Origin of the sequence: Marinobacter mangrovi, from assembly GCF_016798325.1 — a bacterium.
GTDB classification, from domain to species: Bacteria; Pseudomonadota; Gammaproteobacteria; order Pseudomonadales; family Oleiphilaceae; genus Marinobacter_A; species Marinobacter_A mangrovi.
On record NZ_JAERVO010000001.1, the window covers coordinates 402,801 to 518,143 of the forward strand.

Consider the following 115,343-nt stretch of genomic DNA (forward strand, 5'->3'; position numbering starts at 1 on the left):
GGGCAGCGACAAGGCCCGGCACGCGGATCCTGGCAAGGGCATCCAGCACGGCCTGCCGCTGATCGTGTTGATGGTGCTGTCGACCTTTATCGGGGCGGGGATCACGCCGCCGCTTTCGGACGTCTTGCCGGCGGGACCGGGCGAAGCCACCGAGTCGGGGCATACGGCGCTGGAGCTGATGGCGTCCGCCACGGCGATGGGTGGGGTATTGATCGCCGGATGGCTGTTCCTGTTCCGGCGGGCATGGCTGGGCCGGGTCGTCGCCCGCGGCCCGGGGGCCTGGTTGTGGCACCTCTGGCACAACGCCTGGGGATTCGATGCGCTGTTCGACCGGTTGTTGGTCCGGCCTTATAAGGTCCTGGTGCGATGGCTGCGAGGCGACTTGATCGACGCGCTTTTTATGATCCTCGCCGCGCTGGTGCGGGTTTGTAATGCGGTGTTGGTCAGAACCCAGACCGGCCGGCTGCGGACCTACGCCACCTCCATGGTGCTCGGGGCCGCTCTGGTGCTGCTGGCGCTGGCGATGGGGTACTGAATGGCTGAAGGGATGACACTGATGCAGGAGCACAAGGCACTATGATTCTCGTCTGGCTGATCCTGATCCCGTTTATTGGCGGGCTGTTCTGCTGGCGTGCCGAGCGCTGGGGCGACAAGGTGCCGCGTTGGATTGCGCTGGCCACCATGCTGTTGGTGCTGATCACCACGCTGGTGCTCTGGTGGCAGGGCGATTACCAGTTGCCCAAGACTGGCAGCCCCGAGGCCGTGCGCTGGGCGATTGAATGGCATGTGCCGTGGATACCGCGCTTCGGCATCGATATTCACCTGGCGATGGACGGCCTGTCGCTGATCCTGATTGCGCTGACCGGCCTGCTGGGGGCGCTGGCGGTGATCTGCTCCTGGAAGGAGATCTCCAACCGGGTCGGTTTCTTTCACCTGAACCTGCTCTTTATCCTCGGCGGGGTGGTGGGTGTGTTCCTGTCCATCGACCTGTTCCTGTTCTTCTGTTTCTGGGAAATGATGCTGGTCCCCATGTACTTCCTGATCGCCCTGTGGGGACACAGCGGCTCCGCCGGCAAGACCCGGATCCGGACGGCGACCAAGTTCTTCATCTACACCCAGGCCAGCGGGCTATTGATGCTGGTGGCTATCCTGGCGCTGGTCTTTGCCCATCACGCCAGCAGCGGCGTCTACACCTTCAGCTACCTGGAGTTGCTGGGTACACCCATGTCCGAGACGTTTGCCTACTGGCTGATGCTGGGTTTCTTTATCGCGTTCGCGGTGAAGCTGCCGGTGGTGCCGCTGCACGGCTGGTTGCCGGACGCCCACGCCCAGGCGCCGACGGCAGGCAGCGTGGATCTGGCGGGGATTCTGCTGAAGACGGCGGCCTACGGCATGCTGCGCTTCTGCCTGCCTCTGTTCCCGGAGGCCTCACAGGCGTTCGCCCCGGTGGCGATGGCGCTCGGGGTGATCGGTATCTTCTACGGGGCGCTGCTGGCGGCCGGTCAGCAGGACGTCAAACGGTTGATTGCCTACACCAGCATCTCCCACATGGGGTTCGTGCTGATCGGCATCTACGCCGGCACATCCATTGCCCTGCAAGGGGTGATCGTGTTGATGGTCGCCCACGCGTTCTCGGCCGCCGGCCTGTTCATACTCAGTGGTCAGCTCTATGAGCGGGTGCATACCCGCGATTTGCGACTGATGGGCGGCCTTTGGGGGCGCATCGACAAACTGCCGGTGTTCACACTCTGCTTTGTGGCCGCCTCGCTGGGCATGCCGGGCACGGCCAATTTCATCGGTGAATTCCTGGTGCTTTTCGGCACTTTCCCGGTGGCGCCGATCGTGACCGTACTGGCCAGTGTCAGCATGGTGCTGGCGGTGCTCTATTCGTTGCTGATCATGCAGCGCGTCCACTTCGGACCGCCACAGGGGGAAGTGCATTTCTCCGGGCTCGACTGGCGGGAATATTCCATGATGCTGAGTCTGGTGGCCCTGGTGCTTTTCTTCGGGTTTTATCCGCAGCTGCTGGTGGATACGACACTGGCCGTGACCAATGAAGTTCACCAGCTGTTTACCTCCGGCGCCGTGGGCGCGGCCATTCAATCCCTGGCGGAGGCGCGCTGATGCTGACGAAGACCGACATGATGGCATTGACCCCCGTCATCCTGGTGTGCGCCACGGCGATCACCGTGATGCTCGGCATCGCCTGGCGCCGTCAGCACGCGGTAACGGTCCTGGTCTCGGCCGTCGGGTTGAATATCGCGTTGCTGTCGCTGTTCCTGTTCGGAGAGCTGGGGACGGTGCGCACGCCCATGCTGGTTTTTGACGGCGTGACGATACTGGGGATGGGCATGGTGCTGGTGTCGTCGCTGGCCTGTGCCACCTTCAGTCACGCCTATCTGGACGGCTATCCGGGGGCCCGGGAAGAGTTCTACCTGTTGCTGCTGTGTGCCGCTGCCGGCGGCATGGTGCTGACCGCCGCGGACCATCTCGCCACGCTGTTCTTCGGCCTGGAACTGCTGTCCATGCCGCTCTACGGGATGCTGGCGTACACCTTCCGCGACCGTAATTCTCTGGAGGCCGGGATCAAGTACCTGGTGTTGTCGGCCACCGCCACCGCCTTCCTGTTGTTCGGGATGGCGCTGCTGTATGCGCAGACGGGGCATCTGGATATTCCGGGCCTGGTCGAAGGGATGAGTGGTGGTGTCGGGCCCTGGGCACTCGCGGGCGTCGGGCTGGTGCTGGTGGGCCTGTGTTTCAAGTTGTCGATTATTCCGTTCCATCTCTGGACGCCGGACGTCTATCAGGGCGGGCCGGGGCCGGCGGTGACGTTCCTGGCCACGGCCAGCAAGGTGGCGGCGTTTATCGTCCTGTTGCGGATCGTCGAAGCGATCCCGGCGTTTCATGGCGCGCAGGCCCAGACGCTGTTGGCGGGCCTGGCGTTACTGACCATGCTGGCCGGCAATGTGCTGGCGCTGCTCCAGGCCAACATCAAACGCCTGCTGGGGTATTCCTCCATCGCTCACTTCGGCTACCTGCTGGTTGCAATCGTGGTGGCGGACAAGCTGGCGGTGGAAACCGGCGGTATTTACCTGATCACTTATCTGGTCACCACATTGGGGGCCTTCGGGGTCGTGACCCTGCTGTCGAGCCCCTACGGCGGCGACGATGCCTCGGCATTGCATCACTATCGCGGCCTGTTCTGGCGTCGGCCTTATCTGGCGGCGGTGCTCACGGTCGCCATGCTCTCACTGGCAGGCATCCCGTTTACCGCCGGTTTCATCGGCAAGTTCTACATCATCGCGCTGGGCGTGGAAGCGCAACGCTGGTGGCTGGTGGCCGGCATCGTGCTGGGCAGTGCCATCGGCCTGTATTACTACCTGCGGGTCACCATCACCCTCTACCTGATGGAGCCCGGTATGCAGCGGCGGGATGCACCCAATGACTGGGGGCTCCGGGCCGGAGGCCTGGTGGTCTTGCTGCTGGCGGTGCTGATGATCCTGATGGGCGTTTATCCGGCACCTGTGGTGCACTGGATGTCATTGCTGTCCCTGGCCTGAGGGTTGGCGGTGTGTCAACTCTGGCGATCCTTGATGTTCTCAATCGATGTCCTCAAGTCTGGTGGTATCGGGCCGAAGGCCCCCATACGCAGAGCCGACAATGCTCCGGATACCGTCGGGTATCTGCCTGATTTTGCATTACGGGTTGTGGTTTACCTGATGTCACTCCGGATCGGCTGACATTTCCCTGCCAAGCAGGAAAATCGAGGTTAATCCGCTATGACAAACTCAAAAGATCCGTTTCCTTCACGCCTGAAAGAAAAGAAAGCACCGTTTGTTCGCACGGACCCCATTGTGCACGCACGCAACCAGTGGCGTTGGGAAGGTCCGTTGGACGAGGTGGCACTGTCGCGCTATGAGCGCGACGGGTTCCTCTGGTTCAGCGGCTTTTTCTCCCAGGAACAGATGACGCCGTTTTTCGATGAGCTGAAGGCGATGGCCAAGGACAAGGCGCTGATGAAGTCGGAACAGGTCATCACCGATCCCAACTCGGGAGACATCCGCTCCGTGTTCGGCATGCATCAGCTCTCCGATCATTTTGACCGCCTGACTCGCGATCCGCGCATTCTCGGTATGGTGCGCCAGTTGCTGGGCAGCGAGGTCTATATCCACCAGTCCCGGATCAACGACAAGTTCGGTTTCCAGGGCAGCGGGTTCGATTGGCACTCGGATTTCGAGACCTGGCACGCCGAGGATGGCATGCCGAGAATGCGGGCCGTCAGTGCGTCCCTGATGCTGACGGACAACAACGAGTTCAACGGCCCGCTGATGCTGATTCCCGGGTCACACCGCTGGTTCGTGCCCTGCGTCGGGGAGACGCCCGATATGAACTGGACGGATTCGCTGAAGGCTCAGCGCCTTGGCGTGCCGGATCGGGAATCCCTGGCCAAGTTGGCTGACCAGGGCGGTATCCAGGCACCGAAGGGACCGGCCGGCTCGTTGCTTCTGTTCGAGTGCAACACGTTGCACGCGTCCAACGAGAACATGTCACCCTGGCCGCGCTCGAACCTGTTTTTCGTGTATAACAGCGTCGAAAACACGCTGGGAGAGCCCTACGCCGCACCCCGGGCTCGCCCGGAATTCCTGGCCGCCCGGGAAGAGTGTGAGAGCCTGACCATGTATGACGAGTTCCCGGAACTGGCCAACCAGGGCGTCAGTCCGTTGCACTAGTCCTTCCGGGTTAGACAGCAGGCCTTGAATTTACGGCCGCTCCCGCAGGGGCAGCGGTCGTTACGCCCGGGCTTGAGGAGCCCCTGTTCCGGTCTGCCGCTGTGATAGAACCAGTGAGCGTCCTGCTGGTAGAACGTGGACGTTTCTTCGAGGTATCCCCACTGGCCCCGTTCCCTGAAAACCGCGCGAAAATGCACCGAGCCTTCGTGACCGAACTGCTCGCTGCTGAAAATTTGCAGGCTGGTCCAGTCCGGCGCGTCCGACAGATCCAGGTCTTTTGGCCGTGTTTCCGGGTGCCAGGACCTGAGAAGGTAGGGGACGTCCTTCAGGACAAAAGCACTGAACCGGGACCGCATGAGCGCTTCCGGGGAAGAAGCCGGTGCACCGGCATGAAGTGGTCCGCAACAGCCGCCATAGGTGGTACCGCTTCCGCAAGGGCAGGTTTGGTCCTGATCCATATCGAATTCTCCCGATGACACTGGAAACGAAAAAAAACGCCAGCTCAGGGAGCTGGCGTTTTTTCGGGCTGGGCCCAATGGAGTCTACCCGAAGGCTCAGGCCACAGTGGCTTCTGAGGCCTTCTTGGTGTAGTTCTCCATCTGGTCGAAGTTGAGATAGCGATAGATCTCTTTCGACATGCTGTTCAGGTCCTTGGCGTACTCCATGTACTCCGCCGGAGTCGGGAGTTTGCCCAGTACCGCACCAACCGCGGCCAGCTCGGCAGAGGTCAGGTACACGTTGGCACCATCACCGAGACGGTTCGGGAAGTTACGGGTGGAGGTGGACAGGACCGTGGACTTCGGTGCGACCCGCGCCTGGTTACCCATGCACAGGGAGCAGCCCGGCATCTCGGTGCGGACACCGGCGGTGCCGTAGGTGTTGAAGTAGCCTTCTTCCATCAGCTGCTCCTGGTCCATCTTGGTCGGCGGAGACATCCACAGACGGGTGCTCAACGCGCCCTTGTGTTGCTCCAGCAGCTTACCCGCAGCGCGGAAGTGACCGATGTTGGTCATGCAGGAACCGATGAACACTTCGTCCACCTTGTCGCCGGCGACTTCGGACAGGAACTTGGCATCGTCCGGGTCGTTCGGGCAGCAGACGATCGGCTCCTTGATGTCGGCCAGGTCGATCTCGATGACGTGAGAGTACTCGGCGTCCTTGTCGGCACGCATCAGGCTCGGGTTGGCCAGCCACTCTTCCATCTTCTGGGCACGACGCTCCAGGGTGCGCGGATCGCCATAACCTTCGGCAATCATCCAGCGCAGCATCACGATGTTGGAGCGCAGGTACTCAGCCACGGAATCTTCGGACAGGTTGATGGTGCAACCGGCCGCGGAACGCTCGGCAGAGGCGTCAGACAGCTCGAACGCCTGCTCGACGGTCAGGTGCTCCAGGCCTTCGATTTCCAGGATGCGACCGGAGAATTCGTTGATCTTGCCCTTCTTCTCAACGGTCAGCATGCCTTGCTTGATGCCGTAAAGCGGAATCGCGTGGACCAGGTCACGCAGGGTGATACCCGGCTGCATGTCGCCCTTGAAGCGCACCAGAACGGATTCCGGCATATCCAGCGGCATCACACCGGTCGCCGCGGCAAACGCCACCAGACCGGAACCGGCCGGGAAGGAGATGCCCATCGGGAAACGGGTGTGGGAGTCACCACCGGTACCGACGGTGTCCGGCAGCAGCATGCGGTTCAGCCAGGAGTGGATGATGCCGTCACCCGGACGCAGGGCGACGCCGCCACGGGTCTGGATGAAGTCCGGCATGGTGTGCTGCATTTCCACGTCGACCGGCTTCGGATAGGCCGCTGTGTGGCAGAAGGACTGCATGACCAGGTCAGACTGGAAGCCCAGGCAGGCCAGGTCTTTCAGCTCGTCCCGGGTCATCGGGCCGGTGGTGTCCTGGGAACCGACGGTGGTCATTTCCGGCTCGCAGTAAGTGCCCGGGCGAACGCCTTTGCCTTCTTCCAGGCCGCAGGCCTTGCCGACCATCTTCTGGGCCAGGGTGAAGCCCTTGGTGCCGGCTTCCGGATCTTTCGGCAGACGGAACACGTCGGTGGCGCCCAGACCCAGTGCTTCGCGGGCCTTGTTGGTCAGGCCACGACCGATGATCAGCGGGATACGACCGCCGGCCTGAACTTCGTCCAGGATCACTTCGGACTTGAAGTCGAACTCGGAGATGGTCTCACCGGCTTCGTTCAGGATCTTGCCTTCGTACGGGCGAATGTCGATGACGTCGCCCATGTTCATGTTGTCGACCGGAGCCTCGAATACCAGGGCGCCCGCGTCTTCCATGGTGTTGAAGAAGATCGGAGCCACCTTGTTCCCGATGCAGACACCACCGGCGCGCTTGTTCGGCACACCCGGGATGTCTTCGCCGAAGTACCACAGCACGGAGTTGGTGCCGGATTTACGGGAGGAACCGGTGCCCACAACGTCACCCACGAAGGCAACCGGCAGACCCTTGGACTGGATCTCCTCGATCTGCTTGATCGGGCCGGTCACGCCGGGCTCTTCCGGCTTCAGGCCATCGCGTTCCATCTTGTACATGGCGCGGGCGTGCAACGGGATATCCGGGCGGGACCAGGCATCCGGAGCCGGGGACAGGTCGTCGGTGTTGGTTTCACCGGTTACCTTGAAGACCACCATCTTGGTGCTCTCGGGGACCTTCTTCTTGTTGGTGAACCACTCGGCATTGGCCCAGGATTCGATGACGGATTTGGCAACGGCGTTGCCGGCGTCCATCTTTTCCTTGACGTCGTTGAAGGCGTCAAACATCAGCAGGGTTTTCTTCAGCTGCTTACCGGCCAGTTCGGCCAGTTCCGCGTTATCCAGCAGCTCGACCAGCGTGGCGATGTTGTAGCCACCCTGCATCATGCCCAGCAGCTCGACGGCCTTGTTCTTGTCGATCAGGGGAGAGGACGCTTCGTCCTTGACGATGGCGGTCAGGAAAGCGGCCTTGACATAGGCGGCTTCGTCAACGCCCGGCGGAATGCGATTTTCCAGCAGGTAAACCAGTTCCTCTTCTTCACCGGCCGGCGGGTTCTTCAGCAGCTCAACCAGTGCAGCCGTTTGCTCGGCGTTCAGGGGCTTGGGAGGAATGCCCAGTGCCGCGCGCTCTTCAACGTGTTTACGATACTCTTCTAACACGGTAAGACCCTCATCAGTTTGGAGACCCTGCTGTGTACAAAGGAGGCACTGAATAAATAGATTACGGTTCCTTCCAGACGGCGCGCGGCGAGAGCGGGGAAGGGCAAGTTACTTATTCAGTGGCTCCTGTTGAATTGCAGGGGGTTATTGGTGACCCGGGCATCGACTCTGATGTCCAGGCAGTGTCCCGTCCGGCTAATTCACTCGTTTCAGGGCGTGCCGATCACTGGGTCAGGGCGACCCGCGAGAGGCAACGGATGAATGAGCTAGCCCCACAGGACTCCGGTTACAGGCACGGAATTCTATCGGAAATCACTGACAAAGTTAAGATGGACTCATGTGGGTGAGTTTGTCATGCGACTCCATGGGCTTGTGTATAATGCGCCGCGAACACAGCCAGATAATGGAATTATGCAATCCGCTCTCGACGATATTCACGCCTTCCTTCCCTGTCGCACCCCGGACACCTGGATCGGGAATGCGCTGGAAAATCAGGAAGTTTTGCTGATTGACCACGCCCACTGCGAGAAAAAGGCGGCGTCGACAGCGCTCAGCCTGATGTATCGCTATGTGGACAATCCTGACCTGCTGCACAAGATGTCGCGTTTGGCCCGTGAAGAGCTGCGCCACTTCGAGCAGGTGCTCTCGATCATGAAAAAGCGGGGCGTGACCTACGACCACCTGACGCCCGCTCGTTACGCGGCCGAACTGCGCAAGGAGGTCCGTAGCGATGATCCGGGACGGCTGGTCGATGTCCTGATTGTTGGCGCCATTATTGAGGCCCGGTCTTGCGAACGGTTTGCTGCGCTGGCGCCGCACCTGGATGAGACGCTGGCAGACTTCTACACCAGTCTGCTCAAATCCGAAGCGCGGCATTACCGGGATTATCTGACGCTGGCGGAGAAGGCGGCCGGGACATCCATCAGCGATCGTGTGGAAATCTTCCTTAATATAGAGAAGGACCTGATCGAACGACCGGACAGCGAATTCCGCTTCCACAGCGGGCCGGTAACGTCTCCTCTATAGACTGAAGGGAATCGTACCGGCGCACTTCATTCGGCGATTGTTAAAGCTCCCGGCACAGCTCCATCCAGCGGCCGATCCCCGCACTGCGGTATTTCTGCCGGTGCAGGATGAAGTAGAACTGCCGGTCGAATTTGCGATAGTCCGGCACGCTCAGCGGCACCAGACTGCCGCGCCGGAAGGCGTCCGCCAGGCAGACCCGTGACAGGCAGCCAATACCCAGGTTGGCTTCCACCGCCCGTTTGATCGCTTCGGTGTGCTCCAGTTCCAGCAGGATATTGAGATCCGGCAGGATGCCGTGCATGCCGCGCTCGAAGGTCTGACGCGTACCGGAGCCGAGTTCCCGCATGACCCAGGTCGCCTGGACCAGATCCTCGTCCGTCAGTGTTGCCCGATCAGCGAGCGGGTGTTCTGGCGAGCAGAACACCACCAGTTCATCAGAGCGCCAGGGAATGACCTCCAGATCGTCCGATTGCAGCTCGCCCTCGATCAGCCCGATGTCCAGCTCGAAATCTTTCACCCGACGCGCGACCGTGCTGGTGTTGGCCACTTCCAGCGATACCTTGGCGTGCGGCTGGGCGCGCATGTAGCGGGCCATGACGCCGACGGCCAGGTAGTTGCCGATGGTGAGCGTGGCGCCGACTTTCAGGGCGCCGACTTCGGTGTGCTGGTCCAGCGCCAGTTCCAGCTCCCGGCCTCGGGCCAGCAACGCCTCTACCTGAGGTCGGAACAGTCGGCCCAACTCATTCAGCTGTAAGCGTTTTCCGATACGGTCGAACAGCTGGATGTCGAACTGGGACTCCAGTTCCTTGAGTGCACTGCTGGCTGCGGACTGTGACATGGCCAGTGATTCCGCGGCTCGCGTGATGTTCTGGGTGTTGGCAGCCGCCAGAAAAACTTCCAGTTGGCGGAAGGTGTATCTCATTATCGGTATTTCCGAATAAGGTTATGAAAATATCCCATTTTGTCGATAGGTTACTCCTGCGGTAAGCTGTGCTCAACTTTCAGGCGTACAAACGCCCAACACAGATACAGCTGCTTCAGGAATAGATCGTTATGAGCAATATGAATCGCGAAACTGTCACCAGCGTTCGCCACTGGAACGACACGCTGTTCAGCTTTACGACCAGCCGGGATCCCGGTTTCCGCTTCAAGAACGGTCATTTCATCATGATTGGTCTGGAGCAGGAGGGGAAACCCCTGATGCGCGCCTATAGCATCGCCAGCGCCAACTACGAGGAAGAGCTGGAGTTTTTCTCCATCAAGGTGCAGGACGGCCCGCTGACTTCGAAGCTGCAGAAAATTCAGGTGGGTGACGAAATCCTGGTGAGCCGCAAGCCAACGGGGACGCTGGTGGTCGATCACCTGCTGCCGGGCCGCAACCTGTACCTGATCAGCACCGGTACCGGTCTGGCGCCGTTCCTGAGCATTATCAAGGATCCGGAAGTGTACGAGCGCTTCGACAAGGTGATCCTGACCCACGGTGTGCGCCACGTGTCCGAGCTGGCCTACCAGGACGAAATCAGCGGTCTGCCGGAGAACGAATACTTCGGCGAAATGGTCCAGGGCAAGCTGCTTTACTACCCGACTGTGACCCGCGAGGAATTCCGCAACCAGGGTCGTCTGACGGACCTGATGGAAAGCGGTAAGCTGATGTCCGATCTGGGGCTGCCGGCCTTCAACAAGGAAGACGACCGCTTCATGATCTGCGGCAGTCCGAGCATGCTCAAGGACACCTGCGCCATCCTCGACGCCCAGGGCTTTGAGGAAGCACGTCACGGTGACCTCGGTCACTATGTGATCGAGCGGGCCTTCGTGGAGCGCTGATGCGCGAATGACTCTGGCCTGGCTCAACAAAAAAGGGACCTTGGCGGTCCCTTTTTTGTGCTTGCATGATAGGCGGAATCAGCGGAAGGCTTCCTTCTTGAGTTCCGGCGCCTGATCCGGGCCAACTTCGATCCACCACACATGGGAATCCCAGTCGCCCAGCACAAAACGCTGGGCCGGTTCGCCGTTGGCTTCCAGATCGTGGATGGCAGGGCGGTGGGTATGGCCGTGGATCAGACGCTGCACGCCATGCTCCTCCATTACCCGGACTACTTCATCTTTCGTGACATCCATGATGTCTTCTTTCTTGCCCTGATTCTTCGCCATGCTCATTTCCCGCAATTGCCGGGCGACCACCTGACGGTCCGCCAGGGGGCGCTTCAGGAACATCGCCTGCCACTGAGGGTTGCGCATGTTGGCGCGGAACTTCTGGTACTCGACGTCGGCGGTGCACAGGCTGTCGCCGTGCATGAGCAGGGTGGGCGTGCCGTAGAGGTCGACCACCGTCGGGTCGTCGAGCAGGGTGCCGCCGACCCGGTTGCAGTAGTCCTCGCCGATCAGGAAATCCCGGTTGCCATGCATCAGGAATAAATCGACGCCCTGGTCGGTCAATGACTTGAGGGCGGCCGCCACTTCATCCTGCAGCGGCGTGTGCTCGTCGTCGCCGATCCAGGCCTCGAAGAAGTCGCCCAGGATGTACAGCGTCTCGGCGTGGACCGCTTTGTCTTTCAGGAAGCCAAGAAAGGCGTCGGTGATGTCCCGACGCTCTTCCTCCAGGTGAAGGTCCGATATAAAGAGCGTGGTCACGCCGCGCCTCCGTCCTCCAGGACTTCGGCAGACTCGATCACCACGTCTTCAGCCGGCACGTCCTGGTGACCCTGGCGCATGGTGGTGCGGACGCCGCGAATGTTGTTGACGGTATCCATGCCTTCAACCACTTTGCCGAACACGCAGTAACCCCAACCCTCGGCGGTTTCCGCGGTGTGATCCAGGAAGCCGTTGTTTTCGACATTAATAAAGAACTGGGCGGTGGCGGAATGTGGATCCATGGTCCGTGCCATGGCGACGGCGCCGATCATGTTGCTCAGGCCGTTGTTGGCTTCGTTCTTGATCGGCTCGCGGGTCTTGCGGGGCACCATACCGGGTTCAAAGCCGCCGCCCTGAACCATGAAGTTGCCGATGACACGGTGGAAGATCAGGCCGTCGTAAAAGCCGTCGCGCACATACTGTTCAAAGTTGGCGGCGGTTTTCGGGGCTTTGTCGTGGTCCAGCTCGATCTTGATGTCACCGTGGTTGGTTTTCAGCAGAATCATCGGGGGTTCCTGTGTTGGTCTCGCGTTAAAACGTTCATTTCCGGGCACGCTGCTCCCCGGAAACCGGATCGTCAAAAAAAGTTAAGGTAAATTGTACGCGCTCGCGCCGCCGGATGCATGAGATACGGCCTCATCTATGCGTATAATAGCGGTTTTCCATCGACCACCAATTCAGAGTATCTATGAGCGCAGAATCCCGAAAAGCCAATAACTTTATCCAGAACCTGATCGAGGAAAGCATTGCCAGCGGTCAGCATCAGGGCAAGGTGGTAACCCGGTTCCCGCCGGAGCCCAATGGATATCTGCACATCGGCCACGCCAAGTCCATTTGCCTCAATTTCGGCATTGCCGAAACGTTCGACGGCGACTGTACCCTGCGCTTCGACGATACCAACCCGGAAAAGGAATCCCAGGAATACATCGACGCGATTACCCGGGACGTGAGCTGGCTGGGTTGCGAGTGGGCCGGGGAGGTCCGTTACGCGTCCGATTACTTCGATGCCATCTACGACTTTGCGGTGGAACTGATCGAGAAGGGGCTGGCCTACGTCTGCGCCCTGAGCGCGGATGAGATGGCCGAGTATCGCGGTACGCTGACCGAACCGGGGCGCAACAGCCCGTATCGCGACCGTCCGGTGGAGGAGAACCTGCGTCTGTTCCGTGAGATGCGTGAAGGCAAGCACGACGGCGGCTCGCTGGTACTGCGCGCCAAGATCGATATGGCGTCGCCGAACATCAACCTGCGTGATCCGATCCTCTACCGCATTCGCTTTGCGTCGCACCACCAGACCGGTGACAAGTGGTGCATCTATCCGATGTACGACTTCACCCATCCGATTTCCGACGCGATGGAAGGGGTGACCCACTCACTGTGTACGCTGGAATTTGAGGACCATCGCCCGCTGTACGACTGGGTGATCGATAATATTTCTGCGCCGTGCAAGCCGCGTCAGATCGAGTTTGCCCGACTGAACCTCAACTACACGATCACCAGCAAGCGCAAACTCAAGCGCCTGGTGGACGAAGGCTTTGTGGAATCCTGGGACGACCCGCGCATGCCGACCATTTCCGGTATGCGTCGTCGCGGCTACACCCCCCGGTCCCTGCGCAATTTCTGCGACATGATCGGTGTGAACAAAGCCGGCGGCATCGTGGACATGGGCATGCTGGAGCACGCCATCCGCGAAGACCTGAACGCCCGCGCCCCGCGAGCCATGTGCGTGATGCGCCCACTCAAGGTGAAGCTGACCAACTACCCGGAAGGCCAGTCCGAAACCCTGACCCTGCCGGTGCATCCGCAGGATCCGGACATGGGCACCCGTGAGGCACCGTGGACGCGCACCCTTTACATCGACCGCGAGGATTTCGCCGAGGAGCCGCCGCGCAAGTGGAAGCGGTTGGCGCCGGATCAGGCGGTCCGCCTACGCGGCGGTTATGTGATGACCTGTCGCGAGATCGTCCGTGACGACAGTGGTGAGATCGTCGAGCTGCGCTGCGAATACGACCCGGACACGCTGGGCGTGAACCCGGACGGCTATAAGCCCAACGGCGTGATCCACTGGGTCTCCGCCGAAGACAGCATCGAGGCGGATGTCTATCTGTACGATCGTCTGTTCAACCACGAGGCGCCGGACAGTGACAAAGACGTGGATTTCGTGACGCACATCAATAACGAGAACCTGGTCGTCAAGGAAAACGTGCGCGTTGAAAAGAGCCTGGCGGAACCGCGTAGCGATATTCCCTACCAGTTCGAGCGTGAAGGGTATTTCTTCCTGGACGGGCAGCGTTCCCGTGACGGGCGTCCGGCATTCAACCGGACCGTGACCCTGCGTGATTCCTGGGCGAAAGCCAACAAGTAAGCCGTGATCGTACTGAACCCACATTTTTGGACCCGAATACCGTGATTCAACTCTACAACACCCTGACACAGAGAAAGGAACCCCTGAAGACGCTGGAACCGGGCAAGGTTCGCATGTACGTCTGTGGCATGACGGTTTACGACTTCTGCCATCTGGGGCACGCCCGGGTGCTGGTGGCGTTCGATGTGATCACCCGGTATCTGCGCCACAGTGGTTACGACGTCACCTACGTGCGCAACATCACCGATGTGGATGACAAGATTCTGCGCCGGGCGGACGAAAACGGTGAGGCCTTCACCGCACTGACCGAACGCATGATTGAAGCCATGCATGAAGATGAGCGGTCGCTGGGCGTGATCGCGCCGGATCAGGAGCCGCGTGCGACCGGTCACATGGACGACATGCTGCGCATGATCCAGACCCTGATCGAAAAAGGCTTTGCCTACGCCGCCGACAATGGCGACGTGTATTTCGCGGTGGAGCAGTTCAATGGCTACGGTAAGCTGTCCAAGAAAAAGCTGGACGATCTGATTGCCGGCGCGCGCGTAGACGTGTCTGAAGTCAAGCGCAGTCCGGCGGACTTCGCCCTTTGGAAAGCGGCCAAGTCCGGCGAAGTGAGCTGGCCGTCACCCTGGGGCGATGGCCGTCCCGGCTGGCACATCGAGTGTTCGGCCATGTCCACCTGCTGCCTGGGCAACACGTTCGATATTCATGGCGGCGGCCCGGATCTGCTGTTCCCGCACCATGAAAACGAGATCGCACAGTCCGAGGCGGCCACGGGACAGCCGTTCGTGAATTACTGGATGCATGCCGGTGCGGTGCGGGTCAATAAAGAGAAGATGTCCAAATCCCTGGGTAACTTCTTCACGATCCGTGAAATCCTGGAGAAATACCCGGCGGAGGTGGTGCGCTACTTCCTGGTATCGAGCCATTACCGCAGTCAGGTCGACTATTCCGAGGAAAATCTGGCAGAGGCCTCAAGCACGTTGACGCGGCTTTATCAGGCCCTGCGCGGTCTAACGCCTGCGGCCGATGTTCCGGAAACGGATTATGACGCGCGATTCCAGGCGGCCATGGATGATGACTTCAATACCGCCGGCGCGAATACCGTATTGCACGCGCTGGCTTCCGAGATCAACCGGCTGAGGCGTGATGGCGAAGAGGCTGAGGCCTCGCGCCTGGCGGCGGTCCTGGTTCGGCTCGGCGGCGTGCTCGGGCTGCTCCAACAGGACCCGGAGGCCTATTTCCAGTCGGGATCCGGCGAAGGCCCGAGCGCTGAAGAGATCGAGCAGCAGATCGAGGCTCGCGCCGAAGCCCGCCGCAACCGAGATTTCGCCGAGGCGGACCGGATTCGGGATACCCTGGCGGAGCAGGGCGTGATTCTCGATGATTCGCGCGAAGGGACGAGTTGGCGTCGGGCATGAATTTGTCCGTATTATCCCTTACACTAGCGCGCTCAAAGATAACGGGTGGCCGGACAGGGCGTCGGCCGCCGTCAAGAAAGTAGGGTGGGCGAAGCGGCCTCAAAGAAGTCGCGCCCATACCCCGGCACACAGAAACCACTGAGGCGATAACGATGACAGAACGCGTCCAAGTCGGCGGCCTGCAGGTCGCGAAAGTCTTGTACGACTTTGTGAACAACGAAGCGATTCCCGGCACCGGTGTTGATGCTGACAAATTCTGGGCAGAATTTGACACCATCATTCACGAGCTGGCGCCGCGTAACAAGGCGCTGCTGGCCAAGCGTGACGATATCCAGGCGAAGATGGATGCCTGGTACACCGAGCGCAAGGGTCAGCCGATCAACATGGACGAGTACCAATCGTTCCTGAAAGAGATCGGTTACCTGGCTGACGAGCCGGCGGACTTCAAGATCACGACGTCGAACGTCGATCCGGAAATCGCCACCATGGCCGGCCCCCAGCTGGTGGTTCCGGTGATGAATGCGCGTTTCGCACTGAATGCCGCCAACGCCCGTTGGGGTAGCCTGTACGACGCGCTCTACGGCACCGACGTGCTGTCGGAAGACGACGGCGCTGAAAAAGGTCGTGGCTACAACCCGGTGCGCGGCGCGAAAGTCATCGAGTACGCCCGCAACGTGCTGGACAGCTCTGCACCGCTGGCCAGCGGCAGTCATAAAGATGCGGCCAAGTACACCGTCGAAGGCGGCAAGCTGGTGGTCAAGCTGCAGAACGGCGACACCACCGGCCTGAAAGACGAGTCCGGCTTTGTTGGTTACACCGGCGCTGCCGGCGAGCCGACCGGCATCCTGCTGGTCAAGAATGGCATGCACTTCGAAATCCAGATCGATGCCTCCCATCCGATCGGCAAGGACGACGGCGCGCACGTGAAAGACGTGTTGGTCGAGTCGGCCCTGACCACCATCATGGACTGTGAAGACTCCATTGCCGCCGTGGATGCCGACGACAAGACGGTCGTCTATCGCAACTGGCTGGGCCTGATGAAGGGCGACCTGCAGGAAACCTTCGAGAAGGGTGGCCAGCAGGTTACCCGTAAGATGCACGGTGATCGTGACTACACCGCCGCCGATGGCTCGGATCTGAGTCTCAAAGGTCGCAGCCTGATGTTCATCCGTAACGTCGGCCACCTGATGACCATCAACGCCATCCTGGACAAGGACGGCAACGAGATTCCGGAAGGCCTGATGGACGGCTTGGTCACCTCCCTGATCGCGATCCACGACCTGAAAGGCAATGGACCGCTCCAGAACTCCACCACGGGCAGCGTCTATATTGTTAAACCGAAGATGCACGGTCCGGAAGAAGTGGCCTTTACCAACGAATTCTTCGGTCGTGTCGAAGATGCGCTGGGTCTGCCGCGCTTCACCCTGAAAGTCGGCATCATGGACGAGGAGCGCCGCACGACGGTCAATCTGAAGTCCTGTATTGAAGCCGCCAAAGAGCGCTGTGTGTTTATCAACACCGGCTTCCTCGATCGTACCGGTGACGAAATCCATACCTCCATGGAAGCCGGCCCGGTGATCCGCAAGGGCGACATCAAGGGCGCCGCCTGGATCCAGGCTTACGAGCAGTGGAACGTCGATGTGGGTCTGGAAGCGGGCCTGAAAGGCGTTGCCCAGATCGGTAAGGGCATGTGGGCCATGCCGGACATGATGGCGGCCATGATGGAGGCCAAGATCGGCCATCCGAAGGCGGGTGCCAACACCGCGTGGGTTCCGTCACCGACGGCCGCGACCCTGCACGCGCTCCATTACCATCAGGTCAACGTGGCCGACGTTCAGGATCAGCTGGCCAAGCGCGAGCGCGCGAAGCTGGAAGATATCCTGACCGTTCCGCTGCTGAAGGATCCGAAGTCCCTGTCAGCAGACGACATCCAGCAGGAACTGGACAACAACGCCCAGGGCATCCTGGGTTACGTGGTTCGCTGGATCGACCAGGGTGTCGGTTGCTCCAAGGTGCCGGACATCAATGACGTGGGTCTGATGGAAGACCGTGCGACACTGCGGATTTCCTCGCAGCACATCTGCAACTGGCTGTACCACGGTATCTGCACCGAAGAGCAGGTGATGGAAACCATGAAGCGCATGGCCGCTGTGGTCGATCGCCAGAACGCCGGTGATCCGTCCTACCGCAACATGGCGCCGGACTTCGATGACAGCGTGGCCTTCCAGGCAGCCGTCGATCTGGTCCTGAAAGGTCGTGAGCAGCCGAATGGCTACACTGAGCCACTTCTGCATGCCTACCGTCTGAAGGCGAAAGCCAAGTACGGTCAGTAAGCGAACGGCCCATAAAAAACCCCGCCTTGTGCGGGGTTTTTTGTATCTGCTCGATAGCGTCGGATAAGCCGCTACGTCAACCCGATGTTACTGGTCCTTGTGCAGCTCGTTGGCGGCATACAAGGTGTTCTGAAGCAGGGTGGCAATCGTCATCGGGCCAACACCGCCGGGTACCGGCGTAATGTAGGCGGCGCGTTCGGCGGCTTTCGCAAATTCCACGTCGCCAATCAGCTTGCCGTCCTCGGTGCGGTTGATGCCCACGTCGATCACCGTGGCGCCTGGCTTGATCCAGTCGCCCTTGATCAGGCCGGGCTTGCCTGCCGCGGCGATCAGAATATCCGCCTCGCCGACGAAGCGGGCCAGGTCGTCCGTAAAGCGGTGGGCAACCGTCACGGTCGCTCCGCGCAGCAGCAACTCCATCGCCATGGGGCGGCCGACGATATTGGACGCGCCCACGATGACGGCGTGCTGGCCTTTGTAAGGTGTCTTGATGGAATCCAGCAGGGTGATGATGCCGGCCGGCGTACAGGGACGCAGTTCCGGCAGGCGCTGGACTAGGCGACCCACGTTATAGGGGTGAAATCCGTCCACATCCTTGTCCGGGCGAATCTTCAGCAGGATGGGGTCGGCATCCAGCGGCTCGGGGAGCGGAAGCTGTACCAGGATGCCGTCAATGGCGGGGTTTTCGTTGAGCTCGTCGATGAGCGCTTCCAGGGCCTCCTGGCTGGTGTCGGCCGGCAGGTCATAGGACAGGGAGAGAATGCCGGCTTTGTCGCAGGCCTTGCGCTTGTTGCCCACGTACACCTGCGAGGCGGGATCCTCCCCGACCAGGACGACGGCCAGTCCCGGAGCTCTCAGGCCCTGGTCGATACGGGCCTGCACACCCAGCGCAACGTCCTCTCGAACCTGGGCGGCGATTTTCTTTCCATCAATCAGTTCTGCTGTCATTACATGTATAATCTGGTTTGTAGGCGGGGCAGCAGCCCTGCCTGAGCGAGTGATCACGGGACAGGCACGGCAGTCGGGTCAGTCTGCGGGAGCAGACCGACGCTTTCCGACGGTCGGTCGTTTCGACCGAGGGGCGCTGTCCGGGAAAAGAGCGCGGTATTGTCTCATGGTTCGGGCTTTCGGCCAACGCGGCCCGGTCGATTGGCAACTAATCTGAAATCCGTGTTGACGGACCCCGGAACCGCCGGTATCATTCGCGCCAACTTTGCTGAGGCATCTGTTGTTCAGGTCGTCAGGAACGGGGTATAGCGCAGTCTGGTAGCGCGCCTGCTTTGGGAGCAGGATGTCGGGAGTTCGAATCTCTCTACCCCGACCATCCCTTGAAACCTGGTCATTCAGGTGGGCGAAAGGTCAAGCGCCCGTAGCTCAGCTGGATAGAGCAACGGCCTTCTAAGCCGTGGGTCGTAGGTTCAAGTCCTACCGGGCGCGCCATAACCCCGGCGGGTGAGGGCTCCTCGGGAGCGCGAGCCAGGCCCCCAGCAAAGTTGGGAATAAGCGCCAGCTTATCCTGTTGAAGGCGCTCGATGTCGTCTGAAGGCTCGAGTAACAATGTGGTGGACGTAGCTCAGTTGGTAGAGCTCAGGATTGTGACTCCTGCGGTCGAGGGTTCGAACCCCTTCGTCCACCCCACTTTTCCCGGCTGTTTGATTCCCCGTTGACTGGATCCGACGTTGGCAACACACTGCCATCAAAAGATCGGTGATCGATTGGCGAGAGTGGCGGAACTGGTAGACGCGCTGGATTTAGGTTCCAGTGGGGCAACCCGTGAGAGTTCGAGTCTCTCCTCTCGCACCATCCTCTTCCTTCCTTAATAAGATGATCCTGTGACCCGCTTGCGGTCAGTCCATTCACGAATGTGCAAAGTCCGTGCGCCAGACGTTCTCTCGGCGACCAAAAGCATGATAAAATGGCTGTTTAGTTTTCGCAGGCCTGAGTGGAATTATCTGCGTCCGTTCTGGATTTCGCGTTCGACTCAACCTGTGTCCATTAACTTATTGAACCGGTAATTCGAGGAACTTCCATGCAAGTGTCTGTAGAAACGACGTCCAACATCGAGCGTCGAATGACGATTGGTGTGCCCGCTCAGGAAATTGATCAGGCTGTTCAGAAGCGTCTGCAGGAAACCGCGCGCACCGTTCGCCTGAACGGCTTCCGTCCGGGTAAGGTGCCTTTGAGCGTCGTCAAACGTCGTTTTGGAGCGGGTGTTCGCCAGGAAGTGGTCAGCGAAGTCATGCGCGACAGCTACGTCAAGGCGCTGGAAGAGAAGGAAGTGAACCCGGCTGGCTGGCCGCGTTTCGAGCCGAAAGTCATGGAAGAGGGCAAAGACCTCGAATTCGTGGCTATTTTCGAAGTGCTGCCGGAAATTGAACTGGCGGATCTGGGCACGATCGAAGTTGAAAAGCCGAAAGCCGAAGTGGCTGACAAAGACGTCGACAAGATGATCGATACCCTGCGTCGCCAGCAGGCCGATATGAAGTCCGTCAAGCGCAAGTCCAAGAAGAAGGACGTTGTGACCATCGACTTTAAAGGTTACATCGACGGTGAAGCTTTCGAAGGCGGTTCCGCTGAAGGCCACAAGCTGACTCTGGGTTCCGGTCAGATGATCCCGGGCTTTGAAGAAGGCATCATCGGCGGCAAGGCCGGTGAAGAGCTGGAAATCGAAGTGACCTTCCCTGAGGATTACCAGAACGAAGAGCTGGCCGGCAAAGCGGCCAAGTTTGAGATCACGATCCACACCGTAGAAGAGCCGATCCTGCCGGAACTGAACCAGGAATTCTTCGAGAAGTTCGGTGTGAACGCCGAAGACGAAGAAGGCTTCCGCGCGGACGTGAAGAAGAACATGGAGCGTGAGCTGAAGCAGGCCGTCTCCAACAAGGTCAAGAACGACGTCGTTGAAGGTCTGGTCGAAGGCAACGACTTCGAAATTCCCCAGGCGTTGATTGACCAGGAAATCGACCGTCTGCGTCAGGACGCCGTCCAGCGCTTTGGCGGCCAGATGCAGATGGATCCGCAGCAGCTGCCGGCTGAACTGTTTACGGATCAGGCCAAGCGCCGCGTCAAGACCGGCCTGCTGTTCCAGGAACTGATTCGTCAGAACGACATCAAAGCCGATGCCGACAAAATCGACGAGAAGATCCAGGAGATCGCATCCACTTACGAATCACCGGATGAGGTGATCGCGCACTACAACAGCAACCCGCAGCAGAAGGCACAGATCGAGTCTGTGGTACTGGAAGACGCGGTTGTTGACCATGTGCTGGCCCAGGCCAAGGTGAAAGAGAAGAAGATGAAGTACGAAGAAGCCGTTGCTGCTGGCCAACCGCAGCAGGGTTAACGCTTCGTTTCGAAAAGCGACCGTTTCGGGGCGGACATCGCGCCCCGGAACCGCTACGCTGCATTACGGAACAGCCGGAATTTCCGGCTGTTTTTATCTGGGGCGGTCAATTGTCGGGGCGACAGGACAGCACCGTCCCGGATCTTCGAAAGGCATGCTGAGGCCAAATCAAGGCGCGCTCAGTTGACTTCCGGTAGGGTGATCCCCATATCATCCGCTGGATCGTTCATTTAGCTAAGGAGTTCAGGCACATCATGACGCAACAACCGTATAACGGCCCGACCATGGTGACCAATTCCGGTCTTGTCCCGATTGTCATTGAGCAGACTGCCCGTGGTGAGCGCTCTTTCGACATTTATTCCCGGCTGCTCAAGGAGCGTGTCATCTTCATGGTGGGTCCGGTCGAGGACCACATGGCGAACCTGATTGTCGCGCAATTGCTGTTCCTGGAATCCGAAAACCCCGACAAGGATGTGCACCTGTACATCAACAGCCCGGGCGGTTCCGTCACGGCTGGCATGTCCATCTATGACACCATGCAGTTTATCAAGCCGGATGTGGCGACACTCTGTGTCGGCCAGGCGGCCAGCATGGGTGCCTTCCTGCTGGCGGGCGGCGCTGAAGGCAAGCGAGCCTGTCTGCCCAACTCCCGGGTCATGATTCACCAGCCGCTGGGGGGCTATCAGGGCCAGGCGACGGATATCGAGATCCACACCCGTGAGATTCTCAAGATTCGCGAGACCCTGAACCGGCTGTTGGCTCATCACACGGGGCAGGATCTGGAAACCATCGCCCGCGACACGGACCGTGATAACTTCATGGATCCGCAGCAGGCGAAAGACTATGGTCTGATCGACGCCGTACTTGATAAACGCGTGTCGAATAAATAATACTGATTCGGTGGTTTGAAACCACGGCAGGTCCGGCCGGCAGCGCTGTCCGGACTGGCCAGCAGGCGCCGAATCCAGTAGCAATCAGAAACGTACTACCGTGATCGCATGACGTCTCGCGGGCGTAAGTTGGTAGCGGAATGCAGAGTTCCGAGCCGACAGTGAACACGAAAGCCAAGACAGAGGTATTTCAATGGCAGATGACAGAAACGGCAGGGGCGACGATAACGGCAAGTTGCTCTACTGCTCGTTTTGCGGAAAGAGCCAGCATGAAGTCCGCAAGCTCATTGCAGGGCCCTCGGTTTTCATCTGCGACGAGTGTGTCGACCTGTGCAATGACATCATCCGGGAAGAAATCCAGGAGAACGCACAGGAAGAACAGAGCGACCGCCTGCCCAGTCCCGCCGAAATCCGCGACACACTGGATCAGTATGTCATTGGCCAGGACCGTGCCAAGATCGTGTTGTCTGTAGCGGTGTACAACCACTACAAGCGTCTTCGCTACGGCGAGGGCAAGGCGTCGGAAGTCGAACTCGGCAAGAGTAACATCCTGCTGATCGGCCCGACCGGCAGTGGTAAGACCCTGTTGGCGGAAACCCTGGCGCGCATGCTGAATGTTCCGTTTACCATCGCCGATGCCACCACGCTGACCGAAGCGGGCTATGTCGGTGAGGATGTCGAGAACATCATCCAGAAGCTGCTGCAGAAGTGCGATTACGATGTAGACAAGGCCCAGCGTGGCATCGTCTACATCGATGAAATCGACAAGATTTCGCGCAAATCGGACAATCCGTCCATCACCCGTGATGTCTCCGGTGAGGGTGTCCAGCAGGCGCTGCTGAAACTGATTGAAGGTACGGTGGCTTCCGTGCCACCCCAGGGCGGTCGCAAGCATCCGCAGCAGGAGTTCCTGCAAGTGGATACCGGCAACATCCTGTTCATCTGTGGCGGTGCGTTTGCCGGTTTGGACAAAGTGATTCGTGAACGCTCCGAACGCAGCAGCATCGGTTTCTCCGCGTCGGTGGTCAGCGAGGACGACCGCAAGAGCACCGGCGACATCATCAAGGATGTGGAAACCGAAGATCTGGTCAAATACGGTCTGATTCCCGAGTTCGTCGGTCGTCTGCCGGTAGTGGCCACGCTGACGGAGCTGGATGAAGACGCCCTGGTCCAGATCCTCACCGAGCCGAAGAACGCGTTGACCAAGCAGTACCAGAAGCTCTTCGATATGGAAGACGTCGAGCTCGACTTCCGCGAAGACGCGCTGCGCGCCGTAGCCCGCAAGGCCATGGAACGCAAGACGGGTGCACGTGGTCTGCGTTCGATCCTCGAGGCGACATTGCTGGACACCATGTACCAGATCCCGTCTGAGCACGATGTCTGCAAGGTGGTGATCGACGAGAGCGTGATCAGCGGTGACTCCGAGCCTTTCAAGATCTACGCCAATAACGATCATGCGAAAGCGGTGCCGGAAGACTGACGGTTCGCCTTAAACGTGATCCAGAAAAGGGGCGCTTGCGCCCCTTTTTCTGTTTCCGCGACAGAAAAACCGCTCCGGGCCAAAACCGGCGCAGTCGGCCATTGTAATCGCGGAAAAAGCCCCCAATCATTAATTCAATGGAAGCTGACGGCCTTCTTTCTATGGCATCATGGAAACAAGGCGGGTCGGCCGGCAATCCGATTCCAAGTCGGGCAGGGCGTTGACGCTTGCACCTGTCCGTATGCCACGTGTTTCAAGACGCGTCAGTCAGAGGATTCTCTATGACATCACTACCTGAAACCCCCATGAACGATTATCCAATGCTTCCGCTGCGGGACGTGGTGGTCTTTCCACACATGGTCGTGCCGCTCTTCGTTGGCCGGGAAAAATCCATCCAGGCCCTGGAAGCTGCCATGGAGGGGAGCAAGGAAATCCTGCTGGTGGCCCAGCGGGATGCGGGTACAGACGACCCGGGCGCGGAAGACGTCTACAACATGGGTACCCTGGCCACGGTCCTGCAGATGCTGAAGCTGCCGGATGGCACCGTCAAGGTCCTGGTCGAGGGCAATGCCCGGGCTCGGCTGGAGTCCATCGAGGAAGGTGATTTCCTGACCGCGCGAGGCGCGCTACTGGAAGAAGACACCCTGCCGGAGCGTGAAGAGTCCGTTCTGGTCAAGACGCTGTCCGAGGAGTTTGAGAAGTACGTCAAGCTGTCCAAGAAAGTGCCGTCGGAGGTCACCAACTCCCTGACCGGCATCGACGATCTGGAGCGCCTGGCGGATACCATGGCCGCTCACCTGGAGCTCAAGATCCACGAGAAGCAGGAGCTGCTGGAAACCCTGGACGTGCGTCAGCGCGTTGAACTGCTGCTGGGTCGCCTGGACGGCGAAATCGATCTGATCGAGGTCGAGAAGCGGATCCGCGGTCGCGTCAAGAAGCAGATGGAGCGCAGCCAGCGGGAGTACTACCTCAACGAGCAGATGAAGGCCATCCAGAAAGAGATGGGGCAGCTCGGTGAGGGCGGCGGCGACTTCGAAGAGCTGGAGCAGAAGCTTGAGGAAGCCGGCCTGCCGGAAGAAGCCCGCAAGAAAACCGAAGCGGAACTCAACAAGCTCAAGATGATGTCGCCCATGTCGGCGGAAGCCACCGTTGTGCGGGGCTACATCGACTGGATGCTGGCGATCCCCTGGAAGAAGCGCAGCCGCGTGCGTCACGACCTGGAAAAAGCGCGCGACATCCTGGACCAGGATCACTACGGCCTGGATGAGGTCAAGAAGCGGATCCTGGAATACCTGGCGGTCCAGAACCGGGTGAAGAAAATCAAGGGGCCCGTGCTGTGCCTGGTCGGTCCTCCGGGCGTGGGTAAAACGTCGCTGGGCCAGTCCATCGCCCGGGCGACCAACCGCAAATACACGCGGATGGCGCTGGGTGGCGTGCGTGACGAGGCGGAGATCCGCGGTCACCGTAAAACCTATATCGGCGCGCTGCCGGGCAAGCTGTTGCAGAAGCTGTCGAAGGTCGGGGTGAAAAACCCGCTGTTCCTGTTCGACGAGATCGACAAGATGGGCATGGACCATCGTGGCGATCCGGCTTCGGCGCTGCTGGAAGTGCTGGATCCCGAGCAGAACCACACCTTCAACGATCATTACCTGGAAGTGGATTACGACCTGTCGGACGTAATGTTCGTCTGCACGTCCAACTCCATGGACATTCCGCCGGCCCTGCTGGACCGGATGGAGATCATCCGCATCCCGGGTTACACCGAAGATGAGAAGGTCAACATTGCGCGGCAGCACCTGCTGCCCAAGCAGCTCAAGGCCAATGGTCTGCGCAAGAACGAACTGGACGTCTCCGATGACACCCTGCGCGACCTGATCCGCTATTACACGCGCGAGGCGGGTGTGCGGAGTCTGGAGCGTGAGATCGCGAAGATCTGCCGCAAGGTGGTGCGCGAGCACGTGGAAGCCGGCAACACCGAAACGGTCGAGCTGACGCCCGAACTGCTTGAGCACTATTCCGGTGTACGCAGGTTCAAGTACGGCCTGGCGGAAGAATCCAACCAGGTGGGTCAGGTGACCGGTCTGGCCTGGACCCAGGTGGGCGGCGAACTGCTGACCATCGAATGTGCCCTGACCAAAGGTAAGGGCAAGGTGGTCAAGACCGGGTCGCTGGGCGACGTCATGCAGGAGTCGATTCAGGCGGCCCTGACCGTTGTCCGCAGCCGAGCAGCTGGCCTCGGCATCAAGGATGATTTCTACGAGCATCACGACCTGCACATCCACGTTCCTGAGGGCGCCACACCGAAAGATGGCCCCAGTGCCGGTATCGGCATGTGCACTGGCCTGGTCTCTGCCTTGACTGGCATTCCGGTGCGGGCGGACGTCGCCATGACCGGTGAGATCACCCTGCGTGGTCGCGTGCTGGCCATCGGCGGACTCAAGGAAAAGCTGCTTGCGGCGCACCGCGGCGGCATCAAGACGGTCATTATCCCTGAGGAAAATGTTCGGGATCTCAAAGAGATACCCGAGAACATCAAGGAGTCTCTGGATATCCGTCCGGTGACCTGGATCGATCAGGTCCTGGATGTGGCGCTGGCCTATCAGCCGACGCCGGATGCCGGCGACCTGTCCGACAAGGCGACACCGGCCAAATCGCGGGATGAGGAAGGCGAATCCGGCGAACGCATAAATACACATTAAACGGCGAGGCCGTTGTTGACAGCCCTGAGAGCCCGTTGGTATAACTGTTTCGTCCTGAAGCAGCCTGTACCAAGGGCTCCCGGGGTTTTTGCAAGTATTCCGATCGACACCCGATGACCGAAAGGAATAAGAAAACCGAAGAATGGAATTCTCCGACCGCTTGTGCGATAGTCGGGAAGCTCCGAAAAAAACAAACCAACCTATAACATCTTCAACCTGAAATCGAAGGGGTTTAGTGTGAACAAGTCCGAACTTATCGATGCAATCGCAGAGTCAGCTGACATTTCCAAGGCCGGTGCAGGACGTGCCCTGGATGCCATGGTTAACTCCATCACTGACGCTCTGAAAAAAGGCGATCAAGTCACTCTGATCGGCTTTGGTACCTTCTCTGTCAAGGAGCGCGCTGCTCGCACTGGTCGTAACCCGCAGACCGGCGCCGAGATCAAGATCCCGGCCTCCAAGGTTCCTGGCTTCAAGGCTGGCAAAGCCCTGAAAGACGCCGTCAAGTAAGAAGTGGCTTAAGCGGCAATGTCCTGGTGGCATTGCCGGGGTAGTTTCTTCAAGGCATCCGGTCCCGGTAAGTCCAACATACCTGATCATGCTGAAATCTACTGAATAACTGCCCCACAGATTTCGAGGCGCATCCCTTGTCGGGTGCGCCTTTTTACGTTCAGTGTGCTGCTCACGTCAGCCTCTTTCATGAGTCCATGGCAGCCGCTGGTACCCCGACGAACACAAGAACGAGGCCTGACGCGGACACCCGGTAGTAACATCGATAGTCACACCGAGGCTGCCGGTCCGAGCTGACGTCTGGGAGGAACATGCTTCAAGATATCCGGAACAATGCCCAGAGCACGATTGCCAAGGTCATCATCGTGCTGCTGGTAATCGGTCTGTCCATGTTTGGCGTGCGCGCCATCATTGGCGGATTTTCGGGGGAGCCCGAAGTCGCCACCGTCAATGGCAAGGACATCACCGAACGAGAATTTACCCGCACCGTGCAAATGCAGCGTCAGCAGCAGCTGGCCCAGATGGATAATCCCGATCCGTCACTGATCAACGAGGACCAGATCCGCCAGCAGGTCCTGGAAGGATTGATCCAGCGCACCGTGCTGACCCAGGATGCGGAGGATCAGGGTCTGGCCCTGTCCGAGCAGGATGTCGACAGCCTGATCACCTCCATGCCGCAGTTCCAGGTCGATGGCGAGTTCAATCGTAACGCCTTCGTGGCGGCGGTGCGCAACATGGGCATGGGCGTCGCGGAATTCCGCCAGGCGCTGCGTCGGCAGTTTGCGATCAACCAGATCCGTGCCGGCATCTCCCAGAGTGCCATCGTCAATACCCAGACCGCGAAGGACATCCTGCGTATCCAGTCTCAGACCCGGACCTTCCAGACCCTGCGCATTCCGGCGTCGGCCGTCGCGGATGACGTCAAGATCAGCGACTACGATATCGCCACGTATTACGACGAGCACAAGGCGGATTTTGTTCAGCCGGAAAGCGTCGATGTGTCCTACATCACCCTGTCCATTGATGACCTGGCCAAGCAGGAAGACATCAGCGAGGACGCGGTGCGCGATCTCTATGAGCAGCGCAAGCAGGACCTCGGTGGCGAAGAGCAGCGCCGGGCCTCCCACATCCTGATCGAGGATGGGGATGACGCCCAGAAAACGGCGCAGGAAGTCGAGAAGAAGCTGGCCGACGGAGCCGACTTCGCCAAGCTGGCCAAGGAATACTCGGCGGATCCGGCATCCGCCCAGCAGGGCGGCGATCTGGGATACGCCGGCAAAGGCGTCTACGACAGCGCGTTCGAGAAAGCGCTGTTCAGCCTGAAAGACGGCGAGATCTCCGATCCGGTCAAGACCCAGTACGGTTACCACATCATCAAGCTGACCGGCGTCCGGAAGACGGAAGCGCCCTCGTTTGATGAGATGAAGGACGACCTGCGCCAGGAACTGGCTCGCCAGAAAGCGGGTAAGACCTTCTCCGAAATTCGGACCAAACTGGCGGACATTTCCTATTCCGATCCCAGCCTGGAAGGTCCGGCCAAGGACCTGAACCTGACCATCCAGACTCGCGACGATGTGAAGCGTAAGGGCAACAAGGCACCGTTCGATCACGAAGGCCTGCTGCGCCAGCTGTTCAGCGACGACGTACTCAGCGGCGAGTTCAACACCGAAGTCATCGACGTGGACAAGAGTACGTCGGTGGTCGCACATGTGCGTAAGCACCATCCGGAAGAGCAGCTGTCGCTGGATGCGGTCAAGGATCGTATCCACGATCAGCTGCGCGCCAAACGGATCAGCGAAGCCCTGGCCGACAAGAGCAAGGCGTTGGTTGAGCGTCTTAAGCAGGGCGATGCGCCCGGTGACGTAGCCGCTGCAGTGAACGGTGAATGGCAAAGCCACGATGCGGTCAGCCGTAATGCCGGCGACGTTGAGTTTGACGTGATCCGGTCCGCCTTCAGCATGCCGCGCCCGGCCAGTGATGACAGCAGCACCTACGACTGGGTGAACGGTGCCCAGCGTGCCGTGGTCATCGCATTGAACAAGGTTACCGACGGCAAGGTCGAGGGCAAGGAGGACCAGATCAAGGCCCTGACCCAGTACCTGAACAACCAGCGTGGCCAGCGTGAATACGCCGCCTATGTGCAGTCACTGCGTGACAGTGCCGAGGTGGAACGCCCCTGATTCGGGTAGGCTTCAAACCATGAAAAAGGCAGGGCCGAGGCCCTGCCTTTTTTGTGTCTGCGCAGTATGGATGGGAAGGCGATCAGTTGACAGGGACGCCGGTACCCTGGGCGCCGGACTGGACCTGCTCGAAGACGGCGACCGACAGGGCCGGCACGTTGAAGTCGCCGCCCGAGAAGGTGGCTGCGACATCGCCATTGAGTTCGGTGTGCAGCGAAAAGCCGGACAGAGAAGTGGACAGGGTCTGTGCATCGGGCGAAGCATTGATGATGACCATCAGTGCGTCCCGTGCGCTGTCCAGATCGGTGCCCGCGCCAGTGCCGTCGTCCAGACTGAATGCCAGCAGGCCGGGAATCTGGTCCGGCCCGGTGTTGTGGAACGACAGGCGCTGCTTGATGTCGGCGCCGGTGGTTAGATGGAACAGCGGTGAATCCCGCCGGATACGCAGCAGGTCGGCCACGGCGTCACGGGCGTAGGCAATGTCCGCCTGCGTGGGTTCGGCGTTGGGATTGGCGATGATGTCACCGATCAGGTCCCAGTTGTCGCCGTCCTTGTCCTCCCGGGGCAAACCGCGATTCCAGGCCGTGTCCTGGTAGCTGAAGTCCACCGCATTGAACCAGTCGCCCGAGTCGTAGCTGTCCCGTTGCATGGATTTGGAGCGCAGGATATCCGCGCCCATCTGCATGAAGGGAATGCCCTGACTCAGCAGCGGCACCGCCAGGCCAATCACCTGCATGCTGGCGCGGTCGTGACTGGAGACCGAGGTGGCGATCTTGTACTGGTTGTTGTCCCAAAGCGTCTGGTTGTCGTGCTTGGACACGTAGTTCACCAGTTCCTGTGGATCCTCGGTGTAGCCGGCTGCCTGACCGTTATAGTCGATGTCCGCGCCGGTGCGGACGTCGCCGGACGCCGTCTCGAAGCTGAAGTCCTTGAGACCACCGGTAATGCCCACACGGATCCAGTCGAGGGTCGAGAGCAGGGTCTGCTTCTCGTCGTCGGAACCGCTGTTCATCTCGTTGGGCAGGGTGTACAGGCCGTTGGCGAACCCCTGGTTCTGACGCAGGGCATCGCCCCCGTCGAACGGACCGCCGCCTCGCACGGCATCCCGCAGGCGATCGTTGAAGGAGCCGATGCCGGAACCGCCGAGGTTAGCCTGGATCGCGTTCACGCCGCGGGCATTGTCGGCCACTTCGCCAAAGTTCCACCCCTCACCGTAGAAATAGGTGTCCGGGTCGACGGCTTGAACGGCTGCCAACGCGTGCGTCATGTTGCGCAGCATGTGATGGCCCATCAGGTCGAAGCGGAAGCCCGAGATGTCATAGGCGTCGGCCCAGGTGACCAGGGAGTCGGTCATCAGCTTTTCCATCATCGCGTGTTCAGACGCGGTGTTTTCGCAGCAGGAGGACTGTTCCACGGCGCCGGTCTGCGGATCCAGGCGGTGGTAATAGCCGGGCACCAGTTTATCGAGTACCGACTTATCGGCCATGCCCGAGGCGTTGGTGTGGTTGTAGACCACGTCCATCACCACGTTGAAACCCATGTCGGTCAATGCCTTGACCATCTGACGGAATTCCAGGATGCGGGGCACGCCTTCGGCGTCTGAGGCGTAGCTGCCTTCCGGCACGGTGTAGTGCGCCGGATCGTAGCCCCAGTTGAAGCTGTCCAGCCCGCGCAGGGTGTCATAGAGAGACTGGGCATTGCCGGTGGTCGGGTCGAAGGATTCAAGCACTGAGCGGATGCTGCCGGCACTGCATTGGTCCGCCCACTCGGTCGCCGCGGCGTCGGACAGGTCACACAGGCGACTGAAATCGTCGTCGATATCGACCACCTGCGACGGATCTTCATTGACCGTGGCAAAGTCGAACGTGGGCAGCAGATGAATGTGGGTGACACCAGCCGCGGCGAGTTGCTGCAGGTGCTGCACGCCGGCACCGCCGCTGTCGCTGAAGGCGGCGTACTTACCACGATCGTCCGCCGGTACCGAACTGTCGCCGGCGCTGAAATCGCGGATGTGTGTTTCGTACACCACAACGTCTTCCGGTTGGTCGACGGCGGGCGGGGTCAGACTGTCCCAGCCGCTGGGTTTGAGGTCGGCGTCGTCCAGGTCCACTACCTGCGCGTACTGGCCATTGGTGGAGAGACTCAGGGCGTAAGGGTCCGTGGCAAAGGCGTCTTCGACGTTGCCGGTCTCCGGATGATAGGCCGTGACCTCATACTGGTAATACTGGCGGTCCAGCGAGAGTGGTCCGGAGTATTCCCAGACACCGGGGTGAGCGTCGTCCTTTGTCATATCGACGGGGTAGCCGGTGAGCACGGTTTTCGCGTTGTCGAAGACGTGCAGGCGCACGGATTGGGCGGTCGGAGCCCAGACCCGGAACGTGACTCCGCTGCCGGTGACGGTGGCCCCGAGCGGTCCGTCGTAGCGATACAGGTCATCCAGTACACCGGGAATCTGCACCTTCGTGGCGCTCATCAGCTCGTCATTGCTGTTGTAGGCCGCCGCGACCAGCTGGCCCCTTAACGCTGCTGTGCGAGAGTCGGCGTCCAGGGGCACCGAATAGGCCGGCCAATCGGCCAGGTGGGGAAAGGCCTCCGCTGCATCGCTGGATAGCGTGCCGGCGGTGAGTTCGACCGACTGCCCGCCAACGAGTGCGCCGTCGCTGACGTGGATACCGGCATTGGTGTCGTAACGCAACTCGACCCGGGCGGCGTTCCCGGCATCGTCCCAGACCAGGGTTTGCCGATCGACCCAGTGGGCACTGGCGCCGTCGATGGTGATGTCGCTGCTGACCGGGCTGGTGTAGATCTCACCGGAGCCGCTGAGGGTAAATACCCGGCGGCCCAGCTCGTCCAGATGCCAGATCATGTCGTTGCCACCAAGGTCCTTGCTGTCCCCGTTGTGCATGATGAAGTTGATGCACCCGGCCTCGTCGGTCAGGTCGATCAGGTAGTAGGCGCCGTAAGTGTCGCTGACACCATCCGCGACATGAGCGCTGGTCCACTCGGTCGGGTTTGCAACGCCGGAGCAGCTGTCGGTGTTCCACAGATGCAGTCCCCAGCCGTCGTAGGTGGCGTCGGGTCGTTTGTAGTAGAGCACTGCCTCGTTGGCACCGGGGTCGATCAGGGGCTCGGTGGTGTCGCCGTCGGACGACCCGTCATTGCCCTGATCGGTCTTGCAGCCGGTCAGACCCGCCGCAAGGGCGAAGGCCAGGACCAGCGGAAGGGTTTTGCGCTGATTCATGAGAAGCATTCCTTGTACGGTTGTTGTTTTTGGTACTGCGCAAGGAAATGGTCGCCGGTTGTAGTGTCTCTCCACATCCTCTGGAGGACGATTCATTGCGGCGTAGAAGGCGGGGCGTAACGGGGGTGGAGGGCAAGAAAAAACCTCCGAACCCGAAGGTGCGGAGGTTTTTCGGCTACCGAGTTCCCGGCCGGGAAGGAAGGGCCGGCCGGGTGTCAGGCCGGTGTTACCACCAGGCTTCCATCTGGACGCCCAGTTGGATGTCACCGTCAACGCCCTCGCCAGCACGGGCTGCTTCGGCGCGGTCACCGAAGAAGGTGGCGGCGTAGGCACGGATCACCGGGCGGGCCCAGTAGTTGCCACCGGCGGACCACTGCTGGGCAATGGCGACCTTCTGCAGGTTGGAGGACTCGTCCTCACCGATGAACTGGGCGTCGTCGTAACCGACTTCAACCGCCGTGCTCAGAACCGGTGACCACTTGTAGGTCGGACGGATGACAATGCTGGTGCGCTCGGCATCGTCCTGATTGCTGTTGGACGCGGAGCCTTGCTGATAGAGGGCGGAGTAGCCCATTTCCCAGTTGCCGCCCAGGGTAATCACACCGTGATCCAGGATGCGCCAGCTGCTGTCCATGTAGCTTCCGTTCGAATCATTTTCGTTGTCGACACGGCCACCACCGCCGGCTTCAAAGGCCGCGAAGCCCATGGAATCGGCGCCATACTGCAGGACGAACTTGTTGAACCCACCCATGATGCCGGTGGAGAGTTCCGCGGTCAGGAAATAACCGTTCTCGTCGTTGAAGCCAGCGTCTTCCTGCTGGTCGGTCAGGTCGGCCATGCCGTAGATGCCTGCCAGCATGAGGGTGCTGGAACCAACCGGGAATGCGTATCGTACATCCAGCTTGTTGTTCTGGACGAATTCGTCGCCGTCCGGGTTGTCGTGGTTGATGAACGCCAGGGACAGCTTGCCGGCACCGGCCTGGATGTTCTCGACACCACCGCCGTAACCGGAGTCGTTCAGGTAATAGAAGTCCAGATGATGGACGTCGTGGCGCTGGTAGTAGCGTTTACCCGCCCACAGAGTCGCGCCAGGCAGCGACTCGATCACGTTGTTGCCGGAGATATACAGCTGGCGGAGTGAAGTGTTACCGCCGTCATAGCCGCCGCCGGATTCATTGTAGCTATAGCTTTGGAAGTCGTTGCCCTGATTGTCGGCGCCGTAAGACACCATGGAATCAAAACGGAAGGTTTTGCCGTCTTCGTTGTAGAGTTCGTCACCCAGCCCGATTTCGGCGTAGGTGTCGCACTCATCGGCCAGACGACCCACATAGTGCCCGGCTGCGCCGCTACCGAAACAGGTTTGCTCGCCGCCGCTCTGGAGATTGGTGGAAGCGCCTGCGCGGGCATACCCAGTGAAGTCGACAGCGGCAGCGGGTGTGGCCAGCGCAGCGGATGCGATGGCTGCGGCAATCGGAGTCAGTCTGAAGATTGCTCTGTTGTTGTTTTGCATCATTTGTATCCTGTGCATTTTTGTCTTGTTTGAGCGCCAGGGTCCCGTCACCGGGGTGACGGCCGGGTCAGCGGCCGACAGGCCAGGCAACGGAACCCGCCTGAAGCGCGCGGTAAGGCACGCTTGGTCGGCTTCCGGCCCATATATCGGGAAACCCGTATTCATACTCCGTAATGCACAACGGTGCCGCATCATCCGGGGGCGGAGAATTAGGGGGGGAGTGTCAGGGGGGAGGAGGGGCGTAGCGTTGGATGGGGCAGCGGCGACCGGGCCGGCCGCCGCTTTCGGGCTGCTTACTCGGCGCTGAAGCGCGTCGGCTTGAGGCTGTCCTTGATCTTCTTCAGGTGGCTCTGGAAGTCGGCACCGCGTTTGAGGGTCACGCCGGTGGCCAGGATGTCGATGATCATCAGGTGGATGATGCGCGAGGTCATGGGCATATAGACCTCCGTATCCTCCGGGGCCGTGACTTCCAGTGCTACCGTGCAGGCTCGGGACAGAGGAGAGTCAGGCGCCGTGATGCCGATGACGGTGGCCCCGTTGCTGCGGGCCGCTTCGGCAATATCGACCAGCTCCCGGGTGCGGCCGGTATAGGAAATCACCACGATCACGTCCCCGGTATGGCTGCCGGCGGCGACCATTCGCTGCATCAGTGCATCGTCATAGGCGATGACCGGAATATTGAAGCGGAAAAACTTGTGCTGCGCATCCAGGGCAACGGGGGCCGAGCCGCCCATGCCGAAAAAGTTGATCTGCTTGGCCTGGATCAGGTAATCGATGGCGGCACCCAGGGCGACCGGGTTCAGCACCTGGCGAGCCTTGTCGAGGCTGGCGATGGTGCTCAGCACGATCTTGTCGGAGAAGGTGGCGACGTCATCGTCCGGCCGCACGTTCTGACTGACGTACGGGGTTCCGGTTGCGATGCTCTGGGCCAGCTGAATCTTGAAATCCGGGAAGCCGGACGTGGAAAAGCCGCGGCAGAACCGGTTCACGGTCGGTTCGCTGACGTCTGCGGCCCGGGCCAGGGCGGCAATGCTGTAGCGAGTGGCGGCGGTGGGGTCACGCAGGATGGCTTCGGCGACCTTGCGCTCGGACTTGTTCAGGGTGTCCAGTTTGCCCTGGATCTGTTCCAGCAGATTGGGCGTGGCTGTCTCGTTTGTTGTCGTCATGTTTGGCTATCCCGCTATCACTCTGCTTCACTGAAAGTGCGTTATTAATCGACGATGCTCCGCGGTACTGCGTTGCCATTCATCGTGCGTGCCATTCCGAACCGCTGATCGCTGGCTCAGCATGAGCTGCGCCGGTCGTTGCTCTCTTGCCCCGACAGACGGAGTCTGTCCCGGGCCTTTGCGACCGTTAAGGGCGCGAATTATACCGGTTTTAACCGGTCTCATGTGTAGTAAAGTAGTCAAAAGATCCGAAAAAATCTTGGAATCCGTCCTTTTTAATGCGATTATTTTGTCAAAATTACTACATAGCGGCGCCCGAGCAGCGCTACCGTCTGAAAGTAACGGTGTCGTCTGCGATGAATCAGCCGCGGAATCCCTCAGAAACCAGGTTGAAGGACTGTCACAAGAATGAGCCGGAAAAACGAGAACCAGTGTGACCTGATCATGTTCGGCGCGCTGGGGGATTTGGCGCAGCGTAAACTGTTTCCTGCGCTCTACCAACTGGAAGCGGCCGGTCTGCTGGCGCCCAAGACACGCATTCTCGCCCTGGCGCGGCAGGATCTGGACACCGATGGCGCCCGTGAGCAGCTGCGTGCCAAGCTCAAGGAGCACGTGAAGCCGGCCGAGATGGACGAGAAGGTTATGACTCGCATTCTCTCGCGCATCGACTATCTCAAGCTGGATTTCGGCACCACCGATGATTACGTCGGCCTGCGTCAGTGGCGTGAATCCGGTGGCGGGGCACTGATTGTCTATATGGCCACACCGCCGGCCCTGTACGGGATGATTGCCCGCAACCTGAGGGAGACCGACTGCATCGACGCCGCCACCCGCGTGGTCGTCGAAAAGCCGATCGGTCACGACCTGGAGTCGTCCTATGAGATCAACGATCAACTGGCCGAAGTCTTCAACGAAAACCAGCTGTTCCGGATCGACCATTACCTGGGTAAGGAAACCGTCCAGAACCTGATCGCCCTGCGCTTTGCGAACAATCTGTTCGCCTCGCAGTGGAACCAGGACCACATTTCCCACGTCGAAATCACCGTGGCGGAAAGTGTCGGCATCGAAGGCCGCTGGGGCTATTTCGATCAGGCCGGCCAGATGCGGGACATGATCCAGAACCACCTGCTTCAACTGCTGTGCCTGATCGCCATGGACCCGCCGTCGGACCTGTCTGCGGACAGTATCCGGGACGAGAAGGTCAAAGTGCTCAAGGCGCTGCGTCCGATTACGCCGGATCTGGTTGAAACCCACCTGGTCCGCGGCCAGTACACGGCCGGTACGGCGGCGGGCAAACCGGTGCCGGGTTACCTTGAAGAAGAGGATGCCGTACGGGGCAGCACCACCGAAACCTTTGTCGCCCTGAAGGCGGAGATCTCGAACTGGCGCTGGTCCGGTGTCCCGTTCTATATCCGTACGGGCAAGCGGATGCCGGAGAAGCTGTCGCAGATCATCATCCACTTCAAGCCGGCACCGCATTACATCTTTGATCCGGACCAGAAGCACTTGGCCAACAACAAGCTCATTATCCGCCTTCAGCCGGATGAAGGGATGTCGCTGCAGATCCTGACCAAGGATCAGGGTCTGGACAAAGGCATGCGCCTGCGCCAGGGCCCGCTGGAGCTGACGTTCTCCGAAACCTTCAAGCAGGCCCGCATCCCCGACGCCTACGAGCGGCTGCTGTGGGAAACCATGAAGGGGAACCAGTACCTCTTCGTGCGCCGGGATGAAGTGGAGTACGCGTGGCGCTGGGTGGACCAGGTCATCTCCAACTGGGAAGAGCACGCGTCGCCGCCCAAGCGCTACGCGGCTGGAACCTGGGGGCCGGTCGCTTCCATTGCCCTGATCACCCGTGATGGCAGGAGCTGGTATGAAGATGCCTGATATCGATTGGCCGTCCACTGTGAATCCCGTCCTTGGAGAGAGTGCCGAAGAGGTGGCGGGCAAGCTGGCAGATGCGGTAGCCGAACGGCTCGAACAGGCGCTGGCGAGTCGTGACCGGGCCAGCATAGCCTTGTCTGGCGGCAGTACGCCCAAGCCGTTTTTTGAAAGGCTGCGGGATAAGCCGCTGGATTGGTCGCGGGTGGACGTCACCCTGGCCGACGAGCGGTGGGTGCCGTTCGAATCCAGCGACAGCAATGAGCGCTTGCTGCATGAGCATTTCCTGCAGGGCGCCGCTGCCAAGGCCCGCTTTATCGGCATGAAGCAGGCGCATGAAAGCGCCAATGCGGGTCAGCCGCTGGCCGAGCAGGCCCTGTCCGAACTGGCCTGGCCACTGGATGTGCTGGTGCTGGGCATGGGGAACGATGGCCACACGGCTTCCCTGTTCCCGGATGCGCCTGAAATTGATCGGGCGCTGGATGTCAGTCAGCCAGACCGTTGTATGGCGTTGCATCCGGCCTCCCAGCCCCAGGCGCGCCTGTCGCTGACCCGCAGGGCCCTGGAGAATGCGGGCTGGATTGCCCTTCATCTGAAAGGCGAGGACAAGATGGACACGCTGCGCGCCGCCATGGACGACATGGCCGCGGTACGCGAGATGCCGATCCGGTTATTCCTCAGCCTGGGGCTCAATCTGTTCTGGAGCCCCTGAATTCCCCGTATACAGAGAGACGATCTGCAATGCCTTCATTATTGACAGAAACACATCGGCAACAGGTTCAGGCGCTGCTGGCAGCCTGCCCGCTGGTGCCGGTGATTGCCCTTAACAAGCCGGAGGACGCGCTGCCGCTGGGCAAGGCGCTGGTGGCCGGTGGCATCAACATCCTCGAGATTACCTTGCGCACGCCGTACGGTCTGGATGCCATTCGTGAGCTGCGCGCCGAGCTGCCCGACGTGTGGGTGGGCGCGGGTACCGTGACCACGGTTGAGCAATACAAGCAGGTTGAGGAAGCGGGTGCGCAATTCGTGATTACGCCGGGTCTGACCGAGGCGTTGCTGGATTACGCGATTACCGCCAAGGCGCCGTTGTTGCCGGGCGTGTCGACCCTCTCCGAGATGATGATGGGTTATCAGCGCGGTTTCCGTCACTTCAAATTCTTCCCGGCGGAAGCGTCCGGTGGCAAGGCGGCCCTGAAAGCCTTCTCCGGCCCGTTCCCGGACGTGGTGTTCTGTCCCACCGGCGGTATTGGTAAGGATACGGCCAGGGATTACCTGGCGCTGAGCAATGTCGCTGCCGTTGGCGGTAGCTGGCTGACACCGAAAGACGCGATCGAGGCCGGTGACTGGGAACGAGTGACTGAAATCGCCCGGGAGAGTCTGGCTCTGCTGAAGTGACTGGGTGGTTGTAAAGAGTAGTTGGGTTGGGCGCCTTCGGGCGCCCTTTTTTGTGGGCAATCAGGCATCATTCCAGCCTACGTGCGGCGTGTAACCTAGGGGCTGCCTTTCAGGCGGCTCCGAAGCTGAAGCCCGGCTACATGGTTGCAGGCTGCCCCGAGCGTGTAGCAGATGCTTTAGCTTCTGAGGCGGCGTGGGCCGCCCGACCCCTTGCTCGTGGTAGGTTGCATTGGCAGCCCTTCGGTCTGCTCCGAAGCTGAAGCGTCGGCTACATTTGTCAGCAGACTTGAGCATGTAGCAGATACTTTTAGCTTCTGAGGCGCCGCCAGGTGCCCTTCATTCTGACGCCATCAGGCAAGGGTTGGACTGAGATTGGATTCGGAGGGAGAGAAAAAGGGCAGGAGAGCTAACGGGAGTAAGCCCTCCTGCCAAGTCTACGTCGGTTGGAGCACCACGCAGTTCGTCGGAAAGAGTGGGGTGGGGGTTACTGGATCGTGTCCCCCACGCGCAGGATTTTCATCGTGTTGGTGCCGCCCTGGGCGTTGACGTAATCGCCCTTGGTAACCACGACCAGATCGCCTTTCTGCACCACCCCGCGCTGGATCAGTTCCTCCACGGCGCGAGCGTTGGTTTCCTCGTTCGGAATGATCTGGGAATCGAACGGGACCGTCTGTACGCCACGATAGAGCACCACACGATGCTGGGTGCTGTGATGACGGGAGAAGGCGAAGATCGGCAGGCTGGATTTGATACGGGACATCAGCAGTGGGGTCGCGCCGGTTTCCGTCAGGCAGATGATCGCGGCCACACCCTCGAGGTGGTTGGCGGCATACATCGCCGACAGGGCGATCGCCTCGTCCACTCGCTCCATGCTTTCGTGGATGCGGTGCTTGGAGACGTGCATCGAGGGCTGCTTTTCCGCGCCCAGACAGATGCGCACCATGGCTTCCACTGCTTCTTTCGGGTAGTCGCCCACGGCCGTTTCGGCGGACAGCATGACGGCGTCGGTGTAGTCCATGACGGCGTTGGCCACATCCGAGACTTCCGCCCGGGTTGGCATCGGGTTGTCGATCATCGACTCCATCATCTGCGTCGCGGTGATCACCACGCGGTCCAGGCTGCGGGCCCGGTTGATGATGTGCTTCTGGACACCCACGAGTTCCGCATCGCCGATCTCCACGGCCAGATCGCCCCGGGCCACCATGACCGCGTCGGAGGCTTCGATCACGGCGTCCAGCTGGTCCGGATTGTGGGCCAGTTCGGCGCGTTCGATCTTGGCCACGAGCGCGGCTTCGGAGCCGGCTTCGCGCAAGAGGGCGCGGGCCGTGTGCATGTCGTCCGCCGTACGTACGAACGAGACGGCGACGTAGTCGGCGTTCAGTTCCGCAGCCGTCTTGATGTCCTGCTTGTCCTTCTCGGTCAGCGCGTCGGCCGACAGGCCGCCACCGCGCTTGTTCAGCCCCTTGTTGTTGGACAGGGGGCCGCCGATCAGCACGCGGGAGGTGATGCTGTGGCTGTCGACAGCCTCAACTTCCATCTCGATGCGGCCGTCATCCAGAACCAGGATATCGCCCGGCTTGACGTCGTCGATGAGCTGTTCGTAGTCGATGCCAACGCGTTCGTTGTCACCGGCTTCCTTGTCCATGCTGGCATCCAGAGTGAACGTCTGGCCCGCCTGCAGGGTGATCTTGTTCTCCGCAAAACGGGCGATACGGAGCTTGGGGCCCTGCAAATCTGCGAGCAGTGCAACGAAGCGACCCTGCGCCTTGGCCGTTTCGCGGACCAGGCGGGCGCGCTCAATGTGGTCATTGGCGCTGCCGTGGGAGAAGTTGAGACGGGTGACGTCGACTCCGGCTGCGATGATACCGGCCAGTGATTCCGGTGAGTCCGTGGCGGGGCCGAGCGTGGCGACAATCTTGGTGCGCCTGAGCATTGAAAGCGTGTCCTCTGATGCTAACCGGGAGATCGCTCGGTAAAAGCGATCTCCCAGAGTGAGTGAAACAGTGGTTCTGGTCGGCGGCGCTTACTTCTTGTGCGCAGCCATCAGGGCACGCGTATTGTCCAGCATCCGGTTGGAGAAGCCCCATTCATTGTCGTACCAGGCCATGACTTTTACGTGACGGCCATTGGCACGGGTATGATTGGCGTCGAAAATGCTGGAAAGTGAAGAATGGTTGTAATCGACGCTGACCAGTTTCTCTTCACTATAGCCGAGGATCGGGTTCTGTTCGGCAGCCTTGCGGACAAACTCGTTGATCTCTTCCACGGACGTGTCGCGTCCGGCGATAAAGCTCAGATCCACCAGCGATACATTGATGGTCGGTACGCGCACGGCGAGGCCATCCAGTTTGCCGTCCAGTTCCGGGAGCACCTTGCCGATCGCGGCAGCGGCGCCGGTCTTGGTCGGAATCATGGACTGGGTAGCCGACCGGGCACGATAGATGTCCTTGTGGTAGACATCGCTCAGCTTCTGGTCGTTGGTGTAGGAATGGATGGTGGTCATCAGGCCGCTTTCGATGCCCACGCCATCGTGAATCGCCTTCACGACCGGCGCCAGACAGTTGGTGGTGCAAGACGCGTTGGAGATGATCTGGTGCTCGGCGGTCAGGGTGTCGTCATTGACGCCGTAGACAATGGTGGCGTCGGCGTCGCCGGACGGTGCAGAAATGATGACGCATTGGGCGCCGGCTTCCAGGTGAGCGGCGGCGGCTTTGCGAGACGTGAAAATACCGGTGCACTCCAGCACCACGTCCACATCAAAGGCTTTCCAGGGCAGGTTGGCCGGATCGCGTTCGGCGCTGATGCCGATGCGGTCGCCGTTCACCGTCAGGGATTCGGAATCATGACTGACTTCGCCACCGAAACGGCCGTGTACACTGTCATACTTGAGCAGGTGGGCATTGGTTTCGGCGTCGCCAAGATCGTTGATGGCGACAACCTGCATGTCCTTGCGGTAGTCATTTTCATAAAGGGCGCGCAGAACGTTGCGACCGATGCGTCCGAAACCGTTGATAGCGATGCGAGTAGTCATGTCGGGCCTCCGCTGACTGTGATTGTTGTGCGGGTCGGCGGCCTGATGGACCTGTGGAGAGGTCTTTCAGGTCGGATTACCAATTCTATGTAGTAAACATAACAAAATTAATTCCGGGTATGTAGATTAATTCGTGAAAAAGACAAAATAATTACGTAGGATTACGGCCATAAGTGCCGTGTCATGTGATAATTTGATCAATGATTGGACAGTTGTGGCCGAGTGGTGTTCCCGTGATCACGGCCGGTCGCCGCAACTGTTGCCGCGACAAGAATCAGGAGAGAGACATGCATCCGATTGTGGAGAAAGTGACCCAGCGGATAATCGAGCGTAGCCGGGCAGGGCGCGAGGATTACCTGCGGAGAATGGCGGAACTCGGCGAGCAGTCACCGCAGCGAGGTGTGCTCTCCTGTGGCAACCTGGCGCACGGTTTTGCCGCCTGTTGCCAGCCCGACAAGGACACCCTCAAGCTGATGAACAAGGCGAACGTCGCCATCGTGTCCGCCTACAACGACATGCTGTCGGCGCATCAGCCTTACCACCGTTTCCCGGATGTGATTCGCGAGGCGGCGCATGGTATGGGTTCAGTCGCCCAGTTCGCCGGCGGTACGCCTGCCATGTGCGACGGTGTCACCCAGGGGCAGCCGGGCATGGAGCTGAGTCTGTTCTCCCGTGATGTGATCGCCATGAGCACCGCGGTGGCGCTGAGCCACAACATGTTTGATGCCACCCTCCTGCTGGGTATCTGCGACAAGATCGTGCCGGGCCTGCTGATCGGCTCCCTGAGCTATGGCTACCTGCCGACCGTGCTGGTGCCGGCTGGCCCCATGCCGTCCGGCCTGCCCAATAAAGAGAAGCAGCGCATCCGTCAGCTGTACGCCGAAGGGAAAGTGGGCAAGGACGAATTGCTGGAAGCCGAAAGCGCGTCCTATCACAGTGCCGGGACCTGCACCTTCTATGGCACCGCCAACAGCAACCAGCTGCTGGTGGAAGTCATGGGGCTGCACATGCCGGGCTCGGCCTTCATTCATCCCGATACCGATTTGCGCGATGCCCTGACCACCGCCGCGACGGAACAGGTGGTGAAACTGTCCAAGCCAAACGGCGGCAAGCTGGGCCTGGCGGACATGGTGTCGGAGAAGAGCATTGTCAACGCCCTGGTGGCGCTGCTGGTTACCGGCGGTTCCACCAACCACACCATCCACTGGATCGCGATTGCCCGGGCGGCGGGGATCACCATCAACTGGGACGACTACGCCGAGCTGTCGTCGGTCGTACCGTCCATGACCCGCATCTACCCCAACGGCCAGGCCGATATCAACGCGTTCCACGACGCGGGCGGCACGCCGTTCCTGATTCGCGAATTGCTGGAGCATGGCTACCTGCACAACGACGTGGAAACCGTGGTGGGCCATGGTCTGGAGCGCTACACCCAGATGCCGTCGCTGGATAACGGCAAGCTGGTGTGGTCGCCGTCGAACACCGAAAGCAGCGACAAGGAAGTGCTCAGCTCCGCGGACGAGCCGTTTGCGCCGGAAGGGGGGCTGCGGGTTCTCGACGGCAACCTCGGCCGCGGCGTGATCAAGGTGTCTGCGGTTAAGCCGGATCACCACATCGTGCGCGCACCGGCCGTGGTCCTCAATGACCAGAACGAGCTGGCCAAGGCGTTCGACGCCGGGGATCTGGACAAGGACTGCGTCGTCGTCGTTCGCTTCCAGGGTCCAAAAGCGAACGGAATGCCGGAGCTGCACAAGCTGACGCCGTATCTGGGTGTCCTGCAGGATCGCGGCTATCACGTGGCGCTGGTCACTGACGGCCGTATGTCCGGTGCGTCCGGCAAAGTGCCGGCCGCCATTCACGTGTATCCGGAGGCGCTTGACGGAGGTCCGCTGTCCAAGGTGCGCGACGGCGACATCATCTGTGTCGACGCCACCAAGGGGCGGCTGGATATCGACGTCTCCGACGACGAATTCGCGGCCCGGGAGTCGGACCGCATTGATCTCCGCGCCGTGCATCAAGGCTACGGCCGCGAGCTGTTTGGCTGGATGCGTCGTTCTGCCGGTACGCCGGAGGAGGGTGCCAGCTTCTTCTGGAGTCACGACGCATGACCGATCAATCCATGGTAGAGCTGGTCGGCGACATCGGCGGGACCAACGCCCGTTTTGCGCTGGCCCAGGAAGGGGATGTCCGTCCGCACGCCATTGAAATCCTGCGCTGCGGCGACTACGACAACCTGGATGGGGCCATCCGGGCGTACATGGAAAAGGTTGGTATCGATCGCATCAAGGACGTCTGTCTGGCGGTTGCCGGTCCGGTGCCGTCGGCCGATGATCCTGACGCCCAGGTGCGGATGACCAACAACCACTGGCGGTTCGGCCTGCGGGACATTCGCGAGCAGTTCGGTCTGCGCTCATTCAAGGTGATCAACGATTTCACCGCCATGGCGCTGGGCGTCCCCCACGTGCCGGAGGATCAGCTGGTCCACGTCTGTGGCGGGCCTGGCAATGCCCGGCGGGCGCGGCTGGTCATCGGGCCGGGGACCGGACTCGGCGTGTCGGGGCTGGTTCCGCTGCGCGATGGCTGGATTCCGTTGATGACCGAAGGCGGTCACGTGGATTTCGCGCCCACCGACGAGACCGAGATTGCCATCCTGCGGATTCTCAAGGAACGCTTTGGACGGGTTTCTGTGGAGCGGATCCTCTGCGGCCAGGGGCTGCTGAATCTCTACCAGGCCCACGCTGAAATCCAGGGCGTTGCAGCGCCGATGGATGCGCCGGAGAAAATCTCCAACGCCGCTGTGAACGACGGTGACCCGCTGGCTCGTCACGCGCTCCGCCATTTCTGCGAGATCCTCGGCCGGACCGCAGGCAATGCCGCGCTCACGGTGGGTAGCCTGGGTGGCGTCTACCTGTGCGGCGGCATCTTGCCGCGCTTCCTCGACTTTTTCCTGGAAAGCCCTTTCCAGGCAGCGTTCGAGGACAAGGGCCGCATGCGGCCGTTGATGGAATCGACGCCGGTCCATGTGGTGATGGAGCCGTACACCGGGCTGCTGGGGGCCGCCGAAGCCCTGCGTAACCCCGAAGTCTGAGTCGTATCCCTTGAGCCGGTCCGGACCATGTTGTCTCGACCGGCTCAATCTGCTTTCATTGTTCCTCGTTTTGCCTGCCGGACTTGTCGGCAGTCTGTTCCTGTCGCTTTATCGCTTCCAGAAAGGGTGTCTCTATGCGGGTGGCCGTCTTTTGTGGCTCCAGCCACGGTAACGATCCAGTCTATGAACAGAGCGCCCGCGCCATGGGCCGCGCCCTCGCCGAAGGCGGGCATACGCTGGTCTACGGTGGTGGCAAGGTGGGTCTCATGGGTGTGGTGGCGGACACGGTGCTGGAGCATGGCGGCGAGGTCATTGGTGTCATCCCGCGGATGCTGAAGGAGCGTGAGGTGGCCCACGAGGGCGTAACCGAACTCTTCGTCGTGGAAGACATGCACGAGCGCAAGGGGCGCATGAACTCACTGGCGAAGGCGTTTATCGCCATGCCCGGCGGGCCCGGCACGCTGGAGGAAATCTTCGAAGCCTGGACCTGGGCCCAACTGGGATATCACGAAAAGCCGTGCGCGTTCTACAACGTAGCCGGTTACTACGATCCGCTGCTGGCGTTCATGGACACCATGCGGGATCGGGAATTCCTCAAGCCGCATTACCGGGACATGCTGATCGTGAGCGATGACCCCTCGACGATTCTTTCCCGCTTCGAAACCTACTCGTCGCCCCAGGCCAAGTGGCGCTGAGGCAACGACTTCCGGATCAGAGCGTCAACGGTTTATCCGCCGCGCGCCGCTCCTCCTGCCACTCTTCCAGCGTCTTGGCAGCGGTGTCGCCATCGAGGCTGTCGACGATGTCGAAGAAGTCCGATCCGAGCGGATCCGACAGGATCTCATCCCGCGCCTTGCTCTTGACCACGTAGACGGTCTGTACATTCTGATGATCGAACGCGCGCCATTGTTGCTCGTCTTTCAGGAGGCTGTAGCGAAAGTCCTCCAGGGCCCGGATAACGGCAGCCGTATTGAGCGTGCCGGCTCGCTCCACCGCATCCCGATATTGATAGAGAATGCTGTAGGCGGACGCGGCGGCTGAAGAGGGGCGCATGTTGTAGCGTTCGACAAAGTCTTCAACGAACTGCTTGCCTCGCGGGTAGTCGTACTTGTAGGGCACTTCCCAGACCCAGGGCGCTGAGCCGATAACGCCTTCCATGATCGTAGGGCCAACGTCCAGCGCCATACCCAGGGTGATGTTTGGCACCACCACCTGCATCTGATCCTTGATGCCCATCTCGTAGGCAATGTTGAGCGCCCGCACCATATCGTCCCCGAACAGCACCATCACCAGCACATCGGCACCGCTGGCCTGGGCCTGTTCCAACGCAGCCTTGAAATCCCGGATGTAGGCCCGGGGGAAGGGGGTTTTGACACCGGGGTGCGCCTCGGTATCCGTGGTATCGGTGAAGCGGCGCATGGAGCTTTCGGTCGACCAGCCCCAGGTGTAGTCGGCGGTGATGTAGAAAAATTTCTGTCCCGCATAGCGCGACTGCAGATGATGGCTGATCGCCTTGGCGGCCATCCAGGCGTTGAACGGCTCGCGGAACATGTGGCTGTGGCCGGCGCTGCCGGTGGTGGCGTTGGAATAAGTCAGGGTGCCGAAGTAGAGGCGGTCACGTTTCCGCGCCTCCTCGCCGGAGGCGATCGCCACGGCACTCGAGACACCGCCAAACACCATGCGGGCGTTCTCCCGGTCGATCAGTTCCGCGGTATTGGCTGCCCCCTGCTTGGGATCACTGCTGTTGTTGCGGATGACCAGTTCAATCGGCTGACCGAGAACGCCGCCATTCTGGTTGATTTCCTCGACGGCCATGAAAGCGCCCAGGCGTTCCTGCAGTCCCTGGTCTTTGTAACGGCCATTTTGCGGGTAGTTGAAGCCGATCTTGAGCGTTTCGGCGGACAGGGTGGTGGCCGCAAACGCCAGGACGATACCGACGCACAGCAGTCGCGTGATTGACATGATCCGTTGTCTCCCGGGCCCGTCCGGTTGGTGGCGTCGCGAGCCCCTTGTTGTTTTTAAATTGGGTGTTTTTTGAACGCTTCTTGAGTGTGAACAGGGTTGGTGGTGGCATCAATGGGACTAACGTACGACATTCAGAGAAGAATTGTGTCCCGGGGTAACCCGATGTAAAGATGGGCAGAACAACCATGCAGCCAGCCGGGGTGCGATCCCGGAACCGGAGGTGACGGATGGATTTCAGGGCCTACGAAGCACGGTTACGGGACGTCCTGGGTGGCCGGGAGTCGGCGTTTCCGGATGCGGAATACCAGCGTCGCTGTCAGGCGCTCGATCGCCGTCTTGCGGCGGAAGGGCTCGACGCTCTGCTGGTCACAAATCCTGCTGAAATCTATTACCTGACCGGGTACAACACTTTTGAGGTGTCGGTGCATACCGCGCTGGCCTACAGTCCGACGCAGTCCGTGCTTCAGGTGCCGTCAATCGAGACCGGTCCGGCGGTGGCCTGCGCCCGGGTGGACCGGATTCTCGGCTATCGCTGGGAAGATCCGCAGGAGGTCATCGAGCCGCTGGCGGACTGCCTTGCCGGTCAGGGCAAACGCATCGGTATCGATTGTTGGGGCGGTGGTTTGCGGACCGGGTTGCTGGCGGGCCTGGAAAAGCGATTGCCGGATCATGCGTGGGTGGATGCGTCCGGGCTGCTCAACCCCATCCGCAGGATCAAATCCAGTGAGGAGCTGGTTTGTCTGGAGCAGGCGGCACGCTTGACCGAAGCCGGCATTGAGGCCGCGCGGCAAACCGTTTCGGCAGGCCGCACCGACAGCGAAGTGGCGGCCGCCGCCGCTGAAGCCATGCATCGCCATGGCAGCGAATTCATGAGCATGCAGCCGATTGTCGTGGCCGGTCGACGCAGCAGCGTGATCCATACCAATCACCGGCGCTTTCCCATCCAGGCGGGTGAGCCGGTCTTCATCGAGCTGGGCGCCGCCTATCAGCGCTATACCTCACCGATGATGCACACCATCGTCGCCGGGGCGGAGTCGCCCGATTCCCACATGCAGGCGATGGCCGGGATGTGTCGACGGGTCTACGAGGCCCTGGTCACCGCTATGAAGCCGGGCGCGACGTTTGACAGCGCGGCACTCGCCGCGGAGGACGCCTGGCGGAAAGAAGCGCAGGAGGCGTTCTTTTCCGGGGTGTACGGTTACACGGTTGGTGGCCAGTTTCCGCCGTCCTGGGTGGAAGGCTCGGGTTTTATCGCTCGCGGGCAGCCGGCTGAATTCGAGGAGAATATGGTGTTCCACCTGCCCCTCTGCTTCCGGATTCCCGGGCTCTGGGGCATGGGCTTCAGTGAGACGGTTCGGGTGGGGGCGCAGGGCGCGGTTCCGTTGACACGAAACCGCTGGTCCCTGGAGTCAGGCGGTTGATACGGCAGACGTTCTGGCCGGTCGGTTGGCCAGGTGGTCCCGGATGCCGCTGAGTTCCGCCGCCGTCAGGCGCAAGCCAAGCTTGGTGCGACGCCAGACGATATCCTCCGCGTCCACCGCCCACTCGTGCCCGGTCAGGTAATCGATCTCGCGGGCGTACAGGTTGGCGCCGAAGTGATGCCCCATGTCTTCCATGGATTCACAGCCGTCCAGCAACGTCCGGGTTCGCGTACCGTAGGTGCGCACGTAACGCTGGGCCAGGCCCGTGGGCAGCCAGGGATAGGCGATCTTGAATTCGTTGAGCAGATCGTCCTGACTGGTAAAGTCGCCGCCGGGCAGGGGAGCGCTGCGGGTCCAGTTGGGGCCGGCATTCGGGAAGAATTCGCAGATGCGATCCGTTGCGGCTTCGGCCAGCTTGCGATAAGTCGTGATCTTGCCGCCAAAAATGGAAATCAGCGGGGCTTTGTCATCGCCGCCGTCCACTTCGAAAGTGTAGTCCCGTGAGGCCTTCTGAGCGTCGCCGCCTTCATCGTCCATCAACGGACGCACGCCGGAGTAGGACCAGACGACGTCGTCCGGTGTCAGTTTGTTTCGGAAATAATCGTTGACGATACCGATCAGGTAGTCGACTTCCTCATCGGAAATGACCGCTTTCTTGGGATCGCCTTCGTAATCCACGTCGGTTGTCCCCACCAGAGAGAAATCGTCTTCGTAGGGGATGACGAAAATGATGCGCTCATCCGCGTTCTGCAGAATATAGGCTTCCGGTTCGTCGTGGATCTTGGGCACCACAATGTGACTGCCCTTGACCATGCGGATCTGCTTGGGCGCTGGAATGTTCAGGCTTTCCCGGAACAGGGCGCTGACCCAGGGGCCGGTGGCGTTGACCATGGCCTTGCAGGTGACGGTCTCACTTTTCCCGGTCAGTCGGTCGTTCAGGGTCACACTCCAGTGATCTCCTGAACGCTCCGCCCGTTCGCAGCGGGTCCGGGTCATCACGCGGGCGCCTTTTTCCTCGGCGGCCTTGGCAGTCAGTACCACCAGGCGGGCGTCGTCCACCCAGCCGTCGGAATACTCAAACCCGCGGGTAATCTCGGGCACCAAAGGGCTGTTGCCGTTGAAACGGATGCTGTTGGAACCTTTGAGCAATTCGCGCTTGGCCAGGTGGTCGTACAGGAACAGGCCGGTACGGATCATCCAGGCCGGACGCAGATGCGATTGGTAGGGCAGTCGGAAGCGCATTGGCCACATGATGTGGGGGGCATTGCGCAGAAGCGATTCGCGCTCGGCCAGGGCCTGGCGAACCAGTTTGAACTCGTAGTGCTCCAGGTAGCGCAGGCCGCCGTGGATCAGCTTGCTGCTGCTGGACGATGTGGCCGAGGCCAGATCGTTCATCTCGCACAGCAGGGTCTTCAATCCCCGCCCGGCGGCATCCATGGCGATGCCGGTTCCATTGACACCTCCGCCGACGACGACCAGGTCGTAGTCTGTTTCTGCCGCGCTCATACTATTCCGTCTCCAGCCTGTTCGTTTTGGCGATTTTATGGCCAACGCAATCATTATGCGAAAACATCAGGTATTCGTAAAGGAAAATAAAGAATAAAAACGAACACTGTGACGCGTATCGAACGAGCGCCGGATTACCGGCTGAAACAGCAGGAAGGAGGCGTCAGACCACGTGTAATTTGACGTCGTTGTCGGTCAGCAGTTGCTGGATGTCGTGCGGTGGTTTCTGGTCGGTAAAGAAATGATCGGCCTGTGTGATGCTGCCGAGGCGGACCATGGCGTTGCGCCCGAACTTGGTGTGGTCGGCGGCCAGCAGGACCTGTTGGGAGTTGGTGATGATCGTCTGCGCCACGCGCACTTCCCGGTAGTCAAAGTCCAGCAGGGAGCCATCCATGTGGATGCCGCTGATGCCGATCACGCCGAAATCCATCTTGAACTGATTGATGAAATCGCGAGTCGCCTCGCCAACGATACCGCCGTCCCGGTTACGCACTTCGCCGCCGGCGATGATGATGTGGAAATCCTCGCGGCTTGCCAGAATAGAGGCCACGTGTAGATTGTTGGTCACGATGCGCAGGTTGTTGTGGTTGAGCAGGGCCCGGGCAATGGTTTCGGTGGTGGTCCCGATATTGATGAACAGGGAAGAGCCATCGGGAATCATGCTGACCAGGCTGTGGGCGATGCGCTCCTTGGCCTCCAGGTCCATGATCTTGCGGGTCTGGTAGGCGGTGTTGACGGTGCTGGAATCAATACCCGCGCCGCCATGATGTCGTCGCACCCGGCTCTGGCGAGCCAGCTGGTTGAGGTCCCGGCGGATGGTTTGCGGTGTCACCTGGAAATGGTCCACAAGTTGCTCGGTCGTCACGAAGCCGTTCTGGTGGATCAGCTCCATGATCAGATCCTGCCGGTGTTTCTGTGCCATGCTCGATACCCGCACTCTTGTTGTTTGTGGGACGTCAGGTCGCATTGCGAAAATCCGGACATCTGCGACCCAGTGCACGTCGTTTGACGATTTATTAAATCAATATAACACGTTATCCGGGATGGGCCGGATCGCGGCGCTTGCCGCTCTTCCAATAAGGAGCCTTGTCGCTTGGCCGAGTCACCGAAAACGAAAAAATATTTGGATTCGTTTTCGAAAAGGGTAAGAATGCCGCAAAGGCCCTGATCGAAGAACCGCCGGATTGACCGGTGAATGTTCAGGGGCAAAGCCGAACAAGAAGCGAATAAACGGTAAAGGGTGCAATCATGACGCGTTATCTCATGGCAATTGACCAGGGCACGACCAGCTCACGAGCCATGATTTTCGACGATCGGGGTGAGTTCGTCGAGGTGAGCCAGCAGGAGTTCCCACAACACTTCCCGGAGAGCGGTTGGGTCGAGCACGATCCGGAGGATATCTGGCGCACGGTCATCGAAACCTGTCGGGAGGTCCTGGAAAAGGCCGACCTGAAGGCGGAAGACCTTGCCGGCATCGGCATCACCAATCAGCGTGAGACCACGGTCGTCTGGGACCGGGAGACGGGCAAGCCCATCTATAACGCCATTGTCTGGCAGGACCGACGCGCGGCCACCCTGTGTCGGCAGCTCAAGGACGACGGCAGCGAGACCATGATCCATGAGAAAACGGGGCTTCTGGCGGACCCGTATTTCTCCGCCACCAAGCTGCGCTGGATACTCGATAACGTCGATGGTGCCCAGGAAAAAGCCGAGCAGGGCCGGCTGGCGTTTGGCACGATCGATACTTTCCTGCTGTGGCGCCTGACCGGCGGGCGCTCCCATTTTACCGACGCCACCAACGCCTCTCGTACGCTGCTGTTCAATATCCACGAACAGCAGTGGGATGCAGACCTGCTGAAGCTGTTCAATGTTCCCGAAGTCCTGTTGCCCGAGGTGCTCGATTCTGCCGATGAGTTCGGCTCCCTCGAGCCCGAACTGCTGGGCGCCCCGGTGCCGGTTTATGGCATGGCCGGCGATCAACAGGCGGCACTGTTCGGGCAGACCTGTTTTCGGGAAGGGATGGCAAAAAGCACGTACGGCACCGGCTGTTTCCTGATGTTGAACACGGGCGACAAGCCGCTGCATTCCTCCTCGCGCTTGCTGACCACGGTCGGCTATCGACTGAACGGCAAGGTGACTTATGCGCTTGAAGGCAGCATCTTTATTGCCGGTGCGGCGATCCAGTGGCTGCGGGATGGCGTCAAGCTGATCCGCATGGCCCGGGAGACCGAGTCGCTGGCGGAGCAGACGCCGGCCAACCACGGGGTCTATCTCGTGCCGGCCTTTACCGGCCTGGGCGCGCCATACTGGGATCCCAAGGCGCGCGGGGCGATCTTCGGACTGACCCGGGATACGGGCATCAAGGAAATCGTCACCGCCGGGCTGCAGTCTGTCTGTTACCAGACCAAGGATCTGCAGAAGGCCATGGAAAAGGATGGTGTCCGACCGGTCGCCCTGCGGGTGGATGGCGGCATGGTAGAAAACAACTGGGTACTGCAGTTCCTGGCCGATGTGCTGGGAGCGACGGTCGACCGCCCCAAGCTGATCGAAACCACCGCGCTGGGGGCGGCTTACCTGGCGGGCCTCAAGGCGGGCGTCTTCGATTCCCTCGAAACCCTCGAAGGCCTGTGGCAGTGCGACCGCAGCTTCACGCCGGAAATGACCAAGGAAACCCGGGATCGCCTCTACGAGGGCTGGGTCGAGGCGGTCAACCGGTTGCAGGATTGAGCCGGATAGCGCGCTACCTGACCCCCAGTTCCCGCAGGCGCTTGTAAACGGTATTCCGGCTGAAGCCGAAATGCCGCGCCGTGCGGGAAACGTTCCCCTGGTGCTGGTTGTAGACCTCCAGTAGCGAGTCCAGTGTCGAGCGAATCCGTTGCTCGGGCGGCGCCGTCTTTATCTCGGCGGTCGGCGCTACAGGATGGGCCGTAGCGGCGTTCAGATCCCGGATGAAATCGTCGGGCAGGTGCCAGGTTTCAATCACTTCCCGGTCGGCCATGGCCAGGGCCACCTGCATGACATTGATCAGTTGACGGATGTTGCCGGGCCAGGGGTGCCGCTCCAGGATATCCAGCAGGGCGTCGGGCAGTTCGGGCGGTTGGTCCGGGTCCCGGTAATAGGCATGAACCTGGCGAAACAGGGCGCGCTTGTCACTGCGGTCGCGCAGGCGCGGCAGTTCGATGGCCAGACCATTGATCCGGTAATACAGGTCCGGCCGGAACGTCCCCGCATCCACCTGTTCACGCAATGTCTGGTTGGTCGCCGAAACCAGGCGGATATCCACCGCATAGGCTTCGGTGGATCCGACCGGCGTAACCTCTCTTTCCTGAAGCACACGCAGCAAGCGGGCCTGGGCCCGGGCCGGCATCTCTCCAATTTCGTCCAGAAACAGGATGCCCCCATGAGCCTTGCGGATTAAACCGGTTGCACCTTCCGTGCTGGCGCCGGTGAACGCCCCCCGTTCGTAACCGAACAGCTCGGACTCCACCAACTCTGATGGGATCGCGGCGCAGTTGACGGCCACCAGCGGCTGATCGCGGCGGTCGCTGGCCTGATGCAGTGCCTTCACAAACACTTCCTTGCCCACACCGGTTTCACCGTGAATCAGGATCGGGATGTCGCGATCGGCAACCCGGGTGGCCTGGCGGATGCAGCGGCGCACCTGTTCGTCACCGAATTCGATGTCCGCAAACGTGAGTGTGCCGTTTGCAGGTGCGATTGGGGAGGCGGTCGGGCGGGACAGGCTCTGCCCGTTGGAGGCTGCCGAAGGCGCCCGCAACAGGCCGAAAAGCCGGCGGTGGTTGCGGGTGCGGAGCTGGAATGGCCCCTGGTCACCGTGCCCAAGTAGCTCATCCAGACCGAGGTTCAGCAGTTCACTGATCGGCTGGTGGAGCTGCTCGGTCGCCAGGAGCTGGCCGGCCCGCTGGTTGACGGCAACGATAGCGCCGCCTTCGTCGAACGCGAGCAGGCCTGACCACTGGCTATCCAGGTTGTCGGGATTGGTGTTGAGAGTCAGCAGGTAGCAGTCCCGGCTATAGGTTCGCGCCATCAGACGGTTTTCCACCGAGATGGCCATCAGCTTCACCATGCCCAGGGTGTGGGCCTGGGGCAGGTAGGCATCACTGGAGACGTTCAGCACCCCGATGAGATTGCGATTGACGTCCCGGATCGGGGCGGCGCATCCCACCATGAATCGATTCGCGGTGAGGAAATGTTCGTTGCGTTGGACCTGGATGGCCTGGCCGCAGGCGATCGCCGTTCCAATGGCGTTGGTGCCGTTATGGCGCTCCTGCCAGCTGCAGCCTTCCCGGAACAGGTCCGGACGGCCGGTCTCGGTAAAGCGTCGGTCCCCCCAATGGCGCAGCAAGCGTCCCTGGCTGTCGGACAGCATGATCAGAGAACGACTGTTGGCCAGGATGTTGTCGTAGTAGGGCAGCACTTCGCATTCGGTGGTATCCAGCAGGATGCCATTTGCTTCATGCAGCTGGCGGCACGCCGGCTGATCCAGTTCCCGGGCCGTCGGTGGCGCGTCGTGGGTGAGGCCGAAGTCGTGGCAGCGCGCCCATGAGGCTGCGATCAGCTCACCGAAATCGTCAGTTGTTGTCATCCTGGTCACGGTGGTTTCCCTGTGTCGTTGTTGTCTTTATCCGCGTTCGGGAACCGCAAAGATTGTTCAATATTGTGTTCACAGTGTTCGCTTGTCAATGTTCAGTGTGAACAGTTTTATTCGAAACCGAACATCGGTTTGCGTGAGGGAAAGTGCGCGGTGATTTGGTAAGTCTCTTTAAAACAAGTACATATGAAAATAGAGAGGAGCGAAAAGGATCATTGGTATGTTCGTTGCCTTATTATCTTCGAAAGCGAACGTCGCACTTCCGGTGCGGTGTTCGCGCAGTCAGAACAAAAACAAGGACACGAACGCATGTCGCTGACTCTTGAGAATGTGTCCCGCGTGGTGGACGGCGTGCCCCATGTGGCGGATGCCGATCTCACCTTCGAAGCCGGATCCTTTAACGTGCTGCTGGGGCGAACCCTGGCGGGCAAGACATCCCTGATGCGCCTGATGGCCGGGCTGGATCGTCCGGATGAAGGGCGCGTGCTGGTCGATGGTGTGGATGTGACCGGCCAGAGCGTGCAGAAACGCAACATCTCCATGATCTACCAGCAGTTCATCAACTACCCGAACCTGACGGTGTGGGACAACATCGCCTCGCCCCTGAAACTGGCCAAGATGGCGCCCTCGGAGATAGAGCGCCGGGTGCGCGAGACCGCGGAAATGCTGCGCATCGAGAACCTGCTCAAGCGCTACCCGCTGGAGCTGTCCGGCGGCCAGCAGCAGCGCACGGCGATGGCCCGGGCCCTGGTCAAGGATGCCACGCTGATCCTGTTCGACGAGCCGCTGGTCAACCTGGATTACAAGCTGCGCGAGGAATTGCGCGCCGAGTTGCGTGAGCTGTTCCGCGCCCGCAATTGCGTGGCGGTTTACGCCACCACCGAGCCCAACGAAGCCCTGGCCCTGGGTGGCGTCACGACACTGCTCCACGAGGGCCGGATTATCCAGAGTGGCCCGGTGATGGACGTTTATCGCCGGCCCGTGAACACCACGGCGGCGGAGCTGTTCAGCGAGCCGCCCATCAACTTCATGCCGGGTCGGGTCACCGAGAACGACGTGACCTTCGACGAATACGCCCACCATCCGCTCACCCGGGAGCTGTCTTCTCTGTCGCCGGGCCATTACCAGTTCGGCATCCGGCCCAGTCATATCAGTCTGGTTCCGCAGAATGAGGACGACCTGGAGCTCGCGATGACGGTGGAGTTGGCGGAGATCAGTGGTTCGGAAACCTTCATGCACGTGAAGAACGAACATTTCGAGCTGGTGCTGCAACTGATGGGCGTTCACGAATACCACACCGAGACCGCCATCCGGATCTATCTGCCCATCAGCAAGCTGTTCGTGTTCGATGAGGCCGGGGATCTGGTGCACGCGCCGGCTTCGGTGAATGACAACCCAGCGGATACGGAGTAAGCGACGATGGCCGAAATCCAGTTGAATTCGCTTGCCCACAGCTACAGCCGCCATCCCGAAGGCCCCGGCGATTACGCCATCCGCCAGATGAGCCACACCTGGCACAAGGGCGGGGCCTACGCCTTGCTGGGCCCGTCCGGCTGCGGCAAGACCACCATGCTCAACATCATCTCGGGCCTGCTGGCGCCGTCGGAAGGGGATGTGATGTTCGACAACGTGCGGGTCAACGAACTCTCGCCCAAGGATCGCAACATCGCCCAGGTGTTCCAGTTCCCGGTGGTCTACGACTCCATGACGGTGTTCGACAACCTGGCGTTTCCGCTGAAGAACGCCGGCTTTCCCAAAGCCAAGATCCAGGCCAAGGTGGAAGAGATCGCCGCCATCCTGGAGCTCGAGCCGGTGCTGCGCAAGAAAGCGAAGGGTCTGACGGCAGACGAGAAGCAGAAAGTCTCCATGGGGCGGGGGCTGGTGCGGGACGACGTCTCCGCCATCCTGTTCGACGAGCCGCTGACCGTCATTGATCCGCAACTCAAGTGGAAGCTGAGGCGCAAGCTCAAGCAGATCCACGAGCAGTTCAACATCACCATGGTCTACGTGACCCACGATCAGTTGGAAGCGTCCACTTTCGCGGACAAGATCGCGGTGATGTACGACGGGCAGATCGTGCAGTTCGGCACGCCCCGTGAGCTGTTCGAGCGGCCCAACCACACCTTTGTGGGCTTCTTTATAGGCAGTCCCGGGATGAACCTGATCGATGTGTCGGTGACGGAGCAGGGCGTTCGTTTCGACGACATCGACGTCCCGCTCGACGACGGGCACAAACAACGCATCGCGGCGACCGGTTCGAGCAACATCAAGCTGGGCATTCGTCCGGAGTTTGTGCAGCTTACCGCCGCGCCCGCCGACGACACCTGGCCTTGCAACATCCTCGATGTTGAGGACCTGGGCACCTACAAGATTGTCACCCTGCAACTGGGTGAGCAACGGCTGAAGGCCCGGATTGATGAGGACCAGGCGATCTCCGGCGACACCGTCCATGTGGGCTTCCCGCGCCAATGGCTGAAGGTGTACGTCGATGAATTCCTGGTGGACGAACAGACCGAGGAGGCGCAGTCATGAGAAAGGTCCCCAACAACCGCGCCTGGTGGCTGGTGCTGCCGGTCTTCATCCTGGTGGCGTTCTCCGCCCTGATCCCGCTGATGACGGTCGTGAACTACTCCGTGCAGGACATTTTCGGGCCCAATGCGGCCTACTTTGTCGGCACCGACTGGTTCCGCGAAGTATTGCGTAACGAAAGCCTGCAGGCGTCGCTGGGGCGGCAGGTGGTGTTCTCGACGGCGGTGTTGCTGATCGAAATCCCGCTGGGCATCGGGATCGCGTTGCTGATGCCCACGGGCGGCAAGCGGGCATCCCTGTGCCTGATCCTGCTGGCGATTCCGCTGCTGATTCCCTGGAACGTGGTGGGCACCATCTGGCAGATCTTCGGCCGGGGTGACATCGGCCTGTTCGGGCGATTCCTGAATGAGATCGGTATCAACTACAACTACACCGCGGACCCGGTGGATGCCTGGTTCACCGTGTTGCTGATGGACGTCTGGCACTGGACGCCACTGGTCGCCCTGCTGTGCTACTCCGGGTTGCGCGCGATTCCCCAGGCGTTCTACCAGGCGGCGGAAATCGACCGCGCCTCCCGCTGGGCCGTCTTCCGCTACATCCAGTTGCCGCGATTGAAAAGCGTGCTGGTCATCGCGGTGCTGCTGCGCTTTATGGACAGCTTCATGATCTACACCGAGCCGTTCGTACTCACCGGCGGTGGACCGGGCAGTTCCACCACCTTCCTCAGTCAGACGCTCACCACCATGGCGGTGGGGCAGTTCGACATCGGGCGGGCCGCGGCGTTCTCGCTGGTCTATTTCCTGATCGTGCTGCTGGTGTCCTGGCTGTTCTTCACCGCCATCACCTATCCGGACCGGGACAAGTAGGAGGCCGTCATGACTCATAGCAAACGCCGTGGATTCGGCATCACCTTCTACATCCTGTTGTTGCTGCTGCCGATCTACTGGTTGCTGAACATGTCGTTCAAGACCAACCAGGAGATTCTCAGCTCGCTGACGCTCTGGCCGCAGAACTTCACGTTCCACAACTACGCGGTGATCTTCACGGACCCGAGCTGGTACGACGGCTACATCAACTCGATGATCTACGTGTCCATCAACGTGGTGATCACGCTGCTGGTGTCGCTGCCGGCCGCCTACGCCTTCAGTCGCTACAAGTTCGTCGGGGACAAGCACCTGTTCTTCTGGCTGCTCAGTAACCGCATGGCGCCGCCGGCGGTGTTCCTGCTGCCGTTCTTCCAGCTGTATTCCTCGATCGGCCTGTTCGACACTCACATCGCGGTAGCCCTGGCGCACTGCCTGTTCAACGTGCCGCTGGCGGTGTGGATCCTGGAAGGGTTCATTTCCGGGGTGCCGCGGGAATACGACGAGATGGCGTACATCGACGGTTACAGCTTCCCGCGCTTCTTCATCAAGATCTTCATCCCGATGATCCGCTCGGGGATCGGCGTGTCCGCGTTCTTTGCATTCATGTTCTCCTGGGTGGAACTGCTGCTGGCGCGGACCCTGACGTCGGTCGATGCCCAACCCATTGGCGCCATCATGACCCGAACGGTCGGGGCCAGCGGGATCGACTGGGGCGTGCTGGCGGCGGCCGGTGTGCTCACCATCATTCCGGGCCTGTTGGTGGTCTGGTTCGTTCGCAACCACGTGGCCACGGGCTTTGCCCTGGGCCGGGTCTGAGGAGGTTGAGCATGATTGCCTGGATGCAGTGGACCCTTCCCACCGCGATTTTCTTCGCCACCATCGCCGCCATCCTGCTGGTGATGACGGTGTTCGAAGTGGCCAAGCCCTGTGTGGAGCGCAAGGGCTTCCTGCCGATCGCCACCACCCGCGGCGACCGGCTGTTCATCGGCCTGCTCAGCAGCGCCTACATTCATCTGCTGTTCCTCGGCCTGACCGAAGCCAGTCTCTGGATTGCCCTGGCGATTTCGGTGGTCTGGCTCGGGGTCCTGTTGCGGTGGGGGTGATGGACAGACATCAGTAGCGTGTTCGGCTTACAACATTGTGAGGGGTTCGAATACGAACTAATGTATAAAAAATGATCGCAAACGATCGTTAAGGATTTTCGATCTATAGCCCGGGAGGAAGTCCGGCGGGCTTTATGGACGGAAAGAAGGGTGCGGGAAAACGCTCCGTAAGGCAGTGGGGCATCCTGTGACCTGTAGTCGATAACACTAACAACAGACGAGGTTTGGCTATGTTGAAGAACAAGAACACTCCACAGACCCTCATGCTGAGCGCCGCGGTCGGCCTGCTCAGTCTGGGTTTGAGCCTTCAGGCCAGCGCCGACCAGTATTCCGACGCAGCCAAGAAATGGGTGGATAACGAGTTCCAGCCGTCGACCCTGACCAAGGAACAGCAGCTCAAGGAGATGGCCTGGTACACCGAAGCGGCCAAGCCCTTCCGCGGGATGGAAATCAACGTTGTTTCGGAAACCCTCGCTACCCATGAGTACGAGTCCAATACACTGGCAAAGGCGTTCACCGAAATCACCGGGATCAAGGTGACCCATAACCTGATCCAGGAAGGGGACGTCATCGAGAAGCTGCAGACCCAGATGCAGTCGGGCCGCAACATCTACGATGCCTACGTCAACGACTCGGACCTGATCGGGACCCACTTCCGCTACGGCAAGGTGGTCCCGATTTCTGACATGATCAAGGGCGATGCCAAGGACGTCACGTCGCCGACGCTGGATCTGGACGACTTCATCGGCCTGGAGTTCACCACCGCGCCGGACGGCAAGGTCTACCAGTTGCCGGATCAGCAGTTCGCCAACCTGTACTGGTTCCGCGCGGACTGGTTCGAGCGTGACGATCTGAAGAAGAAGTTCAAGGACATCTACGGCTATGAACTGGGCGTGCCGGTGAACTGGTCGGCCTACGAGGACATCGCCGAGTTCTTCTCCGACAAGGTCAAGACCATCGATGGCAAGCGCGTCTATGGCCACATGGACTACGGTAAGAAAGACCCGTCCCTGGGCTGGCGCTTTACCGATGCCTGGTTCTCCATGGCGGGTGAGGGCGACAAGGGCCTGCCTAATGGTCTGCCGGTGGACGAGTGGGGCATCCGTGTCGAGGATTGCCATCCGGTCGGTTCCAGCGTGACCCGTGGTGGTGCTGTAAACGGCCCGGCGGCGGTCTACGCCACCCGCAAGTACAAGGAGTGGCTGGAGAAGTACGCGCCGCCGGAAGCTCAGGGCATGACCTTCTCCGAGGCCGGTCCGGTACCGGCGCAGGGTAACGTGGCCCAGCAGATTTTCTGGTACACCGCCTTTACCTCCAGCATGACCAAGGACGGCTTGCCCGTGGTCAACGAGGACGGCACGCCCAAGTGGCGGATGGCACCATCCCCGCACGGTCCGTACTGGGAAAAAGGTATGAAGCTGGGCTACCAGGACGTGGGTTCCTGGACCTTTATGAAGTCCACACCTGAGAAGCGTCGTCTGGCTGCGTGGCTGTATGCACAGTTCACCACCTCCAAGACGGTCTCCCTGAAGAAGACCCTGGTCGGCCTGACGCCGATTCGCGAGTCGGACATCAACTCCGAAGCCATGACCGAAGCGGCACCGAAGCTGGGTGGCCTGGTCGAGTTCTACCGCAGTCCGGCCCGCGTCCAGTGGAGCCCCACCGGTACCAACGTGCCGGATTATCCGAAGCTGGCACAGCTCTGGTGGCAGTATATTTCCCAGGTCACCAGTGGCGAGAAGACCCCGCAGCAGGCGCTGGACGGTCTGGCGGAAGCCCAGGACAACATCATGATGCGCCTCGAGCGCGCCAACGTGATGGCCACCTGTGGGCCGAAGCTGAATGAGCCGCGTGACGCCAGCTACTGGCTAAACCAGCCAGGCGCGCCCAAGCCCAAGCTGGAGAACGAGAAGCCGAAGGGCGAAACCGTTCCCTACCAGGAGCTGCTGAAGAGCTGGGAAGAAGCTGAGAAGAGCTGATTGTCAGTCTGATTGGGAAAGCCGCCGGGTGGTTCATCCGGCGGCTTTTTTTGTGGGCTACGGAAAGCTGAATCCGCGTGCGGAGTGCTGGTGAACAATGGGAGCCGCATCAACGGATGCTTGGCTTCTGTTGTTGGCTACAGAGCTCGTGCCGGGAAGCGAATGGACACCCTTGCCTTCGTTGCATTAGACGGCCGTCCCTGGCCGGCTAATACAGCCGGGACGTCCCTGTCCCTCCTTCGGCAAGGGTATCCATTCGCTTCCAATCAATCTCGGGGTGACCTCGAAGCGCTGTTTTCATGTAGCCGACGCTTCAGCTTCGGAGCAGGCGTTTAGCCTGCCGTTCAATGTAAAAGGTGGAGGCGTCGTTCAAGCTCTCCGAGCTCAGGTAGGTTGGGCTGACGTAGGAAGCCCAACAATACGCGACCGAGGGATGGAGCCGTTTGCCGGCCAAACAAGGGGCGTGGAACGTTGTGAAGCTTGAGTGCGGACCGTGAGATGTTGGGCTTCCTGCGTCAGCCCAACCTACGCGTGGCGGCAGCTTTCGCCAGCATCTCAAGGCACCTCAACACCCCGAGCCGCCTCCAACAACGCAAACCAGTCCGTCCGTGGCAGCGTCGCCGCCAACCCGGCCCGCGCCTGATCGATTCGCTCCTGCCGCATGGAACCCAGGACCGGCGTCGGCAGGCCGGGAATCATCCGCAGCCAGGCGATCGCCAGCGCCGTGGCCGTCAGGCCGGTTTCCCGGGTCAATCGCTCCAGCTCTTTTGCCAATGCACCTTCCCCAAGCGCACCGCCACCCAGCGGCGACCAGGCCATCCAGTGCAGGTTGTCCCGCAGGTGCGCTTCCATCGTGCCATCCGACAGCACGGCGTTGGCGCGCAGGGACAGTTCGCTCTGGTTACAGACCAGCGGGATATTCAGGTTGGCCTGCAACCAGCGCCACTGCTCTGGCAGGAAATTGGAGACGCCAACGCGGGCGACTTTGCCGGCTTTCACCGCGTCTTCCAGAGCCCGGCCGACCGACGTCGCGTCCATCAGGGGGTCGGGGCGGTGGATCAGGAAGGTGTCGATCTGTTCGACGTTGAGATTCACCAGAGCCTTGTCGATCGCGGCGCTGACATAGTCCGCCTCAGCCCGATAGTGCTTCACGGCATCGCCGCTGGCGTGGACGATGTCGGTCTTGGTGATGACCCGCAGTCTGTTGCGCAGCGCCGGGTTGGCGCGCAGCGCGTCACCGAAGGCTTTCTCGCATTCTCCATGGCCATAGATGTCGGCGTGGTCGAAGGTGTCGCAGCCCTGATCGATCTGCGTTTCGATCCAGCGGGCCAGATCTTCGGATCTGGCCAGTTCGGGATAGTCCTGCAGGCGCATGAAGCCGAGGATCAGGTCGGGGTAAAGATCAGACATTGCTTTGGTTTTCCGTCTTATTGGCGGACAAAGCTGATGACCACGCGGTCATCATCCGTCTGCCGGGAGAATGTGTAGGGCGAGGACGACAGACGTTCGTGCCGTCCGGCACCGATCGCCGGATGAGCCTCCCTGAATTGGCCCAGTTTACGCCAATAGGCCAGGGTGCTGGCGGTTTTCGGATCATCGAGGGCATCCCAGTTCATGTCGGAGCGGGTGCCCTGCTGCGGATCCGAGCCGTTGGGGCCGTCGCGGCGACCGGACTCATCGCCATAGAATACCTGCACGGTGCCCGGTGTGAAGAGCAGGGCGGCGGCGACCCGTTTCTGCAGTTCGGGATCGTTGTGGGCCTCGCTGCTGAACAGGCGTGTGTCGTGGGAGGAAATGTAGCTCATCACGTTGAACGGTTTGTCGCCGTGCATGGACTGGCTGTAGTCGGCGTAGACGCTGTCCATTTCCGGCAGGCACTCGGCGCCGGCCAGGGCGTTGTCCTGCAGGTCGAAGTTGATCACCGCGTCGAAGCCGTCGTCGTAGTAGTGATCGCGGGTGACGGAGTGCGGGAAGACTTCGCCCACCATCCAGAAGTTCCGGGCAGGCAGGGCTTGGTCCGGATGGTTCGCCCGGTAGTCATCCAGCGCTTTCTGCGCCGCCACTTTCAGCTCGGCCCAGGCTTCCGGCTCGACGTGCTTGACGGTATCCGCGCGGAAGCCATCGATGCCGAAGCGGCGAATCCAGCTGGTATGCCATTGGATCAGGTAGTCGCGCACCGTCGCGTTGGGCAGGTTCCGGGCATGGGTGTCCGCCTTGTTGGTCAGGAAGTCGGGCAGATCCACAGCCTTGGTTGACTCGGTCTGGAAATCCGGCAGATAGGCGAGCGACCCTTTGATGGGATCGATGCCGGCGCTGGGCGCGTTGGGATAATCGGCGATGCCGGCACGCACCCAGTCCTTGCCCCACCAATGGGACCAGCCGGGGCTGTCGTAGTCGATCAGCGCATGATAGGCGTGGAAATTCTCCCAGGACTCCGGCTGCCAGTCGCCCCAGCGCTCCGGCAGGTATTTCTCGAAGCCGTCGAACAGGCCGCCGAAGTGGAAATCCTGCATGTCCTGCAAGGAGCTGTAGCCCGGGTGGTTCATGACGATGTCCATGACGACGCGGATGCCCCGTTGGTGGGCCTGGTCCACCAGTGTCTGGAATTCTTCTTCCGTGCCGTAGGCGGCATCGGGTCGGGTGAAGTCGAGGGCGTAATAGCCATGATAGCCATAGTGGCGGAAGTCGCCCTGGTCACCGCCGCCGACCCAGCCGTGGATCTGTTCCACGGGCGGAGACACCCAGAGGGCGTTCACGCCGAGTTTTTCCAGGTAATCGAGACGCTCGGTCAGGCCGGCAAAGTCGCCGCCGTGGAAGGTGCCGATTTCCTGATCGCCATCGGATTTCCGGCCGTAGGCGTGGTCGTTATTCGTGCGTCCGTTGGCAAACCGGTCTGTAATGACAAAGTAGACGGTGGCTCCGGCCCATTGGAAACTGTGTTGCACCGGCTGGGCGGATTCCAGCATGACCAGCCCCTCGGCGTCTTTGGCCGGGGCCAGGGAGACATGGCCGTCCTCAACCTGGGCTCGTTTGCCGGAGAAAGCATCCCGGACCCACTCGCCGTCCCTGAAGACGTCGCCGACCGGGATGCGGGTCTGTTCCGTCGATGTGGCGCACAGGTGGGTTTGGCCGGCCCGGTTGTCGGTGGGCTGTGCTGCGCTGTCGAGGGTGCTTTGGGTGCCGGGAGAGGCACAGCCGGCCAGCAGGGCACAGGTGGCCACCAGCCGGGCGAAGGGAGTGAGGCGCATCGCAATTCTCCTGAAGCGTGTTATTGTCCGGCGCCCCGCAGCTTGGCGAAGGTTTCGAGGAGTGGAGGCAGCCGTTTATTGTGGATTGATATAACCAGAGGGACGCGCCCGTGGGTAGACGGAAATCGCCTACGCCCCCTACTCCCCCGTTCTACGCCTCGGGTATTAAAAACAGGGCTGATGCCAGCATTGCGGTTTTCACTGACGATGTTGATCATCGCGATAACGACAAAAGCGACCTTCCCCCTGGGTGACGCCCTCGGGACAAAAACAATAAGGCAGAGAACAGAGAGGTACTGACAATGAATCGCCGCAATTTCATCCGCAGCACGCTCGCCGTCTCCATCCTGGCAACCACCATGGGTGCCGTTGCACCGGCTCAGGCCGACATCGAGGAGGGCAAGCTGGTTGTCTGGATCAACGGTGACAAGGGCTACAACGGACTGCAGGAAGTCGGTGACTGGTTTACCAAGGAAACCGGTATTCCCGTGGAAGTGGCTCATCCTGACAGTGCAACCGACAAATTCCAGCAGGCTGCGGCGACCGGCAATGGTCCCGACATCTTCATCTGGGCGCACGATCGCCTGGGCGAGTGGGCACAGAGTGGCCTGATCTCTGAAATCAACCCGTCCCAGTCCATTCGCGACGCCAACTACGACTTCACCTGGGATGCGGTTACCGTGGACGGCAAGGTTTACGGCTACCCGATGGCGGTGGAATCCGTCGGCCTGATCTACAACAAGGATCTGGTCCCCAACCCGCCCAAGTCCTTCGAGGAAATCCCGGCGCTGGACAAGAAGCTGGCAGAGCAGGGCAAAAAAGCCATCCTGTGGGACTACAACAACACCTACTTCACCTGGCCGCTGCTGGCCGCCGATGGCGGTTACATCTTCAAGAAGACCGACAGCGGTTATGACGTTTCCGATACCGGTGTGAACACCGAGGGCGCCATCGCGGGCGGCAAAGTGCTCAAGTCCCTGATCGACGAGGGCGTCATGCCCCGCGGCGCGGACTACGGCGCCATGGACTCCCAGTTCAACAAGGGTGAACTGGCGATGATGATCAACGGTCCCTGGGCCTGGGCGAACCTGAAGAAGAGCGGCATCAACTTCGGCGTCACCACGCTGCCGACCATCAACGGCCAGAAGCCCAAGCCGATGGTGGGCGTCATGGCGGCCACGCTGAATACCGCAAGCCCGAACAAGGACCTGGCCGTGGAATTCCTGGAAAACTACGCGCTGTCGGTCAAGGGCCTGAAAATGGTCAACGACGACGTGCCGCTGGGTGCCGTGGCCAACAAGGAGCTGATGGACGAGCTGTCGGCTGACAACCCGTACATCAAGGCCACGTTCAAGAACGCCGAACTGGGTGAGCCGATGCCGAACGTGCCTGCAATGGGCGCCTTCTGGTCCTCCATGGCGCCGGCGCTGCAGAACATCACGGCCGGTCGCCAGTCCGTCAAGGAAGCACTGGATACGGCCGCGACCCGCATTACCCGATAAAGGCCTCGGGCCGGTGGTGGCAATGGCTACCACCGGCCGCCGGCGACCTGGCCGGTGTCCAGGCAACAACCGACGGGGCTGACTACAATGTTAACCGAGACGCTGTCCTATCCGCGTACAGCAAGCAGACCTTTCATGACCCGAGCTATCCTGAAGTGGGGCGTCCTGGCCGTGCTGGTCGGCATGGCGCTTTACCTGATCGTCGCGCTGTATGCCCAGCGTGAATTCGTATTCGCCATGCTGTTCCTGGTGCTGACAGCATCGGCGGTGGCCGTTTTCGTGAGCAAACGACTCTACGCGCATCGCTACATCTATCCGGCGGTGGCCGGGATGGGCCTGTTCGTGATCTTCCCGCTGATGTACACCGTGGGAATCGGCTTCACCAACTACAGCGCCAGCAACCTGTTGAGTTTCGAGCGGGTGCAGGACAACCTGCTCTCGCGCACCTATCAGTCGGAATCGGCCCGCTACAACTATGACCTGTACCAGACCGATGCCGGCTATGTGGTTTTCCTCAAGAGCGACGCGGGCGATCTGATTTCAGCGCCTTTCGAACTGAAAGACGGCCAGGTACCGCCGATTGAGGTCAGCCCGACGGCGACGGCCCCGGCCGGCGAGCCGTTGGCTTTCCGCGACATCATCAAGCAGCGCAACGCGCTGGGCGAACTGCGGCTGCAGACGCCGGATGGCCGCGAGCTGTCCATGGCCAGCCTGCGAGCGTTCGCCACCATCAAGCCACTGTACGAAAAATCCGGCCACGACACCCTGACCAATACCCGTACCGGGGTGACCTATTTCCCCAATCAGGACACCGGTTTCTACGAAAGCGCCGACGGGGACAAACTGGTGCCGGGCTGGACCGTCAATGCCGGGTTCGACAACTACAAGCGCGTGATCACGGACCCGAGCATCAGCGGGCCGTTCATGCAGATCTTCGTCTGGACGCTGCTGTTCTCCGTGGGCACGGTGGTGTTCACGCTTGTCCTGGGCCTCTTGTTGGCCAACCTGCTGCAGTGGGACCAGATCCGCGGTAAGGGCTTCTATCGCACGATGCTGATCCTGCCTTACGCGGTTCCGGCGTTTATCTCCATCCTGGTGTTCAAGGGGCTGTTCAACCAGAACTTCGGTGAAATCAACCTGGTGCTGGAAAACCTGTTTGGCATCCGCCCGGACTGGTTCAGCGACCCGGCCATGGCACGGTCGATGATCCTGATCGTCAACACCTGGCTGGGCTATCCCTACATGATGCTGTTGTGCATGGGGCTGTTGCAGTCCATTCCCCGGGATCTCTACGAAGCCTCCGCCATGGACGGGGCCGGGCCGATCAACAACCTGATGAACATCACGTTCCCGTTGATCCTCAAACCACTGGCGCCTCTGCTGATCGCGAGCTTCGCCTTCAACTTTAACAACTTCGTGTTGATAGCCCTGCTGACCGGCGGTGCGCCGGACATCATCGGCGCCAGTACCCCGGCGGGCACTACGGATCTGCTGGTCAGTTACACCTACCGGATTGCCTTCCAGGATTCCGGCCAGAACTTCGGTCTGGCGGCGGCGATCGCTACGGTGATCTTCCTGGTGGTGGGTGCGCTGTCACTGATCAACCTCAAACTGTCCAAGATCAAGGTGTAGGAGGCGGCTATGGCAATGGTAGAACCGCGTTCAACGAAATACCGCGTGCTGGCCTCCCACCTGGGAATGCTGTGCTTCATCGCGTTGATCCTGTTCCCGCTGCTGATGGTGATTTCCATCTCCTTCCGCAGCGGTAATTTCGCCACCGGCAGCCTGCTGCCGGAGGTGCCCTCGCTGGAGCACTGGTCCCTGGCGCTCGGCATTCCCTACACGGACGATGCCGGCAATGTGGTCCAGCCGCCGTTTCCGGTGCTGCTGTGGCTGTGGAACTCCATCAAGATTGCGGTGATTTCCTCGCTGCTGATCCTGGCGCTCTCTACCACGGCGGCCTACGCCTTCGCGCGGATGCGCTTTGCGGGCAAGGGCTTTGTGCTCAAGTCCATGCTGATCTTCCAGATGTTCCCGCCGGTGCTGTCACTGGTGGCGCTTTACGCGCTGTTCAACGAGATTGGTAAGCACATCAGCTGGTTGGGCCTGAATACCCACGGCGCTGTGATCGTCGCCTCTTTGGGCGGGATGGCGCTGCACATCTGGACCATCAAGGGCTACTTCGACTCCATCGACCGGTCCCTGGAAGAAGCGGCGATTGTCGACGGCGCCACCACCTGGCAGGCGTTCCGCTACATCCTGCTGCCGCTGTCGGTGCCGATCCTGATGGTAGTGTTCATCCTGGCGTTCATCATGACGATCATGGAGTACCCGATGGCGTCGATCCTGCTGGTGGATACGGACAAGCTGACCCTGGCCGTCGGCGCCCAGCAGTATCTCTATGAGCAGAATTATCTGTGGGGCGATTTTGCCGCCGCGGCCGTGCTGTCCGGACTGCCCATTACCGCTGTGTTCCTGTATTGCCAGCGGTGGATTGTTGGCGGGCTGACCGCCGGTGGTGTGAAGGGGTAAGTGATACGCCCGAATAAAAGTTTTGGGTAAGCTCGGCGGAGCCGGGCTCATCCGATTGCGCGAAAAAGGTTGCGTCTTCCTGACTGAGTGATTCCGCGACCCCGGACCCGCCTGAACCCGCTGGCTGCTCCGGGGCTTTTTTGTGGTGGGACGCAGGTCCGCGTGTCGCCGGCAGCGGGACTGGGGGCGCTGGCTCACTCACGGTATGCTCGACGTATAGACTCATCGCTAACAGGGACGTTGTCCATGTCCTCACTCTCCGCAGAGATGGAACAGGCACCCGGTCGACCGCACCAGACGGCGACCCGCATTACTTTCCTGATTTCCGGCATTGCCCTGGCGGCCTGGGCGCCGTTGGTGCCTTACGCCAAGGCTCGCGTGGAAGTGGGCGACGGCGTTTTCGGGCTGCTCCTGCTGTGCCTCGGAGCCGGATCGATCCTCTCCATGCCGTTGGCCGGGCCCATGGTGAGCCGAGCTGGCTATCGACGGGTGATCATTCCCGCCGCGTTGCTCGGGGTTGCCATGTTGCCGTTATTGGCGAGTGTGTCGAGCCTGCCTCTGTTGATTGCGGCCTTGTTCCTGTTCGGTGGTGGCATTGGCGCGCTGGATGTGGCGATGAACATGCAGGCGATCGTGGTGGAGCGGGCCAGCGGGCGGTCGTTGATGTCGGGCTTTCACGGACTGTTCAGTCTGGGCGCCATTATCGGGGCGGCCAGCATGGCCGGTTTACTGGGTCTGGGGGCGACACCGTTATTGGCGACCAGTTGTGTGTTGGGCCTCGTGCTGATCGGACTTTTCCTGGCCTCGTCCGGTCTGCTTTCGGACACCGGTCAGCAGAGCGGTCCGGTGTTTGCGGTTCCCCGCGGTGTTGTGTTGGTCATCGGTCTGGTGTGCTTCGTGTCTTTTCTGAGTGAGGGCGCGATGCTGGACTGGACCGCCATCTTCTTTGTTGATCATCTGGATGTGGCGGTGTCCCGGGCCGGGCTCGGGTTTGCCGCTTTCTCGGTCACCATGACTCTGGGCCGGCTCACCGGCGATCGTTTTGTGGCCCGCTTTGGCGGCGGGCGCGTGGTGGCAGTAGGCGGCGGCGTGGCCGCCTGCGGCATCGTGTTGCTCACGTTCGCGCCGAACGGGCTGGTGGGTCTGTTGGGCTGCGCTCTGGTCGGGGCGGGTTGTTCCAATATCGTACCCGTCATGTTTACCCGGGCCGGTCAGCAGACGGCCATGCCCGAACACCTGGCCGTGCCGGCCGTGGCGACGCTGGGCTATATCGGCGTGCTGATGGGGCCGGCGACGATTGGGTTCCTGTCGGAGCTGATGGGGCTGGGGATGGCGTTCCTGGTGTTGGCGGGGCTGTTGCTGGCGGTTTCCGGGGCGTCGCGTTTTTTGCAGGGTTGATGATATTCCCGATAGGCTCCTCGGGCTCGAAGCATAAAAAGGGCAGCCCTGCGGGCTGCTCCGAAGCTGAAGCGTCGGCTACATTTAATACCAACTCGAGTATGTAGCAGATGCTTTAGCTTCTGAGGCGCCGTCAGGTGCCCCTCATTCAGGCATTGCTTGCTGCATGTTGTTCATATCCCCAGAGCGTTATGCACCCGGCTTAAACGAAACCAATGGACGCCATCGCTGGAGAAAAGGGCATGGATGTCCTTGACCGCAATAGCGGGCCAGGGATGGCCCTCTAGGGCGGCGGAAGCGATGGTGTCCATTGGTTTCAGCCCCCAAGGTCCGCCAACCTGCCCATGTAATGATCCCGTCAACTCCCATTCTCCAGACAAAAAAAGGCCCGCACGGGGCGGGCAATAACGTGACAAACGTTGATGAGAGTGTGAGGAGATGGTTGTCGAGCCCTAGAGGTCGATGCACGGCTCCTTGAAGAGCCGCGGACAAGCCGTGCCGTCCTGACGGAACAGGTGACACATCTCCGGCTTGATGCCCAGTGCGACCGCATCGCCTTCCTGTACCGGGTTCGTGCCCTCGGTCCGCATGGTGATGATGCCGTCGATGCCTTCCATATCCAGGTGGACCAGCGTCTGGTAGCCCAGGCGTTCCACGACATTGACCGCGCCCTGGATCGCCACGGTGCCCTCGTCATGCGTCGAGAAATGCTCGGGTCGGATCCCCAGGGTGACCCGCTCGCCTTCAGACAGCGCACCGCCATTGATCGGCAGGGTCATCTGCATGGCGCCGGGCAGGTTGACCGTGACCTCCTGGCTGCTGGCTGCCACCACGTCGCCGTCGATAAAGTTCATCTTCGGTGAACCGATGAAGCCCGCCACGAACCGGGTCGCCGGGTAGTGATACAGCTCCAGCGGTTTGCCCACCTGGGCGATGGCGCCGTTGTCCAGGGCGACGATCTTGTCGGCCATGGTCATGGCTTCCACCTGGTCGTGGGTCACGTAAATCATGGTCGCGCCCAGGCGCTTGTGCAGGCCGGATATCTCGATCCGCATCTGGACTCGCAGGGACGCATCCAGATTCGAAAGCGGTTCGTCGAACAGGAACACCGCTGGCTCACGGACGATGGTCCGGCCGATCGCCACCCGTTGACGCTGCCCGCCGGACAGGTCCTTGGGCTTGCGTTGAAGCAGGTTGTCGAGCTGGAGGAGGCGTGCCGCGTCGTTCACCCGACGGTCGATCTCGCCTTTCTTGACGCTGGCCAGCTTCAGGCCGAAGGCCATATTCTCGGCCACGTCCATGTGCGGGTAGAGCGCATAGGACTGGAACACCATGCCCACCTCACGATCCTTGGGCGGCTTGTCGTTGACGCGTTCCTGGCCGATGTAGAGGTCGCCTTCGGAGATGTCCTCCAGTCCGGCGATCATCCGCAACAGGGTCGACTTGCCGCAGCCGGAGGGACCCACGAAGACCACAAATTCGCCGTCCTGGATGTCCAGGTTCACGTTGCGTGTGACTTCGGCATCGCCGAAGCGCTTATAGACGTTTCTGAGAGTGACGCTTGCCATAGTCTTCAGTCTTTGTTGTCAGTGTATGGCGGTCCGGCTTTGGGGCCGGAGCCTGTTTAACCCTTGGCGATGCCCGCGCTGTAGGGTGGCAGGGTGACGGCACTGCCGCGCCAGTCTGCCGTCAGCGATGCCGGTGTATCCGACAGGGCGGTAGCCGGTTGCGGCAACGACAGTGACACTTTCTGGTCGCTGAAGTTCAGGGCAACCAGCAGACGCTGCCCGTCGGTTTCGCGACGGAACAGCAGGGTGTCTTCCTGGCTTTCCATAAACCGAATGCTGCCGGTAAGCAGCGCGGGTTGCTGGCGTCGCCAACCCAGGAATTCCCGATAGGCCTGCAGGACCGAATGCCGCTCGTTCTCCTGTTCGGAGACCGCCGCGTTCAGGTGTTCTTCGTAAACAGGCAACCACGGCTTGGCCTCGCTGAAACCGGCGTTGTGGGCCATCGCATCCCAGACCATGGGCGTGCGGCAGCCGTCGCGGCCCTTGTATTCCGGCCAGAAGCTGATGCCGTAAGGATCCACAAGATCCTCAAAAGCCAGCTCGGCTTCGGTCATGCCCAGCTCTTCGCCCTGATAGATGCAGGCGCTGCCGCGCAGGCTCAGCATCATGATCATGAACAGCTTGATCTGTTCCGGACCCTCGGCCTGCCAGCGGCTGGCGACCCGCGCCACATCATGATTGCCGATCGCCCAGCAGGGCCAGCCGTCTTCCAGCTTGGATTCGATGCCTTCGACCGTATGCTTGATGAAGTCCGCGCCGCGTTGTTCGGTCAGCAGGTCGAACGAGTAGGCCATGTGCAGCTTGTCGCCGTTGCTGGTGTAGTCCGCCATGGTCTGCAGGGAATTGTCGTCGCCGATTTCGCCGACGGTCGTGGTCCCCGGGTATTCATCCAGCAGGGCGCGCAGGCGTTTGAGGAACGCCAGGTTCTCCGGCTGGGTCTTGTCGTACTTGTGGTACTGATAGGCGTAGGGATTTTCTTTACGCACACCGATCGACGCTTCCTGGACCGCCTGGCTGGGCGGATTGTTGCGCAGCTTCGGATCGTGGAAACAGAAATTGATGGCATCCAGGCGGAAACCGTCGACGCCACGATCCAGCCAGAACCGGACCTCGTCGAGGATCTGATCCTGAAGTTCCGGGTTGTGGAAGTTCAGATCCGGCTGGCTGGCCAGGAAATTGTGCAGGTAATACTGCCGGCGACGGCTGTCCCAGGCCCAGGCGGAGCCCCCGAAAACGGACAGCCAGTTGTTGGGCGGGGTGCCATCGGCCTGGGCGTCGGCCCAGACGTACCAGTCCGCCTTGGGGTTGTCGCGGCTGACCCGGCTTTCCTTGAACCATTCATGTTCTTCCGAGGTGTGGCTCAGCACCTGGTCGATCATGATCCTGAGGTCGCGCTTGTGCGCCTCGGCGATCAGCACGTCGAAATCCTCGAGGGTGCCGAAGATCGGGTCCACGCCCCGGTAGTCGGACACGTCGTAACCGAAATCCTTCATGGGTGAGGTGAAGAAGGGCGACAGCCAGATGGCATCGACGTTCAGGCTGGCAATGTAGTCCAGCTTGGCGGTCACGCCCGGCAGATCGCCGATGCCGTCACCGTTGGAGTCGAAGAAGCTGCGGGGATAAACCTGGTAGATGACAGCACCGCGCCACCAGTCGGGATTCTTTTGCATCATGCCTCACTCAGAACAAAGTCGGTTTTGGCGTCCGTGAACGTCGTGGTGGCGTGGATCACACAGCCGACCGGTCCCGCGGCGCCCTTGTTGTTGTGATGACACTATGGTGCTCGTGCGGGGCGTGGCGGGCATCCTCCTGACACGCTTTTTGCTGGCGTAGACGGGGGGAGGAGGGGGCGTAGGTCCGCTCATGCGGACCTCGTCCCCGGTGGTTTTCTACTCCCCCTGAATCTTGCTCAGCAGATCCCGGGCCAGCTCGATCGCCTCGGAACGATGCGCAATGTTTTGCTTCTGGTACAGGCTGCGGATGTGCGTCTTGACGGTCGTCGCCGCCACCTTCAGATGCTCGGCAATCTGGTCGTTGGACAGCCCCGCGTGGATGAGGCTGAGGATCTGCCATTCGCGCCGGGTCAGCGGCGAGGTGCGGATCAGCTCCGGCACGTCCGGCCGGTCGATGATGTCCTGGATGATCGCCTCGTCCAGCGAGATCCGGATCGCGCGGCTGAAGTCCCGTTGCTGCTGGGAGAGCTGGATCAGACGCTCCGCCCGCTGCAACTCCATGCCATCGATCAGTTGGTCGTTGATCAGGGCTTTCAGGATCACGATCAGCACCTTGCCCAGACGCAGGAAGCTACCGACCGCACCGGTCGTGCTGGCCAGTTGCAGCGCCTCGCGCATATGAAACAGGGCCTGCTCGCGATCCTCCAACTGCCAGTGCATGTGGGCCAGCGCAATATGGTTGCGGTTCAGGTCCATTTGCAGCCCGATGCGTTCGGCCACCGCCTGCAATCCTTCGAGGATGGGTCTGGCTTTTTCCGGCTGTTCGAGACTCAAATAGGCCCTGGCCCAGTTGCGGGCATTGCACTGCAGGAAGTGGTTGGTGGCGTCCTCGATGGCGTAGTCCGGCGCGGCCGTCAGCCATCGCTGGATGGCTTCCCGGTCACGGACGGCGTCCCAGAACGACAACATGGTGGCGTGGGAATTGGCGACCCAGTCGATGTGGTATTCGCCCGAAGCCAGCATTTTCTGGATCTTCTGGATGTAGTCGGCGCACAGCGTTTGCCGGCCGCGGGCCTGGGCCACCTTGGCCAGGGACGTATAGCTCTGCAGGTACCAGCGCTCCCCCTGGGCTTCAAGGATCTCGATGCCCTGCAGGGCACAGCGCTCGGCGTTTTCCAGATGGTGCCATTCCCACATGACCTGGCTGCGGATGCGGTACAGGAATTCGAGGATTGGCAGGTGGTCGAGGTGATATTCCTCGGCATACTGGAACGCCCGCTCCTGCACGTTATAGGCCTTCTGCAGCAGTCCCATGGCCACGTTGATTTCCGACTGCTGGCACAGTGCCCAGAGTACGTTCTGGTGGGCGCCGTGGGCCCGGGCGAGGGTTTCGGTGTCCTGCATGCGGGCGAGGGCTTCCTTGAGGTGACCTTCCACAAACAGGGCTTCGCCCATCACTGAGGCAGCGGCGACCTTGGACGTGGGCAGGAATCGGGCTTCCTGTTCCATGGCGTCTGTGGCCTGGCCCAGGGCAGTATGGGAATCCCCGAAATTCATGGCCACCTGGGCGCGAACGGCGCTGAATTCGCAGCGCACGGAGCGTAAATCGTCGTCACTGAGGTGTTCCTTCAGTTTCGCTTCGGCGGCAGCCAGCCATTGTTCCGCCTCGTCAAACTTGTACTGGCTCTGGGCCACCCAGGCGCGCAGCAGCGTCAGCAGCGGTTCGTCGGCGATGCTGGTCGGGTCCAGCGCATCCAGACACTGTTGCAGCAGGGCAAACTGGCCTTCGGTAAAGAAGGCGCGGCCATGGTCCAGGAGGATGCGGGTGATGCGTTGCTGGTCCTGCGCCTTGACCGCGTGGCGGGCCGCCTCTTCCGGGCGATCCAGTTCGCGCCAGGCGTCGCTGGCCTGCTGGTGCAGGGCCGTGACGTCCTCCTGGGCGGAACAGGCGAGGAGATGACGCAGGTACGCGCTGAACAGGGGGTGGTAGCGGAACCACAGGCCGCTGCTGTCCAGGGGCATGACGAAAAAGCCTTTGCTGATCAGCTGGTTGAGCAGGGCCTGACCGTCCCGATGACCCGCTACACGCATGGCGAGAAAGGCATTGAAGCGGTCGAGCAGGGAGGTACGCAGGAGAAAACCGAGCGCTTCGTCGTCCAGTTGGCGACCTAGCAATTCGTCGAAGTAATCGAAAATGTACTGGTTCCCGTCCTCGAATTGCTCCACCATTTCGTTAAACGCAACACTGGTTGCGGCGCTGGTGGCAACGAGTTGCAGGGCCGATACCCAGCCTTCAACACGCCGCACCGCCCGCTCGATGCTTTCCCGCGAGACTTCGTAAGGGAGGCGCTGTTCGAAATAATGCTGTGCCTCGTCGGCATCGAAGCCGAGATCCCGGGCACTGATCTCCAGCATATGACCCTGCATGCGCAACTGTGCGACGCCGATCGGCGGCACCGTGCGTGTCAGGATGATCATCGTCAGATAGGCCGGTTGGTGGCGCAGCAGGAAGCGCATGGCTTCGTGGATTTCGGGATCGGTGATCAGGTGGTAGTCGTCCAGGACGACGTAGAGCGGTTCGGCCTCGACCGGCATTTCAGCCAGCAGGTGCGTCAGAAATTCCTGCAGGTTATCAAAGCCGGATGTCGTTAACCGTCGTAACGTATCGGGGCAGGTGCCTGGCCGGTTGCTTTCCAGCGTGTGGGCCAGGTAAGCCGCGAACTGGCCGGGCTGATTGTCCGGGGCGTCCAGTCGGTACCAGGCGACGTCCGCCTCCAGCGCCTTCAAGCGTTCGGCGGTTGTGGTGGTCTTGCCGTAGCCCGCCGGTGCCTGGACCAGCATGAGACCGACACTATTCGTTTCATGCAACGTGTCATTGAATTTTTCCCGGGCAATCAGTGCCGCGGGCGCCTGTGGTGGTAAGGTTTTTGCGCTGATAAAAGTGCGCTCACCTGGCACGATTGTTGTTGTCATTACCATCGCCGGTCATGCCCATTTGTTGTAAATAATAGCAAAAAAACTCTATTATATAGCGCTATTAAGTTACCTTGATTTATTTATTACTACAAAAGTCGTATGACTTCACCGGGCTGCTTCTGGTAGCCGATCGCCTGGTCTCTCACCCCCGACCCGTCCCGGCCGCATGCCATTATGGACAGGTCTGCCCCGCAAGAGCCAGTGGCGATCCAGAACCGGTCGAGCCCAGCTTCCGCACGAGGAGATATTGAATGTTGCATGATGAAGATCCGACGGAAACCGGGGAGTGGATGGATGCCCTTGACTCCGTTCTGAGTGAGGAAGGGCTTGAACGGGCAGCATTTCTGCTCGAGCGGCTGGGCGAACGCGCCAGCAGGGACGGGGCCGCGTTGCCCTACAGCGTCAACACACCGTATCGCAATACCATTCCTGCCAGCCGGGAAGCGCGTATGCCGGGCGATCTGTTCATGGAGCGCCGCATTCGCTCGCTGATCCGCTGGAACGCGCTGGCCATGGTGATCCGGGCCAACAAGCGTCCGGGCGAGCTGGGTGGTCACATCCACTCGTTCTCATCCATCGCCACGCTGCTGGACGTCGGTTTTAATTACTTCTTCCACGCCGGAGATGAAAACCGCGAAGGCGACCTGATCTACTTCCAGGGCCACTCTTCACCGGGCCTCTACGCCCGTTCCTTCCTGGAAGGGCGCCTGACCGAAGATCACCTGGACAAGTTCCGTAACGAGGTGGACGGCGATGGCCTGTCTTCGTACCCGCACCCGTGGCTGATGCCGGATTACTGGCAGTTCCCGACCGTGTCCATGGGCCTGGGACCGATCCAGGCGATCTACCAGGCGCACGTCATGAAGTACCTGCACAACCGTGAACTGACTGAAGGGCCGGATCGCAAGGTCTGGTGTTTCATCGGTGACGGTGAGTGCGACGAGCCTGAGACCCTGGGTGCTATTGGCCTGGCCGGTCGTGAAAAGCTCGACAACCTGATTTTCGTGGTCAACTGTAACCTGCAGCGTCTGGACGGACCGGTCCGCGGCAACGGCAAGATCATCCAGGAGCTGGAAGGCATTTTCCGTGGTGCCAACTGGAACGTCCTGAAAGTCGTCTGGGGTCGTCTGTGGGATCCGCTGTTCGAGCAGGACGAAGATGGCCGCATGCAGAAAGTCATGGACGAAGCCGTCGATGGCGAGATGCAGAACTTCAAGTCCAACGGTGGTGGCTACGTGCGCCAGAACTTCTTCGGTCGCGATCCGGAGTTGCTCAAGCGCGTCGAGCACATGTCCGACGAGGACATCTACGCCCTGAACCGTGGTGGGCACGATCCGTACAAGGTCTATGCGGCGTATCACGAAGCGGTGAACCACAAGGGCGGCCCGACCGTGATCCTGGCCCACACCATTAAAGGCTACGGCTTCGGTGAGCAGGGGCAGGCGCAGAACACCGCGCACCAGCAGAAGAAGCTGAGCATGGACACCATCAAGGCATTCCGTGACCGCTTCGGTGTGCCGATCTCGGACGACGAGATCGAAAGCATGCCTTACTACAAGCCGGCGGACGATTCGCCGGAGATGAAGTACCTGCAGAAGATGCGCAGCAAGCTGGGTGGCTCCCTGCCGCGTCGCCGTCGCGACAGCCAGCCGCTGACCATCCCGCCGCTGGAAACCTTCAAGCAGCAGCTGGACGACAGTGGCGACCGGGAATTCTCCACCACCATGGCGTTCGTGCGCATGCTGGGCACGCTGATCAAGGACAAGCAGATCGGCTCCCGCGTCGTCCCGATCGTGCCGGACGAAGCCCGGACCTTCGGTATGGACGGGATGTTCCGCCAGATGGGCATCTACACGGCCGAAGGGCAGAAGTACACGCCCAACGACCGCAACCAGATCATGTACTACCGTGAGGACCGCAAGGGCCAGATCCTGCAGGAAGGCATCAACGAAGCCGGTGCCATGTCCGCCTGGATCGCGGCGGCGACCTCATACAGCACCAACGACTACCCGCTGATCCCGTTCTACATCTTCTACTCGATGTTCGGTTTCCAGCGCGTCGGCGACCTGTGCTGGGCGGCTGGCGACATGCGCGCCCGCGGCTTCCTGCTGGGCGGTACCGCCGGCCGGACCACGCTGAACGGCGAAGGCCTGCAGCATCAGGATGGCCACAGCCACGTGCTGTCCGCCACCGTGCCCAACTGCGTGTCCTATGACCCGACCTTCGCCTACGAAGTCGCCGTCATTGTTCGTCACGGTCTGCAGCGCATGTACGGCGACAACGAGAACGTCTACTTCTACCTGACGCTGATGAACGAAAACTACGCCCATCCGGCGATGCCGAAAGGCGTCGAGGACGGCATCATCCGCGGTATCTACAAGCTGGAGTCCCACGGCGCGAAGAAAGGTGCCAAGAAGGCCAAGCACAACGTCCGTCTGCTGGGCAGCGGCGTTATCCTCAACGAGGTGCGTGAAGCCGCGAAGATCCTGGCCGAGAAGTACGAGGTAGGCTCCGATGTCTACAGTGTGACCAGCTTCACCGAGCTGGCCCGTGACGGGCAGCACGCCGAGCGCTGGAATCGCCTGCATCCGGCATCGCGTCCGCGTACGGCCTACATCCAGGAGGTTCTGGGTGACTCCGATACGCCGGTGATTGCGTCCACCGACTACATGCGCCTGTTCGCCGAGCAGGTCCGTGGCTGGGTACCGGCGGACTACACCGTGCTGGGTACCGACGGTTTCGGACGCAGTGACACCCGCGAGAAGCTGCGTCGTCATTTCGAAGTCGACCGGCAGCATGTGGTCGTGGCTGCACTGGGCTCCCTGGCACGTCAGGGCAAGATCAAGCCTGAAGTGGTTGAAGAGGCCATCCGCGAGTTTGGTATCGATGCCGACAAACCGGCCCCGGCAACCCACTAAAACCGTTAAGGAGACACAGCATCATGGCAGAAGATATTCGTGTGCCTGACCTTGGCGGTTCGGATTCGGTTGAGGTCATCGAAATCAGTGTGAACGTCGGCGACAGCGTGGCCGAAGAGGATCCGATCCTGGTCCTCGAATCCGACAAAGCCACTGTGGAACTGCCGGCGCCCAAGGCCGGCAAGATCACTGCGCTGAACGTCAGCGTGGGGGACAAGATCAGCGAAGGCGACGTAGTCGGTCAGCTGGAAGCGGGTGAGGGTGGCGAGACTGACGCCGCTTCCGAGCCCGAAGACGCACCGGCAAAAGAGGAGACAGCCAAGTCCGAACCGGCTCCTGAGCAGGCTGCTTCTGGCGGTGTCCAGGACATCACGGTGCCGGATCTGGGCGGCGCGGATTCGGTCGAAGTGATCGAAATCAGCGTCTCCGAGGGCGACTCCGTGGAAGAGGAAGCCGCCATTCTGGTGGTGGAATCCGACAAGGCCACCGTCGAGCTGCCGGCACCGGCCGCAGGCACGATTAAATCCATCTCGGTGAAGGTGGGTGACCGCATCAGCGAAGGCGATGTGGTCGGCCAGATGGAGGTGAGTGGTGGTGCGCCTGCGGAATCCGCACCGGCCGCTGAAGCCGAGAAACCGGCGCAACCGTCTCAATCGGCGTCGGCGCCTGCCGCTTCTGGCGGTGTCGAAGACATCACCGTGCCGGATCTGGGTGGTTCGGCATCGGTCGAGGTCATCGAGATCAGCGTGTCGGAAGGCGATCAGGTCGCCGAGGAAGACCCGATTCTGGTGGTGGAATCCGACAAGGCTACCGTTGAGTTGCCGTCGCCGTCCGCGGGCACCATCAAGTCGATTTCCGTGAAAGTGGGCGACAGCATCAGCGAAGGTGATGTGGTGGGTCAGATGGAAGTGTCCGGCGGGGCGCCTGCGTCTTCGGAGCCGGCACAGCAATCGTCGTCGCAGCCCAAGTCGCCCGAGCCTGCCAAACCGGCAGCCAGCGCGGCGCCGAAGCCCAGTGGCGAGCCGGCGGCCCAACCGAGTAAGCGCGTGCACGCCGGCCCGGCCGTGCGTCGGCTGGCCCGCGAACTGGGCGCCGACCTGGGACGTGTGCAGGGCAGCGGCCCCAAGAACCGGATCCTCAAGGAGGACGTGGAAGCCTACGTCAAGCGTGCCCTGAGCCAGGTTCAGGAAGGCGGCGCTCCGGCGGCTGGCGGGGCCGGTTTGCCGGCGGTGAAACTGCCGGACTTCAGTCAGTTTGGTGAGGTTGAGCGGGTCGGCATGAGTCGCCTGATGAAGCTGACCGCCGACAGCATGCAGCGCAGCTGGCTCAACGTTCCGCATGTGACCCAGTTCGAGGAAGCCGACATCAGCGAGATGGAGGACTTCCGCAAGTCAATGAAGTCCGAAGGCGAGAAGCGCGGCGTGAAGCTGACGCCGATGGCCTTCCTGCTGAAGATCTGCGCCAAGGCGCTGGAGGCCCATCCGAACTTCAACGTGTCCCTGGACATGGAGAACAAGGAGATCATCCAGAAGCGCTACATCCACATTGGTATTGCCGTCGATACGCCGGATGGTCTGGTGGTGCCGGTGATCCGCAATGTGGACCAGAAAGGCCTCTGGGAGCTGGCGGAAGAGTGTCAGGTGCTGGCCCAGAAAGCCCGTGACAAGAAGCTGAGCCCGAAAGACATGCAGGGCGCCTGCTTCACCATTACCAGCCTCGGCGGTATTGGCGGCACTGCGTTCACACCGATTGTGAACACGCCGGAAGTGGCCATCCTGGGCGTATCGCGCTCGAAGATGGCACCGGTCTGGGATGGCGCTGCCTTCCAGCCACGGCTGATGCTGCCGCTGTCGCTGTCGTACGATCACCGTGCGATCAACGGCGCCGATGCAGCCCGCTTCACCAACACCCTCCGTGCCGGACTGGAAGATCTGCGTCAGCTGCTTCTCTGATCCCGGCTTTCCGATGGCTCACCTCCTCGGGGTGGGCCATCGGTCTTCTCCTTTTTCTCTCCCTTCCGCTGTCTTTTTCCATTTTCACCTGTTCATTTCCTGCATGATTTGACGTTCCCGGCGCCTGCCGTAACGGATTCAATACGTCCATTTCCCCGATTGCCGATGACGTGAACTGGCTCGCAAAACCGCGTCAGATGGCCTCCCGTGGCCGGAGAGATTTGAGGCACAGTTATCTTTAAGGGTGATATCAATCCGGTATCTTAGCGTTACAGGATGTAACGGCAGGCATGCGCCAAAACAATGATAACGAAAGCCGCCCAGAGCCCTATTCAGCAAACCGGAACCGGATCCAATCCTCAGAACAGGAAGCGACATTAGCCATGATTCTCGTGCTGGCGGGGTCGATCATGACGTTTGCGATGATTGAAACGGCCACGGTTCTTGAGCCTTTCGACAAGGGCGAGATCGTGGTGGAGCAGCGGATGGACAAGAATCCGCAGGAGCTACGGAATCAGTACACCGTGGCCCCGCTCGTGGAGCAGCGTTATCGCAACATCGTGCGTCAGGCCTACGACTACAGCTGCGGTTCGGCGGCGCTGACCACCGTCCTTAAATATTACCTGGGGCGCAACCTGAACGAGCGTCAGGTGATGGAAGGGCTGCTGCACTATGGCGAAAGCGAGCGGATCGTTCAGCGCCGGGCGTTTTCCATGCTGGACATGAAGCGGCTGGTCACGGCGCTGGGATACCCGTCCGGTGGCTTCCGCGCCACCATCGCCGATCTCAAGGAGCTGGATCACCCGGCCATCGTGCCGATCCACCATGCCGGCTTCAAGCACTTCGTCGTCCTGCGCGCCATTCGCGACGACCGCGTGTTCATCGCGGATCCGTCGGTCGGCAACATCTCCTTCACGCTCTCCAACTTCAAGGAAAAGTGGGACGGGAACGTCCTGTTTATCGTTTTCCCGGGCGGTGAAAAACCGCTGGATGCCCTGGAGCTCAAGGAAGAGGACATGCGGTTCGTGGACGATCAGACCATGACCCTGTTTGCGCTGGATACGATTCCGGAATTTCACGAGGCGACCGGTCGTCGCATCAACAACCTCTTGGAAAGACAAAAGAACAATCCTGACGGCACTGTTGAGAACACCCGTAAGCAGCTGTTCTATCGGCGTAACTGATTGCCCTTTGACCCGGGCGCCGGACGCACGTCAGGAAAACAAGACCGAATAATAAGGGAGCTGGGATGAATCGTTGGGTAGTGCGAGGTTTGATCATCTGTTCCATTGCCGGCCAGCCGGCCCTGGTATGGGCTCAGGACGAGAGCGTCGACAAGGCGCGTGAAGCCTTGTCCAAAAAAGAGGGGGACGAAGATTCCGCCAAGCAGTTGGAGGAAGTGTTCCAGTCCGCGGAGAAAAACTATTCGCTTCAGAAGGAGGGGACGCACTCGCTGACGTACTCCTTCGATTACTCCTACACCGGGGATCAGAGGCTGGATCTGGAGATCACCGATGGTTCGGTCCGTAATCTGGATATCGTCCCATCGGCGACTCACAGTTTCACCAACGCCTTTTCCTACGACTACGGCCTGCTCGACAACCTGACCATCGGTACGCGCATCCCGCTGGTGGTGAAGTACGACACCCAGGATGAGCTGAACGTCTACGATTTCGGCGACATTTCCTTCACCGCCCGCTGGCAGCCAGCGGCTTATGTGCCGGGCAAGATGTCGACCACGCTGTTTGCCTCGTTGACGTCCAAGACCGGCGTCAGCCCCTATGAAATCGACATCAATCGCCAGCTCTCCACCGGCAGCGGCTATTACACCGCATCGGGCGGGGCCAGTGTCTCCAAGGTGCTGGATCCAGTGGTGCTCTACGGCTCCGCCAGCGCCAGCTACAACATGCCGGAAGACGGTCTGGAGCAGGTGCGGGGTGCCCGGCTGCTGACCAAGGTGGAACCGGGATTCGGCCTGTCCGCGTCCATGGGCTTTGCCTACTCCCTGTCCTATGACATTTCCCTGAGTGTGTCGGGCCAGATCAGCTACAGCGATGAAACCCAGTTGACCTTCAGTGACGGGTCCGAAGCCGTGGCCCAGGACCAGATGACCGGTTTCCTGAGTTTCTCGCTGGGAACCCGGGTCAGCGATACCACGATTGTGAACACCAGTCTGGGCATTGGCCTGACCGAAGATGCTCCGGATTTCTCCATTGGTGTCTCCCTGCCAATCAACATCGCGGGCCTCCGGGAGTAACCGGGGCCTTGGGCGCGCATACGGCAAGGGATGATCAGTTTCATGCGACGTGAGAACAATACAAGGCGAATTCTTGGGGCGCTGCTGGCGGGTTCGCTGTCCTGCGGGGTCCAGGCCCAATTGGCGCAGAACCTGACGATTTCCCCCAAGGCGCTGGCCCTGGGGAATGCGGTGACGGCGGATCCACCCGGGATTATGGCGATTCACTACAACCCGGCGGGATTGACCAAGCTGGACGGTCGTCAGGTGGAAGGCACGCTGCTGGGGGTCTATCTGGATGTCGACGCCGACTTCAATGCGCCCGAAGGGTATGAAATTTTCGGCATTGACGGGCTGGCTACTGATCCGCTGACCGGGAAACAGAAAGACCCGGTGGCCAATTCCCACAGCCATACCAACACGGTGGCCCTGTACGTTCCCGGATTCGGTATCCAGAAAATGCCACCCGGCCCGGCATTGGCACCGTCAGCGGGTTTCAGCTACAACGCACCTGGCTCCAAACTGACCTTCGGCAACGCCTTCTACCTGCCGATGGCGGCCGGCTTCTATCGCGATAATGACGACCCGGGTCGTTACCAGCCGAAGGCGACGGCCTTGCAGCGGACGACTTACCTCTCTCCGACAGTCGCCTACAAGGTCAACGACGAGTGGTCCGTCGGCGCCGGTATTCACCTTTCCCACATGGCGGTGGCGGCTGACCAGTACATGCGGGCACCCAACATGCTGCTGGGGGTGGCCGAAGTCCTGCAGGATGCGTTCAACTGTGAATCCGGCGATGAGCCGCTGGCCCCCTGGCTCGCCTTGTGCGGCGGTAACGTGGGTCCCTGGGACGATATCGGTGCGTTGAGCGTGGATGTGCAGCAGAGCGTGTCGCCCACCTACAATCTGGGTGTGATGTGGGAGCCGACGGAGTGGTTCTCCTGGGGCGCCAGCTACAGCTCCGAAGCCGACATGAACATGCACGGCCAGTTCTCGATCGAGTACACCGACGACTGGTCCGGCTTCTGGCAGAGCGTCAACAGCTCCATTCTGGGGGCGGTCGGTTCGGCCATCCTGAGCCTGCCGTCCGGTGCGCCGCGCGAGTCCGGCAACGTCAGTCTGAACCTGACTTATCCGCAGCATTTCCAGACGGGGATCAGCATCAAGGTCCACCCCAAACTGACCTTGAATGTCGACGTGGGCTGGACCGATTATTCCGAGTGGGACGCGCTCAAATTCAAGTTCGACCGTAACCTGGAATTCCTCAACGCCGCCCGGATCCTGTCCCCGGAGAACGCCACCCCAAACTCCCTGAGCCTGCCGCTGGGTTTCAAGGACCAGTGGAACTGGGGCTTTGGTGCGGAGTTCCACGCCTCGTCGCGGCTGGATCTGCGCGCCGGGGTGGAAATCCGGGATTCCGTTATCCCGGACGATCAACGCCAGGTCATGGCGCCGTTCGGCGGGGCCAACCTGTATAGTGTGGGCATGGGCTATCGCTGGGATCGGGATACCCAGATCGACATGAACCTGAGCTATCTCGAGTCCATCGAAAAGATCCCGGCGGACAGCAGCTGTAACCTCAACTGCACCGGCATCACCAACATCATCTACAACCCGTATGCCGGACTTGACGTCAAGACGCGGCTGCGGGTGGTGATGGCCGGCCTGACGTTCCGTACGAAGTTTTAGGGCTTGCCGCGTTCGGCAGACTCCGGGAGGGCATCTCATGGCAGGCATTCAACATCGGCTCGGCCTTTTCATCGGCATTGGCCTGAGTGCGGTGGCCTCGTTCAGTCACGGCGACGATCGGTATTTCACCTGGGTCGACGAACAGGGGCGGGTTCACTCCAGTGTCATCAAGGAAGAGGAAAACCCGGTCGAGAAGCGGGTCAAGGCGGTCGAGTCCGGGAAAAAGGCCGGGGCAAAAGCGTCTGAATCCGCGTCGACAACGATAACCTCGGAGCATCCGGCGGCCACCGTCAAAGATCCGGAACCAGCAGCCCCCAAGACCGCACCGACAGTGGAGATCGAGCGCAACGCCGATACCGCCCAGCCGACTGCAGCATCCGACGTACCCGCTGCAAACACGCCGCCGAAATCGCCGGCAGAGCAGAACAAGCCGGAGCGGGTTGCCAGGGAACCCAAACCGAATCCCGGCCCAGAGGACACGACAGAAGCCGCGGAAACCGCTGCAGAAGAGCCGTCAGCGCCGCCCAAGGCGGACTCCGAATACAATCTCGAAAATTATCCGGATGGCGACGAGCTGGCCAAGAAGGGGTTTGTCCGGGAGGGCGACCCGCTGCCGTATTACACCTGGCGCGATGCCAACGGACAGGTGCGGGTGGACTACTATCGCCCCGAGCCGGGATTTGAGAAGAAAAGCCAGGGTCGCGAAGCGCCCCGGTTATCGGAAGCGATGGTGATCGATGGCCGCAGTCCGGCGGCCTCGGAAAAGGCCAATCCGGAGACCCTGGCGGTGCTGGGCATCGATCAGACGGAAACGCTACTGCAGTCGTGGCAGGACCGCTGCTGTAACGATTTGCCGGTGAAGGACCTGGCGGAGTGGGATGACTCCCGCGAGTTCCAGGTGGATCTCGACGACATGGCCCCTGAATTCCGGTTTTCCACCGGCTCCAGCGTCTATCGATTGGTAAAGTTGCCTACCGCCTCGGAATCCGGCGCCTTCGTGATGCAGGTTCGTTCGTACGAAAACCACGGCGTGTTCGTACCAACCCTGGTCTTTCTGGATGAGGGGATGCAGACCCGGCGAATGGTGACGGACCTGGTTTTTGATTACCGACCCGAGAACTGGCACCGCCAGGGCTACATTGAGGCCCGGGTGCCGGTGTTTCCCGACCACGGTGACCGCTGGCTGCTGATCATGAGTCGCGGGAGCGACCAGGCCGGCCAGACCGTCCTCGAAGCGGATGGCACGCCGCAGGTTATCCACCATGCGGCCCAGGGCATGGTCAGCCTGGCGCAGCTGGGTGGGTAAGACCGCGGACGCTGTGCCGCCCGGCGTCAGTCTTCCGCTTGCGACAGGTCCAGCCACTGCACGGATTGCCAGTAGAAGCGCCCGTTACCGGCCGGATAGGTGCAGTTGTAGCGGAATCGGCGACTGTTGAACGACCGGTCTGCGACCACTTCCACGGTTTGACCGTCGCCCGTTGGCGTCACGGACAGCTGGCCCACCTGCGACCCATAGCAGGTCAATGGGCCCGGCTTCATGCCGTCCGGCAGGGTCAGGTGCAGCACGGGCGGGTTCTGCTTCAGGGTACCGTCCGGCAGCGTGTTGGCATCCACCGGCAGCGTTTCACTCAGCAGCTTGTCCTTCAGGCCATCCGTGCCGCCGTAGGCGTTGGCCATGGGGAAGCGGGGCAGGCGGGTGTCGCCGGATGACGGGCCAATCGGCCCGGAATGCTGGCCGTAGCCATACCAGCCTCGTTGCTTCACCAGGGTTTCGACTTCCGCATCAAACTCACCGTAGGGATAGGCAAACAGCGGCGCGTCAGTGCCGAGTTTGGCTTCGATCGTTTCCTGTGCATCGTCCAGGCTCGCAGTGACCCGTCTGTGCCAGGCGTCCTCGGTTTCATCGGGGCGGCGTACGAGATGGGCGTGATCGGCACTGTGATTACCGATGGTGACCTCCGGATGGCGGGCCAGGTCCTTGAGCTGATCCCAGGTCATATAGCCGTGTCGCTTTTCGGTGATGGCCTGTGAATTGACGAATACCGTAAAGGGGATGCCGGCTTCAAGGAGAATGGGGGCGGCGGTGTCGTAGACCGAGCTGTAGGCGTCATCGAAGGTCAGCGCGGCCACCGGTGTGCTGCCGGTTTTGCCGCTCAGCGCCTGCTCGGTGGCCGCTTGCAGGGGCTTTACCGGGATATCGAGCTTTTCCAGCATCGCCAGCTGGCTACGAAAAAGATCGGGCGTGGTGCTGGTGGACGCCGGAGTCTGGCTACTGATGTGGTGGTATTGCAGCACCACCAGGTCGGCGGCAGCCGGCAGGCTGGTGACCGTCAACAGCGGCGCGGCGACGAAGGCCAGTGCATTCCTGAACGGTTTTTTCACGGGACATCCTTCTTTTACGGAGCGTTGATCTCAGCGACCGGCTCCTACAGCGGAAAGAAAATGATGGCGCAGGGTGTGGAAGGCGGCGTTGAGTGTCTGGACCTCTTCCTTGCTGCCGCCACGGTCCGGGTGAGCCTTCATAGCCCGCCGCCGGTACGCCTGGCGAATGCATCCGAAATCGTCCGGCAGGGCTTCAAAGCCCAGCACCCGTGCCGCCTCGTCCAGCGCACTGGCGTCGGTGGACGGTGTGCGACCGGCCCAGAAATCATCCAGCATCCGCTGCACGGCGAACTCCGACAGGTCGTACTGGGACAGGTCCAGGTAGAACAGGCGTAGCCGGTCTTCCTCTCCCGGCAAGGCTTCGTTCGAGGCAACGTGGCCCGGCGACAACTGAATGTTCAGCGGCGATATATGCAGTTTTTCGCCGGCTGGAGCCAGGTCGTCCCGAAGCCGGTAAAGGCAGTGAAAGACGAGGAAATGGGCGGGGTAGATGGCCGAGGGCTCGGAGAAATCGACGCGCTCGAGCAGTTGCCAGGGGGCGCCCTGCAGTCGCCGGATCAGGGCCAGTTCGCTCAGGCCCTCACTTTCCTCGCGCAGGATCGCCTCAACCGCAACCAGCAGGGCAGCAATTTTCTGATGCAGGGCAGCCTGACGCGCTGCGCTGTCGTGTTCTCGATCGGCGAGGAACCGGGACTGTCGCTTATTCATACTCCAGAAGCCTACTGGAGCCCGCCCGGAAGTCCAAGAGAACCGTTTAAAAAGTCCGGGCTTCTGGCACCGGGTGCTTTCCGGGCGGGCCGCGCTTCAGGCGCGACGCCGCTGGTGTTGCGAACCGTCAAAGGGGTTGCTGTAGAGAAAGCCCATGACAAATTCGGTCGCACGCCGGGCTTCTTCGTCCGCCATCTGCGGCCGTTGCCGGGCTCGCTCGGCGACCCGCAGGCTGACCTCATAGGCCACGCCACGGCAGGCAGCGGAAATGTAATCCGAATCCTGGCCCGGCAGGCGGTCGTTGGCGGCCAGGCTGCGGATGTGCGTGTCCATTGACGCCATCGCCAGATCCAGGATATCGGAACCGAATAATTCCCGAACCGCCTGACTGTTGCGATGGGCCAGCTCATAGGTGACCGGATCCTTGGCCGCCGCCAGGAACAGGGAAGAGTACATGCGTTGGATCAGGTCGTGTTCGTCTGAGGCGGTGTCGTGGGCGCTGCGGATAAGAGTGCGCAGGGCTTCGAGGAAATCCCGGAACAGGGCGATGAAGATATCGCGCTTGTCGGAGAAGTAGTTGTAGAAGGTGCCTGAGGCAAGCGGCGTGCGCCGGATAATGTCGCGGATGGTGGTCTGTTCGTAACCGGTTTCCCGGAAACAGTCCCGGGCCGCGTCCAGAATGGCTTTCCGATTATTCAGGCGATTGCGTTCACGTTTGCCGAGCGAGGCCGTGTCCAGCATGGCAATTCCCCTTTCCTTGGGTGCATGGGTGTTCTGGTTTTTATGAACTGTTTGTCATCCTCTCCCATAGACTCGCCGAAGTCGCCACCGGGCCGGTATACGTGAAACCCGGAATAGGGCCATACCCACTGACGAAACGGCGGGTGATCCGGTATACTCGGCCCCCATTTTCCCAACGCCCGGCAAGGTTATGGCAGAGCAGCTCAAAGACGATCGCAAGACAACGCTGGAACTCAACAAACTGCAGAAGCGTCTGCGTCGTGATGTCGGCCAGGCGATCGCCGATTTCGGCATGATTGAGGCCGGCGACAAGGTGATGTGTTGCCTGAGTGGTGGCAAGGATTCCTACACCATGCTGGATATCCTGCTGAACCTGCAGCGCAGTGCGCCGGTGGATTTTCAGGTGATCGCCGTTAACCTGGACCAGAAGCAGCCGGGCTTTCCGGAACACGTGTTGCCGAACTATCTCTCCGAGTTGGGTGTCGAGTACCACATCATCGAGAAAGACACCTACAGCATCGTCAAGGAGAAAGTGCCGGAAGGGAAAACCACCTGCGGTCTGTGCTCCCGTCTGCGCCGGGGCATTCTCTACAACTTTGCGGAAGAGCAAGGGGTCACCAAGATCGCGCTGGGCCATCATCGTGATGACTTGCTGGAAACCCTGTTCCTCAACATGTTCTACGGTGGCCGCCTGAAGACCATGCCCCCCAAGCTGAAGAGCGACGACGGGCGCAACGTGGTCATCCGGCCGCTGGTCTACGCCCGCGAGAAGGACATCGAGCGCTATTCGTCCCTGCGCCAGTTCCCCATCATTCCATGCAACCTGTGCGGTTCCCAGGAAAACCTGCAACGCCAGGTGGTGAAGGACATGCTGAAGAGCTGGGATCGGGAGCATCCGGGGCGGATCGAGTCCATGTTCCGGGCCATCTGCAACGTGTCGCCGTCGCATCTGGCGGATCCGTCCATTCACGATTTCAACAGCCTGGAAGTGGACTGGCGTGCGGACGACAGCGCCACGCCGGAAGCACCGGCCTACGAGCGCCTGGACGTCCTCAATCTCTGATCAGGTACCCCGTCAAAGGGCGTAATGCGGTTGGCCAGCACCCCGGCACAGTCGTTCCAGGGTGTGGTGAAGTCGTGTGAGGTAGTGTTCTTCGTCCACCCGGGTCAGTTCTGACCACAGGCGCGTCAGGCCATCTGCATCCTCCGGCATGGGCCAGGACGGCTTTACCCATTCCAGCGCGCTGATGCCGATCGCGGCCGCGTAGCGTGTGTTGGTGACCAGTTCGGCATCCGGATTGATCAGGAATTCGTGCTGGCTGGCAAAGCCCCGCACCTGGCTCGCCCGGTCCGGCTGGAACGCCAGGTATTCGTCCCACACTCGCCAGTGCAGGGCCGGGGAGATCCCGAAAACACCGAGACCCGCGTCGTCGTCCTGTGAAAAGGGATCAAAGTCACGCAGGGTGGCTGCGCCGAGCAAAATTTCTTCGATAACGGGGTGGGCGTCGCCGAGTGCCCGGGAGACCGGACGGATGACGTGATCGAGAAGCGCAATCGCCTGTGACATGAGCAAAGCCCTCACGCTGCTTGCAAGCTACACAATGAGTTAGCAACTCATCTGTGAAAGTCACTTTAGCAATACTGCCTAACCTTCTGACGACAATAGTCCAGGGTCGGGTTGTGGTCAATAATTGAACATTAAAATGGTGTGAAATTTTCAGCCACAAAACGGACCCAATGTGGCTCAGCCGATTTGAGCCAGCAGTCGTGCGGTGACGGGGAGTGTCCACACGCCAAAGATCATCAAGCAGGCGCCCATCAAACGCCGGAATCCGGGGTGCTGGCGCCAGTGCTGCAGACTTGTGGCGGCATAGCCGGTGGCCAGCATGGAGGGCAGGGTGCCCAGTCCGAAGCAGAACATGGTCAGCGCCGCGCTGGTGACGGTGGGCTGCAGCGCGGCCCAGCCCAGGGTGCTGTAGACCAGTCCACACGGCAGCCAGCCCCAGAGCAGACCCAGCGCCAGCGATTGGCTGGGGTAACGCACCGGCATCAAGCGGCGGGTCAGTGGAGACAGCCGGCGCCAGACAGGCGCCCCCACCCGTTCCACCGCCTGGATTCCCTGCCACCACTGGCCCAGCGATAGTCCCATCAGAATCAACAGCAGGCCGGCGATCGTCCGGAATATCGGGGCCAGCGCCGTCCAGGTGCCCACGGCCTGCGTGCTCAGGACGCCCAGCAAGGCGCCGAGCAGGGTGTAGCTGGCGATCCGGCCGAGATTGAAGCCGATGATGAGAACGGACTGGCGCACGCGAAAGCCGGCTCCGATCGGTACCGCCATGGAAAGGGACGCGCTGATACCACCGCACATGCCCAGACAATGGACGCCGCCAAGAAGGCCGATCATGAAGGCGCTGGAATAGCCCAGCAGGAGTTCACCGGTCATGCCGCTCCACAGGGTCGGCTTTACCGGCGCTCGATTCCGTTTTATCGGTCCGCTCATCGACGCGGGCGTCTTCAGGAATCATGTCTTTGTCATCGTCGTACAGGATGCGATGGGCGGGGCCTTCCAGATCGTCATACTGACCGCTTTTGACCGCCCAGGCGAAAATGGCGACGCCGACGCCGACCAGCAGCAGGGTGACAGGCACGAGCAGATAGACGATTTCCACGACGAGATCCTTTTGCGTCATTCACAACGGTCGATCAATTCACCGTATCAGGCTGCACGTGATGGGCCAACGCCCTCTCGACCGGCGGATCTGAAACGACCGGTTTCGTCCGGCCCAGCCGGGTGGCGTTGACCACGACGACCAGCGAGCTCAGGGACATGCCCAGAGCGGCCAGCCACGGCGGCACCAGCCCGGCTGCGGCGAGTGGCAGTGCGCAAAGATTATAGGTGACAGCCCAGGTCATGTTCTGCCGGATGACCCGCCGCAGGTGCCGGGCTGTTCTGAGGGCGTTCACCAGTCGACTCAGCTGCCCGTTGAGCAGCACGGCATCGGCTTTCAACTGAGTCAGGTCGGCGGCACTGCCCATGGCAACCGACACGTCGGCCCCGGCCATGACCGGCAGGTCATTGAGTCCGTCGCCCACCATCATGATGTGACGCCCCTGTGCTTTCAGCGTTTTCAGGTACGCCAGCTTGTCCTCCGGCGAAGCCTGGCCCTTGCAGGCATCCAGGGGCAGATGTCGGGCCACGCGCTGCACATGGGAAGACCGGTCACCACTGAGCAGGATCGTCTGAAGTCCCAGATGCTTGAGCTGGCGCAGCGTATCGCTGGCCTCCTCGCGCAGTTGGTCGTCCAGTGTGAAGCGGGCCAGTCGTTGATCGCCCAGCGCGAGGAAGAGGCCCAGGCCTTCGTCCGGTTCCGGCAGATGCTCAATGCCGGTCTGCGCCCTGACGAAAGCCGCGTGGCCGATCACCAATTCCTGCCCCAGGTACTGGCCAGTCAACCCACCGCCCAGGTGATTGGTGACGTCGGTTACCGAATATCGCTGGTCAAAATAACCCGGGAACGCGGCCGCAATGGGATGCTCCGAGTAGCGTTCGAGTCCCGCGGCCAGAGCCAGGCATGCGGCCGTATCCAGATCGCCGAAAAGTCGTGTGCTGCGCAGTGTCAGCCGGCCCTCGGTCAGCGTACCGGTCTTGTCGAAGACCACGGTGTCGATCCGGTCGAGGGATTCCAGGGTGTGGCCCCGCGTCGGCAGGAAGCCGGCGCGTCGCAATGAGACGGTGGCCATGGTCAGTGCTGTCGGTGTCGCCAGTGACAAGGCACAGGGGCAGGTCACCACCAGGACGGCCAGGGCGATATCAAAGGCACGCTCCGAGCCGGCCAGCCACCAGCCCAGCCCCACCAACGGGGCGATGATCAGAATGCGGCTGACGAAGCGCCCCGCCAGGCGATCGGCGAGCTGGCCCACCGGGGGTTTCTCCGACTGGACCCGGTCCAGGATGCGCAGGATGCTGGAAAGTCGCGTGTGCTGGCCGGTGCGTTCAACGCGCAGGGCAATCGGGTTTTCGCCGTTGATGGCGCCCGCATGAGCCGGACTGCCCGGTCCCCGTTCCTCGGGCAGGTACTCGCCGGTCAGGGCGGCTTCGTTCAGGGTGGAGTAGCCGGCGGTAATCACGCCGTCGGCCGGGATCACGTCGCCGGGTTTGATGTCCACCGTATCACCCGGCCGCAGGGCATGGACGGGCACGGTTTCCAGCGTGTCACCCCGGCGCCGGGTGGCAATGGCGGGCGTCAGGTTGTGGAGTGAACCGCCGCTGAGCCCGGCCCGATAGCGAGCCTGCATCTCGATAAAACGCCCCAGGGACAGGAAAAAGGTGAACATGCAGACCGACTCGAAATACACCTCCTCGCCGCCCATCACCGTGACCCAGGCGCTGGCCGAGTAGGCCAGTCCGATCGCCAGGGCGACCGGGACATCCATGGTCAGGTGGCGTGCGCTCAGGTCGCGACGCGCGTTGCGGAAGAACGGACGGGCGCTGTAGAACACGACCGGTGTGGCCACCAGCAGGCTCACCCAGCGGAAAAACGGCTGCATGTCATCGGAAACGCCGCTGATCAGCCCGAAGTAAAGCGGTACGGCCAACATCATGCTTTGCATGGTGCCGGCACCGGCCACGCACAGTCGGATCAGTGCGCTGCGCTTTTCCCGTTGCAGTTGGGCCTCGGCCTGGTCCGCCCGATAGGGGCGGGCGTCATAGCCCAGTTCGTGAATGGCCAGCAGCAGGGGGCTGAGTGCCGTCTCGGCCGGATTCCACACCAGTCGGGCCCGTTGGGTGCTGTAGTTGATTGAGAATTGGCGCACGCCGGGCTGCTGCGCGAGATGGTGCTCCAGAAGCCAGATGCAGGCGGCACAGGAGAGCCCTCCGATCAGCAGCTGGGCTTCGCGCAAAGGCGCCTGGTCGGTGCCGGCGGTATCGCTGACAAAATCCGACTGCACGGCCGGGTGGTCAAAGACCGCGAGTCGTTCCCGGTCACGGTCCGTCAGCGTGCCCGGCGTTGCCGGTGTCGCCGTTCGATGGCGGTAGAAACCGGTCAGGCCCTCGTCCCGGATCAGTTGGAAGACGGCCCGGCAACCATGGCAACAGAAGGCTTTCGTTGTGCCGTCAGTGTCCAGCGTCAGTGGCGCCGGGCCGGTGATCGGTTCACCGCAGTGGTAGCAAGGATCCCCAGACACCGCTTACCCCTGGGGTGCCGGTTCGAGCGGCAGAGAGATATCACTGGGCAGAGCGGCTTCGCCTTTCAGGCGCCAGCTGTTGTCCGGGCCGCGCAGATCCAGGTACCAGCGGCCTTCGAGTGACTGCGGCAGGCGAACCTCGTAGTGGCCGTCTCCCGTAGGCTGGAACTGCAGGCGCCGATCCCGTTCGGCCAGGGTCGGATGGGACAGGTTGAGGATCAGGAAGTCGAAACCGGCGGGCTGGCCGTCTTGGGTCAGCGTTAGGCGTGCGCCCTTGTCGGTGAAGGTCACGTGTCCTTCCAGGCCCATATCGGCGGCCTTGTGGTCCTTGGCCAATGCCATATTGATGGCCAGTCCGTCCTTGTAATAGTCGTCGCTGACCATGGAACCCTGGGTTCGTACGGCAACGGTAATCATGAACAGGCAGAAGACGATGGTGAAGGCGGGAATCGCCAGCACGAACCACAGCCAGAATTGCTTGTACCAGGGGCCGGGTGTCTTGAGCGCATCGTCTGACATGGTGGCGGATCTCACTCTCGGTTGAAGGTCAGCGCCGGGCGCCCAGGAAGCGGCTTTCGGTGCGGGCGCCGAGCGTCGCGTCACCTTCAGCACGAATGTTGAAGGTGATGTCGTTGTGGGTGTCCGTCAGCGCCTCCGGGCTGACTTCCACAACGGTGGGCAGTGACAGGTTCTCGCCGGCGGCTACCTGCAGCTGCGTGTCACCGATAATGTGCGCGGTATTCAGGCCGGATACCGACAGGATAAAGACCTGCGGTACTTCCGTCATGTTCTGGACCTTGACGGTGTAGGAATTCTCGATCATGCCCCGGTTGTTCATCTTGAACAGGGCGCCCCGGTCGCGGATCACTTCCAGCTGGACCGGCACCCGGGTCAACAGGGTGAAGATCAGTGCCCCAATCATCAGCAGTAACGCGGCACCATAGCCGAACGTGCGGGGGCGAAGGATTTTCGACGGCTTGCCTTCCAGCTCGTGTTCGGTGGTGTAGCGGATCAGCCCGCGCGGGTAGTTCATCTTGTCCATGATCTCGTCGCAGGCGTCGATGCACAGGGCGCAGTTGATGCACTCGTACTGCAGCCCGTCCCGGATATCGATGCCCGTGGGGCAGACCTGCACGCACTGGCCGCAGTCAATGCAGTCGCCGAGGCCGAGTTCTGTCTTGCTGGCGTCCTTGCGACGGCCGCCGCGCGGCTCGCCCCGGTTGTAGTCGTAGGAGACCACCCGGGTGTCTTCATCGAACATCACCGACTGGAAGCGCGCATAGGGGCACATGTAGAGACAGACCTGTTCCCGCAGCCAGCCGGCATTGGTGTAGGTGGCGACGGTAAAGAAAAACACCCAGAAATAGGCCCAGCCGTTGGCCTGCAGAGTGAACAGGTCAATGCTCAGCTCCCGCACCGGATAGAAGTAGCCGACGAACGTGAGGCCCGTGGCAAAGGCGATCAACAACCACAGGGCGTGTTTGACGACTTTCTTGACGGATTTCGACGTGCCGCCAGGGGCCTGGTCCAGCTTGATGCGCTTGTTGCGCGATCCCTCGACCTTCTCCTCCACCCACATGAAGATGAACGTCCACACGGTTTGCGGGCAGGTGTACCCGCACCAGACCCGACCGAACAGGGTCGTGATGAAAAACAGGCCGAAGGCGGCGATAATCAGCATGCCTGAGAGCATGATGAAGTCTTTGGGAAAGAACGTGGTGCCGAAGAGGTGGAATTCCCGGGCCGGCAGGTTGAAGTAAATCAGGGGTTCTCCGCCGATCTGGACCCAGCAGAACAGGAAATACATGCCCATCAGCCCCCACAGGCTGAAAAAGCGAATACGCTGGTAGAGGCCTGTGACGGCTTTGACGTAAATCTTCTTGCGGCTGGCGTAGAGCTCGACGTTTTCCGGTTTTTTCTTGTTGGTGGAGGCGTCAGTCGCGGGGTCAACCTGTTTGACCGGTATTTGACTGCTCATCAAGTCCTCTCATGTGGTGCTCTCTTCACGCCTGGACCGGATTCCGGCCCAGGGTTCAGCAAATTGCCTGCGGGGCATCATTCGCCCCGGTGCGACAGGCCATAGACATAGGCCGCAAGAATGTGGATCTGGTCGTCGCTCAGCCGGCCTTCCTGAGGAGGCATCCGGTTCTGGCGACCGTAGGTGACGGTTTCCTTGATCCAGTCGTAAGTGCTGCCGTAGAGCCAGTCGTCGTCGGTCAGGTTGGGGGCGCCCACCATCGGATTCCCCTTGGCATCCTGGCCGTGGCACCCGGCGCAGGCCTGCGCGAAGACCTGCTTGCCTTCCTTGGCCAGGGCCGGGTCACGCTCGCGGCCGCTGAAGCTGAGCACATAGTTGACCACGGCTTCCACCTGATCGTTGCTCATGTTGGGCATCAGACCCTTGGCCGGCATCTGGTTCACGCGGCCCTGGTGGATGGTTTCGACGATCCGGTCCGGATCGCCACCCCAGATCCAGGCGTCGTCCGTCAGGTTGGGGAAGCCCACGGCACCCCGCGCTGCCGAACCGTGGCATACCGCGCAATTGTTGGAAAACAGGCGTTGCCCCATCTTGCGGGCATCGTCGTTCCTGGCCAGCTCGGGGATCGGGACGTCACCGTACCTGGCGTAGAGTTCGCCATAGCGGGCCTCAGCCTGTTGCACCTCTTCCTGCCATTGCTTTTCCTGAGTCCAGCCCAGCAGACCTTCGAAATTGCCGAGGCCCGGGTACAACGCCAGGTAAATGAGAGAGAACACGCAGGTGGCGGTGAACAGGTGGAACCACCATTTCGGCAGCGGGTTGTCGTATTCCTCGATGCCGTCGAACGAATGCCCGGTGGTGCGGTCGGTCTCCTTGTCGGTTGGCTGACTCTTGCGGGTCGCCCACAACAGCCACCAGCAGCCGATAACCGTGGCGAGCACGATCACGCTGATCCATAGGCTCCAGAAGGTGCTCATTCTTTATTCTCCGTCCGCTTTTCCCTTTCCCGCGTGCGCTGGTCGATGTCGTCGTCCGCAAAGGGGAGATTGGCCGCTTCATCGTTGGATTTCCTGCGGTGTGCGCTGTAAGCCCACCAGACGATCCCGATAAAGGCGACCAGGACCAGCAGCGTGTGTATGCCGCGCAGATCGTTGATATCCATCGCCATCACCGTTTGGTTGAGATCACCGTGCCCAGCTGCTGGAGATAGGCCACCAGCGCCTCGATTTCATACTTGCCGCGAATCTGGTCCGGCGCTGCCGCAATGTCCTCGTCGCTGTAGGGAACACCGAACGTCTGGAACGCCTTGAGCTTGGCCGTGATGCCATCCGGATCCAGCTTGCGCTCAAACAGCCAGGGGAAGGCGGGCATATTGGATTCCGGCACTACATCCCGGGGGTTGTTCAGGTGGACCCGGTGCCAGGCGTCGGAATAGCGGCCGCCGACGCGTGCCAGATCCGGGCCGGTGCGTTTCGAACCCCACAGGAACGGGTGCTCGTAGACAAACTCGCCAGCCACCGAGTAATGGCCGTAGCGCTCGGTTTCGGCCCGGAATGGGCGGATCATCTGGGTGTGGCAGACGTGGCACCCTTCGCGGATGTAGATGTCGCGGCCTTCCATTTCCAGCGGCGTTAGCGGCTCCAGTCCGGCCACCGGCTCGTTGACTTCCTTGAGGAAGAACAGCGGCACGATTTCCACCAGGAAGCCCCCACTGATCACCAGGACGATCAGCAGCCCCATCAGGCCGATGTTCTTCTCGACAACTTCGTGCTTCATCGTGATCCCTCTCTCCCTCAGGCGGCCTGGACGGCGCTGTTGTCGAGTGCGACGGCATCCTTCTGCCGGATCGTCATGCGCACGTTATAGGCCATGACCAGCATGCCGATCAGGAAGATGCCCCCTCCGATCAGGCGAATCAGGTAACCGGGTTTGGAGTTTTCAAGGCCTTCCACAAAACTGTAGGTGAGGGTGCCGTCGGCATTGACCGCGCGCCACATCAGACCCTGCATGATGCCGTTGACCCACATGGCCACGATGTAGAGCACTGTGCCGATGGTTGCCAGCCAGAAATGCAGGTTGATCAGGCCCACACTGTACATCTGAGTCATGCCCCACAGCCGCGGGATCAGGTGGTAGACCGCGCCGATACTGATCATGGCCACCCAGCCCAGGGCGCCGGAGTGCACGTGACCGATGGTCCAGTCGGTATCGTGGGACAGGGCGTTGACTGTCTTGATGGCCATCATCGGGCCTTCAAACGTGGACATGCCGTAGAACGACAGGGACACCACCAGGAAGCGCAGGATCGGATCGGTGCGCAGTTTGTGCCAGGCACCCGACAGGGTCATCATCCCGTTGATCATGCCGCCCCAGCTCGGGGCCAGCAGGATCAGGGACATGATCATGCCCGCGGTCTGGGCCCAGTCCGGCAGGGCGCTGTAATGCAGGTGATGGCCGCCGGCCCAGACGTAGGTGGCGATCAGGGCCCAGAAGTGAACGATGGACAGGCGATAGGAATACACCGGCCGCTCCGCCTGCTTGGGCACGAAGTAGTACATCATCCCCAGGAAACCGGCTGTCAGGAAAAAGCCCACCGCATTGTGGCCCCACCACCACTGCATCATGGCATCGGTGACGCCGCTGTAAATGGAATAGGATTTGAACGCACTGACCGGCAGCTCCAGATTATTGCCGATATGCAGTACCGCGACCGTGATAATGAACGCACCATAGAACCAGTTGGCCACGTAGATGTGCTTGGTCTGGCGTTTGGTGATCGTGCCGAAAAACACCATCGCGTACGCTACCCAGACCACGGCAATCAGGATATCGATGGGCCACTCCAGTTCCGCGTATTCCTTGGTGGTGGTCAGGCCCATGGGCAGCGTAATGCAGGCGGCGACCAGGATGGCCTGCCAGCCCCAGAACGTGAATGCAGCCAGACCGTCAGAGAATAGCCGGGCCTGGCAGGTCCGCTGGACCACATAGTAGGACGTTGCAAACAGCGCGCAGCCGCCGAAACCGAAAATCACCAGGTTGGTATGGAGCGGGCGCAATCTGCCGAAGTGGGTCCACGGCAGATCGAAGTTCATAAAGGGAAAGCGCAGCTGAGAGGCAATGAGCACGCCCATCCCCATGCCGATGATGCCCCAAACCACCGTCATGATGGCGAATTGGCGCACGACCTTATAGTTATACGTCAGGTTAGGCGTCGCTGTACTCATAGTGTCCCTACCAGAGGATGTCGAGTAATAAAATTAGGCGATGCAAGTATGGTCAATGGATGGTGGCTTTTCAATGACCTGGATCAAGCCAAAAGGCGGGCATGAGTAGGCACTTGGGAGGATGGGGTCGATCGTCGCAAGGTCATCCTTCCGTACGGCTTCTAGTAGTACCCTGATTGTCAGTCGACCACGGGCGACGGGCTGGTCATGGGGGGGGCGATGATTCAGCTGACTGGGGTTTGCTCACGGCGACTGCTACTATGCGCGCCAGCACTGGCCCGGTCGGGCCGCATCCCATTAACGGCAGGACATCGACAATGGCGGAAGTGATGATTGATGGCGAGGGTGCCCGAACCCTGCTGCTGGCCCATGGTGCCGGCGCCCCGATGGATTCGCCCTTTATGGATCAGCTGGCCATGGCGCTGGCGGAGCAGGGAATCCGGGTTGTCCGCTTTGAATTCGGTTACATGCAGAAGCGTCGGGAAGACGGCAAGAAACGTCCGCCGCCCAAAGCCGACAAGCTGGAAGACGAGTTCAGTGCCATGATCGACCGCTATGCAAGCGAGTCCGGACCGTTCTATATCGGCGGCAAATCCATGGGCGGGCGGATTGCGAGTGTCCTGGCCAGCCGGGCAGACGACCGCATTGCCGGCTGCGCCTGCTTTGGCTATCCGTTTCACCCGCCAGGCAAGCCCGATCGCTGGCGTACGGACCACTTCACCGACTTTACCGTACCGGTGCTGATCAACCAGGGTACCCGGGATCCTTTCGGCCGCCAGGACGAAGTTCAGGCGCATCTGGCGGGTGATGTGCCGGTTACGCTGCACTGGCTGGACGACGGCGAACACGACTTCCGGCCGCGAAAGTCCACCGGAACCACGCAAGCTGAGCTGATTGAACAGGCCGCCCGGCAGACCGTCACGTGGATGGACGGCCCGGCGACGTCGAAGGAGATCTGAGTACGATGGCGCAAGTACTGCTGTTTTGCCGCCCCGGTTTTGAAACGGAAGCCGGCCGCGAACTGACCGACCTGGCGGCCGAACACGGGCGTTATGGCTATTTCCAGCCGGAAGCCAACGCCGGCCAGGTGTTGTTTGTGGTGGCGGATGGTGGTGACGCACGGTCGCTGATGCAGCAGGTGGGCATGGCCTCGCTGGTGTTTACCCGAGACTGGTTCGAGGTCATTGATGATCGGCCATTGCCGTCTTCGGATCGCGTGGGAGCGGTCCTCGAGGCGCTGCGTGAACAGCCGCACATGCCGCCGTCGGCCCGCGTGGAAATTCGCGTACCGGAAGATGTCGAGCGCGACCTGGGCGCGTTCAGTCGCAAATGGGCCTCGCCGCTGTCCCGGGCATTACGGGAGACGGGATTCCTGGTGGAGGATGAGGCCAACCCCAGAAGGCTGGAAATTTTCCTGCCATCGTTTGACCGGATGATGATTGGCGTCAGCCATGCTGATAACCGGGCGGTTTATCTCAGTGGCATCCCGCGGCTGCGGCTGCCGGCCTCGGCGCCAAGCCGTTCGGCGTTGAAGCTGGAGGAAGCCTGGAAAGTCTTCATCCCGCCGTCGCAATGGCTGGACTACCTGGGTGGCGGCAAGAAAGCGGTGGATCTGGGCGCGGCGCCCGGAGGGTGGACCTGGCAACTGGTGCGCCAGGGTATGCTGGTGACTGCGGTGGACAACGGCCCGATGGACGATGCCCTGATGGCCAGCGGCCACGTCGAACACGTCCGCGCAGACGGCTATTTGTGGCGGCCGCAGCGAGCGGTGGACTGGATGGTGTGCGACATCGTCGACAAGCCGCGCCGGACTACGGAATTGGTGGTGGATTGGCTGGGGCACCGTCTGTGCAAGTACAGCGTCTTTAACCTGAAGTTGCCGATGAAGAAACGCTACGACGAATGGCTGGTGTGTCGCGAGCGGTTGCTGGAGAAGCTGGACGCGACGGGCGTAGACGTCCGGCTGAAGGCCCGGCATCTGTATCACGACCGGGAAGAAATCACCTGCTTTGTGGAGCGGTTCAGCTGAAGCGGCGTATGGGCGGTCAGCACTGCTGCAGAATGGTGACTTTCTCTTCCTGATCCATCATCAGGTTCAGCTCGTTCATCATTTCCTTGCGCTGGTCCGAGTGGTACCAGTTGTCCCAGTCGGTGATGGAGCGCCAGTTGCACAGCGTCATGCGGTGGTGGATGTCGTTGGCGTCCACCAGCGTCTCGCCGGAAATGAACCCCGGTACGCTCACGGCATGCTGCAACAGCAGCCGGGACTCCCTCTCATAGGCACTTTCCAGCGTGGTGGCGATATGCCGCTCGATCAGCACCCGGATCATCATAGCCTCCGCAACGCGTTGTTCTTATAATTCAATCTAGCACTGAACCGATAAGAGCGCCTCTGACCGGCGCTGGGAGAAGCTGTTGTGGTGGATATGGCCTATGACCTCGAACTCGACGCCACGGGACTGATGTGCCCCGAGCCGGTGATGATGCTGCACAACCGGATGGCGGAAGTGCCCATCGACGGTATCCTGCGGGTGGTCGCGACGGATCCGTCAACCACCCGGGACGTGCCGCGTTTCTGTCAGTTCCTCAATCACACGCTGGTGAAGGAACATCACACCGAGACGGAATTCGTGTACTACATTCGACGCGGCGAATGATTAACCGATGGGCCGGCGTTGGCGCAGGTTGAACAGCCCTGCGCCGACAATCAGCACGCACCCCAAAAGCTGTGATTCAGTAACCGGCTCCAGAAAGAAAACCCACCCCAGTAGTGCCGCAAACAGGACCGACGAATAGGTGAACTGACCGATCTGGCCTGCCGGCGCGATGCGGTAGGCCGTGGTAATCAGCATCTGGGCGAGCGTGGCGCACAATGCCAGTGCCGCCATCCAGAGCCAGATGGCGGTGCTGGGCGGCTGCCAGACAGCCACGGCCGCCGGCGCCGTTACCAGCGACCCGAAAAAGGCAAAATAGAACACGATACGGCCGCTGGGTTCCGCCACGCCCATGCGCCGGATGGTGACTTTGGCCGTGGCGCCGAGCAGGGCGCCGGTCAGGCCCGCAGCGACAAAGAGGTAATCCTGCAGGCGAGCGGCGGCCGGATCGAGGATGACCAGCACGCCGGCAAAGCCGATGGCGATGGTCAGCCAGATCGTGCGCGAGGTGCTTTCCCGCAGCCAGAGCAGGGCAATGACCGGGATGAAAAACGGCGCCGTCAGTTTCAGCAGCACGGCTTCGGTCAGGGCCAGTTTCTGCAGGCTGAAGAAGTAGCAGTACATGGCGCTGACGCCGATCACCGCGCGCATGAAATGAAAGCGAAGGTGGCGCGTCCGTAACCCGCCGATCCCCTCCCGATAGAGCATGACCGGCGTAATCACCGCCAGACCCAGGACGTTGCGCAGGAAAACCAGTTCCGCGTTGGGCAGTTCCGGTGCCAGGTGTTTGATGATGGCGCCCATGATGGCGAGCAGCATCTCGCCGGCCATGACGCAGGCGGCGCCCCGTTGCAGGGCGGTCACAGCTGGGCTCGACCCTTGCGGGTTTTCTCCAGGTGGGCCAGGAACTCGGTACGGTCCATCTCGCCCATGACGCGGGCGTCCGTCATTTCCTCACCGCTGGCGTCGAAAAACAGGATGGCCGGCGGGCCGAACAGGTTCAGTTCGTCGAGCAGGGCCTGCTGTTCCGGCGTATTGTCGGTGACGTCGATTTGCAGCAGGGTCATCGGCGCCATAGCGGCCTGGACCTGTGGGTCACTGAACACGTTACGCTCCATCACCTTGCAGCTGATGCACCAGTCGGCATAGAAATCGAGCATGACCGGCTTGCCCGCCTGAGCCGCGGAGGCCAGGGCGGCCTTGAGGTCCCGGGTGGAGCGGGTACGTTGGAAGGGCGAATCGGACGCGCCAGCGTGGGAAGCGTTGGCGACAGCCACCGGCTCGCTGGCGGTAAAGGGCGCAAGCGGGCGTAGTGGGTCACTGGCGCCGGCCAGGCCGCCGCCAAGCAGGACAATCGCATAGGCGAACAGGACCAGCCCCAGTCCTTTCCAGGTGCGTTGCCAGCCCGCCTCGGCCCGCTCGAACGCGCCCAGTTGAACGCCGGTCACGGCCGCCAGCAGGCCCCACAGGATCAATGTGATCCAGCCTGGCAAAAGGCGTTCCATGAGCCAGATGGCCACCGCCAAAAGGAGTACGCCATAGAAGGCCTTTACCGTGTTCATCCAGGCTCCGGTGCTCGGCAGCAGCTTACGCCCGCCGACCGCCACGATGATCAGCGGAATGCCCATGCCCAGGCCCAGAGCCAGTAGCGCCAGACCGCCCAGGACGGCGTCCTGAGTGGTGCTGATATAGAGCAGACTGCCCGCCAGCGGCGCAGAAACGCAGGGTGACACAATCAGTGCGGACAGGGCGCCAATACCGAACACCGAGATCAGGTGGCCGCCGCTGAGTCGGCTGGAGGTGGCCGTGAGCCGGTCGGTCAGCGCCTGCGGGAGGCGCAGCTCGAAGAGCCCGAACATGGACAGGGCGAACAGCGTGAACAGAGTGGCGAACGTGATCAGGACGACCGGCGATTGCAGCTGGGCCTGCAGGTTAAAACTGGCGCCGAGCAGCCCGGTCAGCACGCCGGCTGCGGCGTAGGTCAGCGCCATACCCAGGACATAGCTGATGGCGAGCGCCAGGGCTTGCGGTGTCCGGCTCTGACTGTTGGCGACCAGCGCCGAGATAATGGGGATCATGGGCAGTACACAGGGCGTGAACGTCAGCCCCAGTCCCAGCAACAGGAAAAGGCCGGTAATCGTCAGCAGGGATTGCTGTTGCAACAGCGCGGCGATGCCGGCGGCGGTCTCGGTATTTGCCGCGGGGGGTGCCGGGGGGCGGTCTGCCGTATTGACGGTTGCGGTCGCACCGGCGCCGGCCGATGCCATGAACAGGACGTCGCGAGTCTGCGGTGGATAGCACAGGCCTGCATCGGCGCAGCCCTGATAGGTGACCTTGAGGGTGGTTTCGTCCAGGCCGTCGGGCAGCGTCACCGGTACGGTGGCATTCACCGGATCGGTAAAGACCGTTACCTTGCCGAAATAGGGATCGTCCTTGGTATGGCCGCCCTGGGAAAATTGCGGAGTGCCCACCTGAACGTCCGCATCGGTGGCAACGATCTTGATCCGGTCGCGATAGAGGTAATGTTCGGGGGCAATGTTCCAGGTCAGTTCGACGCCGTTGTCGGTCAGCCCCGAGCTGAACGGCAGCGCTTCGTCCACTGGCAGGAACTCGCCAAGGGCCTGGCCGCTTCCGCTCGCGGCCGATTCGATATTGAAGGCAAGCGCGTGGCCGGCATATCCCGCGAGCCCCAGGCAGAAGGCGAGCGTCAGCCCCAGGCGACGCAGGGCACCGGCGATGGACGGGGATGAACGATGGCCGAATAGGTACGACAAAGAGGGATCCTTCGCAGTCGGAATGCCGCCGGGTAAGGCGGCTGATCGGGCTCTTACGGAACGCTTTCTTGGAGCGGGATGTTACCAGAAAGTTCGGCAGCCCGCGTCCATTGTGCCCGGAGCGTCCGGGATGCTGGTATTAAGTGGACGAAACACGCACAATAGCGCACGCATGAAACACCATCCAGATGACCTGATAATGCTGTTCAACGATCTCTTCCGGGAGCGGTGGCGGACCATCCTCGTACGTGGAGACGACGAACCGGAGTATATCCCGGCCAGTGATGAAGCAGGTTGCCACCGTGTCGTTTTTGCCCACGGCTATTTCGCCAGCGCCCTGCACGAGATCAGTCACTGGTGTATCGCCGGTGAGCGGCGCCGTCAGCTTTATGATTATGGCTACTGGTATTGTCCGGACGGCCGCACCGGGGAACAGCAGGCCGCATTCGAGTCGGTGGAAATCAAACCCCAGGCATTGGAATGGCTTTTTTCCGAAGCGACCGGCGCACCGTTCAACATCAGCGTCGACAACCTGTCCGGTGGTGGCGCCAGCGATGAGGCGGCGTTTCGCGATAACGTGGCCCGCCAGGCCCGTCGTTATCTGGAAGCGGACAGCCTGCCGCCCCGCGGCCGGCTGTTCCTGGATGCGCTGCTGACTTTCTATAACCGGCAAGCGGTTTTTGGAACGCACCTTTTTACGTCGGACCGGAAGCGGTCGGCGGTATAATGCATTTTCGGTCCGGCGTGAATCGTCTGGCCATCCGATAGTTCGGGAGGACCCGTTGAATACACCTGAAGTACCCGTCGATGAACGAAGCACCCGCTTTACCGATTTCGAGCTGGACAAGACCCTGCAAAAGGCGATCGCCGGTATCGGTTTCGAATTCTGTACGCCGATCCAGGCGGAAACCCTGCCGCTGACGCTGGCCGGCCACGACCTGATCGGCCAGGCCCAGACCGGGACCGGTAAAACCGCCGCGTTCCTGATCACGGCCATCCAGCGGTTGTTGCAGTCGCCGATCCCGTTTGAGGAGCGTTACGCCTCCGAACCCCGGATTCTGGCGCTGGCGCCGACCCGGGAGTTGGCCCTTCAGATCGCCAAGGACGCCGAAGAGCTCTGCGCCCACACCGGCCACAATGTGGTCACCGTGCTCGGTGGCATGAACTACGACAAGCAGCGGGATCAGCTGCGCAACGACGTGGTCGATATCCTGGTGGCGACGCCCGGACGTCTGATCGATTTCCTGGGTTCCCAGGACGTGTTCCTCGATCAACTGGACATGCTGATCATCGACGAAGCCGACCGCATGCTGGACATGGGCTTCATCCCGGACGTGAAGCGGATCATCCGCAAATGCACGCCCAAGGAAGAACGTCAGACGCTGCTGTTCAGTGCCACCTTCAACCAGGATGTGCTGAACCTCGCGTCCATGTGGACCCAGTCCGCCGAGTTCGTGGAAATCGAGCCGGAGCAGAAAACGGCCGAGCGGGTTGAGCAGACGGTCTACATGGTAGGGGAAGACGACAAGCTCAAGGTTCTGGCCAATTACCTGCAGCGACCGGAAGTCAGCAAGGCGATTATCTTTGCCAACCGCCGGGATCAGTGCCGCGATCTCGAATCCGATCTGCGACACCAGGGCATCAGCACGGCGCTGCTCTCCGGTGAGATCGCCCAGAACAAGCGCCTGCGGACCCTCGACAAGTTCAAGGAAGGCTCGATCAAGGCGCTGGTGGCCACGGATGTGGCTGGCCGGGGTATTCACGTCAGCGGCGTCACCCACGTGTTCAACTTCAACCTGCCGGAAAACGCGGAGGATTACGTTCACCGTATCGGCCGTACCGGGCGTGCCGGCGAACACGGCGTTTCGGTCAGCTTCGCCAGTGAGGACGACGCCTTCTCGCTGCCGGCCATAGAAAGCTATATTGGTCAAAAACTGGAATGCGTGATCCCGGAAGAGAGCCTGATGGCTGCGTTATCCCAGCCGGTGCAGCCGCGCCGCCGTCGTAGTGGCGGTGGCGGTGGTGGGCGGCGTCCCCAGGGACGCCGTCAGCGTCGGGCCTGAAGTTAGGAAAAGTCATGCTGATCGTCGCCGATGAGAACATCCCCCTTCTGGACCGGTTCTTCGAGGACATCGGGTCCATTCGCCGGGTGTCCGGCCGGGACATGGGACCGAAGGACGTCGCCGATGCCGACATCCTGCTGGTTCGCTCCGTCACCCGGGTGGATCGCAAGCTGCTGGAAGGCAGTCGGGTCAAGTTCGTCGGCACGGCCACCATCGGAACCGATCACGTGGATGTCGACTGGCTGGCGGAGCAGGGCATTACCTTTGCCAGCGCACCCGGCTGCAATGCGGCCAGCGTGGCCGAGTACGTGCTCAGCGTCCTGTCGGTGTATGCCGAGGAGATCGGGGAGGACGACTGGTCCAACCTGTCTGTGGGTCTGATTGGGGCTGGCAATGTCGGCCGGGCCCTGGCCCGCCGCCTGACCCGGCTGGGCTTTACCGTGAAAATCAGCGACCCGCCACGCCAGGCTGCCGAGGGCGATGAAGGCTTTAGCGATCTGGCTGAGGTGCTGGCCTGTGATGTCGTCACACTGCACACGCCATTGACCCATGATGGCGATCATCCGACGCATCATTTGCTGAACGCGGAACGACTGCGGGCATTGACCGGTCGACAATTACTGATCAACACCAGCCGGGGCGGTGTTGTGGACGCCCAGGCGTTGTTGTCACGGCTTCAGGCCGAGGACGCGCCCCAGGTGGTTCTGGATGTGTGGGAAGGCGAGCCGGACGTCAATCCGGATCTGGCCCGGGCGGTTTGGCTGATGACGCCCCACATTGCCGGATACAGTCTGGAAGGCAAGGTGGGGGGGACCGAGATAATCTATCGTTCCCTGTGCCATTTCCTGGGGCTGCCGGCTCGCAAGCAGGCGGGGCAGTTTATGGCGGATCCGGCGCTAAGCAAGCTGTCGTTTACGTCGTCGGCCACGGCTCTGGAAGCGGCCTATCTGGCCGTTCGTGCGTGCTATGACGTCCGTCGTGATGCGGCTCGCTATCGTCGGGTGCTGAGGCTGCCGGAAGCGGAGCGCGCTGCGGCGTTCGATGCCATGCGTCGGGACTACCCGGTAAGGCGGGAATTCTCGAGTACGAAGATACAGCTGAAGGGTGGCGCGAAAGAACTCCAGCAAGTGTTCAAAGCGCTGGAGTTCAAGCTCAAGGTTTAATCTGTGCGTTCGTCACCCCTGGTGCTGTCCGGGGAGCGACCGGGCCGCCTTAGCCGGCGGCTTTTTTCATTTCGCGGGCGTTCTGTTCCGCCGATTCATTGTCGTGAGCCAGTTTTTCCAGTGAATCCCGCACCATGGTGTCGGTGATGGGGATTTCCCGGCCATCGGAAAGAATGATGGCTGCGCCATTCATCCAGCTTTCTGCGGTCGGTTGCTGCTCTGTCACGATTCCGGCCTCTCTCTTTGGCTTTGGTTAGGCGATTATGGACGTCTGCTGTTCCCCTTTGGGAGTCGTGCGTCAGTCCCGGGCGATTCCTTGCCCTCTGGCTTGCGTGTCGATTTCAGGCTACCGATCGATTATGTCGCGAAGATGACAGTCGATGCGTGAACCTGTTCCCGAGATGCCGTGCCCATTACCTGCACTCTTCACTCAGTGTGACAGCGATCCGGCCGGACGGCCATAGTACGAAGGTGGGGCATGGGGGCATCCGCAGATGCCCCGCATGTCTCGCTGGCTCCGTGGCGATCAGGAGCCGAGCTTTTGCAGCGCCGCGATCCGTTCTTCCAGTGGGGGGTGGGTCATGAACAGGGCCGCCAGGCCGCCCCGGGCGCCGCGATTGATGCCAAACGCCTGGAGGGAATCCGGCATTTGATCCGGCATCTCGCTTTCCCGGCGCAGATGGTTGAGGGCGCTGATCATGGCGCCGGTGCCGGCCAGTTGGGCGCCGGCAATATCCGCCCGGAATTCGCGGCGGCGGGAGAACCAGAACACGATGGTGCTCGCCAGGATACCGAGGATCACTTCGGCGATCATGCTGACCACAAAGAAGCCGATGCCGTGGCCGTTTTCATTGCGCAGAACCACCCGGTCAACGATGGACCCGATGACTCGCGCGGCAAAAATCACAAAGGTGTTCACCACGCCCTGGATCAGCGCCAGGGTCACCATGTCGCCATTCGCAACGTGGCCGATTTCATGACCCAGCACCGCGCGAATCTGATCCTTGTCGAAGCGTTGCAGCAACCCCTGACTGACCGCGACCAGCGCGTCGTTCTTGTTCCAGCCCGTCGCGAAGGCGTTGGATTGCTGCGCCGGGAAAATCGCCACATCCGGCATCTTGATGCCGGCCTGTTGGGCCAGTTCGGCCACCGTGTCCACCAGCCAGCGTTCCGCCGGGGTGCGGGGCTGCTCGATGATCTGGGCCCGAGTACTCCACAGCGCCATGCGCTTGGAGATCAGCAATGAAATGATGGAGCCGGCGAAGCCGAAGACCGCGGCAAAAATCAGCAGGTTGCCGTAGGCGATGCCATTCTGCGCCAGGTACGAGTCCACGCCGAGCAGCTTCAGCGTAATGCTGGCAACAAAGATCACGGCCAGGTTGGTGGCCAGGAACAAGAGGATTCTCATCGTTCTCCATTCTCCAGTGTTGAGGAGCTCATCAGAGGCTCCTTACCCCCAATCAATAGCCCGGGCTGTCCCGGGTGTTGTGGGGCGAGGGATTCCGGAGAGCACCGCCGGTGCGGTTGTCTCCACAAGCCCCCGGTTTGGAGTATATCGGGTCAGGCTGACGGGCCTTCAATAGAATGACAGAGAATTAACCTCCATTCGGTCAGACCCAAATTTTCCCGTTTGACCGGCTGGCGCGTAAATAGTTTTCTCGAGGATGCGAAAAGCGAAGCATCAGCCTGCAGAAAACAACACCGTCTGGATGGTATCGGCAATCAGCGAAGAATTGCCGTTCTTGAGGGCCACCCGGATCAGGTGGATGTTGGTCGCCAGGTCGGCCTGAACGGCAGGCGGCAGGCCGTCGGTATCTTCCGGGTAGGTGCCCGACAGGGAGTCGGGCAGGCGGTCGGTTCGGACTGCCGCGTTCAGTCGTGTGAACGTGGGTTGGGTCAGCACGACCTGGTCGACGGCATCCTGGTGAATGGTGTCGTCATAGCGGATGTGGCCCTCGTCGGCCAGCCAGAGCATGGTGGAGAAGCAGGCGCGATGACGGCGACTGTGCAGGCCGAATTCATCGGGTGAATCCGGCCCGGCGATGTCTTCCACGTAAAGACTGACCTTACGCGGGAAGGCGTTGTACAGCTGCACCAGGATGATGGCCGTGTCCCGATAGAACTCCTCGATGTGAATGTCTGCCATGACCGCCGTTCGCTTTGCCGGTGAATTACTGCTGATACGTCGCCAGGAAGTGTGCCAGACGTTTCATGGCGTCTTCCAGCGTATCCACTCGAGGCAGGAAAACGACCCGCAGGTGCTGTTTGTCGTCGATGTTGAACGCCGATCCCTGGACCAGCAGGATGCGTTCCTGCAGCAGCAGGTCGAGCACCAGTTTTTCGTCGTTATGGATCGGGTAACGCTTGGGGTCCAGGCGCGGGAACATGTAGAGCGCGCCCTGGGGCTTCACACAGCTGACACCTGGGATGTCGTTCAGCAGGGACCAGGCGGTCTCGCGCTGCTCGTAGAGCCGGCCACCCGGAGCCACCAGATCGTTGATGGACTGATACCCACCCAGCGCGGTCTGGATCGCCAGCTGCGCGGGCACGTTGGAACACAGGCGCATGGAGGCCAGCATCTCGATGCCCTCGATCAGGTCGATGGCCTTATGCTTGGCGCCGCTGATGATCATCCAGCCGGAACGGTAGCCGGCGGCACGGTAGTTCTTGGACAGGCCGTTGTAGGTGAAGAACAGCACGTCGTCGGCCAGGGAGGCGGTGGAAACATGAGTGGCGCCGTCGTAGAGGATCTTGTCGTAGATCTCGTCGGACAGCACGATCAGGTTGTGCTGGCGGGCCAGCTCCACAATCTGTTCCAGCAACTCCGGCGGATAGACGGCGCCGGTGGGATTGTTCGGGTTGATCACCACAATCGCCCGGGTCCGGGACGTGATCTTGCTCTTGATGTCGTCGATATCCGGGAACCAGTCCTGGGCTTCGTCGCAGTGGTAGTGCACCGGCTTGCCGCTGGACAGGGTGACGGCCGCGGTCCACAGCGGGTAATCGGGGGCCGGGACGAGCACTTCATCGCCGGTGTTGAGCAGCGCCTGCATGGACATGACAATCAGCTCACTGACACCGTTGCCCAAGTAGATGTCGTCGATGTCGACCTTGTCGATGCCACGTTGCTGGCAGTAGTGCATGACGGCCTTTCGGGCCGAGAAGAGACCTTTGGACTCCACATAGCCCTGGGCAGAATGCATGTTGTAGATGACGTCCTGCTGGATTTCTTCCGGCACGTCCAGTTCGAACGCCGCCGGGTTGCCGATATTCAGTTTGAGGACGCGGTGGCCTTCTTCTTCGAGGCGACGGGCTTCACGCAGAACCGGACCGCGGATTTCATAACACACGTTATCCAGCTTCGAGGACTTCTTGAGGTTCTGCATGTTGCTCGTTTCCTGATTATTCGTTGGCAAATGATGTTCCGGACCCTGACCGCCGCCACAGTTGGGCCCTGCAAACCGCCTGGTAAGTACCGGTTCGCCAAGAACCTTGTGCTGACCGTCTGGAGAGGGTGCCAGAGAAGCGAGGGGACGTCGCCCGGAAGTTCCTTATTCTAGCCAAACCGCCGGGACGGTAGAAAGGCCGGAACACTCCTGAATTGTGATGAATAGTGGCACAATGGCCCGGATTTTGATCGACACAGTATCGCATTGTCAGTCCGGTACAGTTCGAAACCCCATCGAAAGGAGTTCTGCATGCTGTCATTCCAGGTGATAGAGGATCGGGCCGCTGCCCGGGCCGGCGGCCCTGAAGCCCTTGCCGGGCGTCTGCCGGCGGTGCGTTCGAGTGACGAGCTGGCGGCACTGCCGGATGCCTACTACCTGTCCACGATGACCCGTCGGATTTTTCAGGCCGGCATGAAGCACAGCGTCATCAACGATCGCTGGCCGGCTTTCGAGACCTGGTTCTGGGGCTTCGAGCCGGAAAAACTGATGCTGTTGTCCGAAGAGCAGCTGGAGGCGGCGATGCAGAACCCGGACCTGATCCGTCACTGGGGCAAGCTGCGTACGATTCCCTTCAATGCCGGTGAGATGCAGCGGGTTAGCCAGTTGGAAGGCGGTTTTGGCCGGTTCCTGGCGGACTGGCCCGACGAAGACCTCTTTGGTCTGTGGGCCTGGCTGGGCAAGCGCTTCCAGCGGATGGGCGGGCATTCCGGCGCGCGCTTCCTGCGCCTGGTCGGTCGCGATACCTTCCTGTTGACCGATGACGTGATTGCCGCGCTGCAGGCTTCCGATGTTATCGACAGCAAGCCCACCCGCAAGGCGGACAAGCAGGCCGTCAACGACGCTTTCGTCGCCTGGCGCGCGCAATCCGGACGGCCGTTCGCCCACATCAGCCGGATGCTCTCAATGACCGTCGATTGACCTCTTGGGACCAGACAGGACGATCGGTTTGCGGTATTCTTGTTGTGCGCAATTTAATTGATGGCAATATAAATAACGACAAACCGGCTCAGCCGGCACCACAGGAGACGACGGAATGACAGCTGACAGTCTTTACGACATCGAAGTCCAGGACATCAAGGGCAACACCAAGTCCATGGCCGACTACCGCGGTCAGGTATTGCTGATCGTAAACACGGCGAGCAAGTGCGGCTTCACGCCACAGTTCGAAGGCTTGCAGACGCTGCACCAGGAACTGGGCGGCGAAGGTTTCGATGTGCTCGGTTTTCCCTGCAACCAGTTCATGAGCCAGGATCCGGGCGACAATAACGAGATCGAACAGTTCTGCAGCCTGAACTACGGTGTGGACTTCCCCATGTTCGCCAAGATTGAGGTCAACGGCGACAACACCCATCCGCTGTATCGCTTCCTCAAGCACCAGGCCAAGGGCCTGATGGGCTCGGAGAAGATCAAGTGGAACTTCACCAAGTTCCTGGTCAACCGGAACGGGGACGTGGTCAAGCGCTACCCTCCCACGGCCAAGCCGCAAGACATCCGCAAGGACATCGAAAAGCTGCTCTGATGACGGACTATCACGATCCCCTGGCGCTGGATAACCAGGTCTGCTTTGCGCTGTACGCCGCCAACCGCGCCGTCACCGGGCTCTATCGCCCGTTGTTGGAGGCATTGGGGCTGACCTACCCGCAGTACCTGGTGATGCTGGTTCTCTGGGAAGCGGATCCAGCCGGCGGCGGAAGGGGGGCGGACGGTGAGCCGGTCAGCGTGTCGTTCGTGGGCCGGCGTCTGAAGCTGGACTCCGGCACGTTGACGCCGCTGCTCAAGCGACTGGAAGCCCGCAATCTGGTGCTGCGCCGGCGCCATCCCGACGACGAGCGCGTGGTCACCCTGGCGTTGACGGAAGAAGGGCGGGCGCTGCGCAAGCAGGCTCTGGAGGTGCCGGGCGAACTGCTCTGTCGCAGTGGCCTGGATCTGGAGCAGGCGCAGGATCTCCGTCGCAGTTTGCAATCGCTGCTGGATCAGCTGCCCTGATTGACGGACTGGCCGGCCCAGCGCTCGATCACCTGGCGCAGTTCGTCCTTGTTATAAGGCTTGGTGACGTAGTCGTTCATGCCGGCGGCGAGGCAGTCGTCCTTGTCGCCCTGCATCACATTGGCGGTGACGGCGATGACCGGCAGGTCACGCCACTCCGGATGTTTGCGGATGCGCTCGGTGGCCGCATAGCCGTCCATGACCGGCATCTGACAGTCCATCAGCACGATGTCGTAATGCTGGTTGCTCAGCGCCGTCAGGGCGCGCTCGCCGTTCTCCGCCAGATCCACGCGATAACCCAGTTTGCGCAGCATACTGCTGGCCACGATCTGGTTGACGCGATTGTCTTCCACCAGAAGGATGCTGAGATCCGGGCTGGGGCGGGATTCCGCCGCGGCCTCGGCCTGAGGGCTGGTGGCGGTGTCGCCGATGGCCTCGAGCAGTGTCTGCTCCAACTGGTTCCGCCGAAGGGGCAGGGCGATGGCGCGCACTTTCTGGCCGGAGACCGTATGGATGGCCTGTTCCGGCTCGCCGATCAGCACCAGTGGGCAGTCCAGGGTGCGGTCGGCCAGCGAGCCGCGCGTCAGTGTCTTGCTGTCGCACAGGTAGGCCGCGGCCTGACCGTCTCCTTTTGCCCGGACAGGAATCTGCCAGGCCTGCAGTTGGCGTTCGAGGGGCAGGCGGTGCGGATTGTCGTGGGGAATATCGAGAATGACGCCCTGATCACGCAGGTGCGATCGGGTGAACGCGTCTTTACTGGCCGACGCCCGAACCGGCAGGGGCAGGATCACGGTGAAATGGGTGCCCTGGTTTTCACGGGATTCCACGGTAATGTGCCCGTGCATCCGTTCCACCAGCTGGCGACAGAGCGTCAGGCCCAGGCCGGTGCCGCCATAACGGCGGGTCGTGTCGGCCTTGCCCTGTGAAAAGGGAGAGAAAATCCGGCGCAGCGTTTCGTCGTTCATGCCAATGCCGGTATCGATCACGTCGATGCGAGTCTCGCCATTACGCGTGACGGCTCGGATGCGGACTTCGCCGGATTCCGTGAACTTGATGCCGTTGCCCAGCAGGTTATTGATGATCTGGCGAACCCGGGTGGGATCGCCCTGCAGCGTTTCGGGCAGGGCCGGGTCGATATCGATGACCAATTCCACATTCCGGCTGAGGGCTTGCTGGCTCAGCAGCGTGGCGCACTCCTCGATGACTTCCCGCAGGTTGAACTCGATGGCTTCGAGATTCAGTTTGCCCGCTTCCACTTTGGAAATATCGAGGATGTCGTTGAGCAGACCAAGCAGGCTCTGGCCGGCGTTATAGGCAATCTCCAGGCGATTGCGCTGGCTCGGCGACAGTTCGCTTTCCAGGGACAGGCTGAGCATGCCCAGCACCCCGTTGAGCGGGGTGCGGATCTCGTGACTCATGCTGGCCAGGAAGTTGGCCCGGCTGCGGGCCCGGTGCACGGCATCCTCCTTGGCCCGGATCAGGGCACGATTGCCCCGCTGCAGTGCTTCGTTCTTCTCCGAAATCTCCCGGGTGCGGTCCTCGACCTCCCGTTCCAGCTTGGAGGAATAGTGCTTCATCTTGCTTTCGGCCAGACGAACCTGGTCGAGGCTGCTGTCAATGGTGTCCAGATGCTGGTTAATGATGCCCACCATCTGGCCAATCTCATCGGACTCATGATTGCGGGGCACCGGCAGACGAATCTTTTCCGGTGCTCTGGGGTCCACTTCGTGCAGGGCCTGGATGACCCGCATCAGCGGTTTGGTCAGGATGAAGTAGAAGATGAACAGCAGGATAACGCTGAGAATCAGGCTCTTCAGGAACCCGCTTACCAGCGTGTAGGCTGCCCGGCTCAGGAACGCCGTGCCGTAATGGTAGGTGTCGATGCGCACTTCCAGTTGGCCCAGCGGGATTTCCTCCAGCTGGGGTACGCGCAGGTTCTCGCTGTATTCCCGATTGGGGCCGAACAGGAAGTCGCTCAGGAAGCGGTACGCGGAATCCGTCGAGGGCCGGGTCGACGCAGCCAGGATGCGACCATCGGGATCGACAATGCGGGCGTCCACGATGGCCGGATGGCGCAGCAGGCCGTCGAGCAGTTCCTTGGCCAGTCGGGTGTCGATGTTGTAGGCGATCTGTGAGGCGGGGCTGAAACTGATGTCCATTAACGCCCGGATTTCCTCGTCCATGCTTTCGCGGGCGCTGAAATAATCCAGGGTCACCTGCACCATGTTGAGGAGAATGCCCAGCGCCATGGCCAGCAGCACCGTATTACGGGTCAGCCGGAAGGACAGGCGTTTGGTGAACGGCGTACTCACAGTCTAAACAATCCCTGTTTCACTGGAACCAGACGCTAATCGTCGTAGTCTGCCTTTTTCTTCCATTCTTCCTCTTCGTGCAGGAAAGAATCCCATTCCTTATCGAGCCGGTGCTTTTCCTGATGCCGGGTCTCGCCACCTTCTTCAGCGTTGGCCATGGCTTCCAGTTCCTTGATGCGGGTGCGGAAGCTCTTGATGGCTTTGACGGCCATCGGGTTATCCTTGGCCTTGCCCAGTTCGGTGGAGGCCAGATGGTAGGCGTGAATCGCTTTACGGATCTGATTCTGCCGGATCATCTCACGGGCTTGTGAGACGTGGTAGTCAGCCTGGGTCTTGTGAATCAGGAAAAGCACCAGCTTCAGGTTTTTGCGGGCGATTTTCGAATCGATCCGATTCCGCTTCTGCATGCCTTCGACCAGCCGAAACAGGGACTGCAGCAGGTTCTTCACCTCGGCGGCGCGGGCGGGGGTGTCGATCCGTTGGGGCGATCGCTCGTCGGCGCCGTCTTCCATCTTTTGGCGGCGGGTTTTGACCTCGTCCGCCCACTGCTTCACCGGCAGGTCGGATTTCATGTCGGCCAGCGAACGACAGATTTCGTCAGCCCGCATCAACATGATCGATTTCAGATCCCGGGTCAGGTACTGCGGGGGTAAATCGTCCTGCAAACGTTGTGTCAGGCGAAAGGCGTCTTCCAGTGTCTTGGCGCGTCGTGCCCGCTCAATCCTGGCTTTTTCCCGGATCTGCACGAAGACAATAACGGCGATGGAAAGAAGAACGATAATCGCGAAGAAGATGACGATGGTGGTTGTATCCATGTTCAGACTGCCGTCTCTCTCATTGTTCTGGATGCGCTCCGGATAAGCCGTCTTGGAGTATAGCGCAATACGCACTTTCAATGGGTTAAGTTATGTGTGCGTAAAACCTGAGGGCTATTGGTCCATTCCATAAAATTTATTCGATAAATGGTTATCTTGTTTTGT

At 60.9% G+C, this 115,343-nt stretch carries 91 protein-coding genes and 4 tRNA genes (1 of these 95 only partly in view); 53 read left to right on the top strand and 42 right to left on the bottom strand.

What is annotated here, in order from left to right:
* The 4 genes from nuoL to thpD form a co-directional block, all read left to right on the top strand.
* Positions 1-535, top strand: partial view of an NADH-quinone oxidoreductase subunit L gene (gene nuoL / locus JL474_RS01820; protein WP_203141281.1) — the 3' portion only. It extends 1,322 nt beyond the left edge of the window; only the last 535 of its 1,857 coding nucleotides appear in the window; its start codon lies off the left edge, out of view; the stop codon is at positions 533-535.
* A 41-nt stretch (positions 536-576) separates the two neighbouring features.
* Positions 577-2,124, top strand: a complete 1,548-nt coding sequence (gene nuoM, locus JL474_RS01825) for an NADH-quinone oxidoreductase subunit M (RefSeq protein ID WP_203140713.1) — start codon at positions 577-579, stop codon at positions 2,122-2,124.
* The gene (gene nuoN / locus JL474_RS01830; protein WP_407944039.1) at positions 2,121-3,560 is read left to right on the top strand and encodes an NADH-quinone oxidoreductase subunit NuoN; all 1,440 of its coding nucleotides are present in this window, start codon (positions 2,121-2,123) and stop codon (positions 3,558-3,560) included. The genes nuoM and nuoN overlap by 4 nt, the downstream gene beginning before the upstream one ends.
* A gap of 219 nt (positions 3,561-3,779) precedes the next feature.
* The gene (gene thpD, locus JL474_RS01835) at positions 3,780-4,730 is read left to right on the top strand and encodes an ectoine hydroxylase (protein ID WP_203140715.1); all 951 of its coding nucleotides are present in this window, start codon (positions 3,780-3,782) and stop codon (positions 4,728-4,730) included.
* Here thpD and JL474_RS01840 read toward each other — a convergent pair.
* Together JL474_RS01840 and acnB are read right to left on the bottom strand one after the other, a co-directional pair.
* On the bottom strand, positions 4,727-5,188 hold the full coding sequence (locus JL474_RS01840; RefSeq protein WP_236011963.1) for a YchJ family protein: 462 nt from the start codon (positions 5,186-5,188) through the stop codon (positions 4,727-4,729). The genes thpD and JL474_RS01840 overlap by 4 nt on opposite strands.
* Positions 5,189-5,284: 96 nt before the next feature.
* The gene (gene acnB, locus JL474_RS01845) at positions 5,285-7,879 is read right to left on the bottom strand and encodes a bifunctional aconitate hydratase 2/2-methylisocitrate dehydratase (RefSeq protein ID WP_203140716.1); all 2,595 of its coding nucleotides are present in this window, start codon (positions 7,877-7,879) and stop codon (positions 5,285-5,287) included.
* A gap of 411 nt (positions 7,880-8,290) precedes the next feature.
* Here acnB and miaE point away from each other — a divergent pair, with 411 nt between their 5' ends.
* Entirely contained in the window at positions 8,291-8,905 is a 615-nt protein-coding gene (gene miaE, locus JL474_RS01850) for a tRNA-(ms[2]io[6]A)-hydroxylase (RefSeq protein ID WP_203140717.1), read from the top strand.
* A gap of 40 nt (positions 8,906-8,945) precedes the next feature.
* Here the strand turns inward: miaE and JL474_RS01855 are convergent, their stop codons facing one another.
* A complete protein-coding gene (locus JL474_RS01855) occupies positions 8,946-9,827 on the bottom strand; it encodes a LysR family transcriptional regulator (RefSeq protein WP_203140718.1) in 882 nt (293 codons plus the stop codon).
* A gap of 131 nt (positions 9,828-9,958) precedes the next feature.
* On the opposite strand from JL474_RS01855, the gene JL474_RS01860 reads away from it, so the two are divergent.
* Positions 9,959-10,729: a ferredoxin--NADP reductase gene (locus JL474_RS01860; RefSeq protein ID WP_123633350.1), complete on the top strand. Its 771-nt coding sequence runs from the start codon at positions 9,959-9,961 to the stop codon at positions 10,727-10,729.
* A 78-nt stretch (positions 10,730-10,807) separates the two neighbouring features.
* On the opposite strand, the gene JL474_RS01865 is transcribed toward JL474_RS01860, so the two are convergent.
* Both JL474_RS01865 and JL474_RS01870 read right to left on the bottom strand, forming a co-directional pair.
* Complete coding sequence (locus JL474_RS01865; protein WP_203140719.1) at positions 10,808-11,536, bottom strand: UDP-2,3-diacylglucosamine diphosphatase; 729 nt, start codon at positions 11,534-11,536, stop codon at positions 10,808-10,810.
* On the bottom strand, positions 11,533-12,042 hold the full coding sequence (locus JL474_RS01870; protein WP_123633352.1) for a peptidylprolyl isomerase: 510 nt from the start codon (positions 12,040-12,042) through the stop codon (positions 11,533-11,535). Before JL474_RS01870 ends, JL474_RS01865 begins: the two co-directional genes overlap by 4 nt.
* Positions 12,043-12,224: 182 nt before the next feature.
* Here JL474_RS01870 and JL474_RS01875 point away from each other — a divergent pair, with 182 nt between their 5' ends.
* The 3 genes from JL474_RS01875 to JL474_RS01885 all read left to right on the top strand — a co-directional run bounded on the left by JL474_RS01875 (position 12,225) and on the right by JL474_RS01885 (position 17,658).
* Positions 12,225-13,901 (top strand): glutamine--tRNA ligase/YqeY domain fusion protein, encoded by a 1,677-nt coding sequence (locus tag JL474_RS01875; RefSeq protein ID WP_203140720.1) that lies wholly within the window; start codon positions 12,225-12,227, stop codon positions 13,899-13,901.
* A gap of 41 nt (positions 13,902-13,942) precedes the next feature.
* Positions 13,943-15,325, top strand: coding sequence for a cysteine--tRNA ligase (gene cysS, locus JL474_RS01880; RefSeq protein ID WP_203140721.1), 1,383 nt, complete (start codon positions 13,943-13,945; stop codon positions 15,323-15,325).
* A gap of 152 nt (positions 15,326-15,477) precedes the next feature.
* A complete protein-coding gene (locus JL474_RS01885) occupies positions 15,478-17,658 on the top strand; it encodes a malate synthase G (RefSeq protein ID WP_203140722.1) in 2,181 nt (726 codons plus the stop codon).
* Positions 17,659-17,745: 87 nt separating this feature from the next.
* Here JL474_RS01885 and folD read toward each other — a convergent pair whose 3' ends face one another.
* Positions 17,746-18,606, bottom strand: coding sequence for a bifunctional methylenetetrahydrofolate dehydrogenase/methenyltetrahydrofolate cyclohydrolase FolD (folD, locus tag JL474_RS01890; RefSeq protein ID WP_203140723.1), 861 nt, complete (start codon positions 18,604-18,606; stop codon positions 17,746-17,748).
* 299 nt (positions 18,607-18,905) lie between these two features.
* Between folD and JL474_RS01895 the strand changes: the two genes are divergently transcribed.
* The 10 genes from JL474_RS01895 to JL474_RS01940 all read left to right on the top strand — a co-directional run bounded on the left by JL474_RS01895 (position 18,906) and on the right by JL474_RS01940 (position 28,760).
* A tRNA-Pro gene (locus JL474_RS01895) sits at positions 18,906-18,982 on the top strand.
* Positions 18,983-19,021: 39 nt separating this feature from the next.
* Positions 19,022-19,098, top strand: a tRNA-Arg gene (locus JL474_RS01900).
* A gap of 122 nt (positions 19,099-19,220) precedes the next feature.
* A tRNA-His gene (locus JL474_RS01905) sits at positions 19,221-19,296 on the top strand.
* A gap of 80 nt (positions 19,297-19,376) precedes the next feature.
* Positions 19,377-19,461, top strand: a tRNA-Leu gene (locus JL474_RS01910).
* A gap of 226 nt (positions 19,462-19,687) precedes the next feature.
* Entirely contained in the window at positions 19,688-21,001 is a 1,314-nt protein-coding gene (tig, locus tag JL474_RS01915; RefSeq protein WP_203140724.1) for a trigger factor, read from the top strand.
* A gap of 254 nt (positions 21,002-21,255) precedes the next feature.
* Complete coding sequence (gene clpP, locus JL474_RS01920; RefSeq protein WP_123633358.1) at positions 21,256-21,891, top strand: ATP-dependent Clp endopeptidase proteolytic subunit ClpP; 636 nt, start codon at positions 21,256-21,258, stop codon at positions 21,889-21,891.
* Between the two features lie 193 nt (positions 21,892-22,084).
* Complete coding sequence (gene clpX / locus JL474_RS01925) at positions 22,085-23,371, top strand: ATP-dependent Clp protease ATP-binding subunit ClpX (protein WP_123633359.1); 1,287 nt, start codon at positions 22,085-22,087, stop codon at positions 23,369-23,371.
* A 305-nt stretch (positions 23,372-23,676) separates the two neighbouring features.
* On the top strand, positions 23,677-26,070 hold the full coding sequence (gene lon, locus JL474_RS01930) for an endopeptidase La (RefSeq protein WP_407944040.1): 2,394 nt from the start codon (positions 23,677-23,679) through the stop codon (positions 26,068-26,070).
* Between the two features lie 237 nt (positions 26,071-26,307).
* A complete protein-coding gene (locus JL474_RS01935) occupies positions 26,308-26,580 on the top strand; it encodes an HU family DNA-binding protein (protein WP_123633361.1) in 273 nt (90 codons plus the stop codon).
* A gap of 311 nt (positions 26,581-26,891) precedes the next feature.
* Complete coding sequence (locus JL474_RS01940; protein ID WP_203140725.1) at positions 26,892-28,760, top strand: SurA N-terminal domain-containing protein; 1,869 nt, start codon at positions 26,892-26,894, stop codon at positions 28,758-28,760.
* 82 nt (positions 28,761-28,842) lie between these two features.
* Here the strand turns inward: JL474_RS01940 and pulA are convergent, their stop codons facing one another.
* The 3 genes from pulA to JL474_RS01955 all read right to left on the bottom strand — a co-directional run bounded on the left by pulA (position 28,843) and on the right by JL474_RS01955 (position 34,677).
* A complete protein-coding gene (pulA, locus tag JL474_RS01945) occupies positions 28,843-32,001 on the bottom strand; it encodes a pullulanase-type alpha-1,6-glucosidase (protein WP_203140726.1) in 3,159 nt (1,052 codons plus the stop codon).
* A 226-nt stretch (positions 32,002-32,227) separates the two neighbouring features.
* The gene (lamB, locus tag JL474_RS01950) at positions 32,228-33,511 is read right to left on the bottom strand and encodes a maltoporin LamB (protein WP_203140727.1); all 1,284 of its coding nucleotides are present in this window, start codon (positions 33,509-33,511) and stop codon (positions 32,228-32,230) included.
* A gap of 293 nt (positions 33,512-33,804) precedes the next feature.
* A complete protein-coding gene (locus tag JL474_RS01955) occupies positions 33,805-34,677 on the bottom strand; it encodes a MurR/RpiR family transcriptional regulator (RefSeq protein WP_123633364.1) in 873 nt (290 codons plus the stop codon).
* A 408-nt stretch (positions 34,678-35,085) separates the two neighbouring features.
* Between JL474_RS01955 and zwf the strand changes: the two genes are divergently transcribed.
* The 3 genes from zwf to JL474_RS01970 are packed head-to-tail and all read left to right on the top strand — an operon-like array spanning position 35,086 to position 37,950.
* Complete coding sequence (gene zwf / locus JL474_RS01960) at positions 35,086-36,561, top strand: glucose-6-phosphate dehydrogenase (RefSeq protein ID WP_203140728.1); 1,476 nt, start codon at positions 35,086-35,088, stop codon at positions 36,559-36,561.
* The gene (pgl, locus tag JL474_RS01965; protein ID WP_203140729.1) at positions 36,548-37,267 is read left to right on the top strand and encodes a 6-phosphogluconolactonase; all 720 of its coding nucleotides are present in this window, start codon (positions 36,548-36,550) and stop codon (positions 37,265-37,267) included. The genes zwf and pgl overlap by 14 nt, the downstream gene beginning before the upstream one ends.
* A 29-nt stretch (positions 37,268-37,296) precedes the next feature.
* Positions 37,297-37,950, top strand: coding sequence for a bifunctional 4-hydroxy-2-oxoglutarate aldolase/2-dehydro-3-deoxy-phosphogluconate aldolase (locus JL474_RS01970; RefSeq protein WP_203140730.1), 654 nt, complete (start codon positions 37,297-37,299; stop codon positions 37,948-37,950).
* 484 nt (positions 37,951-38,434) lie between these two features.
* Here the strand turns inward: JL474_RS01970 and pyk are convergent, their stop codons facing one another.
* On the bottom strand, positions 38,435-39,883 hold the full coding sequence (gene pyk, locus JL474_RS01975) for a pyruvate kinase (RefSeq protein ID WP_123636731.1): 1,449 nt from the start codon (positions 39,881-39,883) through the stop codon (positions 38,435-38,437).
* 90 nt (positions 39,884-39,973) lie between these two features.
* Positions 39,974-40,981, bottom strand: a complete 1,008-nt coding sequence (gene gap / locus JL474_RS01980; RefSeq protein WP_203140731.1) for a type I glyceraldehyde-3-phosphate dehydrogenase — start codon at positions 40,979-40,981, stop codon at positions 39,974-39,976.
* A gap of 287 nt (positions 40,982-41,268) precedes the next feature.
* Between gap and edd the strand changes: the two genes are divergently transcribed.
* The 3 genes from edd (at position 41,269) to JL474_RS01995 (ending at position 44,764) form a co-directional block, all read left to right on the top strand.
* Positions 41,269-43,089 carry a phosphogluconate dehydratase gene (gene edd, locus JL474_RS01985; protein ID WP_203140732.1) on the top strand — a complete coding sequence of 607 codons (1,821 nt, stop codon included), beginning with the start codon at positions 41,269-41,271 and terminating at the stop codon, positions 43,087-43,089.
* Positions 43,086-44,069 (top strand): glucokinase, encoded by a 984-nt coding sequence (glk, locus tag JL474_RS01990; protein ID WP_223808065.1) that lies wholly within the window; start codon positions 43,086-43,088, stop codon positions 44,067-44,069. The genes edd and glk overlap by 4 nt, the downstream gene beginning before the upstream one ends.
* Before the next feature lie 134 nt (positions 44,070-44,203).
* A complete protein-coding gene (locus JL474_RS01995; RefSeq protein ID WP_123636728.1) occupies positions 44,204-44,764 on the top strand; it encodes an LOG family protein in 561 nt (186 codons plus the stop codon).
* Positions 44,765-44,780: 16 nt separating this feature from the next.
* On the opposite strand, the gene JL474_RS02000 is transcribed toward JL474_RS01995, so the two are convergent.
* Positions 44,781-46,031, bottom strand: coding sequence for an ABC transporter substrate-binding protein (locus JL474_RS02000; RefSeq protein WP_203140733.1), 1,251 nt, complete (start codon positions 46,029-46,031; stop codon positions 44,781-44,783).
* 230 nt (positions 46,032-46,261) lie between these two features.
* Here JL474_RS02000 and JL474_RS02005 point away from each other — a divergent pair, with 230 nt between their 5' ends.
* A complete protein-coding gene (locus JL474_RS02005) occupies positions 46,262-47,455 on the top strand; it encodes a M24 family metallopeptidase (protein WP_203140734.1) in 1,194 nt (397 codons plus the stop codon).
* Here the strand turns inward: JL474_RS02005 and glpD are convergent.
* Positions 47,444-48,961: a glycerol-3-phosphate dehydrogenase gene (glpD, locus tag JL474_RS02010; RefSeq protein ID WP_123636725.1), complete on the bottom strand. Its 1,518-nt coding sequence runs from the start codon at positions 48,959-48,961 to the stop codon at positions 47,444-47,446. The two genes, JL474_RS02005 and glpD, sit on opposite strands and share 12 nt — an antisense overlap.
* 163 nt (positions 48,962-49,124) lie before the next feature.
* Positions 49,125-49,883: a DeoR/GlpR family transcriptional regulator gene (locus JL474_RS02015; protein WP_123636724.1), complete on the bottom strand. Its 759-nt coding sequence runs from the start codon at positions 49,881-49,883 to the stop codon at positions 49,125-49,127.
* Between the two features lie 326 nt (positions 49,884-50,209).
* Between JL474_RS02015 and glpK the strand changes: the two genes are divergently transcribed.
* Positions 50,210-51,688: a glycerol kinase GlpK gene (gene glpK, locus JL474_RS02020; protein ID WP_203140735.1), complete on the top strand. Its 1,479-nt coding sequence runs from the start codon at positions 50,210-50,212 to the stop codon at positions 51,686-51,688.
* Between the two features lie 13 nt (positions 51,689-51,701).
* Here the strand turns inward: glpK and JL474_RS02025 are convergent, their stop codons facing one another.
* Positions 51,702-53,567: a sigma-54-dependent Fis family transcriptional regulator gene (locus tag JL474_RS02025; protein ID WP_203140736.1), complete on the bottom strand. Its 1,866-nt coding sequence runs from the start codon at positions 53,565-53,567 to the stop codon at positions 51,702-51,704.
* A 315-nt stretch (positions 53,568-53,882) separates the two neighbouring features.
* Between JL474_RS02025 and JL474_RS02030 the strand changes: the two genes are divergently transcribed.
* The 6 genes from JL474_RS02030 (at position 53,883) to JL474_RS02055 (ending at position 60,050) form a co-directional block, all read left to right on the top strand.
* The gene (locus JL474_RS02030) at positions 53,883-54,986 is read left to right on the top strand and encodes an ABC transporter ATP-binding protein (RefSeq protein ID WP_203140737.1); all 1,104 of its coding nucleotides are present in this window, start codon (positions 53,883-53,885) and stop codon (positions 54,984-54,986) included.
* A gap of 6 nt (positions 54,987-54,992) precedes the next feature.
* On the top strand, positions 54,993-56,105 hold the full coding sequence (locus JL474_RS02035) for an ABC transporter ATP-binding protein (RefSeq protein ID WP_123636720.1): 1,113 nt from the start codon (positions 54,993-54,995) through the stop codon (positions 56,103-56,105).
* A complete protein-coding gene (locus JL474_RS02040; RefSeq protein ID WP_123636719.1) occupies positions 56,102-56,968 on the top strand; it encodes a carbohydrate ABC transporter permease in 867 nt (288 codons plus the stop codon). Before JL474_RS02035 ends, JL474_RS02040 begins: the two co-directional genes overlap by 4 nt.
* 9 nt (positions 56,969-56,977) lie before the next feature.
* A complete protein-coding gene (locus JL474_RS02045) occupies positions 56,978-57,784 on the top strand; it encodes a carbohydrate ABC transporter permease (RefSeq protein ID WP_123636718.1) in 807 nt (268 codons plus the stop codon).
* Positions 57,785-57,795: 11 nt separating this feature from the next.
* On the top strand, positions 57,796-58,071 hold the full coding sequence (locus JL474_RS02050) for a DUF2160 domain-containing protein (RefSeq protein ID WP_203140738.1): 276 nt from the start codon (positions 57,796-57,798) through the stop codon (positions 58,069-58,071).
* A 230-nt stretch (positions 58,072-58,301) separates the two neighbouring features.
* Entirely contained in the window at positions 58,302-60,050 is a 1,749-nt protein-coding gene (locus JL474_RS02055) for an ABC transporter substrate-binding protein (RefSeq protein WP_203140739.1), read from the top strand.
* A gap of 555 nt (positions 60,051-60,605) precedes the next feature.
* On the opposite strand, the gene JL474_RS02060 is transcribed toward JL474_RS02055, so the two are convergent.
* Both JL474_RS02060 and JL474_RS02065 read right to left on the bottom strand, forming a co-directional pair.
* Positions 60,606-61,460 carry an aldo/keto reductase gene (locus tag JL474_RS02060; protein WP_203140740.1) on the bottom strand — a complete coding sequence of 285 codons (855 nt, stop codon included), beginning with the start codon at positions 61,458-61,460 and terminating at the stop codon, positions 60,606-60,608.
* A gap of 17 nt (positions 61,461-61,477) precedes the next feature.
* Positions 61,478-63,298 carry an alpha-amylase gene (locus JL474_RS02065; protein ID WP_203140741.1) on the bottom strand — a complete coding sequence of 607 codons (1,821 nt, stop codon included), beginning with the start codon at positions 63,296-63,298 and terminating at the stop codon, positions 61,478-61,480.
* 302 nt (positions 63,299-63,600) lie between these two features.
* Here JL474_RS02065 and malE point away from each other — a divergent pair, with 302 nt between their 5' ends.
* From malE to JL474_RS02085, 4 genes are all read left to right on the top strand, one after another.
* Positions 63,601-64,800, top strand: a complete 1,200-nt coding sequence (malE, locus tag JL474_RS02070; protein WP_203140742.1) for a maltose/maltodextrin ABC transporter substrate-binding protein MalE — start codon at positions 63,601-63,603, stop codon at positions 64,798-64,800.
* A gap of 135 nt (positions 64,801-64,935) precedes the next feature.
* Entirely contained in the window at positions 64,936-66,432 is a 1,497-nt protein-coding gene (malF, locus tag JL474_RS02075) for a maltose ABC transporter permease MalF (RefSeq protein WP_203140743.1), read from the top strand.
* A 9-nt stretch (positions 66,433-66,441) separates the two neighbouring features.
* The gene (gene malG / locus JL474_RS02080) at positions 66,442-67,332 is read left to right on the top strand and encodes a maltose ABC transporter permease MalG (RefSeq protein ID WP_123633542.1); all 891 of its coding nucleotides are present in this window, start codon (positions 66,442-66,444) and stop codon (positions 67,330-67,332) included.
* Between the two features lie 246 nt (positions 67,333-67,578).
* Positions 67,579-68,730 (top strand): MFS transporter, encoded by a 1,152-nt coding sequence (locus JL474_RS02085; RefSeq protein WP_203140744.1) that lies wholly within the window; start codon positions 67,579-67,581, stop codon positions 68,728-68,730.
* Positions 68,731-69,182: 452 nt separating this feature from the next.
* On the opposite strand, the gene malK is transcribed toward JL474_RS02085, so the two are convergent.
* From malK to malT, 3 genes are all read right to left on the bottom strand, one after another.
* On the bottom strand, positions 69,183-70,298 hold the full coding sequence (gene malK, locus JL474_RS02090; protein ID WP_203140745.1) for a maltose/maltodextrin ABC transporter ATP-binding protein MalK: 1,116 nt from the start codon (positions 70,296-70,298) through the stop codon (positions 69,183-69,185).
* Positions 70,299-70,354: 56 nt separating this feature from the next.
* Complete coding sequence (locus JL474_RS02095) at positions 70,355-71,971, bottom strand: alpha-glucosidase family protein (protein ID WP_203140746.1); 1,617 nt, start codon at positions 71,969-71,971, stop codon at positions 70,355-70,357.
* 216 nt (positions 71,972-72,187) lie between these two features.
* The gene (gene malT / locus JL474_RS02100) at positions 72,188-74,944 is read right to left on the bottom strand and encodes an HTH-type transcriptional regulator MalT (protein WP_203140747.1); all 2,757 of its coding nucleotides are present in this window, start codon (positions 74,942-74,944) and stop codon (positions 72,188-72,190) included.
* Positions 74,945-75,201: 257 nt separating this feature from the next.
* Here malT and aceE point away from each other — a divergent pair, with 257 nt between their 5' ends.
* The 6 genes from aceE to JL474_RS02130 all read left to right on the top strand — a co-directional run bounded on the left by aceE (position 75,202) and on the right by JL474_RS02130 (position 85,048).
* Entirely contained in the window at positions 75,202-77,865 is a 2,664-nt protein-coding gene (gene aceE, locus JL474_RS02105) for a pyruvate dehydrogenase (acetyl-transferring), homodimeric type (RefSeq protein WP_203141283.1), read from the top strand.
* A gap of 23 nt (positions 77,866-77,888) precedes the next feature.
* Positions 77,889-79,817 (top strand): dihydrolipoyllysine-residue acetyltransferase, encoded by a 1,929-nt coding sequence (gene aceF / locus JL474_RS02110; protein ID WP_203140748.1) that lies wholly within the window; start codon positions 77,889-77,891, stop codon positions 79,815-79,817.
* Between the two features lie 383 nt (positions 79,818-80,200).
* Positions 80,201-81,001, top strand: coding sequence for a C39 family peptidase (locus JL474_RS02115; RefSeq protein WP_203140749.1), 801 nt, complete (start codon positions 80,201-80,203; stop codon positions 80,999-81,001).
* A gap of 65 nt (positions 81,002-81,066) precedes the next feature.
* Positions 81,067-82,074 (top strand): transporter, encoded by a 1,008-nt coding sequence (locus JL474_RS02120; RefSeq protein WP_123633534.1) that lies wholly within the window; start codon positions 81,067-81,069, stop codon positions 82,072-82,074.
* Between the two features lie 42 nt (positions 82,075-82,116).
* Positions 82,117-83,742: an OmpP1/FadL family transporter gene (locus tag JL474_RS02125; RefSeq protein WP_203140750.1), complete on the top strand. Its 1,626-nt coding sequence runs from the start codon at positions 82,117-82,119 to the stop codon at positions 83,740-83,742.
* A 37-nt stretch (positions 83,743-83,779) separates the two neighbouring features.
* On the top strand, positions 83,780-85,048 hold the full coding sequence (locus JL474_RS02130) for a MalM family protein (protein WP_203140751.1): 1,269 nt from the start codon (positions 83,780-83,782) through the stop codon (positions 85,046-85,048).
* 26 nt (positions 85,049-85,074) lie between these two features.
* Here the strand turns inward: JL474_RS02130 and JL474_RS02135 are convergent, their stop codons facing one another.
* The 3 genes from JL474_RS02135 to JL474_RS02145 form a co-directional block, all read right to left on the bottom strand.
* On the bottom strand, positions 85,075-86,124 hold the full coding sequence (locus tag JL474_RS02135) for a polysaccharide deacetylase family protein (protein WP_328797760.1): 1,050 nt from the start codon (positions 86,122-86,124) through the stop codon (positions 85,075-85,077).
* Between the two features lie 30 nt (positions 86,125-86,154).
* A complete protein-coding gene (locus tag JL474_RS02140; RefSeq protein ID WP_203140752.1) occupies positions 86,155-86,832 on the bottom strand; it encodes a DNA-J related domain-containing protein in 678 nt (225 codons plus the stop codon).
* Positions 86,833-86,928: 96 nt separating this feature from the next.
* Positions 86,929-87,573: a TetR/AcrR family transcriptional regulator gene (locus JL474_RS02145; RefSeq protein WP_203140753.1), complete on the bottom strand. Its 645-nt coding sequence runs from the start codon at positions 87,571-87,573 to the stop codon at positions 86,929-86,931.
* A gap of 190 nt (positions 87,574-87,763) precedes the next feature.
* On the opposite strand from JL474_RS02145, the gene ttcA reads away from it, so the two are divergent.
* Positions 87,764-88,636, top strand: coding sequence for a tRNA 2-thiocytidine(32) synthetase TtcA (gene ttcA, locus JL474_RS02150; protein ID WP_203140754.1), 873 nt, complete (start codon positions 87,764-87,766; stop codon positions 88,634-88,636).
* A 12-nt stretch (positions 88,637-88,648) separates the two neighbouring features.
* Here the strand turns inward: ttcA and JL474_RS02155 are convergent, their stop codons facing one another.
* The 10 genes from JL474_RS02155 to ccoN all read right to left on the bottom strand — a co-directional run bounded on the left by JL474_RS02155 (position 88,649) and on the right by ccoN (position 97,962).
* Positions 88,649-89,140 carry a hypothetical protein gene (locus JL474_RS02155; RefSeq protein WP_203140755.1) on the bottom strand — a complete coding sequence of 164 codons (492 nt, stop codon included), beginning with the start codon at positions 89,138-89,140 and terminating at the stop codon, positions 88,649-88,651.
* Positions 89,141-89,317: 177 nt separating this feature from the next.
* A complete protein-coding gene (locus JL474_RS02160; RefSeq protein WP_203140756.1) occupies positions 89,318-90,016 on the bottom strand; it encodes a sulfite exporter TauE/SafE family protein in 699 nt (232 codons plus the stop codon).
* Positions 90,006-90,242, bottom strand: a complete 237-nt coding sequence (ccoS, locus tag JL474_RS02165; RefSeq protein WP_123633526.1) for a cbb3-type cytochrome oxidase assembly protein CcoS — start codon at positions 90,240-90,242, stop codon at positions 90,006-90,008. Before ccoS ends, JL474_RS02160 begins: the two co-directional genes overlap by 11 nt.
* 34 nt (positions 90,243-90,276) lie before the next feature.
* Positions 90,277-92,760 (bottom strand): heavy metal translocating P-type ATPase, encoded by a 2,484-nt coding sequence (locus JL474_RS02170; protein ID WP_203140757.1) that lies wholly within the window; start codon positions 92,758-92,760, stop codon positions 90,277-90,279.
* Between the two features lie 3 nt (positions 92,761-92,763).
* Positions 92,764-93,279 carry a FixH family protein gene (locus tag JL474_RS02175; protein ID WP_203140758.1) on the bottom strand — a complete coding sequence of 172 codons (516 nt, stop codon included), beginning with the start codon at positions 93,277-93,279 and terminating at the stop codon, positions 92,764-92,766.
* A gap of 28 nt (positions 93,280-93,307) precedes the next feature.
* A complete protein-coding gene (ccoG, locus tag JL474_RS02180; RefSeq protein WP_203140759.1) occupies positions 93,308-94,738 on the bottom strand; it encodes a cytochrome c oxidase accessory protein CcoG in 1,431 nt (476 codons plus the stop codon).
* A gap of 77 nt (positions 94,739-94,815) precedes the next feature.
* Positions 94,816-95,715, bottom strand: coding sequence for a cytochrome-c oxidase, cbb3-type subunit III (ccoP, locus tag JL474_RS02185; protein ID WP_123633522.1), 900 nt, complete (start codon positions 95,713-95,715; stop codon positions 94,816-94,818).
* Positions 95,712-95,900 carry a cbb3-type cytochrome oxidase subunit 3 gene (locus JL474_RS02190; RefSeq protein WP_203140760.1) on the bottom strand — a complete coding sequence of 63 codons (189 nt, stop codon included), beginning with the start codon at positions 95,898-95,900 and terminating at the stop codon, positions 95,712-95,714. Before JL474_RS02190 ends, ccoP begins: the two co-directional genes overlap by 4 nt.
* A gap of 5 nt (positions 95,901-95,905) precedes the next feature.
* Complete coding sequence (gene ccoO, locus JL474_RS02195; RefSeq protein ID WP_123633520.1) at positions 95,906-96,514, bottom strand: cytochrome-c oxidase, cbb3-type subunit II; 609 nt, start codon at positions 96,512-96,514, stop codon at positions 95,906-95,908.
* A 17-nt stretch (positions 96,515-96,531) separates the two neighbouring features.
* Positions 96,532-97,962, bottom strand: a complete 1,431-nt coding sequence (gene ccoN, locus JL474_RS02200; protein WP_123633519.1) for a cytochrome-c oxidase, cbb3-type subunit I — start codon at positions 97,960-97,962, stop codon at positions 96,532-96,534.
* A gap of 317 nt (positions 97,963-98,279) precedes the next feature.
* On the opposite strand from ccoN, the gene JL474_RS02205 reads away from it, so the two are divergent.
* Together JL474_RS02205 and rlmM are read left to right on the top strand one after the other, a co-directional pair.
* Positions 98,280-98,921 carry an alpha/beta fold hydrolase gene (locus tag JL474_RS02205; protein WP_203140761.1) on the top strand — a complete coding sequence of 214 codons (642 nt, stop codon included), beginning with the start codon at positions 98,280-98,282 and terminating at the stop codon, positions 98,919-98,921.
* A 5-nt stretch (positions 98,922-98,926) separates the two neighbouring features.
* Positions 98,927-99,991 carry a 23S rRNA (cytidine(2498)-2'-O)-methyltransferase RlmM gene (gene rlmM / locus JL474_RS02210; protein ID WP_203140762.1) on the top strand — a complete coding sequence of 355 codons (1,065 nt, stop codon included), beginning with the start codon at positions 98,927-98,929 and terminating at the stop codon, positions 99,989-99,991.
* A gap of 16 nt (positions 99,992-100,007) precedes the next feature.
* Here rlmM and JL474_RS02215 read toward each other — a convergent pair whose 3' ends face one another.
* Positions 100,008-100,292 carry an antibiotic biosynthesis monooxygenase family protein gene (locus JL474_RS02215; RefSeq protein WP_123633564.1) on the bottom strand — a complete coding sequence of 95 codons (285 nt, stop codon included), beginning with the start codon at positions 100,290-100,292 and terminating at the stop codon, positions 100,008-100,010.
* Positions 100,293-100,388: 96 nt separating this feature from the next.
* On the opposite strand from JL474_RS02215, the gene tusA reads away from it, so the two are divergent.
* Entirely contained in the window at positions 100,389-100,619 is a 231-nt protein-coding gene (gene tusA, locus JL474_RS02220) for a sulfurtransferase TusA (RefSeq protein WP_190294817.1), read from the top strand.
* Here tusA and JL474_RS02225 read toward each other — a convergent pair whose 3' ends face one another.
* Together JL474_RS02225 and dsbD are read right to left on the bottom strand one after the other, a co-directional pair.
* Complete coding sequence (locus JL474_RS02225) at positions 100,620-101,480, bottom strand: DMT family transporter (protein ID WP_123633515.1); 861 nt, start codon at positions 101,478-101,480, stop codon at positions 100,620-100,622.
* Positions 101,477-103,390: a protein-disulfide reductase DsbD gene (gene dsbD, locus JL474_RS02230; RefSeq protein WP_407944033.1), complete on the bottom strand. Its 1,914-nt coding sequence runs from the start codon at positions 103,388-103,390 to the stop codon at positions 101,477-101,479. Before dsbD ends, JL474_RS02225 begins: the two co-directional genes overlap by 4 nt.
* 199 nt (positions 103,391-103,589) lie before the next feature.
* Here dsbD and JL474_RS02235 point away from each other — a divergent pair, with 199 nt between their 5' ends.
* Genes JL474_RS02235 through pdxB form a run of 3 tightly spaced genes read left to right on the top strand, consistent with a single transcriptional unit; the run spans position 103,590 to position 106,616 of the window.
* On the top strand, positions 103,590-104,117 hold the full coding sequence (locus tag JL474_RS02235) for an elongation factor P hydroxylase (protein ID WP_317848696.1): 528 nt from the start codon (positions 103,590-103,592) through the stop codon (positions 104,115-104,117).
* A gap of 55 nt (positions 104,118-104,172) precedes the next feature.
* Positions 104,173-105,453: a DEAD/DEAH box helicase gene (locus JL474_RS02240; protein WP_203140763.1), complete on the top strand. Its 1,281-nt coding sequence runs from the start codon at positions 104,173-104,175 to the stop codon at positions 105,451-105,453.
* A 14-nt stretch (positions 105,454-105,467) separates the two neighbouring features.
* The gene (gene pdxB / locus JL474_RS02245) at positions 105,468-106,616 is read left to right on the top strand and encodes a 4-phosphoerythronate dehydrogenase PdxB (protein ID WP_203140764.1); all 1,149 of its coding nucleotides are present in this window, start codon (positions 105,468-105,470) and stop codon (positions 106,614-106,616) included.
* A gap of 49 nt (positions 106,617-106,665) precedes the next feature.
* On the opposite strand, the gene JL474_RS02250 is transcribed toward pdxB, so the two are convergent.
* The 4 genes from JL474_RS02250 to JL474_RS02265 form a co-directional block, all read right to left on the bottom strand.
* Complete coding sequence (locus JL474_RS02250; RefSeq protein ID WP_203140765.1) at positions 106,666-106,842, bottom strand: PA1571 family protein; 177 nt, start codon at positions 106,840-106,842, stop codon at positions 106,666-106,668.
* Positions 106,843-107,142: 300 nt separating this feature from the next.
* Complete coding sequence (gene htpX / locus JL474_RS02255) at positions 107,143-108,024, bottom strand: protease HtpX (protein WP_203140766.1); 882 nt, start codon at positions 108,022-108,024, stop codon at positions 107,143-107,145.
* Between the two features lie 273 nt (positions 108,025-108,297).
* Positions 108,298-108,762, bottom strand: a complete 465-nt coding sequence (locus JL474_RS02260) for a hypothetical protein (protein ID WP_203140767.1) — start codon at positions 108,760-108,762, stop codon at positions 108,298-108,300.
* Positions 108,763-108,787: 25 nt separating this feature from the next.
* Positions 108,788-110,002: a pyridoxal phosphate-dependent aminotransferase gene (locus JL474_RS02265; RefSeq protein ID WP_123633509.1), complete on the bottom strand. Its 1,215-nt coding sequence runs from the start codon at positions 110,000-110,002 to the stop codon at positions 108,788-108,790.
* Between the two features lie 312 nt (positions 110,003-110,314).
* Here JL474_RS02265 and JL474_RS02270 point away from each other — a divergent pair, with 312 nt between their 5' ends.
* The 3 genes from JL474_RS02270 to JL474_RS02280 all read left to right on the top strand — a co-directional run bounded on the left by JL474_RS02270 (position 110,315) and on the right by JL474_RS02280 (position 112,051).
* Complete coding sequence (locus JL474_RS02270) at positions 110,315-110,983, top strand: DNA-3-methyladenine glycosylase I (RefSeq protein WP_203140768.1); 669 nt, start codon at positions 110,315-110,317, stop codon at positions 110,981-110,983.
* 115 nt (positions 110,984-111,098) lie between these two features.
* Positions 111,099-111,584, top strand: coding sequence for a glutathione peroxidase (locus JL474_RS02275; protein WP_123633507.1), 486 nt, complete (start codon positions 111,099-111,101; stop codon positions 111,582-111,584).
* The gene (locus JL474_RS02280; RefSeq protein WP_203140769.1) at positions 111,584-112,051 is read left to right on the top strand and encodes a MarR family winged helix-turn-helix transcriptional regulator; all 468 of its coding nucleotides are present in this window, start codon (positions 111,584-111,586) and stop codon (positions 112,049-112,051) included. The genes JL474_RS02275 and JL474_RS02280 overlap by 1 nt, the downstream gene beginning before the upstream one ends.
* On the opposite strand, the gene JL474_RS02285 is transcribed toward JL474_RS02280, so the two are convergent.
* Positions 112,039-114,363, bottom strand: a complete 2,325-nt coding sequence (locus JL474_RS02285) for a hybrid sensor histidine kinase/response regulator (protein ID WP_328797761.1) — start codon at positions 114,361-114,363, stop codon at positions 112,039-112,041. The two genes, JL474_RS02280 and JL474_RS02285, sit on opposite strands and share 13 nt — an antisense overlap.
* A 35-nt stretch (positions 114,364-114,398) precedes the next feature.
* The gene (locus tag JL474_RS02290) at positions 114,399-115,178 is read right to left on the bottom strand and encodes a hypothetical protein (RefSeq protein WP_203140770.1); all 780 of its coding nucleotides are present in this window, start codon (positions 115,176-115,178) and stop codon (positions 114,399-114,401) included.
* Positions 115,179-115,343: the final 165 nt, after the last annotated feature.

Excerpts from the sequence above, each read along its gene's own strand:
- nuoM (WP_203140713.1), top strand. The coding sequence starts at position 577 with ATGATTCTCGTCTGGCTGATCCTGATCCCGTTTATTGGCGGGCTGTTC.
- thpD (WP_203140715.1), top strand. The coding sequence starts at position 3,780 with ATGACAAACTCAAAAGATCCGTTTCCTTCACGCCTGAAAGAAAAGAAA.
- JL474_RS01840 (WP_236011963.1), bottom strand. The coding sequence starts at position 5,188 with ATGGATCAGGACCAAACCTGCCCTTGCGGAAGCGGTACCACCTATGGC.
- miaE (WP_203140717.1), top strand. The coding sequence starts at position 8,291 with ATGCAATCCGCTCTCGACGATATTCACGCCTTCCTTCCCTGTCGCACC.
- JL474_RS01855 (WP_203140718.1), bottom strand. The coding sequence starts at position 9,827 with ATGAGATACACCTTCCGCCAACTGGAAGTTTTTCTGGCGGCTGCCAAC.
- JL474_RS01860 (WP_123633350.1), top strand. The coding sequence starts at position 9,959 with ATGAGCAATATGAATCGCGAAACTGTCACCAGCGTTCGCCACTGGAAC.
- JL474_RS01870 (WP_123633352.1), bottom strand. The coding sequence starts at position 12,042 with ATGATTCTGCTGAAAACCAACCACGGTGACATCAAGATCGAGCTGGAC.
- JL474_RS01875 (WP_203140720.1), top strand. The coding sequence starts at position 12,225 with ATGAGCGCAGAATCCCGAAAAGCCAATAACTTTATCCAGAACCTGATC.
- JL474_RS01885 (WP_203140722.1), top strand. The coding sequence starts at position 15,478 with ATGACAGAACGCGTCCAAGTCGGCGGCCTGCAGGTCGCGAAAGTCTTG.
- folD (WP_203140723.1), bottom strand. The coding sequence starts at position 18,606 with ATGACAGCAGAACTGATTGATGGAAAGAAAATCGCCGCCCAGGTTCGA.
- tig (WP_203140724.1), top strand. The coding sequence starts at position 19,688 with ATGCAAGTGTCTGTAGAAACGACGTCCAACATCGAGCGTCGAATGACG.
- clpP (WP_123633358.1), top strand. The coding sequence starts at position 21,256 with ATGACGCAACAACCGTATAACGGCCCGACCATGGTGACCAATTCCGGT.
- clpX (WP_123633359.1), top strand. The coding sequence starts at position 22,085 with ATGGCAGATGACAGAAACGGCAGGGGCGACGATAACGGCAAGTTGCTC.
- lon (WP_407944040.1), top strand. The coding sequence starts at position 23,677 with ATGAACGATTATCCAATGCTTCCGCTGCGGGACGTGGTGGTCTTTCCA.
- JL474_RS01940 (WP_203140725.1), top strand. The coding sequence starts at position 26,892 with ATGCTTCAAGATATCCGGAACAATGCCCAGAGCACGATTGCCAAGGTC.
- pulA (WP_203140726.1), bottom strand. The coding sequence starts at position 32,001 with ATGAATCAGCGCAAAACCCTTCCGCTGGTCCTGGCCTTCGCCCTTGCG.
- lamB (WP_203140727.1), bottom strand. The coding sequence starts at position 33,511 with ATGCAAAACAACAACAGAGCAATCTTCAGACTGACTCCGATTGCCGCA.
- JL474_RS01955 (WP_123633364.1), bottom strand. The coding sequence starts at position 34,677 with ATGACGACAACAAACGAGACAGCCACGCCCAATCTGCTGGAACAGATC.
- zwf (WP_203140728.1), top strand. The coding sequence starts at position 35,086 with ATGAGCCGGAAAAACGAGAACCAGTGTGACCTGATCATGTTCGGCGCG.
- pgl (WP_203140729.1), top strand. The coding sequence starts at position 36,548 with ATGAAGATGCCTGATATCGATTGGCCGTCCACTGTGAATCCCGTCCTT.
- JL474_RS01970 (WP_203140730.1), top strand. The coding sequence starts at position 37,297 with ATGCCTTCATTATTGACAGAAACACATCGGCAACAGGTTCAGGCGCTG.
- pyk (WP_123636731.1), bottom strand. The coding sequence starts at position 39,883 with ATGCTCAGGCGCACCAAGATTGTCGCCACGCTCGGCCCCGCCACGGAC.
- gap (WP_203140731.1), bottom strand. The coding sequence starts at position 40,981 with ATGACTACTCGCATCGCTATCAACGGTTTCGGACGCATCGGTCGCAAC.
- edd (WP_203140732.1), top strand. The coding sequence starts at position 41,269 with ATGCATCCGATTGTGGAGAAAGTGACCCAGCGGATAATCGAGCGTAGC.
- glk (WP_223808065.1), top strand. The coding sequence starts at position 43,086 with ATGACCGATCAATCCATGGTAGAGCTGGTCGGCGACATCGGCGGGACC.
- JL474_RS01995 (WP_123636728.1), top strand. The coding sequence starts at position 44,204 with ATGCGGGTGGCCGTCTTTTGTGGCTCCAGCCACGGTAACGATCCAGTC.
- JL474_RS02000 (WP_203140733.1), bottom strand. The coding sequence starts at position 46,031 with ATGTCAATCACGCGACTGCTGTGCGTCGGTATCGTCCTGGCGTTTGCG.
- JL474_RS02005 (WP_203140734.1), top strand. The coding sequence starts at position 46,262 with ATGGATTTCAGGGCCTACGAAGCACGGTTACGGGACGTCCTGGGTGGC.
- glpD (WP_123636725.1), bottom strand. The coding sequence starts at position 48,961 with ATGAGCGCGGCAGAAACAGACTACGACCTGGTCGTCGTCGGCGGAGGT.
- JL474_RS02015 (WP_123636724.1), bottom strand. The coding sequence starts at position 49,883 with ATGGCACAGAAACACCGGCAGGATCTGATCATGGAGCTGATCCACCAG.
- glpK (WP_203140735.1), top strand. The coding sequence starts at position 50,210 with ATGACGCGTTATCTCATGGCAATTGACCAGGGCACGACCAGCTCACGA.
- JL474_RS02025 (WP_203140736.1), bottom strand. The coding sequence starts at position 53,567 with ATGACAACAACTGACGATTTCGGTGAGCTGATCGCAGCCTCATGGGCG.
- JL474_RS02030 (WP_203140737.1), top strand. The coding sequence starts at position 53,883 with ATGTCGCTGACTCTTGAGAATGTGTCCCGCGTGGTGGACGGCGTGCCC.
- JL474_RS02035 (WP_123636720.1), top strand. The coding sequence starts at position 54,993 with ATGGCCGAAATCCAGTTGAATTCGCTTGCCCACAGCTACAGCCGCCAT.
- JL474_RS02040 (WP_123636719.1), top strand. The coding sequence starts at position 56,102 with ATGAGAAAGGTCCCCAACAACCGCGCCTGGTGGCTGGTGCTGCCGGTC.
- JL474_RS02045 (WP_123636718.1), top strand. The coding sequence starts at position 56,978 with ATGACTCATAGCAAACGCCGTGGATTCGGCATCACCTTCTACATCCTG.
- JL474_RS02050 (WP_203140738.1), top strand. The coding sequence starts at position 57,796 with ATGATTGCCTGGATGCAGTGGACCCTTCCCACCGCGATTTTCTTCGCC.
- JL474_RS02055 (WP_203140739.1), top strand. The coding sequence starts at position 58,302 with ATGTTGAAGAACAAGAACACTCCACAGACCCTCATGCTGAGCGCCGCG.
- JL474_RS02060 (WP_203140740.1), bottom strand. The coding sequence starts at position 61,460 with ATGTCTGATCTTTACCCCGACCTGATCCTCGGCTTCATGCGCCTGCAG.
- JL474_RS02065 (WP_203140741.1), bottom strand. The coding sequence starts at position 63,298 with ATGCGCCTCACTCCCTTCGCCCGGCTGGTGGCCACCTGTGCCCTGCTG.
- malE (WP_203140742.1), top strand. The coding sequence starts at position 63,601 with ATGAATCGCCGCAATTTCATCCGCAGCACGCTCGCCGTCTCCATCCTG.
- malF (WP_203140743.1), top strand. The coding sequence starts at position 64,936 with ATGACCCGAGCTATCCTGAAGTGGGGCGTCCTGGCCGTGCTGGTCGGC.
- malG (WP_123633542.1), top strand. The coding sequence starts at position 66,442 with ATGGCAATGGTAGAACCGCGTTCAACGAAATACCGCGTGCTGGCCTCC.
- JL474_RS02085 (WP_203140744.1), top strand. The coding sequence starts at position 67,579 with ATGTCCTCACTCTCCGCAGAGATGGAACAGGCACCCGGTCGACCGCAC.
- malK (WP_203140745.1), bottom strand. The coding sequence starts at position 70,298 with ATGGCAAGCGTCACTCTCAGAAACGTCTATAAGCGCTTCGGCGATGCC.
- JL474_RS02095 (WP_203140746.1), bottom strand. The coding sequence starts at position 71,971 with ATGATGCAAAAGAATCCCGACTGGTGGCGCGGTGCTGTCATCTACCAG.
- malT (WP_203140747.1), bottom strand. The coding sequence starts at position 74,944 with ATGACAACAACAATCGTGCCAGGTGAGCGCACTTTTATCAGCGCAAAA.
- aceF (WP_203140748.1), top strand. The coding sequence starts at position 77,889 with ATGGCAGAAGATATTCGTGTGCCTGACCTTGGCGGTTCGGATTCGGTT.
- JL474_RS02115 (WP_203140749.1), top strand. The coding sequence starts at position 80,201 with ATGATTCTCGTGCTGGCGGGGTCGATCATGACGTTTGCGATGATTGAA.
- JL474_RS02120 (WP_123633534.1), top strand. The coding sequence starts at position 81,067 with ATGAATCGTTGGGTAGTGCGAGGTTTGATCATCTGTTCCATTGCCGGC.
- JL474_RS02125 (WP_203140750.1), top strand. The coding sequence starts at position 82,117 with ATGCGACGTGAGAACAATACAAGGCGAATTCTTGGGGCGCTGCTGGCG.
- JL474_RS02130 (WP_203140751.1), top strand. The coding sequence starts at position 83,780 with ATGGCAGGCATTCAACATCGGCTCGGCCTTTTCATCGGCATTGGCCTG.
- JL474_RS02140 (WP_203140752.1), bottom strand. The coding sequence starts at position 86,832 with ATGAATAAGCGACAGTCCCGGTTCCTCGCCGATCGAGAACACGACAGC.
- JL474_RS02145 (WP_203140753.1), bottom strand. The coding sequence starts at position 87,573 with ATGCTGGACACGGCCTCGCTCGGCAAACGTGAACGCAATCGCCTGAAT.
- ttcA (WP_203140754.1), top strand. The coding sequence starts at position 87,764 with ATGGCAGAGCAGCTCAAAGACGATCGCAAGACAACGCTGGAACTCAAC.
- JL474_RS02155 (WP_203140755.1), bottom strand. The coding sequence starts at position 89,140 with ATGTCACAGGCGATTGCGCTTCTCGATCACGTCATCCGTCCGGTCTCC.
- JL474_RS02160 (WP_203140756.1), bottom strand. The coding sequence starts at position 90,016 with ATGACCGGTGAACTCCTGCTGGGCTATTCCAGCGCCTTCATGATCGGC.
- JL474_RS02175 (WP_203140758.1), bottom strand. The coding sequence starts at position 93,279 with ATGTCAGACGATGCGCTCAAGACACCCGGCCCCTGGTACAAGCAATTC.
- ccoG (WP_203140759.1), bottom strand. The coding sequence starts at position 94,738 with ATGAGCAGTCAAATACCGGTCAAACAGGTTGACCCCGCGACTGACGCC.
- ccoP (WP_123633522.1), bottom strand. The coding sequence starts at position 95,715 with ATGAGCACCTTCTGGAGCCTATGGATCAGCGTGATCGTGCTCGCCACG.
- JL474_RS02190 (WP_203140760.1), bottom strand. The coding sequence starts at position 95,900 with ATGGATATCAACGATCTGCGCGGCATACACACGCTGCTGGTCCTGGTC.
- ccoO (WP_123633520.1), bottom strand. The coding sequence starts at position 96,514 with ATGAAGCACGAAGTTGTCGAGAAGAACATCGGCCTGATGGGGCTGCTG.
- ccoN (WP_123633519.1), bottom strand. The coding sequence starts at position 97,962 with ATGAGTACAGCGACGCCTAACCTGACGTATAACTATAAGGTCGTGCGC.
- JL474_RS02205 (WP_203140761.1), top strand. The coding sequence starts at position 98,280 with ATGGCGGAAGTGATGATTGATGGCGAGGGTGCCCGAACCCTGCTGCTG.
- rlmM (WP_203140762.1), top strand. The coding sequence starts at position 98,927 with ATGGCGCAAGTACTGCTGTTTTGCCGCCCCGGTTTTGAAACGGAAGCC.
- JL474_RS02215 (WP_123633564.1), bottom strand. The coding sequence starts at position 100,292 with ATGATCCGGGTGCTGATCGAGCGGCATATCGCCACCACGCTGGAAAGT.
- tusA (WP_190294817.1), top strand. The coding sequence starts at position 100,389 with ATGGCCTATGACCTCGAACTCGACGCCACGGGACTGATGTGCCCCGAG.
- JL474_RS02235 (WP_317848696.1), top strand. The coding sequence starts at position 103,590 with ATGCTGTTCAACGATCTCTTCCGGGAGCGGTGGCGGACCATCCTCGTA.
- pdxB (WP_203140764.1), top strand. The coding sequence starts at position 105,468 with ATGCTGATCGTCGCCGATGAGAACATCCCCCTTCTGGACCGGTTCTTC.
- htpX (WP_203140766.1), bottom strand. The coding sequence starts at position 108,024 with ATGAGAATCCTCTTGTTCCTGGCCACCAACCTGGCCGTGATCTTTGTT.
- JL474_RS02260 (WP_203140767.1), bottom strand. The coding sequence starts at position 108,762 with ATGGCAGACATTCACATCGAGGAGTTCTATCGGGACACGGCCATCATC.
- JL474_RS02265 (WP_123633509.1), bottom strand. The coding sequence starts at position 110,002 with ATGCAGAACCTCAAGAAGTCCTCGAAGCTGGATAACGTGTGTTATGAA.
- JL474_RS02270 (WP_203140768.1), top strand. The coding sequence starts at position 110,315 with ATGCTGTCATTCCAGGTGATAGAGGATCGGGCCGCTGCCCGGGCCGGC.
- JL474_RS02275 (WP_123633507.1), top strand. The coding sequence starts at position 111,099 with ATGACAGCTGACAGTCTTTACGACATCGAAGTCCAGGACATCAAGGGC.
- JL474_RS02280 (WP_203140769.1), top strand. The coding sequence starts at position 111,584 with ATGACGGACTATCACGATCCCCTGGCGCTGGATAACCAGGTCTGCTTT.
- JL474_RS02290 (WP_203140770.1), bottom strand. The coding sequence starts at position 115,178 with ATGGATACAACCACCATCGTCATCTTCTTCGCGATTATCGTTCTTCTT.